A 115,343-nucleotide genomic window follows, 5' to 3' on the forward strand; every position below is an offset into this window, starting at 1 on the left:
TGCCATGCTTATAGCATTATCGCTGTGGTCTTCTCCTTCAGAAAGAATAATCAAAACCTTATTGGTCTGGTCGTCGTCGTTGTAATACGACGTGGCCAGATCAATGGCCTGAGAAATCGCCGTCCCCTGGCTTGAGACCATTTCAGTATTCATGCTTTGCAAGAAGGTCTTGGTCGTGGAGTAATCGGTTGTAATCGGCACCTGCGGAAAGGCACTTCCGGCGTAACCCACCAGACCCACCCGGTCTGCAGCAAGATTGTTGATGATTTCTGTAATGATACGCTTGGACTTTTCCAGTCTGTTGGGGGCAATATCTTCTGCAAGCATGCTTTTGGAAACATCCAGAGCGAAAACAATGTCCACGCCTTCCCGTTTAACCGTTTCCAGTTTGGTTCCCAGTTTGGGATTGACCAGTGCTATCACAAAAAAGGCAAAAGCTAAACTTAAAACAAAGAACTTTAAATTGGATTTAAACCTGGATTGGTCTGGAGCCAGTTTTTTGAACAGCCTGTTCTCAGCAAATTTCCTTTGCGTCTTCTTTTTCCAGTACGCGTAAGTTAGAAACAAAAGCAGTAACACCGGCAACACCAGAAAACCCCAAAAATATATCTGTTCTTCTAAAATCATTTATACAAAGCTTCTAAAAAGTGTGTGTTTCAGTAAAAATTCCAAAAACAATAAGGCCCCTGCCAGGATGAGAAAAATTCTATATTTCTCATCATAATTATAAAATTTGAATTCCTCGATTTCCGTTTTTTCCAGGGCATCAATTTCCTCATAAATGGATTGAAATTTTTCATTGTTAGTCGCCCTAAAATACTCTCCTCCTGTCTTTTCTGCTATGGTTTTCAATAAGGCTTCGTCAATTTTAACTTCTATACTTCTGTATTCAAATTGCCCGTTGGGCTTAATTCCCACTGGAGATAAAGCCGTACCGTTACTCCCTACACCAATAGTATAGGCCTTAATACCATATTCTGTGGCCAGCTGAGTCGCGGTAATGGGATCTATAAAACCGGCATTATTCTCACCATCGGTCAGTAAGATGATGACTTTGCTTTCGGCCTTGCTGTCTTTCAGTTTGTTTACTGAAGTAGCCAGACCCATGCCTATGGCTGTCCCTCCTTCTATGGTTTGCGAATATTCCAAATCGTTAATCGCATTCAAGACAATAGATTTATCGCTGGTCAGCGGTGTTTTGGTATAACTTTCTCCAGCATAAACCACCAGGCCTATTCTGTCATTGGGTCTTCCGTTTACAAAATTACTCGCCACATTTTTAAGCGCTTCCAGGCGGTTAGGCTCCAGGTCCCTGGCCAGCATACTGGCAGAAACATCTACAGCCATGATGATATCGATACCTTCTGTCTTTTTCACTTTGGTCGTAACATCTACTGTTCTGGGCCTGGCCATGGCAATAATGAGAAGGATAAGGGACAGCATTTTCAAGACAAACAGCAGGGGACGCAGTCGGGCCAGTGTGCTTTTAGTAAATCCCTGTGTACTGGATATTTTTAAGGTGGCATTTTGTTTATGCCGTTTCTTCCAATACCAAAATACTGCCAGTGGTAAGGCCAGTAACAGCCAGAACCAGGCCGGATTTTCAAAGGTGAAGTTTTCAAAAATCATTCTTGCATCGTTTTAAATTCCACGGCATTTACTATTCTATTTGCAATTTTCTCTCCATATTCATCATCTTGATCATGGAAAATAATGATCTGTTGCAGCCCCCCTTTTCCAAAATTCAGAATCTGGTATTCTTTCTTAATGTCCTCCTTTGTAATCGGATTTTCTATAGAGAAACTTCCAAACACCTTTTTGCCGGGAACCCCCCCGAGGGTTTCGAAATCTTCAGATTTGGTGATGATGTTATAAGCGCCGCGTTCTTCCAAATTCTTATAAATCCTGTCTACAACTGCATTCAAATCTATCTCCTGAGTCTCCTTAAACCGAACCTGATTTAAGGTAACGTATAAATTCTGATAGAGGCTTCCAAAACTATAGGTCTCTTTATCGGTTACATTTTCCGACATGCTTTCAGGAAGTTCAATCTCTCCTCTTACCAGAACTTCCGGTGTTGTTAAACTTATCGGCGGCACACCGTAATCACTTGTAATCCAGTCCCCTTCCAGCAATTCTTTGGAGGCATTACCCACAAGGCTATCTCTTAGGTACTCATAGCCTTTGGTGGCTACAACTGCCGTAGCCGTTACAACAATCAGTATCACACCAAGCAGGATTCCAACCACCCATTTTTGTTTTTTCCTCTTTTTGGCTAAAGCCTTCTGGAAAGCTTCGTCTTTCTGTTTCTCGATTTCGGTGATTTGCGGAATAGCGCTTTGAACGTTTTTCAGGAACTTTTCAATTTGTTTCCTGTCCGACTTTAAGGTAAGTAAATCTGGTCTTCTGTTGGCAAACTTGGCGAGATCTGCCCGTTTTAGGATCTTTTCATAGTCAGAAATCATCTCTTCTTTCAGCGAAAGTTCCTTTTTCTCTTTTCTGAACTTCAATTCAGAAACAAGTTCGCTGGTTGTGTATTCTAAAGCTCTTATCTCGAGTTTTTCCTCAAGATATCGTCTGGTGATATAGGTCAGTTCTGTGATGTAAGCTTTAAAGTCCCTGTTTTCCAAAGCTGAAGATTTATCCAGGGTTTTTAAAGACAACATGGCCTGTTCAAAAGGAGGAATTCTCCGTTTGGCTTCGTCTCGTTTTTTCTTCAGTTTGAACATGAAATAGGCTAATCCTGCTAAAAGGGCAATGATTGCCAGAGTCCACCAAAACCAGGACGGAACTGTAAAAGGTTTATCGGCTTCCAAAGAAGGTTTGATGGGGTATAACTTTTGGTTTAGCGTATCCAGGACTACATCTTTTACGCTTACCTTGAGAGTATCGGTATAAAAGGCCTTATCGTTTATTTTGACCAGTTGTGGCGGAACCGCATAAGAGCCAGAGTCGAAGGCAGTGAGTTTATAAAGTTTGGTAAGCTGAAAGGTTTTGGCTTGTGGATTTAAGGTGTCAATTTTATAGGCTTCCACCATCTCCAGAGGAACAAAGGTCTGGTCTTTTGGGAATACGACCACATCTTCGCTACTCACCTCATCCACCCTGATTTCATATGCAATCTGTTCACCAATCTGTATACTATCTCGATCGGCACTAAAACTTACTTCCTGAGCATGGCCGACACCACAGACCAAAAACACCATCAAAAACAGAGCTAGTTTTGAAATTAAGTTATGGCTAAATGTCAATTGTTTTCTCTTCATAAATATTTATCTGGATTTGAAATAGCCCAGTAGTTTAACAACGTAATTCTCATCGACACGGGTACTCAGAAATCCTGATCCACTCAGCTTAAAAGCCCTTTGAAAATAATCGACTCTGTCTCTGTAATGTTTGGTATAGACTTTTCTCGTGGATCCGCTGGAGGTGTTCACCCACATGGCCTTTCCCGTTTCCGCATCTTTCATTTGCACCATGCCCAGATTGGGCAGTTCTTCCTCGCGTTCATCGTAAATCCGGATTCCTGTCACGTCGTGCTTTTTTCCAAGAATCTTCAGCGTATGCTCATAATCGTCTGCCAGGAAATCTGACATCACAAATACAATGGCCTTTTTCTTCATCATATCAATGAGATTTCTAAAGGCTTTGTCCAGGTTTGTGGTTCTGTGTGAAGGCTCAAACTCTATCAATTCTCTTATGATTCTCAGCACATGCGTTCTGCCTTTTTTAGGCGGAATGTAAAGTTCTATCTGATCTGAAAACAGCATCAGTCCGATCTTGTCATTGTTCTGAGTAGCCGAAAAGGCAAGTGTAGCCGCTATTTCTGTGATGATATCTTTTTTGAAGGTTTCACGAGTTCCAAAGGCTGTAGATTCTGAAATATCCACAAGCAGCATCATCGTAAGTTCCCGCTCTTCTTCAAAGACTTTAACGAAGGGTTCATTATACCTGGCTGTCACATTCCAGTCTATAGACCTCACATCGTCACCAAACTGATACGCCCGTACTTCGCTAAAGGTCATCCCCCGGCCTTTGAACGTAGAATGGTATTCTCCACCAAACACGTGATCGCTCAATCGCCGCGTTTTGATTTCGATTTTTCTTACTTTTTTTAAAAGTGATTTGGTATCCATAGCGTGTAAAAACGTGTCATTCGATTTAGAAGTAAATCGCAAAAGCAATCTTTAGAAAAACTTATAAGCCTGTTCTGAACAGATTCAGAAGAAATGTTAAGGAACCTCTATTTCGTTTATGATTTTGCTGATCAGGTCTTCAGATTTGATATTTTCTGCTTCAGCTTCATAGGTAATACCGACCCTGTGTCTCAGTACATCATAAACTACAGCGCGAACATCTTCCGGAATCACGTAACCTCTGCGCTTGATAAACGCATAACATTTGGCAGCGATAGCCAGATTGATACTTCCCCTTGGAGAAGCGCCAAAACTGATAAGAGGCTTGAGTTCTGCAAGTTTATATTTTTCAGGATAACGGGTTGCAAATATAATATCCAGGATGTACTTCTCGATTTTCTCGTCCATATACACCTCTCTTACGGCTTCCTGTGCCCGTAGGATTTGTTCTGTCGTCACTACCGGATTTACTGTTCCAAAACTACTGTTCAGGTTGGCTCTCATCACCAGCTGTTCATCCAGCAGATTGGGGTAATCGATGACCGTTTTCAGCATGAATCTGTCGACCTGCGCTTCCGGTAAGGGATAAGTTCCTTCCTGTTCTACGGGGTTTTGGGTGGCCATCACCAAAAATGGTCTGTCGAGAATAAAGGTTTCATCCCCGATGGTCACCTGCTTTTCCTGCATGGCCTCCAGCAAGGCTGACTGCACTTTGGCCGGGGCACGGTTGATCTCGTCGGTCAGCACAAAATTTGCGAAAATCGGTCCTTTTTTTATGCTGAAGTTGTTCTCCTTCATGTTATAAATCATGGTTCCCACGACATCGGCAGGTAGTAAATCTGGTGTAAACTGAATTCTGCTGAAGCTGCCCTGTACAGCTTTGGCTAAGGTGTTTATAGCCAGTGTCTTTGCCAAACCCGGAACACCTTCCAGCAGAATATGACCCTGACCTAAAAGTCCTATCAATAATCGTTCAACCATGTGCTTTTGCCCAACGATGACTTTATTCATTTCGTTGGTGAGTACATCTACAAAGGCACTTTCTCGTTCTATCTTTTCGTTGATGGAGGCAATGTCTACATTAGCTTGATCCTGTTCCATGTTCATTTTCTTATAGTGTTATAATCTATTCTTATAAATCGATGCAAAATGAAAATTTAATCCATTTCTTGTTGTTAATGCTTGGTTAAAAATCAGGTATTTACAATAAGCTTATGATTAGGTTCAGATAAAATTTGAATTAAGCTTGCCGGCTACAATTTATAAATCCATTGCTCGGGATTAAGCTTGGTGGTGTTTTTGAATAACTGAAAAATAAGCGTGGTTTTTCCCGAGGAAGAATTGATCCCTATCTCGCCAAGTTCTTCTCCTCTGGCTACTTTATCTCCAGATTTCACAAAGACTTTTTGCAGATTGTTGTAGATGGATAAATAATCGCCATGACGAACCATAACCACGACATTGGCGCCGGGGATTTTGCTCACCTGACTCACTTCCCCTTCAAAAATAGCTCTGGCCTTCCCGTTTTTCTCGGTGTCTATTCTTACACCGTTACTCATGATTTTTATGGTTTTTACAATAGGGTGTGGTCGCTCGCCAAAACGCATGGACACTTCCCCAGACCTGACCGGCCATGGCAATTTACCTTTGTTCTGTGCAAAATCCTTGGCCAGGGCTTTGGCTTCGGGAGTAAGATTGAAGGTCGCTTTCGCATCCGAACCACTTTTTTTGTTTTCCCTGGCAATGGCTTCACGAATCAACCGGTTGATTTCCCGATCTATTCGACTCACTTCCTGCTGCTTTTGTTTGAGCTCCCGGGTATACTTTTGCTTTTCTTTATTGATACTGGCAAGCAACTGATTTAAGTTGTTTTTATCACTTACTAGTTTGGATTTGGTGTTCCGGTTTTCGGCAATGATTTTTTCCTGATCCCTGCGCTGTTCAAACAAGGTGGAATTGAGTTCCTGAAGCTCTTCGGTTTGCTTCATAACTTCCTGTCCCTGAGTTTTTCTATACTGGGCAAACTGCTTCATGTATTGAATCCTTTTGTAGGCCTGTAAAAAGGACTCCGAAGAAAACAAAAACATAATCCGGCTTTTATTGGATTTGCTCCGGTAAGACTTTTGAATCATCTGCTCATAATCGGTCTTCAACTGTTCCAATTCATTTCTTAGCCTGTCAATTTTATTGGCGTTGGCATTGATTTCTCTGGTGAGTAAGTTGGCTTCCTGGTTGTTGACCTGTATCAACTTTTCTGTAGCGTTTATTCTTCTCTGAAGGTCTTCATACTCATTCAGGGCGGAACGGCCTTTGGTTTCGGCCGTTCTTATTATACTGTTGATTTGTTCTATTTCCTGCTGAATGGCCTGACGCTTGGCTTCAAGCTCGGCTCTGGTTTGAGCCTGTGAAGTTAAGCCTGATACAAGCACGGCAACTAAAAGGATGTACTGAAAGTATTTCATCAAAATTCTATGCGTTCGTAATTACTCGGAATTGAAAAAGGAAAACTCAGCTCTTTATTAAACATAACGGAACGGTATTCCAAATCGATGAGGACTATTTCCTCATCTTTTTTGGCCGTCATAATCAACTTGCTTGGAAATTTTTTATCGCCGACAGACTGAAATCTGTAATATTCCACCTCCAGACTTTCATTTCTTACATTTCGTAAAGATTGGGATTTCAGATCAAATCGTCGACTATCCAAGATAGCGGAATAGCCTAAGATAGATTTTATATTCTGAAGAAAGACATAGGCATTATCATCAAAAATCATCTGATTTCTTTTGAGTTCATACATGGGTCTGCCAATGAGTAAATTTTGCAGGTTTTGGAAGTCGACTTCCACCCCAAGAAACTCTTCCGCCAGTGCGAAATTACCGTCAAAATACGTTCCATTTATCTTTTCGTAATACTGAAATCGACCTGGCGTAATATAAACTTTGGCGACCGGCAGCAAGCCCATCACCTTAGCGCTCATCCAGATGGCCTTGTCTTTTTCGATTCTATAGGTGATGCTGATGGACTGCGAATCTTCTCCTGACAGATATCCTGCTTTTATCCGGCCGGTGACCGTTTCAAATTCGGCTAAGTTATCTTCGAAGGTATTCAAAACAACCCGGGCAGATTTCACTTTGGCTGCGCCTGCCACTTTAGAGGATTTGCAACCTGAAAAAGCAATCAGCACTGCCAAAACAAAACTTATCTTCAAAAACCGTCTGTACATCAATTGGATATTATGATTAATTTCTGCCCGTAAGCATTCGCTTTATCCTGCTCGCCTAAAGCAAGATGGAATTCTTTTAAGGCCATATATACGTTCTTCTTCAACGCCTTGTCTTCAAAAATGTAATCTAAGGCATTTTCTAAAACTTCAACCGCTTCCCGGTGTTTATTCAGCTGTCCTAAAGCAAAACCTTTCGTATAGTACAGATAAGCCTGAGAAGGAAAGCGTTCCAAAGCGCTTTCACTTGTCGCTAAAGCCTCTGTATAATTTTGCAAATCCATCTCCAGCTCAAGTATGTTTTTAATCAACATGAAATCGTTGGGTTTATTGCGCAGCGCAGACCTGAAATTTTCCAGGGCTTTGCCTTTATCTCTGGATTTATAGAATTGTCCCAGTTCTGCTTTGCTGGACGAATTTTTTTCTGAAGACAAGGCAGAATCCAAAACGCTGACGAAAGCGTCCTGAGCCTCAGGATCCTTAAGCGCTAAAGCTTTAAAGGCATTGATGACTTTCACCTTATCCTTCTCATCCAGGGTAAGACTTTCCACAACTTTATTGCTATAAATCTGAGCTTCAAAACTATTTTCACTCGCCAGGTAAGCCAACGCCATTTCTACATAAAGTTCCGGATCGTTAACCGAATTCTGTTCGAGTTCTTTACCGACTTTAATGGCTTTTTGCGGAGAATTTTTAAGTCTGTAAAGCTGCATTAGTAGGGTAGCGGCCCGGATATCTTCTTTTGAATTTTGAAATCGCTTTTTGAAGAGTTCGATGCCCTGGTTCAGCATTGACCCTTCTTTATAGATAATCATTCTGAAATCGTCTCGAAACTCATCGACGCCCTCTGCCGCATCAAACTTGTCCAAGGCCTCCAAAGCGGCCTGATAGTCTTTCTGAAGCAAATACAGATTGGCCAGTTCCTGAAAATAAACGGGATCGGATTCAGAAATAAATTCAGCCTGGCTTATGGCCTGCTCATAGTTTTTCTGCATTGAATAGATATAAAACAATTGCTTATGGATGTAAATGTCATCCCGATACGCCGAATCCTCCAGGGTCTTTTTAAGAAATTCCTCCGCCTTTTCGTAAGCTTCTAGATCCAGGTGATTTTTCGCCAGTTCATAAAAAACCGCTGTATTGTCAGGTTTGAGTTTAAGACACTTTTCCAGTGCTTCTATGGCTTTTTCCGGATTTTCCACAGCACGCTGTGCTATGGCTTCAAAAAAAATCTCCTGAAATTCGTCGGTGTTATTCCCTAGATCATCGGTGTTGATCTCCCGGGATAAATTGTCTTTGTCCTGCGCATGACTGCTTAAGACCACAGCAAGGCAGAAGACAAAGAAAAGACGAATCGCGTGAGACATAGTTTTATTCTAAAGTGGAATAATCTCCAAGACTTACAGAGGTAAACTCCCCGTTAAATTTAGCAAAATTACCGATCATGGCTTTATCTAATTTCGCATTGGTGATTTCGGAGTGCTCCTGAATCAAGGAGTTTTTGATAGTAGAGTTATCGACAATCGTGCCATTCCCTATGGAAACATTGGGACCGATTTTAGCGTTTTTTAAAAACACATGTTCCCCGATGAAACAGGGCTCTATGATTTCAGAATCTTCAATGTTTACCGAAGACGAAATCAATTGTTCTTTCTCCTCTTCGTGAATAAATTTCAACATGCGTGAATTGGTCTCGACCGTCACGTGTTTATTCCCGCAGTCCATCCACTCATCCACCTGGCCTGGCTTAAAGACAGCACCCTGTTCCCGCATTTTTTTGATACCATCGTTGATCTGGTATTCACCGCCATGCATGATGTTTTCTTCGATGACTTTTTCCAGCTGAGTTTTAAGCTGAGCGACGTCCTTAAAATAATAGATGCCAATCACAGCCAGGTCAGACACAAAGTCTTCAGGCTTTTCCACAAGTTCGGTGATGTGACCGTCCCCATTCAGATTCACCACTCCAAAGGCTTCAGGATTATCCACTTGCTTCACCCACATCACTGCATCTGCTTCTTTATCCAGTTTGAAATCAGCTTTAAACAAAGTATCTGCATAGGCTATAACCGCAGGGCCTTGTAAAGATTCTTTGGCACACATGATGGCATGACCTGTCCCCAGTGGTTTATCCTGGTAATAAATCGTCGATTTCGCCTTAAGTCCTTTGGCGATTTCTTTCAGTTTTTCTTCAATTTCGGCACCAAAATCTTCAGAAATAATAAAAGCGATTTCGTCGATTTCTTCCTCCAGAACATCAGCGATGCCTTCTACAAGGCGCTGCACAATAGGTTTTCCAGCAATAGGAATAAGGGGTTTGGGGATGGTAAGGGTATGGGGTCTTAATCTTGAGCCTCTTCCGGCCATGGGAACTATAATTTTCATAGAATGATTTTTTATTTAAGGTAATCTTTTATTCTTAAGTCTTTATAAAATTCAAGCTCATCTCCTGGTATTTCAAGTCACTTATTTTTCTCCTGTACTTCCAAATCCGCCTGCGCCTCTTTGGGTTTCAGACAGGGATTCGACAACCTGAAAATCGGCCTGCTCATGTGTTGCGAACACCAGCTGAGCGATGCGGTCGCCGGGCTGTATGCTGAATGTGTCTTTGGATAAATTGATGAGAATCACGCCCACTTCGCCTCTGTAATCGGCGTCGATGGTACCTGGCGAGTTAAGAACTGTAATTCCCTTTTTGAGAGCCAGGCCACTTCGTGGTCTCACCTGGGCTTCCACTCCCGCCGGGAGTTCCAGAAACAAGCCTGTTTTGACCAGGCAACGTTCCAGACTTTCCAGATGTATAGGTTCATCGATATGTGCTTTGAGGTCTACACCCGCAGACAGTGAGGTTTCGTAATGAGGTAAATCGAATCCCGAGCGGTTAATGAGGTTTACTTTCATGGTTCATTTTATTTTTTAATGGTCACAGCCGTCTGAATGACTCCGTCGGGCTGGTGTAAGCTTTGATGATTTAAATTATCATCTCGGTTTCATAAGTTATTTGCTAGTTAAAAGCCTGAACATTTCTTTTTTTTCATTATAAACTATGCCCGCACAAAATATTAAAATGAGCGTGATGCCCACGGTATAATTTGCTCTGAAATAGTAAAACGAAATTAGAGAAAATAGAACGGAAACGCAGAGATAAATTAACATTTTACCATATTTATAGGGAATGGGATAATGCTTTTGACCCAGAAAAAAAGAAATCAGCATCATGCTCCCATAAGCCGTCAGTGTTGCTATGGCTGAGCCTACATAACCGATCACAGGGATGAGCCACAAGTTGATTCCGATTGTAAATACCGCACCTATGGACGAGATATACGCCCCGAAGCGGGTCTTATCCGTCACTTTGTACCACACGGAAAGGTTGTGATAAATGCCCAGGAATAAGTTGGCCAGAAGAATGATGGGTACAATTTTCATCGCTTCCCAGTAACTTTCATCCTGAATCAAAATCACTTTAAAAACGTCAACAAACACAATCACGAACAGAAGGATAAGGGTTCCAATAATCACAAAGTATTTCGTAATCATGGCATAAGCCGTTTTAGGGTTTTTGCTGGAAGCGTGACTAAAGAAGAAAGGTTCTATTCCCAGTCTAAATGCCGTGGCAAACAGGGTCATAAACATGCCCAGTTTGTAACAGGCCGAGTAAATCCCAATTTGTTCTTTGGCTATATTTTCAGGAAGCATACGTTCCAGGAATAAACGGTCTACAACTTCATTGACAGAAAAAGCCAAGCCCGCAACTAAAACCGGGAGCGCATACTTCATCATGGATTTCCACAGCCCCCAGTCAAATTGAAATTGAATGCGTTTATAAAAAGGCGTAAGAAGCAGAAGCGTTATTGCGCTGGCGATAAGGAGAGAAATGAAGATGTAACTGACTTCAAAACCAGGGATATAAATGGAATTAAAGAAGGCGCTCGATTCTGCCAGGTCTTTCAGAAACAACAGAAAAAACACGTTTAAGCCCAGATTAACAGCGACGTTTAGCGTTTTTATAATGGTGAATTTCACTGGCTTGGTATTGGCTCTCAGCCAGGCAAAGGGGATAATGGCCAGGGCATCTAAGGCTAAAATCCAAATGATCAGTTCCAGGTTTTGAGCGCTTATCCGTGTAAAATCTTGAATCGATGGCATGAACAAATAGGCTAACATAACAAAGGCTATAGTGGAGGCGATGATAGACCAGGTTGAGGTTTGCACCACCTGTGATTTCTCTCTTTCTTTGTTGTAAAACCTGAAAAAAGCGGTCTCCATGCCGTAGGCGAGAATCACGTTGAAGATGACGAAATAGGAAAAGATGATCGAATAATCGCCAAAAGAGGTGCTGGCCAGAACTCCTGTGTAAAGCGGCACCAGAATCACCGAAAGCATCCTTGGGATGACGGTGGCTACTCCATAAATAAAGGTATTCTGAAAAAGTTTTTTATAAATATTCACTGACTGAGATTGATTTTTCAAATGTAGCAAAATATGAAGTCAAAAAGCGAGCTGACTTTACTTCCTGTGTATTGATAGGAACCGGTATACATAAAGTCTGCTGCTAAAAATTAAAAACCTCATTAAAAATGACGTATATGCCGTAAGAATAATCAAACTGATGTTTTTTATTTTCTTCAATGCCCAGGAGATCTTCAGAATCGTTCAGCTGATAAAAGCCTTCCAGCTGTATTCCCAGTTTCACATTTGACGCCAATTGCTTTTCATAAAAAAACCTGGAAAAAATCAAATTCCTGTCCGGCTCTTTCAGATCTATATATCTGTTGTCCAAAACAGTATTCCAGTAATTTATATTGCTTTTCAGGGAATAGGTTTGAAACATTTCGTTGCCTTTTGCAGAAACAAACTTATTGGCCTTGTAGTATCCGACTAAGAAATTGTATGCGTTTACCGTATAACTAAAGGTCAGGTAATGCGCATTTCCGCTCTCAAAAGGATATTCCGGAGGGGAAGAAATCGCGCTGTGCTGCAGAAAGTGATAATTTAAGACGAAGCCATTGTTTAATGCATTTAAGGCGTTGTATTCAAGACCTACAGACACATTTGTAATGTTTGAGGTTCCCGCCAGATTATTTTCGTCACGGTACTTTTTATTGATCTGCCCCCCTCTGTGGCGCCATAGATACTGAACAGGGAGGTACACATCCTCCCAGAGTTTTAGTTTAGAAACCGCTCCTATGGTGAACACCTCCCTCACCTCGCTATATTTTCTTATGTAGTCTTCCCAATCCAACCAGACCTCGGTCTCAATAATCTTCGATTTAAACCTATACTGAATACCGGTTTCAATGACCTGACTACTCAGTACTTTCTCACTAGCCATCAAAGGCTCGATTAAATTGTGATTGGACCGGGGAGAAAAATTCCCTAAAATCAACTGGTGATTTTTGGTTGTATAGACAAAACTAAAGGTAGGTATGGCCACATCGATAGAGGCTTCTCCAAAATGCTTTAAGAGGAACACACCTGCCCTGAACTGAGTCTTATCGGTATTGTTGTATATCAATTCGGGGTGAACCTGTGAACCTAACAAGGTCAGGCCGTCAGTTATAAAGTTGAAATACTCGTTGTTTTTAATGAAGTTTAAATTGTAAACCTCTAGTCCGAACTCCTTGCTATCATAACTTTCGCTTGTATCAGAAGAGTAGAAAACAGATTTTTGGGCCTGGATGTCCCTGGACATCGTCAGGACTAACAAAATTAATAAGCCGGTTGTCCATGCTGTTTTAGTATCCCACTTCATGTTAGGAAAAGCGTTTAAATTTTTTCATGCTGGTTTAAATTTAGAATAGAGCGGGTGAAGATTTATCATTGGATGAGATAGGGTTCTAAAAATAATTCAAGTCCAATTTCTAAAGGCTTTATCGACATTTTACTTTAGGACATTCCAAATGTAGCAAAATATGAAGTCAAAAAGCGACAATTGAAGCTCTGGGTTTATCTGATAAGAATAAGAACGCATATTTATATAGTGATGACCATCACTTATTTTCGTGGCTTTTCGTTTTTTCTTTGCGAACTTGGTGTGAGATATGTCTTTAATTATCAATGCTTTAAAAACACTGGCTACTTACAAGACTTTGAAAAAACCTTATTGAGTCCATTATTACTTTTTAGCTATATTTCTTGTTGAATTCAGGTTAGTTCTCTTTTCAATTGAAGCTGATATCAACCAGGCCAGCTAGATCCGAACATCCGCATGAAGTTAAAATTAAGCCTGAAGAAATGTAGTGATGAGCTTTGATGCTGACGGAAGCAAATTCAGAATAAAAAAATTTACTCCACATGAATTGTGATATCGTCTAATTCATAAACCCCGTCAAACTCGCCATCTTCGGTATCTTTGCCTGTGTATCTGAAAGCGATGTGACCACTCCCGTCAAAACAGGACATGTCCACAAGACCGGAGCTCACCCAGTCCCCAAAAAACTGTTCGTCTGAAACGATAAATGCATCCTGAACATTACCCCACTCTGCTCTGGAAATGCCTTCTTGGGTGCCATCCCAATTTACAGAATACAGAACCTCCATAAAACTGGCATCCGCAAAACTGTTGGAGGTTTTGAATTCCAAGGTGATTTTTGAATTGGTTTCGATAGGAATTTCAGGAGTGATCAACCAGGAAATAGTATGAGCATCCCCGGAATTGGCAGACCTTACCCTGGCAGAAATACCCAGCGAAGGGTTACTGCTATCACGTCGTGAAGAATAAGCTTCCCAGGTTTCAGTTCCTGCCTCAATATAATTGGTCCAGCCAGGAATAGCGATGGGCCTGTTCGTTCTTTGATCCTCGAAATCCACCGTGATGAACGGGCTGGCCGCAGGAGAGGCCGCTAAACCACAAGAAAACACGAGTGGATCGCATCTTTCCCCGGCCATATCCACAGCTTCCGGGGAGTTGATATAAAACGTGAAAAAATCTCCACGAAAATCCCGTGTTAAAATGCCCTGTACAGAACCAGAGCCCGAAGGCAGATTCAGGGTCTTAAAATCGGCAAAGGTACTGGTGCTAAAAATCAGTTTATAAGCACTTGCGCAGCTTTCTAAAATGCGCTCTCCGTCAAAATTATCAGTGGTTTCTGAGGCGTAGGTGGGTGTTGAATTTCCGGAAAAATGAATCCCGGAGAATTGAACATCGGTTAACTCAACATAGGTATTCACCTCTGAAAAAGATAGGTCTGAAAGCTGTCTTTGCAGGGGGATGATATCTGCCACAAGTGTATCTCTTACAATCACTTCTTCGACCAGTGCTTCCGGGATTCTTCCAATATCGATGCCATCCACAATGCCCAGTCTTGGTTCGCTGCCCTCTTGTTGTCCTACCGAAAGCCCGTCCAGCCTGATGTATACCTTTCTTCCAAAATCATATTTGGTAAAAAGCGGATTCTTATCCACCTGAACCGCTATGCCATAGGTTGGGTTTTCCGGTTTGTCCTGGACGATGAGTTCCCGGAAGAAATTGCCGGATTCATCGTTTGAAATCACATAGGCTTCCACATAATCCTGAGTGTCCTCAAAGGTGTAAGGCCCGTTATCATTCTGTGCCAAAATGCCTTTTAAAACAGAAAGACTCACTTTATTTCCTTCGATTTGAGGTGGTGTCTGCTCAAACTCGGGGGCGCTAAAATCATCATCTTCCACACACGAGCTGAAGGCTAAAAGCATCCCTAAACCGAGGAAAAAGAAGGCCGGGTGTTGATTTAAAATGTACATCGCTTTAGTTTTAAGTTTTTTTAAAATCGTATATAAGCACTTAGATAATAAGTCGTTCCAAAGCCGAAGAAATAGCGGTTACCGAATAATGCTCCGTTTTCCCTGCTGAGGTCTTCGCATCGACTTCTAAAATTGCTGGTTCTGGATTGCTCAAAGCCTCCGGTTTTATACGCCTGGTCGAGTATATTATTGATGACTCCGAAAAATCCTACATAATACTGGTCAACTCTCCAGGACTTTCCGGCAATGACATTGACAAGCCAATACGCCTCAAACCGCTCTTGTTTTAAAATTTCGCCTGCCAGCTCTTCATCGTAGTCGTTATAGACAATCCCGTCGGTATCCAGGGCAAAATTATCTGATCTTAATAAGCCGCCTGGACTTATAAAAGCGTGTGAAAAGTGATTGAGGGTCACGCCAAGATTCCAGTAGCTGGGATCTCTGTATTCAAATCCCAGCTGAAACACACGCTCTGGTCCTCCCGGAACTCGCAGGCCTTTCATGTCTGTTTTTCCATCCCCAAACCTCAGCTGCATATCCGGAAAGTTTTGACTGGTCAAATACAGTTCTGGATTGGAAGTGTAGATATACTGCCCAAATGACCCTGCTGTTTTGAGTTTTAAGCCTGGTAAAACCTGAGCTTCCACACCAAATTCAAGCCCGTAATGCATCCTGTCTATCCCCGTCATCACTTCCTGTACAAAGGCATTGTTTTGATTATTGGCTGAGGGCAGGCCTGTCAGCTCCTCCGTATAATAAAAGCCTACATTGGTTTCATCCTGAAAGCTGGTGTAAAAGCTTGTGAGGCGGGCGCTTAAAACCGGGGACTTATAGATATAACTTACATCCGCTGACTGGATTTTCACTTCTGAGATACCGTCCACCGTATCCCCGTTTTGCCTGGCATTGCTGTAAGAATTTCTGAGGTTTGGTGCGTTTTGGAAATAGGCTGCATTTAAGGTGAATATATGACGCCCGGACCATCGGTATATTGTTCCTGCCTTAAGCGCATAGGTTGTAAAATCCAGTTTTTCTCCAGGCCCGAAAGACCTGTCCCCCGGGAAAAATCCATTCTCATAAAGTCCTGTGCGCTGATAGCTTGTTTTTCCAAAACTCAGACCCGTATAAAAGTCAAGTCTTCTAAATTGAAACTGTACCTGAGCAAAGGCATCCATGACTGCAGCATCGATTTTGTAATTGTATTTATAGCGGTCTCCCACCTGCACCGTCCGGTTGGGAGTTCTTAAGTTGGACTGGGCCAAATCTGACCCCAAACCTGAGAGTAAGTCTGTTTCCTCCGCAAAGAAGTCGACATCCAGGAAACGTTCACCGCCCAGAAGGTCTTCCATCTGGGCAAAGTTTTCACTTTCCAGACTTCTGTAGTTGAGTCGGGCATTGATGGTGATATTGTCTTTTACTTTATAATCTAAAATCGAATTAGCCATAAACATTTTATCCTCTACCCTATCAGACTGCAAGGCATACGTAGAATTCCCTCCTCTGGACTGGTTCAAATAATTGGCGAAATAAAGTTCAGTCCAGGGGAGCTGCCCGTCGGCCTGAAATTCTCTTTGAGCCAGGTAGGCACTTTGATACTCGAAGGGGGATGGCCGGGAATCTCTTAAATAGTAACTCGGCAAGTTTTGATAATAAATGGGTGACGGGTTTCGGGCTCCTCCTAAGAAAACCTGTTCTCCCGTAGCCGGGTCTTCAAAAAGCCGTGTTCCTCCATTATCGATCCTGGTTGTGGAAGAGAAGCCAAACTGGTAACCGATATTCGTATTGAGCGAAAGCCTGTCGCTTAAATCCCAGTAATGGTTCAGCATCAAAACAGGTTCCTCGGTTTTTCGGATTCTGGAATTCCTTTGAACGCCATTCAACAGACCCCAGTTTGGGTTGTATGCAATGCCTTTCAAATCCACGACCTCCTGAGTGACTGGGGTGCCCATTCCTCTTCGGTTGGGCGCATAAAACCCGGTGAAATTTAAACTGTGTTTATCAGTGAAGCGCTTTTCTACTGAAAGTGCTATGGAATTGGCATCGTACAGGGTTCCTTCTCTAAAGCCTTCTTCGCCAAACCGCCTGGATAAGAGCAGCGAATAAGACCACCCGCCATTCATCAGGCCAGTATTATAACTTGCCATGACCCTGCCCTGGTAACTCCTGTTGGAACTCGCATAGGACACACGGCCGCCTTTTCGCATTTTAGAGGCTCTCATGATTATGTTGGCCACCCCGGCTACATCTCCTATGGTATAATCGCTTGCGGATGTACTCATCGAAAAGACACGGTTCCGCTGCACATCATTAAGTCCGCCCCAGTTGGCCCAGTTGGGTCTTCCTGTGAATTGTTTGTTCATTTCCAGACCATTGATCAGGAGTTTCCCGCTGGCATTATCCAGACCTCGCGGATTAAAAAAGGCGGCGCTGAAATCGAAAGCTGCTGCCCGTAAATACGTATCCTGAGATGCCGCCAAAAGACCTGAAATATTGAATGAAGAGGCATCCTCTCCGTCGAGTTCATCTTCAGACAAAGAAATGGTTCCTATTTGCCGGTTGACTTCACTGATATCGACTTCCAGAAACAACTCGCCAAGATTGAGTATTTGTCCCTGTTCAATAATCACAGGATATCGCTTTGACTCGTAATGGGTTCGCTGGACCCCTAAAATTTGTTCTCCCAGGGGCAATTCCTGGTTGACAAAGGAAAATTTACCCTGCGCATCGGTGAGGACTTCAATCCCGGTTCCTTCTATAGAAATCCGGGTTCCAGGAAGTGGCTCTTCGGTATCTATGTCTAAAATGATTCCAACAATATCTGTGGTTTGAGCATAAAACTCAAAGCTAATTAGCGACAACACTAACATCATAAATATTTGCCCAAACCCAACCATATCAGACTGATTATCAAATGTTTGAATACTACTAAGATATTTAAATAATAGATAAGTTGTATCTTAGGCATTCAAAAAAATTCTCACTAACAGGATTGGGATGAGATCAGGTTTAAAACCACTGGTATTTTTAATCGGTTTTCTGCTGATATTGGCGGGTTGTGATTCTGCCCGGAAAACAAGCTCTGCCTCCCAAAAAGCCGACGAATTTCTCATTACGACTGTTGCGTTTTATAATTTAGAAAATCTGTTTGACACCGAAGACGATCCAAATAAATTTGATGAATCCTCACCCATTATGGAGGTTTCTGAAGGAGAACGCGAGGCTATTTATCAAAAGAAAGTTGCCAATATGGCTAAAGTGATTGCCGATATAGGCACTGAGGTCACAGGCATGCCACCGGCAGTAATCGGGGTTTGTGAAATTGAAAATTTCAAGGTCTTACAAGACCTGGTAAACGACAAGCATTTATCTGCTTACGATTATGGTATCATTCATTATAACTCACCAGATGCCAGAAGCATAGACGTAGCTTTGCTTTATCAAAAAAACCTCTTTCGCCCTTCCTATTCCAAAGCCCACGAACTCATTTTATTCAGTGAGACCGACAGCGGTAAACGAAAATATACCCGAGATCAGCTTCACGTCAAAGGCAAACTGGACGGCGAAGACATGCATTTTATCGTGAATCACTGGCCATCCAGAAGCGGGGGTGAAAAGAGAAGCAGGCCTTTCAGAGCGGAAGCCGCCAGACTTACCAAAACCCTAAAAGATTCTATTCAAATACAAAATCCGTATGCTAAACTCATGATCATGGGCGATTTTAATGACGGGCCTTACAATGAAAGCATAAAAGAAGTGCTGGAAGCTAAAGCGCATGCCGACGATGTCAATCTCACCGATCTTTACAATCCTTTCGAAAAGCTTTACAAAAAAGGTGTAGGAAGCATCGCCTGGATGGATACCTGGGACCTGTTCGATATGATCCTGGTCACCAAACCTTTTATTAATACTGAAAACTACAATACGTACAGGCTTTACCAGGCTCATGTTTTCAATCCCTTTTATTTACAAACCCCAAAAGGCCGCTTCAAAGGTTATCCTTACCGGGCCTTTGCCGACGGCGTATTTACAGGAGGTTATAGCGATCACTTTCCGGTCTATTTGTATCTTATCAAAAAGAAAACCGATTCTGGAGAAGTGACTCTTACTGAATAAATAAGATTATTTTAATACCTCTTTATCAGGAGCATAAGTGTATTTTATTTAAGTTTAAAATAAAAAATGAAAAATCCCGGCATACCTTTATTGATTCTCACCACCTTAATTCTGATTCTTGTCACTATCTTTGCAGCACTTGACATGGCATTTTCCTGGGTGTTTTACCTCACTGTTTTAGGACAGGCTACGCTTGTGTTTGCCGTGTATAAGGTGCTCACCGACGATTACCAGACCGATAAGACCTTCAGGGACTGGTATGAAGATCGTCCAAAGTCAGAAGAAGATCAATAAGGCTCCGTAGTTCAATGGATAGAACAAAAGTTTCCTAAACTTTAGATCTAAGTTCGATTCTTAGCGGAGCTACTTTTGATTTAGGTGCTGAACTTAAAATCTAAACTTGACATAGCCTACAAAAAAACGGGGGACAGCTCTATACACCAAATCTCCTCTTTGAAAGTTCGTGATGGAACTAAAGGTATAATTCTTTGTATTGAAAATATTTTGTGCATCGATTCCAAATACATAGGATTTTTGCTTCGGTCGATATTCTAAATTAAAGCTACTGGTCTGATAGATTTCTGAATTTACATCATAGATTTCATTCTTGAAATTTCCAAAAAGCCTATCGTAAAGCTTCAGAACAGTCTCAAGTTTAGCATTGTAAATGTTGTTAGTATTTGAAGACTTACCAATACCTCCAGAATTTGAATTTAAGCTTCCAGAAAATTTAAAGTTTAACATTCCATCCCAATACGTTGTCCCTCGGAAATAGTAATTATCACTCTCATTGGTCACTTCAAATAATTCACCATTCAAAACAAATGGATTTTCAAATCTGGTTTTGGTATACCCCAGCTTCAATGTGGCATCTATAAACTTTAAAAACGTGGTAAAACCAAGTCTTCCTATCAATAAACTTCCACCAGGTATGAATTGACGCTGTGATAAATTGAGTCTTTCACTTAGCAGATTATCGGCAGATAAGAGTTGTTCATAATCTGAATAAGATACTCCAGCTTCAATAAGAATTCGTTTTTTAGGTCTTGAAAAGATATAATTGAATGTATATTGGTTTCTAGTCAATTGCTCAAGCCTATTGACACCCAGAACTAAACTTCTATAATCTTGCACTATAAAATTCTGGTTGAGGTCGGTTAAACTCGGGAGCTGGTTAATTCGTTTGTACCGCAGAGAAAAACTGCCAACTTTAGTTTTTCTAAGACGTAGAACAACATTAGGATTAAAAAAGAGGAAACTTCCAGAATCTACATGGGTTCTCATGTTTACATGAGATACTTCTACATCCGCTTCAGCAATCAATCGATCGGGAATAAGGTCATACTGGGTTTTAAAATTAACAAAGGATTTGAATCTTGCTTCTGAATTTGATCCCGCTAGGCTATCGATTTCAGAAGAACCAAAGCCATTTTCCAGGTCTAATGAGCCGTAATTAAACTCTCGATCTTGATTTAAAACCCCTAGTTTTACAGCAAAACTGAGCTCGTTAAACTGAAAAATAGAACTGCCTTCCAAACCTTGATAAACCGTATTGTCATTTATTTCTGTTTGAAGTTGACTTGAGTTTTCTTCTTCAGCAATGGTGTGTGGTGAGATATTGAATTTTTGCCGATCTTGATTAAAACCCATAAACCCGTAAAAGCTTAGCGCTCCGTTCTTGATTTTCTTGGTGAGATGAATATTGGTTGATAAGCTTAAGTTGCGCTCATCCAAGACCTGAGCAATGCTTTCATTAGAATTAAAAAGCAACTCATGACTCACATCAGAATTGGTCGCTGACACATCGGTTTGAAACGTGATGAAATGGTCTTCATCTATAGAATGTTTAATTTCAAAATCGTTCTTTAGATTCAAATTTCGGGTGTCAAAGGCATTATCTTCCTGAAAATCAATAGCACCGTCTGGCAGAAAATAAGAGATCCTATTCCTATAATCACTGTTCAGCTGATCTGTGGTGACAAACAAAGAATTCCTTAGTTTGCTATCTCCCCAAATGCTTTTATTAGCCAATAAGTTATTGGAAAGACTTTGGTTCTCAATATAAAACTTGTCGTCGATTAATATAGAGCTTGGTCTCAAATTCAGAAATGAATTTTGATCCAGATTGAAATTCTCATCAAAATCATTAAACCCCATTTGCTGATATACATAATTGTCTAACTGTTCGCCGGCTTGCTTACCTATGGAGTTGAGGTTTCCTAAATCCAGAAACTTGATTTCTGGCCTGATGAGCCCAAGGTTAAGATCCGCTTCATAGCGACTGTCATTTCCTAACCCAGCTTTAGCAGCTCCAAACCAAATGGATTTGGCTTTGTCTTTTAGCTTTAAGTTGAGCACCACGGTTTCGCTATCCAGAAATTGTTTCAAGACTGGATTTTCACTATAGTTATTGATGATCTCGACTTTGCTTAAGACATCGGCATCCAGATTTTTGGAAATCACTTTATAATTTCTGTCGGCAAGATCATCTCCCTCTATCAGTATTTTTTGAATATTCTTGCCTTGGGCTTTGATGTTCCCATCCTCATCAATTTCAATACCCGGCAAATTTTGTAAAACATCTTCCACGGTTTGCTCCGTTTGATCTGTGAAAGCAGACACACGGTACGTTACCGTATCTCTATTGACTTTTATTTTTTCTTCTGTTTCCAAAACAACTGTATTGAGTTGTTCTATTTTAGGAGTGAGTTCAAAATTCTTGTTGACAGTTGACCTAGTATTAGGAATAATGATTTCCTGCGACTCATAACCAAAACTACTCACTTTGACGTAAAGTGAATCTGCCTTTGAGTCTACTGCTAATTCATACAGTCCTTCTTCTTTAGAATAAGTGTAATCTAAAATAGTTTTGGTGGGTGAACTTATAACGATACTAGATCCTTCTAGCGGTAATTTAGTTTCTTTTTCTAAAACTTGACCCTTTAATATAACCTCTTGAGCTTGCATATAAAACGGCAGAAGTGAACTTAAAAGGAGTAGTATGAAACGGGAATTTTTCAATTAATAAAATTTTGATTATAAAAATAGCAGGCTATTATCACTCTTCGATTTCGTAAACCTCAATATAACCCTCTGTTTTTTTAACCTTAGATGATGAGCTTGAAGCGCCAATATTTTCTGCTATCATCCTGCCCCCGTATCGAGCATTAATAAAAGCATTGATCAGGAATTCTTTTTGTTCTTCATTAGTAACCCAGGATGCATTGGGATTATCAACAGGTTTTAATAAATGAGTGTGTTTGGTGGGATACTCTATATTTTTGAAATACCAGTAAATCTCTTTATTGGTATCATAAGCTTCCAAAATTAGGCCTGGTAAGCCTACTAACTTCCATGGACCGTAAGGCAGAGGAATTTCTGATGTAAACCAAGCGGTATAATCTCGCCCTCTAAAATGAGCGGTTGCCTTCTGCACTTCATAGGTTCCTATCTTCTTAGTCTCCTCGGTAATCTTCCAAGGAATGTCTATATCATTATCTTTGACATATCTGAAACCTGAATCTCGTGAATACAAAATATTTTCTTTTGGTTTGTAATAGTATTGAAAGCCTTCAGGATTGGTCGCCACCGTAATTGAAAACCCACGTCCATCTCCTGTACGATAAGACTTTTGTTCCCAAATATTTCCTCCTTCTAAAGAATCTTTTTTCATTACATAAAGAGAATTATCTTTATCAAATACTAGCATAGTCTTAAAATCTGGACCAATTGGCACACCCATTCCAAAGCTTTCTATTTGTCCATAATTAACTATACCGGTTTGGGCTAAAACATTTAAACTAGTTAAAAACGTAAAAATTATAAAACACTTCATAATGATAAAATTAAGACTGGAGATTTCACCTCCAGTCTTTTGATTAATATTACTCACAAGAAGCCTTTAACTGATCTCTCAAATCTTCTTCAAATTCACAATCTACTGGCATTGAGTAATCAGCTATGTTATCTCCATCACAATCAACAGAGACAGTGCAACCATTTCTTGCAGTTACTTCGATAGAGTTTTCTTCAGCTGAAATAGTGTTTAAACTTAAGAATGGTAACATTAAAAATGAAATTAATAAAGTTTTCATGATATTTAAATTTTAAAAAATTAAACTGTTGCAATTTTAAATCTTGCCAGATTATTGAACATAGGTTAAAACCTAAGTAGAGTTCTCATGAAAAATTAATATACTTGTAGCGTCAGCGAGTATGAATTTTTCATGCTTGGTTTGTGAAATGCTTTTCTTCGGAGAAGCATTTCCTTTTTAAAAATTAGAAGAACATTGACATGATTTTTATATTGTTGCTCTAACCTAGAAAAAAAAAATCAACTATCATATCTTAAACTGTTATATTTTTAATGATAGGGTAAAATGTACGGTTAAACCGTAATGATTCGCAATATTGATAAATTTTAAAGTTCTTTTGAATTTAAAACGTAATTCAATTCAAATTCCGCTTCTCTATAAAAAAGGTCTTGAGCAGTTTGGAGGCTTCTTCCTGAAGTATTCCAGATTCCACTTTGGTTTTGGGATGAAGCTTTGTTTGCATTGCTCTGTAACCACGGACTTCATCTTCGGCAGCGAAGACCAGTCGAGACAACTGACTCCAGTACAAAGCCCCGGCACACATCTGGCAGGGCTCCAAAGTGACGTACATGGTGCAGTCCCTGAGGTATTTGCCGCCAATAAAATTAGCCGCCGACGTAATGGCTTGCATCTCGGCATGGGCGGTGACGTCGACCAAAAGTTCGGTAAGGTTATGACTTCTGGCAATGATTTGATTGTTATGGGTGATGATGGCCCCCACAGGAACTTCGCCTTTTTCCAAAGCCATATGGGCTTCTTCCAGGGCTTTTTTCATAAAATACGTATCGTCAAAAGGATTTAGCATAGTCAAAAATAGTATTTCTAAATCAAATGTTCTTACTTCCTAATCCAGGATAATGAAAATAACCACGAGGCACAAAGGTCATAAAGTTAGACTCTGTGTTTTCCGTGACTTTGTGGTGAAAAAAACAAAATAAGCTAAAACTAAATGAAAATAATTTATTCTATTATTTTGATAATAATGGATAAAGAAAACAATACACCCACCGGTCGACCCCGCTGTTCACCGGGCTTCATTTCAGGTAGCATTTTAATAACCCTTATGCCTTCAGCCTCTAATTTTGGGTGAGGAGCCCGTGCAGCAATATCAACGATAGACCCTGTATGATCGATCTTAAAGCTCATGAATACGCGATGTGTCCCGCTAAGTTTTAAATCGCTTGCGATATCCATATCAAATTTTTCATGCACAAATTCATTTACTTTCCGGTTCATGCATTCTTTTCGCTTTTCATTGCTTTTTAAGCCTTCACATCCAGGGAACACCGGCACGATTTCAATTACCGAAAAAGGCACATCTTCTATCTCTTCTTCTACATCTTCCACTTCTTCTACACCTATAACGTCTCCTGTTTCTGAAACTGATTTAACACTTACATTCTCATCTTGACTGGTTTCCGTAGACTGTATGTTCACCTCCTGTATGTCTAAATCATTATCAACAATTTTAATCGACTCCGGAGCAGGCGCCGGAAGGGCGGGCGGAGGCGGTGGACTGTTTTTGATTTCTGTTAGAGGTGCAGCCTCTTTTTCTATTACATTAAAATTTACAAATTCTATATCGGCTGATTCCTTTTTTAAAGTTTTCCGCTCTATCATGATAAGGGAGATCGAAAGGGATAGGATAAGTCCTATTTGAAAAAAGATAAGACTATACCTGGAGAGGTCTTTTTTTGGATTCTTTTTAATTTTCATAATCCTATCTTTAGAACTATCACTAATTTAGAGAAAACTGAAGTTTAAGTTTATGACAAAAATCAGGTCTTATAAAAATAATTTTCATATTCTAAACTATACTCACTTCAAATAATCTCTAGGTTACCTGTATCTCTGCGGAGAAAAACCACGGAGTCACAAAGTTCACAGAGAAAAGAATTTTTAGTTACAACTAAAATTTTGTGTTCTCCGTGACTCAGCCTCTCGTGAGTCTAATCGAAGAGGGTGAAAAAACCACAAACCCTGCCTGCGTTTCACTTTGGAAGACAGGTTCAGCATGACACCTAGATCAGGTTTTAAGTTCACTCCGTTTCACTCACCTCTCATCACTCAAAAACTCTAAGACTACTGGTTTTAAATTCCATTTGTTTTACTCACCTCTCATCGCTTAAAAACTCACAGACTATTGGTAACTTTGTCTCATGACTTTAGATTTGCTTTCTCACATACATTCACCTGAAGACTTACGTCAACTTGATGCTAGCCAATTGGAACACGTGGCTAAAGAATTGAGAGCGTTTATCATCGACGTGGTCTCCACCAAAGAAGGTCATCTCGGGGCCAGTCTTGGTGTGATAGAGCTGACCATTGCCTTGCACTATTGTTTTGAAACCCCAAAGGATTTATTGGTGTGGGATGTAGGCCACCAGGCCTATGGGCATAAAATCCTGACCGGGCGTCGTGAGCGTTTTGAGACCAACAGAAAACTCAATGGGATTTCTGGCTTCCCCAAACGTGAAGAAAGTATCTATGATACCTTTGGCACCGGCCATAGTTCCACCTCGATATCTGCCGCTTTGGGCATGGCGATTTCTTCTCAGCTGAAAGGAGATTTCCAAAAACAGCACATCGCTGTGATTGGGGATGCTTCCATAGCCTCAGGAATGGCGTTTGAAGGCCTGAATCATGCCGGGGTGACACAGGCTAACCTTTTGATTGTACTTAACGATAACGCCATCGGCATCGATCCCAGTGTTGGAGCGCTTAAAACCTACCTGACCAAAGCCAAAATCGGCAAAAAACCAAGTCAGGATAATATCATTGAAGCCCTCAACTTTCACTACGAAGGCCCCATCGACGGACATGATTTGCCTGAGCTTTTAAAAGCATTTGAAACCCTGAAAACCAAATCGGGCCCTAAACTTCTCCATGTCATCACCAAAAAAGGCAAAGGCTTAAAACAAGCCGAAGAAGACCAGGTGAAATACCATGCGCCCGGGAAATTTGATAAGCTTACCGGCGAAGTCCTCCCCAAAAACAATCAGGATTTGCCGCCAAAGTTTCAGGATGTGTTTGGACTGACGTTGCTGGAACTGGCACAACAGGATAAGGCCATTGTTGGTATTACGCCGGCGATGCCTACAGGAAGTTCGTTAAAATACATGATGGATGCGTTTCCCGACCGTGCCTTTGATGTGGGTATTGCCGAGCAGCACGCGGTTACCCTCGCTGCGGGCATGGCTACTCAGGGGCATAAAGTCTTTTGCGCCATCTATTCCACCTTTTTGCAGCGTGCCTACGATCAGGTGATTCACGATGTGGCTTTACAAAATCTGCCGGTTGTGTTTTGCATTGACCGGGCCGGACTGGTAGGCAACGACGGTGCCACGCATCATGGGGTGTTTGACCTGGCTTTTTTACGCTGTATTCCCAATTTGATTATTGCTGCACCTGCAGATGCTGTTGAATTAAGGCAGCTTCTTTATACCGCGACTCAAGATCTTCAGCAGCCGATGGCGATCAGGTATCCGAGAGGACGCGGACAGATTAAAGACTGGAAAACGCCTTTCGAAAAGCTGGACATTGGCAAAGGACGATGCCTTCAGGAAGGTTCTGATGTGGCGATTTTAAGCTTAGGAAGTATTTCAGGCAATGTATCTCAAAGCATTGAAGCTATTGCCCGCCTGGATCATGCAGGCGGGTTCAGCATAGCTCACTACGATTTGCGTTATCTGAAACCTTTAGATGAAAATTTACTAGAATCTGTTTTTGACAAATTTCAGCAGATCATCACCATTGAAGATGGAACCGTAAAAGGCGGATTTGGCGATGCGGTTCTGGAATTTGCCCAAACCCAGAATTACACGGGCCATATCCATAAGCTGGGCATTCCTGACCGGTTTATTGAACACGGGGACACCGATGAACTCTATGCCTTAGCGGGAATTTCTTCAGAAAAAATAAAAGAAAAGATTCTTTCGATCTTAACCTGAATTCACTACTAAAATCAATCGATTTTAAGGACAAAGCACTAGGCTTAGGGAAGCTTCGAAACTCCCTCAAAGAGGAAATTGACAGTCTTATCCCCTTAGGGGATTACAGGGTTTTTTTTCGAATGAGATAAATTGAACTAGTCTTATTCTCAGTTAATCCTGATTTCGGCCCGGCTCCTCCGGATATAACTCATACACGGCATCGCTCTGCCAGACTTTTTTAGTATCGACGTCTATAAGGCTCACAGGGCCTTTAAAGGCAGCACCTGTGTCTATATTCCAGACGTTGGCGAGATTCACCGGCTCGGTCTTTCCCATGCGTGTAGTAGGGGTGTGACCGATGTATATTTCCTTAAACAATTTTAAGCGATCGGGATAAAAATCATCCTGAGGAGTAAGTGACTTATCCAGCGCTTTCACCATTTCCCAGAGCGTCCTGTCCCAGTACACGGTGTTGGGATAAAACTCTGCTGAAGGGCCGTGCAAATTGGCAAATCCGGCATGTAAGAACAGACGGTTCTGCTCGTCGATGTGATAATTGGTCAGGCTTTCTAAAAACCGATGGTGCAGGTCTTTTATCGTAGAACTCACGTCTCGGTAGGCTTTTAAGGTACTTCCGCCGCCATGCTCAAGCCATTTGGTATTGGTTTTTCCGGTGCGAAACCAGTCCAGCACCAGGTCATCGTGATTGCCTCTTATAAAAATACACTCCTGCTCTTCTTTAAGCTGGATGAGGTAGGATAACAACTCGGGGGTTTCGCTCCAGCCGTCTACATAATCCCCAAGAAAAATCAAGCGGTCACCTTTAGTTACCTCTGCCCGTTTCAAAACCTGTTCTAAAGCGCGGAATCCTCCATGTATATCACCAATTGCCAGTGTTCTGCTCATCTTAATTGTATTTTATTTTTCGTAAAATTCTCATGTTGTCTTTTAGCCGTTCGTAGGCTTTCTTTTGAATCTGTTTCAGTAAGGGCTTGGCTTCTTCCAGCTTTTCCAAAGAATTCTCAAAGCCATTGAGGTAGGCGATAAGATAGATCGTGGACATATTGACCAGTTCTTTTTTTTCTGCTGAATTCAGGGGCAGCTTTTTGGTTAGCTTGTTCAACAAAGTATCGTTATGGTTAAGATAGTGTCTCAGTGTTTTTAAATCGTATTGCGGTGGCTGAAAGACCAATTGAGATTCGATGTCATAATGCATATTATCCCTGAACTGAATCGACACCTTTTCCAGCGGATAATACTTAAACTTATTTTGAAGTCCCAGCTGAACGTATTCTAAAATCTCGAACTTGTCCTCATCGTATTGAATTTCAACTTCATCCAGATCGGAATAAAAGAGTTTCACCTGTTCGTTGATCAACTGTATATTGACTCTGGAATAAAAGGTTTTCTCGCCAACAAGTTTAGGCTTGGCTGCCCAGCATAGTACAAAATATTCTTTAAAGACTTTGTATTTGGGGTTAAAATCCCGGCTATTCAGAATAAAATCATGAAAGCCATCCAGGGTTAATTCAATATTATTCTGAGAGTTTTGTTCTATGGCAGCGACTATTTCAGAATTGATGTCCTTTATTTCGATGTCAAACACCTGGGGCTTGCTGATGCTGCCTTCCCGCATAAAAACGGTTCCACCCCAGTATTTCCAGATGTTCTTTCTCAAGGCACAAATGCTATTATCGTTTTTGGGACGTATGGATACCAAACCCACGACTTTGTCTTCTGGTAAATGCGGAAATTGTACATTCTCGTAAGAAACAATCGGTGGATGTTCCAGATAGGCATTGACCAGATTCTGAATCTTGCTGTCATCAAAAAAATCGACGCCAACAATTCGGTTGTTCTCATCCTCAACCCCTATCACGATATAACTATTGCTTACAGGGTTGGTATTGGACAGAGAACAAACGTGTTTTAGGAATTTGGCCTTGCCCTCTTTGGAGCCAATATCTACCAGTAGTTTCTTGTCATAGAAACTATTCTCCCCATTGTGGGCAAGAAGGTTTTTGATAAGGAGGCGCTTGTTAATCATAGACTTGGCTAAAATTACAAGAAAAAACGCAACTTAACTTACAACGGATTTGAATTAATTGCAAAAAAAAACGAGACCCGTTGCGGGTCTCGTTTAAGAATAGAATAGGATGGTATGTTAAGCATCCGGATTGTAAATCCAGTTTCCACCTTCCTTGATTAAATAAACGGTTTCATTACCTGAAGTACCTGTGTATACTGCATAAGTTACAACAAACTTCTGACCATCTTCGGCATTAGGAACTTTACTGTCCAGTAATACGTTCATAGCTTCCAAAATCATGTCTTCGCTCCAGTAAGCAGGTCTTCCTTCTCTACGGTCAAAGTTAGCGTAGTTACCTGCACTTCCCGCTGGTTCTGGATATTTACCGGCTAAAGCATCGGCGATGATAGTAAAGTCATCTGCAGTCATTTCATATTTGATTGTATTGTCCGGAACCCAGGTTTCCCCGTTGTTACCAAACTGAAGTGTTTCAGGAACCACGTTGGTCAATAGCGTCCACATGTTATCCTGATAGATATAATTGGCAAACTGATACTTTACAGACCCATCATAATACTTGTATAAGACATGCTTAATTGTACCATCCACGATAACTTCGTCATAAAAAACAGTATTGTTTAGTAAAAGCTGAAGTTTAGTTTCTGCCTCGTCCTGGCTGTTAAAGTTATTGAATCTACCGTTACCCATTTCTTCATACTGTTCATCAGTTACTCTCATGGTTTCATTCCATTTTGAGCCATCATAGATGAATCCCTGAGTCCATGTATTTACAGATCCGTCATAAAACTTAAAGGTCAATAAAACGAGTTTGTCTTCTTCAGCGTCAGGATATTTAGTGCTTAAGAAGTCTTTAATATCACCGTAGTTATCGAAATTACCGAATCTTGAATACGGTTCATAGTCTTCACTGGTCAATGTATATCTGGCCGTATTATCTCTAACTCTTAATACGGGTTTATATAAATGGTAAGTGATAAGTGCCTGAGAACCCTTTCCCCAAAACGGGAACATGTCATTTAGCAAAACAGGAACCAGCTCTTTAGCCATGTCTGTATTGTTGAAGTTAGGAAACCTGAGGTCCAGAACATCCGTATAGTCTTCATCAACCAATGTGTACTCCACAGCGCCTACTACGGGCTCACTGTCAAGTTGAGCATTGATTTCATTTTCAATGTCTTCTACCGGCTCACAGCTTAAGATGAATAAGCTAAAAAACAAGCCTGCTAAGAGAGATATATTTTTCATTTTAATGTGTTTTAAAAGTTAATTTTAGTTCCTACTGTATACGTTCTCCCAAAACCATACCATACCAGAGCGTCTGAAGCCGTTGCAGACGAACCGTTTCTTGCATCAGCAATGTAATGCGTATCGAATAAGTTATTGACGTTTACAATGACAGTACCGTTTAAAGGTCCTAATTTATAGTTATGTGTTAAGCCAAAATCAAAAAGGCCATATTCTGGAACCTCCCAGGATTGCGGTGCATCTGGTGATGTCCTGGAGTTTGGGTCAAAATCTGCATAGAAATCTCCTGCGTAATTGTAATCTAAACGCAGGTTGGTTCCAGGAAATACTTCGTATTGAGAACCTAAAGCAAAGGTAGTCTGAGCGGCATCACCCACTTTTAAGCCTTCGATATACAAATCTATGGTTCTAACAAGTTTTTGTTCATCATCAAAAATCTGAACATCTGTCACGTTGTTATCCCAGGTCCAGTCTCCCAAAGAAACCATACCGGTGAATGTTAAACGATTCGTTGGCTTGTATCTAAAGTCCAGTTCGATACCCTGGTGAATCGCATTTACACCTAAGATGTTAGCAGAGCCAAAGGTATTGTCTGGATTCTGGAAACTTTGCGTTAAAGTTCTATCGTCCCAACGTGTGTGGTAGATATTTAAATTTCCAGAGAATTTGCTTGATCTGAAACCATAGCCAACTTCAGCACTGAATATTTTTTGGTTTTCAGCACCTTCGTTAATGTCATTTCTGAAGTTTAAGAAAGCTGCTCTAAAAAACGGTGCTCTTTCGAAGTAACCAATGTTAGCGAACACGTTTTGGTTATCATCTATATTGAAGTTAGCACCCCCTTTTGCAGAATATCCAAAAAAGTTCTGAAAGTCTGTTTCACGTTCAGGATCAGAATCCAGGTAATTGAAATAATCAATACGCTTGTAAGAGGTGTTTGAAGCTGCCAAAGATACAAATGCAGACAGGTCGTTATTGGAATACTCGGCCTGAACAAATCCACCTTCCCAAAGCACGATACCGTCATTCCAGTAGCTGATTTTCTCACCAACTTCAGCAGTATTTACCGGGTTATTCACGTCGGAATCGTCAAAATAAAACTGACCTCCCAATAAATCTTTTACTTCCTGGAAGTGTTTTCCTTCGTAATACCTAAGGTCAAGACCGGCTAATAATTTAATATCCTCGGTTAAATCTGTAGTCAACGTAGACAAACCTCCAAACCAAAGGTGGTCGTTTCTGGAATCTCTCAAGATTGTTTCAGAACCCAAGGCTCCACGTTGTACATTCTCGTCAACAATTTTATCAAAGTTTACAGGTTGAGCAAAGCCATCTCTGTAATCAGAATCCAAACCAAATTTATTTACACCGGAGAAACCACTTCCACCACCTGTACCAACAGAGGCATAAAGTGCGGTAGATAATTGTGTGTTTTCACTGATGTCCCAATAGTGGTTTAAAGACATTTGAGGCTTGTGATAAAAGTTGTCTTCCACACTCGTGACCTGGCCATTTTTGTAACCCCAGTCGCGGTTTAGTCTGATTCCTCTTTCACTTCTCTGGAAATCACTGATCAACTCTCTGTTTTGACGCTGACCGTGTCTTTGTGGTGCGCCAAAAGCTGTAAACGAAAGCTGATGATCTTCTCCTAAATCTTTAGCTATGTTTATAAAGTAGGAATAACCTTCGAACCAGGTTCCATCCACAAATCCATTACCACTTGTTTTAGAAGCTGAAACGGTAGCAGCCCAGCCATTGTCCATTTTACCGGTAGACACAGTAGCACCAAATTTTTGGTAACCATTATTTCCAGTAGTGGCAAAAAAGTTTCCGCCTTCTTCTGCATCCGTTGTTTTGGTAACGATGTTGATGGTTCCACCAATAGAAGGTACAGCAACTTTTGAAGCACCCAGACCTCTTTGTACCTGCATGAAACGGGTTACATCCGATAAACCAGCCCAGTTTGACCAGTAAACACGTCCGTTTTCCATATCATTGACAGGAACACCGTTAATCATCACAGCAATATTTTCAGAATTAAAACCTCTTAATCTCAGGTTTGCATCTCCATAACCTCCACCTTGCTTGGTCACATAGATACCCGGAGTCGATTTTAAAATCTCAGGGAATTCCTGACTTCCCAACTGAGTCTCAATTTCTTTAGACTTTAACGTAGATACTGCTACAGGGGTTTGACGATCTATGGCTAAGGAATAGGTAGTAATGACAATTTCCTCAAGGGCATTATCATCTTCTGCCAAAGTGATTTGTCCAACATTTACCTTGTTGCCAGTTACAGTAAAATCAACCTTAGTCGGTTCAAAACCAACATAGGAAATTTTAAGTGTCCCTGAATTTACATTAACGTTTAACGTAAATTCACCGTCAAAGTTTGTAGTTGTCCCAGTACCTGAGCCTTCAAGGATGACGTTGGCTCCTGGTAAGGGAGCATTCATTGATCCGTCAACAACTGTTCCGGTTACAGTGTTTTGCGCATAAGTACCTATCCCAATGATTAAGAATAAGCCAAGTAGCATTTTTTTCATTTGAAAGTGTTTTTTTGTTTTTAGCAGGTGCAAAGAAACTCAGATAAGACGTTCTAATATTAAGACAATGTTAAGAAAAAAATAACTTCTATCAGGAATTTAGAAAAGGGGATAAAGTCTCGGGTTGCACCTTTTATTTTAATAAAAGAAACTAAACTTAACCATCTGAATAGCTTGTACTTACTAATAAAAGACAAGATTCATAAGATTTTAAAGACTAGATAATTATCGGGTTAAAGCTGTGTTTATTTCACTAAAAAGATCATCTCAAATCAAGACTCAATTGAATAATTGTTAAAAAAAAACGAGACCCCTAAGGGGTCTCGTTCTGAATAAAATGTTGAGTGTTTATCTATTCAAAGATATATCTTAAGCCAACTTGCATTTGCCATCTTGAAGACAGAATCCCTGAATCATCAAAGTTCTCAATGCCTTGCTCATTAAAACGGCTGTCGAAGGAGAATTCAGGATTTGGACCTCCTCGCTCAGTGGTTAAAAGACCTAGGTTTCCAGGAATAAATGGTCGTCTACCCCAATCTTTATTGATCAAGTTTGTGAAGTTGAAAATGTCAAAGGAAGCCTGAAGCGTATGTTTCTTATTGTTAATATTCAAGCTGAAGTCCTGTAAGAATTTAAAGTCAACTACATGGCTCCATGGTCCGAATGTGCCATTACGCTCTGCATACTGACCTCTTCTTTCGCTTAAATACTCATTGTTTTCAATAAACGTATTTAAGGCAGCCCACTGTTCTTGTTGTTGCTCTGGTGTTCCTTCAAATGTAATTTCAGAAGCATCTCTTGGAATATAGATAAGAGCATTGTCTCTGGAATCATCGTTAAGAAGATCACGACCTTCATTATAAACAAAACTATATGGAGACCCTTCTAAACCATTGTAGAAAAACGAAAAGGTGCTCTTTAAATTATCGTTCCATTCATATTCATAAGAAACGTTTGCTGAGATTCTGGATCCTATTGAGAAACCAGATCTCTGAGCTCTAAGATCTGAATTTTTACCGTTTACAGTTTCAATACCTCTCCATTGAGATGAGTTCTGAGAAGAAGTTCCTTCAAAAATATTGTAAGAATCTCCATAGGTATAGGCAATTTGTCCGGCAAAACCATTCTCAAATGGCTTGGTCAGCTTAAACGTTGCATTGTAAGAATACCCCTCACTTGTATTAGAACCTAAGATAATTCTTGCGTAAGTATCATCAACTAGATCTCTTCTGTCGTAAAACGGTCTGTTATCTGCTCCATTCAAGGTTCCTACAGGACCTTTGACGTTCAGGTTTTCATAGTAAACAGCATGTATAACATCTGTAAAAAGGAACTCTCCTGAAGCGATTAATCCCCAGACTGGTAATTCCTGGTCAACAGCGATGTTATATTTGGCCACCTGTGGTAATTTGAAATCTGGCGTGAAAATATCGATATTTCCACCAACAGCTCCAGAACCTGGCTCAGCTCCTGGCTGAACTGGTTGGTTGAAAGGATCTGCAATAAAATAATCTGGTCCTGGCGTAGTGAAGTCTGCAACAAATCCAGAGGTTACCCCGTTGTTATTGTAAGCACCACCTGGCCATACCAAAGGAATTCTTGAGGTAAATACACCTACACCACCTCTAACCTGAGTTCTTAGGTCTGAGCCTAAATCCTTACCTAGATCCCAGCTAAAACCTAATCGTGGAGAAATGTATAATTGACTTTCAATGGCCTGACCTACTCTGGCCCCTTGTAAATCTTTTCCGTAAGCTTCTAAAAGCTGAACAGATCTTGTATTGAAATCGTCGTTCACAGTACCATCACTGAACATAGGAACGTCGAAACGTAAACCTACACTCAAATTGAAGTTATCTGACATTTTTACGTCATCCTGAGCATACACCCCTATTTGAGAATACTGAAATTCTGCAGCTCCTCTTGAGTCATCACCCACACCTCCTAAAAGGGAGTAACCTCTGGAAAATCTATCTACTGGGGCATCGTTGTTAGGATCGTTATCTAAATACGTGTAAAAATCTGCAACGCTCTCAAACGTATAGTCCCCGAAATTCTGTGGAACGAACACATTTTTTACATCAAAGTATTCAAAGTTAGCACCAAATGTTAATTTGTGACGTCCTCTGTAAAGCTCAAAATTGTTGGTAATGTTCAATAATTTTTGCTCAAGTAAATTCGCTGTTGAAAAGGGCTCGGTTCCAAATCGGATACTACCGTTAGCAGGATTAGCCTGAGTACCGTTATCCTGAATTGTCACCTCAGGAAAAGGATCCCCTGAAAAACCTCTGTCATCTAAAACGTCTGTATAAGCGACAAGTAAATTGTTCGACATATCCGATCCATTCGAAGTGTTCCACTCTATGGTTGTAGAATTCGTTCTTGTAGGGAAAAGTTCACTTCCATTCACGAAGTTGATTCCTCGGTCATTGCTTAAGCGGGTTTCATTTTCCTCAGCATTAACATAACTGTTTTTTACAGTTATCGAGTTTCTTTCGTTTATGTTCCAGTCCAAACGCGCAATAAGTTTATCACTTTGCAAGGTAAGCGGAGCACCTTCAAAAGCACCTGGGTTGTAACCGAATTTATCGATGATATTTTGTCTAAGATCCAGGATATCCTCTCTGTCAGAACCTCCCTGGTAGCGATTAAAATTAAAAGGCTGAGGCGTTTCGTTTTCCTGTCTTTCGTAGTTCACAAAGTAAAAAAGCTTGTTTTCAACGATGGCACCCCCTACTCTGGCTCCAAAGGTTTTGGCTGTAAACGGATCTAATTTTGTTCTATTATCCTCGTTGATAGCCGTTGGCGTTTTACCTGCTAAATCTTCATTTCTGAAATAGTAGTAGGCTGAACCTTCAGTATTATTGGTACCGGCACGTGTAATCGCGTTAATCGATCCACCGGCAAAACCTGACTGTCTTACGTCGAAAGGAGCTAAGTTAACCTGAAAAGATTCAATCGCATCGATAGAAATTGGACTTACTCCTGTCTGACCTCCATTGGTACCGGAAGCAGCTAGTCCAAAAACGTCGTTGTTTACAGCACCATCTATGTATATAGCGTTGTATCGGTTGTTCTGACCACCCAATGAAATAGCTCCATTCTCACCAACCTGGGCTTCAGGAGTTTTTCTTAAAAAGTCTCCCAACGAACGTGTTGCTGATGGCAAGGTGTTGATTTCTCTCTGAGAAATGTTCGTGTTTGATCCTCTTTGTCCTGAATCAAAAACACCTCCTTTAGTCGCTGTTACTACGACTTCGTCTAAAGCATTACTGGATTCTGCCATGTTTCTGTTAATCGTCTCAGAAACTCCTAATTTTAAAAAGAGGTTTTCAATTTCGATATCTTCAAATCCAACGTAAGTAATTTTTACCATGTAAGGGCCTCCAACTCTCATGTTTGGAATCCTAAAGAAACCATCAAAATCTGTTACAACACCATACTGTGTTCCAGTTGGCGTGTGCACAGCAATAATGTTAGCTCCCGGTAGCGGATTCCCAGTATTGTCATTGATTTTTCCATCAATAGATGAGGTTGTCACCCCTTGTGCATAAATACCTACTCCCATAATTAAGAATAAGCCAAGTAGTAATTTTTTCATGTGATTTTTTTTATACAAATTAAAGCCCAAAAATAAGTTTGAATATTAAGATAAGGTTAAGAAAACCTGTTAAAAAAATAAAATTAGAAAAAAAAATGTGCTTTAAAGCAGGCTGAAAAATAAAACTGTATTTATTTATCAAGATGAAATACAGGAAGTTGTAAAGTTTTTTGACTTATCCTGTGTTGAAAAAAAAACTACTTAATTTCCATATAGTCTACCTGGTCAATTTTGGCTTTCAAAGGAGCTATAAATTTGAAATAAGCAGGTTTGAGTTCTTCTTTCATGGGTTCAGCTTCGGGTAAATCTTCTTTATAGGGATCTACCTGACGTCCGTTTACCCAAAAGCGATAACACACATGCGGACCTGTGGCCAGACCTGTCTGTCCTACATAACCAATAATTTCACCCTGCTTTACATACTGTCCAACCTTAACGGCGCGTCTGGACATGTGTAAATATTGCGTAGAATATTTGCCGGTATGTTTCACTTTTACATAATTTCCATTGCCCCTGGTGTAGCTGGCTTTGGTCACGACCCCGTCTGCAGTGGACCAGATGGGAGTTCCTGTAGCCGCAGCATAATCTGTTCCTTTATGTGCTTTCCAGCGTCTTTGCACCGGATGAAAACGACGTCCAGTGTAGCGAGAGGATATTCTGCTAAACTGCAAAGGTGCTTTTAAGAAGAACTTTCTAAGTGTTATTCCATCCTCGTCAAAATAATCGGTACGCCCGGTTAAGGAGTCCACTTCAAATTCGAAAGCATAAAACTCGCGACCTCTGTGTTTTAAAACGGCAGCATCTATGCCTTCTAATCCGGCATAAATCGTATCATCAATATACTTTTCTTTATAGATCAGCTTAAATTGATCGCCTTCCTGAAGTTTGAAAAAATCTACACTCCACTGGTATATATCTGAAAACCTGTTGGTCAGCAAATAGTCCAGACCTGCTTCATCTATAGCATCAGAAAGATTTGAGGATATAACTCCAGAAGTGGATTTTTGCTTTATGGTAATAGGCTTTGACCTGGCAACACCTGTTAAACTGTCGAGACTGATCACCGCATAATCGATAACTGACTTTTGATAGACGAAGTGCTCAACACGTTGAGTAGAATCTTTACTTTTAAGAATCGCATAAGGTTTCCCGGTGTTAATTCTTCTGAAATTCATCACAGAATCCGGAATACGCTGGGTAATCTGATAGACTTTGCCTGGTAAAACGCCATGACTATCCATGATAGTTCCAAAGGTATCACCTCGTCTTACGGTATCGAAAACAACTTCGAAATCGCTAAGCGTAAAACCAAAGCTTTTGGGTTCTGGTATTCTTTTAACCTTGATGGTTTCAATTTCTTTTGCTGAAGCGGTTTCAACATCTTGATTACATGATAACATCATGATAGCCAGTAATACAGAAAGAAAACGAAAGTTGGAAATGTTAAGCATAAAGGTTTTAATTAAAACGGCAAAAATACATTTTATTATGTGAAGCCAAATAAGGATTGTCATAACTCTGGAAAACATAAAAAAGTCTCTTTTGGAGACTTTTTTATGTAAATTAATCAAGTACTGATTTCTGTATTAGCTATCTGCTAAAGCTTCAGCACCGGCAACAATTTCCAGGATCTCATTGGTAATGGAAGCTTGTCTGGCTTTGTTATAGGATAATTTAAGATCATCCCTCAGTTCAGTGGCGTTGTCTGTGGCTTTATGCATCGCCGTCATCCTGGCCCCGTGTTCTGAAGCTACAGAATCTCTTATGGCTTTAAACAACTGTATTTTTAAGGACTTCGGAATTAAATCCTCTACAATTTCAGCTTTATTAGGCTCAAAAATATAATCTGAAGAAATGCTATCGCCTTCCATTTTTTCCGGAGACTGGATAGGCAAAAACTGCTCAGTGGTCACAATTTGTGTAGCTGCATTTCTGAAGCTGTTGTAAACCAATTCAATCTTATCGTATTTCCCGGATATGAATAAGTCCATAAGGTGTTCAGCAATCTCAGCAATATCTTCATAAGACAACTCATCATAAATAGAATTGTAAGATTCCTTAATGGCGTTGTTCTTTTTGAGGACATCACTGGCTTTTTTACCAATCCCGATAATGTCTACTGTTTTGTCAGCATAATTATCATGCATCAGGCTTCTTACACGCTTGACGATGTTGGTATTAAAGGCTCCGGCTAGTCCTCTGTTGGAAGAAATAGCAACGACTAAAACGTTTTGTACTTCCCTGTTTTCAGCATACGGGCTATTCGCATCTTCATCCAAGGCTGCACTTAAACTTTGTAATAATTCCGTAAGTTTCTCAGCATATGGTCGCATATCTTCAATCGCATTTTGAGCGCGATTGAGTTTTGCAGCAGATACCATTTTCATGGCACTGGTGATCTGCATGGTAGACGATACCGATGTAATCCTACTTCTTAATTCTTTTAAATTAGCCATAAATCAAACCTTATGCTTTGTATTTTGCGGATATTTCTTTCGCTGCACTTTCAAGCGCATCTGTAAGTTCTTCGGTATATTTACCGGCTTTTAGCTGATCTAAAACATCGCGATGCTTAGAGTTCAGGTAAGACAGGTAGTCTTTTTCAAATTCCTTGATTTTATCTACCGGTACATTTCTCATGAGGTTTTTTGTCCCTGCATAAACGATAGCGATTTGCTCTTCCACAGGATAAGGATTGGCCTCAGCCTGTTTCAGGATTTCAACGTTTCGTTTTCCTTTTTCGATAGTATTCTGAGTAGAAGCATCCAAATCTGAACCAAATTTAGCAAAAGCTTCAAGCTCTCTGTATTGTGCCTGGTCAAGTTTCAAAGTACCCGCTACTTTCTTCATCGATTTGATCTGAGCAGAACCCCCTACACGAGATACGGAAATACCCACGTCGATCGCAGGTCTTACACCCGAGTTAAATAAATCTGAGGTTAAGAAAATCTGTCCATCGGTAATCGAAATTACGTTGGTAGGAATATAAGCCGATACATCTCCGGCCTGAGTTTCAATAATCGGTAAAGCGGTAAGAGATCCTCCTCCTTTTACTTTTCCTTTTAAAGCTTCAGGTAAATCATTCATCTGCTGTGCAATACCATCATCGTTAATGATTTTTGCAGAACGCTCAAGCAATCTGGAGTGAAGGTAAAATACATCCCCTGGGTATGCTTCACGGCCCGGAGGTCTTCTTAATAATAAAGAGACTTCACGATAAGCAACGGCCTGTTTTGATAAATCATCATAGATAATTAATGCGGGTCTGCCTGTGTCTCTGAAGTATTCACCAATCGCTGCACCTGCCATTGGGGCATACACCTGCATGGAAGCAGGATCTGAAGCATTTGCTGCTACAATAGTTGTATACGCCAAAGCACCACGCTCTTCCAAAAGATTTGCGATACCTGCTACTGTAGAAGCCTTTTGTCCAATGGCCACATAGATACAGTAAACCGGCTCTCCTTTGTCGTAAAATTCTTTTTGGTTAAGAATCGTGTCAATACATACAGAAGTCTTACCTGTCTGTCTGTCACCAATCACCAATTCTCTTTGACCTCGTCCTACAGGGACCATCGCATCAATAGATTTGATACCCGTTTGCATAGGTTCTGTAACCGGTTGTCTATAGATAACACCAGGCGCTTTTCTCTCGATAGGCATTAAAAAAGTCTCCCCTTCTATCTCGCCTTTTCCATCGATGGTTTCACCAAGTGTGTTCACAACACGGCCAACAATTCCTTCTCCAACCTGGATTGAGGAAATCTTTTTGGTTCTCTTTACAGAATCTCCTTCGTTAATGTTATTGGATTTTCCTAAAAGTACGATACCAACGGTATCCTCCTCAAGGTTAAGCACCATTCCATTAAGTCCTCCTTCAAATTCCACAAGTTCTCCAAGTTCTGCGTTGGTTAAGCCATAAACGTTGGCAATACCATCACCAACTCTTAAAACTGTTCCTACTTCATCCAGAGAGGTTTCGGATTCGAAACCTGAGATTTGTTTTTTTAAGATTGCTGAAACTTCAGCAGAGTTTACTTCAGCCATAATTTATTTTGCATTAAATGGTAAATACATACCGCTTAGTATTATAATAATTGTCTTTTGAATCGGTTAAGACTGCTAGATACACTTCCGTCAAACTGAAGGTCTTTCAATCTGAGTATAAATCCCCCAAGAATAGATTCATCAACTTGGTTTGTAAGATTTGCCGTGTAACCAGTAATATCTTTAATTTTTGCCTGAACTTTTTCTTCCAGCTCCTTCGTCATTTCTACTGCTGTAATCACAGTAGCAGTCTGAATGTGATGCTTGGTATTGTAAAGTTCGATATATGCTCTGGAAACGTGTTCCAATAGATCAACCCTGTTATTTTTGACCAGGGTTTTGATGAGTTGTTTCACTAAAGTCTCGACCTCACTAAAAACTTCTAAAAGCACAGCTTCTTTCTTACCGAGTTCAATTAACGGACTCGTAAGCATAAGTTTAAGATCTTTATTATTGGAAATGGTAGATTGTATGGACGCAAAGTTTTCTAAAACCTTATCCTCCACCTTGTTTTCTTCAGCCAGTTCAATAATGGCTTTCGCGTACCGTTTTCCTGCTCTACTTCCCATGTATTTTGTTAGTTAAGTTTAACGTCGTCAAGCATTTTGTTCACTAAAGTCATCTGCTCTTGCTTGTCATCCAGCTGTTTCTTAACAACAGTTTCAGCAATTTGAACCGATAGCTCAGCCACTTGTGACTTGATTTCTGCTAAAGCTGTTTTCTTTTCGTTTTGAATAGCCGCCTGTGCTTTTTCAAGAATTTGTTCAGCCTTTTGATTTGCATCTTCAGTAGCTTCAGCAATGATGGATTTTTTCATCTGCTGAGCTTCCTTAAGCATCTCATCTCGTTCAGCTCTGGCTTGCTGAAGCATTTTTTCATTGTCAGCTTTCAGGTTAGCCATTTCTTCTTTGGCCTTTTCAGCAGAAGCCAAGGCCTCATTAATTGAAGCTTCTCTTTCGCCAACAGCTTTCATGACGGGCTTCCAGGCAAATTTTGTCAACAAGAATATAAGAATAATCATGACAACAACTTGCCAGACAAATAAACCGTATTCAGGAGTAATTAAATCCATATATGATAACTATTTTTTGATTCTAAAAATTAAAACCCTCATCCAACCAACCGTTGGTTATGAGGGTTTTCATCATTCTAAGTGGTTAGGACACCTAATAGAGCGGCTACTACTCCAAAAAGAGCAACGCCTTCTACAAGTGCAGCAGCAATAATCATTGCGGTCTGAATTTTTCCAGAAGCTTCTGGCTGACGAGCGATAGCTTCCATGGCAGAGCCACCGATTTTACCAACGCCAATTCCTGCTCCTAAAACTGCTAAACCAGCTCCTAAAGCTGCAATACCTACGTGTAATAATTCCATAGTAAATAAATATTAAAAATTAAAGTTAATGATGTTCATGTTCTTGCACCGCCATCCCGATAAACAAGGCTGACAGCATGGTAAATATAAAGGCTTGCAAAAATGCAACTAATAATTCTAAAACTGTAATGAATAAAGCAAAAGGAACCGATATAGCGGCTACACCCGCAGTCTCTAGTATAAAAATCAGTCCGATTAAACTCAAGATAATAATGTGACCCGCTGTGATGTTCGCAAACAAACGAATCATAAGCGCGATAGGCTTAATGAATACCCCCAGTATTTCTACTATTGCCAGGATTGGTTTTACAAATGTTGGAATACCCGGCATCCAGAATACGTGTTGCCAGTAATCCTTGTTAGCGTTAACCAAAATCAGAGCTAAGGTGAATAATCCCAAAGCTACTGTAATTGAAATATTACCGGTCACGTTGGCTGCGCCTGGCAGTAATCCCATCAGGTTGGCAATCCAGATAAAGAAAAAGACCGTTAACAAAAACGGCATGAATTTCATGTATTTCTTTTCCCCTATTTGTGGTTTTGCGATCTCGTCTCTTACAAAAACAACAAGCGTTTCCAATATGTTTGTAAACCCTTTAGGCGCTTTCTTAGATTTTCTGTAATGTTTTGCCAGACCCATGAAAAGAATGATCATCAAAATTGAGGTCAGCAGCATCGAGGCCACATTCTTGGTTATGGAAATGTCAAAAGGGCTATTGGCGTTTAAAGCAGCATGCTCTTCTTCATTATATTCAAACTCCGTTTCACCTTCATTTAAAACAAAAATCTTTTCGTGATAATTCACAAACTTCTGTCCGTTGGCTTCAACGATATACTCTCCTTCCACATCGTGATGAAATGCACTTGACATAAAGGATACCAATCCTTTATCTGTCCATAAAATAACAGGTAATGGAATTGTGAAAGCATCTTCTCCTTCTCCAAAAAAATGCCAGCCGTGAGAATCACTAATATGATGCATTATCATTTCGGTAGGATTGAAACTTTCATCTATAACTTCATCCGTATCCAACTGAGCGAAAGAAGAAAAGGTATTTAAAATAAGCAAGAGCATAAGAGCCACTGTAATCTTTGAAGATTTGTGTGTTGCCATAAATTGTTGACTTAATATCAATTCGAAAATTTCGTGCAAATGTAAGTTTTTACTTTCTAATTATAAATAAAAGCTTCAAAAAAAAACTTTTTTAGCAACTTGCCTTCCCTTTCAAATCTATTTGCTTAAGAATCAAACTAACCAGCTGCAATCATTCATGATGCACTATCATTTTGAATGCAGTCGTCAGACACCCAGATAAGCAATCAAAATAGGGTTTTGGCTAATTTGTATTACGAGCGGAAATGCTTACCAGTTCTACAGCGCAAGGCGCCTCATCAGAACACACCTCACTCCTGAGACTCTTCTTTCGGGTTGATAAATTTGATGACCTGTACAGCCTCAAAAATCAAAAACAAAAAGTAAGGTACAAAAAAGTTCAGAATGTTAGCAAAAGAAGGCTTGTCATCAGAAAGAAATCCCGGAAGTAAAAAAAGGATTGCCGCCAGCATTTTGAGCAAACTCGTCCCCATAAACGCAAATCCTGCATGATCTTTTGAATTTGCATAAACCAGCTGGATAATTCCGGCAACAGCCAGTGCTGAAAGGACATGGAAGAGATAAATAGAACTTATCGAGTAGTATGTAATAATGGAGAACACAGCATCTAAGCCCCAATGCATAAGGAAAATAATCAGCGCAAAAATCAATATGGAGACGTAGGTGTTTTGAAAGAGGTTCTTCATGCTTACTTAGTCCTTAAAGTTTTTGAGTGAGGTAATGACTTGTATCAGGGCGACAAAAATACCAAGAAGCGACAAAACAATGGTGAAAAGTCTGGACGAATCTGTATAGGTTTTGTCCAGCCAGATTCCAAGGAACACCGAACCGGCAATAACAATAGCCATCTGCAAACCTATTCCCGTAAAATATAACCAGGGATTTGGCTGCCTGTTGTTTTTAGACATTAGCCCAGGGCGCTTTTTTTGGATATTGAAGGTTCCTCCTTTCGGGAAAGAGATTTCACATTGCCCTTCATGCTACAGGTTGCGTTTAATATGGCTCCAGGCTCTATTGAAAGCTTATCTGTAAACACTTCTCCTTCAATTTTGGCGGTAGCTCTTAAGGTCAAAAATTTACTCACCTTCAATTCTCCCTTAAATTCTCCTTCAAAATCTGCGTTTTCACATTCGACCTGACCTTCGATGTAACCTGATTTACCTACCACAATTTTACCGGGAGTTTTGATATTGCCTATCAGTTTTCCTTCTATACGGAAACTTCCCTGGGACTCAATATTTCCCGTAAACGTAGTTCCCTGAGCTATTTTATTTTGCTCCTTCGTTAAGTCTGAATTCATGAGTCTTTTTTTTTCTGAAAACATGTTATCTATAATTTTCTAAGTAGTCATCGAGGTTTTTGTGCCTCTGAGCAATCTTGTAATTCTGTTGTGTTATCACAAAATAAGTGAAATTTTTGTCGATAATAGCGTTTTTAATAAACTTTTCAGCCAATTCTTCCGCAGCAGCTTTGCTCCTAAGACCTTTCAGAGTGATTAAAGTTTGATTTGGTGTGTAATTATTTTCATTCAAACTAAGGTTAAGTCCGGGCTCCTTTTGAAGAGCAGCGAGTAGATCTTCTTTAATGCCGTGGATTTTTGACTCTGGTGTAGCCTTAGTATCAAATTTAAATACCAGCATATACTCCGAATCCGGAGCCGGATCCATGTCAAATTCAGATGAAAACGAGCTGTCTTTTAATTGCTTATACTGTTCCTGAGCGTATTTTCCTTCTTTAGACTGAGGATAGGTTAAGGCCACATAATTGAGCGCTTCCATGTAAGCCTCTAAACCTTCAAGCTTAGCCAATACCCGGGCTTTGAGAAGTTCCAGCTTTGGCAGAATCGAGTTTCCCAAGAAGACCTTAGTATACGTTTCGATTTCATTCAGTACACCCTCATAATGCTCTGCCTGGTAATCCCTGAATAATTTGTTATAAATATTTTGCGGATTATCTGCAGCAGTCCTGTAGGCTTCTGGATTTCTTAAAATACTGGCATAGCTGGACTCTGGATGTTTGTTCAATATTTCGGTTTTCCATTGCATAGCCCGTTTAACATCGCCGGTCTCCTCGTAGATTTTATAGAGGTAATACGTTGAGGGTAAAACCAGGCGCTCTTCCGGATCATTCTCCAGCAAAGCCTCTAATTTTAAAATCGCCAGATCATTCCTTCTGAATTTTTCCTTGTAAAGGATTCCAAGCTGATAGTTGGCAAAGTTTCTCTCATCAGAAATACTATCGATTATTGCTTCATCTGTAGGGATTTTTGCAATATAGGTTTGAGGATTATACTCCGGTTTCAACTCCTCCTCGACAACAACAGCCTCTTCGCTTTCGATATTCAGACCGGAACTTCTTACAGGGTCTCTTCTCCAGTCATCGGTTAACTGAATATCCCCCCAGATTCTTCTGAATACCACTTCTCCTTTTTGGGCTTCAATACGATCGTAAAAGTAAAAATCGCTGGGATTGTTTCCCTGTGCTCCAATTTGACTCCTCTGAGCTCCAAATCTTGAATCGGCAAGTTTGGAAGCGCTTTCCCTGGCGAATACGCTTTTTTCCTCTTCCTTAAGTTTTTCGATATAGGCTGAAAATACCTGAATTCGCTTTTCGTCTGAGGCATTTACCAAATTTAAAATGCTGTCAGTTTCTTTTGCAATTCTTTCATAGTTAATAACCTCTTCAAGATTGTCTTTTTTCCTTTTAATCTGAATATGCTCTAAGGTGTTCTCCGGTAAATTGGTTAATGTACTGTCATAATATTTACCAGCGGTCTCGTAAGAGGCTTTATCAAAATAGATCTCCCCAAGATTGAAATAATTTCTGCTTTTCAAATACGTATCGCTCGGCTCTTCCCTTAAAGATGCATTGAATTTTTCTACTGCGAGTCTAACCGAATCTTTTGCGAGTCTAAAGACCGCGTTATCATAATATATAAAATCCAAAAAAGGACGGTTTTCTCTGTTCTCCGCCATGTCCTGAAACGCCAGTTCGGTCTCATTCCAGGAGGTCTTTTCAAGGTCCTTAAGTCTCAGTTGTTCGAGTTTAGAATGAATTCTATACCGGCGTGGCGACTTCCTGTTTAGAGCAATCACCTCATCAAAACTCACCCTGGCACTGTCCTTTTCTCCTAATAAAGCATACAGCTGTCCTTTTATAAAAAGCAGTCTTGCTTTCTTTTCCTCATCTGGAGCGGTGGCAATTGCCAGTCTTAAAGGTGGAATTGCAAATCTTTTTTCATCTTCAAAGATATAAGCCTGGGCAAGCGTCGCAGAAGCTTCATGCTGTTCTAAGGCTGATAATCCTGAAGTCTTGAGTAGCGAGTCCAGATTTTTGATAGCCCTGTCAAAATTCTCAAGTCTCAAATTTGTTTTTTCCTGCCAGATCACCGCTTCATTGATGGTTGAGCTTTCCGGGTAGTGATTCAGTATAAAACTAAAGGCATCTTTGGCCGGAATAAAACGCTGATCGAAATACCGTGCTTTCCCCAGAAGCAAAAAGGTTTCGTCTATCTGTGGGTTGTATTCCTTACCCTTGATAAACATCGAATGTTTCTGTATAGCCTTTGTTGCTTTTTCTTCTGCTTCCTGAAAAGGAGTATTTTGAGAAGCTTCTGAATTTCGGCCTGTTCTTCGGGAAGGCGTTTCCTTTATGGCCATTCTTTCAATTGGCAGGACGGCCCAGTAATCTTCTTTATAAGCATCTTCAACTTGCTGTTTCCCTTTTTCAAGGGCAAGGTTGCCATTATAAACAATGTTATAATAGGTGGTCATCGCATGAAAATTCTTATTCAAGAATTTGTCTTTTTTTCTTGAACAGGAAGTAATCATAGTTACTCCAAGAATAAGTAAGAGAAGAAATTTTATGCGCATTTAAAACAATCTAGCCTATATAACTTAAAAAAATAAGTGATAGTATGTCTCTGTAAAAATAGGCAGGATTTATAAATTTTGGCTTTTTGTATCCAAAAATAAACAAATTACCTCTCAAAATAGAGTTCCAGCTCCTTCAGTGTGGCTTCGCCGGTATAAATATCTTTTACAAGCTCCCCTTTATCCAGAACCACGATACGTTCACAAACCTCGGTCACATGCATCAGGTCATGACTTGAAACCAAAACCGTGACGTTTTTCTGAGAAGACAATTCTCTGATGATTTTTTTGAGTCGTATTTGAGTAGTGGGGTCAAGATTGGCAAAAGGTTCATCTAAAATCACAACTTCAGGATTGCCGATAAGGGCCGCTACAATTCCAGCTTTCTTTTGGTTTCCTTTGGAAAGATCTCTGAGGTATTTTTTCTGATTGAGGATCTCTCCGTGAAAAAAGTCCTCAAACTCTGCCAGAAGCTCGTCTACCTCAGCTTTAGAGGTGTCGCGCAAATCTCCGATAAAATAAAAATATTCTTCTGCAGTAAGATAGCCTATCAAAAAGCTTTCATCGATAAAAGAAGAGGTGAAAGGTTTCCAGTCTTCGCTTTCGCTTACCACAAACCCCTTGTTTATTATCTGTCCTGTGGTGGGTTTAATCAGGTCCAGGAGCAAACTAAAAAAGGTGGTTTTCCCGGCACCGTTATTTCCTACTAAACCAAAGCTTTGTCCTTTTGGAATGTCTAAAGCTTCGATGTCTAAAACTTTATCGGTCTTGTAAGTCTTGGATAAATTTTGAACTTGAATGATCGTTTCCATAAGAGGTAGTTATTTTTTTTCTGAAAATGCTGAAATGGTTTTGTATTTATTCTTTTGATAAAGGCTCTCGATAATTTTTAAGAAATAGGATTTAAAAATCAATCCCAGAAGCCCGCTTAATGCCAGCGCAATAATTCCTGCATCAAAACTGATAAGCTTATAAGGCACGTAAAAAATGAGCATAGGCCCAAGGATTTTTGGTAAACTGATAAGCAATTGTGTAGGATTAAAACCCTGAGTATTGCTGAAGGCTTTTGCTTTCTGGTTGAGTTCTATAGGCACCCTGTTGAGCGCACCACCATATAACGTAATAAACGAATTGAGTCCGATATTGAAGGAGGCCCCTGCGGCGATCATCGCATAGATATCCCAGCCAAAATAGATATAGGGCGTACTCAATACAAAGGACACTGCACAGCCAATAGCCATCAGCAACCATTTGGACTCCAGGTATTGTTTGTAAGATATGTTTTGACTCATCATCAGTTTGTAATACTCACTATCCCAGGAAGGCACCAGTTGCCCAAAAGTGATGAGAAACCCCCCGGTTACAAAAACGGATGCAAAGGCTAAAAATACCGGCATATCTTTATACGTATCTCCGGTAAAAAAAATAAGACCGTAAAACAGAAAGAGAAAAGACATCAGCAGCACCTGTTTTGGTCTGGCATTTCTGGTAATCATTTTGACATCGTTTTTTAAGAAGGTGGCCAGGGTTCCAAACCGGTTTAAAAATTCAAGATTGTAATTCCTGAATTTTTGTTTTTTGGGCTGTACAGCCCCATCTACATAAAAATTGGTTCTAAGCAGTTTATAATTCATTTTGAATAACAAAAACACAAGGGCTACTGGAACCAAAACGGTATAACCAAGTTTGTAAAATGAATTGAAGAAAACGCCCGTATAAGGTGTGATGTCGAACACATCAAAATAGTGCAGGCCAATAAAAGAAGACAGCAGGGCTATAACTACAAAAAATACCGTGTTGTTTTTATTTAGAATGAAATTTAGAAAATTAATTGAAAAACTGATAGACAGAATACCAGCAAACCAAATCAAGACCATGACCGGGTTATAAGCTTTTACCATCAAAACAACAGCCAGCGGTATGAAAAATAAGAGGGGTAAAATATTAAAAAAAGAAAAGGATGTTTTTAAAAGTAAAAATCGAATCACCTCCTGTCGCTTTATAGGGAGCAGTAGCATGGGTTTGATATTCATCACCGGCAACTGCTGCATGAAGTACCTTAAGGTCAAATCGCCGAGCACCCAGTAAATCAAATAATTATTAATCAGGGTAAAAGGATCCTGATCAGGAATCGCCTTCTTAAAAATAAAGAAAACACCAGTACCGGCTAAAATGGCCAGACTTGCAAAATAAAGCGCTCCCAGAAGCATCAGGATTTTAATAGCCAGACCTTTTTCAAAAAAAGAAGAGCGTCTAAATTGTTTCCACTCCAGGCTTAGGAATCGTTTAGTAGTCATCTTGATAGGTTTCTAAGGTTAGTCTGAGGTCTGTAGAATTGTTACACCCTTAAGCCTAAAAATTAAGTTTAATATTTCATTTTGATACCTATTAAATATAGCTATTTTTATAAAAATTTTAAAAATGAAGCACATCCCCGTAATCCTAATGTTGATTTTGGCGCAAAGCTTAGCTTTTGCCCAGGACAATTATCCGGACCTTAAACAGATATCTAAACGCTTAAAAGCCCTGGATAAAAATTCCAGCGTGAACTTATCCACCTTAACCGAAACTGCAGGAAGACAAGACATTTATGTCCTTAAAATAGGCACGGGCGACCTTGATAACAAACCTGCTATTGCTGTTATGGGCGGAGTGGAAGGTTATCATGTACTAAGCGTTGAGCTTGCTTTGCAGTTTGCCGAACGCCTGGTCACAGAAGAGGCGAAAGCTTTGGAGGAAACCACATTTTATATCTTCCCCAACATGTCTCCTGATGCTTACGCTCAATACCATGAAGAACTGAAGTATGAGCGCCGGGGAAATGCATCCAATCTGGACCACGATCGCGACGGTAGATTGAATGAAGACCCCTATGAAGACTTAAACAAGGATGGTCTTATTACCCAACTACGTATCGAAAGTCCTTTAGGAAAATACGTCCCACATCCCAGCGATCCCAGAGCGATGATGGAAGTGGACACTTCCTCTTCCTCTGCAACGCGTTATAGGCTGTATTCTGAAGGTCTTGACAACGACAAGGATGATAAATTCAATGAAGGCCTGAAAGAAGGCTATGCCTTTAACAAAATTTTTAGTTTCAAATTCCCGGTCTTTGAACCTCTTGCTGGTGATTATGCGGTTTCACAAAAAGAAACCAGGGCCTTGCTGGACTACCTTTATAAGCAGTTCAACATTTATGCCTTTGTAACCTTTGGGCCTGCGAATAATTTGTCTTCTCCGCTTAAATACAATGCGCAGGAAGCCAAAAAAAGAATTGTTTCTTCTCCTTTGGAAGGGGATGTCGCTATCAACAAAATGATCTCGGAAATCTACAACGAAAGCATTTCTCAAAAACCTTATAAACAGGATAATCAGGGAACCGATGGAGATTTTTTCCAGTGGGCTTATTTCCATTTTGGAAGATTGAGCTTTAGCACCCCAGGCTGGTGGGTTCCGGAAGCCAAAAAGGATACGACCTCTACTTCAGATCAAAAGATTAAGGAAACGGAAGTTTCAAACTTCCTGAAATGGGCAGAGCAGGAAAACCTCAGCAACGTGTTTGTGGCATGGGAAAAAATAGAGCATCCCGACTTTAAAAATCAAACAGTGGAAGTGGGTGGTGTAAAGCCTTTTGTGATGCATAATCCTCCCTTTTCAAAAGTGGACAGCATTGCCACAGAGCATACGCATTTTATTCTGAAACTGGCGCAGCAGCAACAAAAGCTGGAGTTTCACAACCTAAAAGTAGAAGATTTAAAAGGGGGGCTTAAGCGCATTACGGTAGACTTGCTCAACAACGGCAATTTACCCTCACATTCAGAATTAGGTCAGCGTTCGCGTTGGCTAAAAAAAATAAGAGTAGACCTGGGTGCATCCGAAGAGGATATCCTTGTGGGTAATACCGTTGAATTGATCGACAGAATGGAAGCTCTGGAAACGAAAACGCTATCCTGGATTGTAAAAGGAAGCGGGAACATAAATTTGAAAGCCGGAGCGCCTCACACGGGTTTTGCAGACATAAACATAAACTTATAAGTCATGAAAATTATCAATTATACGACTCTCTTTTCTTTAGCTATTTTAGTGCTGTTTGGTTCTGCTTCCCAGGCACAGGAAAAATTTTTCAGAGCTATAGGAACCCCACATCAGCCGAAAGTAGAGGCCAGCTGGAATCGCTACAACACCTATGCTGGTATTGTGGATCTGATGAAAAAAATTACCGATGCCTATCCGGAATTAACCCGACTGGAAAGCATAGGAAAATCCTACGAAGGCCGGGATATTTACATGCTGGCTGTTTCCGATTTCAACACAGGAGATCCGGATGAAAAACCAGCGATGTACATCGATGGTAATATCCATTCCAATGAAATACAGGGCGCTGAATTTTCATTATATACCGCCTGGTACCTCACAGAGATGTTTGGCGAACTGGAGTTTATAAACCAGTTACTGAAGGATAAAACCTTTTACATCGTCCCTACGATTAATCCAGATGCCAGGGATAATTATATGAAAGAGCCCAACACGCCACATTCACCAAGATCCGGCATGATCGTTCTGGACAACGACGGAGATGGGAATGCCGGCGAAGACGGTTTTGACGACCTCAACAAGGATAATCACATCACTTACATGATTCGCAAATCCCCAACCGGGCAATACATCAAAGACCCTCAGGACAACAGGCGCCTGATACGCGTTCCTATGGAGGAACAGGGAGACTATGAAATGCTTGGTTTTGAAGGAATCGATAATGACAATGACGGAGAAGTCAATGAAGATGGTATAGGTTACTACGATCCCAACAGAGACTGGGGCTGGAAATGGCAGCCGGATTATGTGCAGCGTGGCGCTTACAAGTATCCGTTCAGTTTGCCAGAAAGCAGAGCTGTTGCGGACTTCGTTATGAAACACCCTAATATTGCCGGAGCGCAAAGTTATCATAACTACGGCGGTATGATATTGAGAGGGCCCGGGGCAGAAGAAGATGTTGACACTTACAACCGGGAAGATATTCGCATTTACGATGCCATTGCAGAAAAAGGGGAAGAGATGATTCCCGGCTATCGCTACCTCACCGTTTACAAGGATCTGTATTCTGTATTTGGCGGTGAGTTAGACTGGTTTTACGGCGGCCGAGGAATTTATACTTACACCAATGAGCTCATGGTGTCCTATCTGTATTTTCACGAAAATAAAGGAAGAGGCAACCAGGAAGAAGAACTGAAAGTCGATAAATATTTGACGTTTGGCGATGCTTTTGTAGACTGGAAAGCGTACAATCATACTCAATATGGTGAGATTGAAATTGGAGGCTTCAAAAAGAACTTTGGAAGAGCACATCCGGGCTTTCTCCTGGAACAGGACGCTCATCGAAATATGGCCTTCACCATTTACCATGCTTACCAGACTCCAAAGCTTAGCATTATAAACGTAGAAGAGAAATCCATAGGCAATGGCCTTAAGGAAATAACAGCTACCATTTATAATGAACGCTTAATGCCTACACACAGCAGCCAGGATTTAAAGTATAATATTGAACGCCCGGACCTGGTAAGCATTTCCAATGCAGATGTAGTAGCGGGTATGATTGTGGAAGATGAGGATTTCAATAAAGCTTCAGAGCAGGTTCAAAACCCGGAAACCATGAGGGTTTCGAATATACCGGGCATGGGAACTGTAAAAGTAAGATGGATTGTTTCGGGTGGTAAAAATTATAAGATTGACGTAGATTCTGAAAAAGGCGGAAAACTATCCTGGAGCAAATAATGCTAATCTAAACTTAAGCCGAAGTCTATATAAGGAGCCTTTTATTACTTTTAAAGCAAATAAAAAAAATGAGTGTTTCAAAACCTTTCAATCTGAACCAGTGGATAAAAGAAAATCGAGAGTTACTAAAGCCTCCTGTTGGCAATAAAAACCTCTACAAAGATTCCGGGGATTATATTGTCATGATTGTTGGCGGACCCAATGCGCGTAAGGATTACCATTACAATGAAACCGAAGAATTATTTTATCAGCTGGAGGGTGAGATCGAGGTGCATATTCAAGAATATGGCGAAAAAAAAACCATGACTTTAGGACCTGGGGACATGTATTTACATCCCGCCAAAACGCCACATTCACCGGTAAGAAAAGAAGGGTCTATCGGACTGGTTATTGAACGAAAACGCAGTCACCTCGATGTAAAAGACGGATTACTTTGGTTTTGCGATAATTGTAATCATAAATTACATGAAGTTTATTTCCCGCTTGATAATATCGAAAAAGATTTTTTAAAACATTTCGAAGCATTCTATTCCAGAGAAGACTTGAGAACCTGTGATAAGTGTGGTGAAGTCATGCCCGTAGATAAACGACTTACAGCTTAAACCAGGAGCTAATTTAATTTTCATAAATTCGTTTCAAATTAAAAAACAAAACAATGAGTACTATTTCAAAAGAATTTGGAATTGACGATGCCTTAAAGCAACTCGATGTCCAAACCGAAAATAAAGGAACTTCTGTAGGAGAAGATTTTTTCTCCAATGGAGAATTTATAGAATCCTACTCCCCTGTAGATGGGGCTTTGATTGGCAAAGTACAGGCCACTACAAAAGAGGATTATGAGAAAGTAGCCAGCACGGCTCACAAAGGTTTTAAAGAATGGAGAACCTGGCCGGCACCGGCCAGAGGAGAAGTGGTTCGTCAGTTCAACGATGAATTGCGAAGACTGAAAGCTCCGCTTGGTAAACTGGTTTCCTACGAAATGGGTAAATCTTACCAGGAGGGACTTGGAGAAGTCCAGGAAATGATAGATATCTGCGATTTTGCAGTAGGTCTGTCCAGACAGCTTCACGGGTTAACCATGCATTCTGAACGACCAGGCCACCGTATGTACGAGCAGTGGCATCCCTTAGGCGTGGTTGGTATTATTTCTGCATTCAATTTCCCTGTAGCGGTATGGTCCTGGAACACGGCTCTGGCCTGGGTTTGTGGCGATGCCTGCATCTGGAAAGGTTCCGAAAAGACCCCGCTCACCTCTGTGGCCTGCCAGAAAATCGCGGCAAGAGTCTTCAAGGAAAACAAGGTTCCGGAAGGCATTTCATCTTTGATTACAGGAGATTACAAAGTTGGAGAATATATGACTGAAGACAAACGTATTCCTTTAGTTTCCGCGACGGGTTCAATACGAATGGGAAGAATCGTTGCCCAGGCAGTAGCCAAACGTCTCGGTAAATCTTTACTGGAACTCGGCGGTAACAATGCCATCATTGTGACCCCGGATGCGGATATTAAAAACACGGTTATCGGTGCTGTTTTTGGAGCGGTGGGTACCTGTGGACAGCGTTGTACCTCAACCAGAAGACTTATCATACACGAGTCTATCTACGACAAAGTTAAAAATGCCATCGTTGATGCTTATCAGCAAATTCGCATTGGTAATCCTTTAGATGAAAACAATCACGTAGGGCCCCTCATCGATAAGGATGCGGTGAAAAATTATCTTCATGCGCTGGAAGAAGTCAAAAAAGAAGGCGGCAAAATTTTAGTAGAAGGCGGCGTTCTGGAAGGAGAGGGTTACGAAAGCGGCTGCTATGTCAAACCAGCCATTGCAGAGGCAAAAAATGAGTTTGAAATCGTTCAGCATGAAACCTTTGCTCCTGTGCTTTATATCATGAAATATTCCGGAGAAGTAGATAATGCCCTTGAATTGCAAAATGGTGTTGTCCAGGGATTGTCTTCTGCCATCATGACCAACAACCTGAGAGAAGCAGAACTATTTTTATCTGTGGAAGGATCGGATTGTGGAATCGCCAACGTCAATATCGGTACCTCGGGTGCAGAAATTGGCGGTGCCTTTGGAGGTGAAAAAGACACTGGCGGAGGAAGAGAATCAGGCTCCGATGCCTGGAAAGTCTACATGAGAAGGCAAACCAATACCATTAACTACACCAAAGACCTTCCGCTTGCTCAGGGGATAAAATTTGATTTGTAAATTCAAAAGGCTTTCAGGTCGAATTATTTTCGATTTGAAAGTTTTTTTGCTTTTAACTGACAGATATTCAACACGAGGTCTGAAAAAGCGATTATAATTAAATAACTGTTAAATAAATGTTGTCGCTGTTTTTTTGTTAGCAATGAAAAAACAACTTTATTTGCATAGTTATATACAGTGACTTTGAATTTGGAAAAAAAATTTATTTTTTTATGAGTGAGGTAAAAGCAGCCATCACCGCTGTGGGTGGGTATGTTCCGGAGTATGTGCTTACCAATGAAATCTTGGAAAACATGGTAGACACCAACGACGATTGGATTACTGCCAGAACAGGTATTAAAGAAAGACGCATTTTGAAGCAACCTAACCAAGGCTCTTCCTTTTTAGGGATAAAGGCCTGCGAAGATTTATTCAGCAAAACGTCAACAAAGCCTGAGGAGATCGATTTAGTCCTTTTTGCAACGGCAACACCAGACATGCCCGTGGCTTCTTCGGCAGCTTATCTTGCTTCTGAAATTGGTGCCGTCAATGCGTTTTCATTCGACTTGCAGTCGGCGTGTTCCAGTTTTCTTTATGGAATGTCTGTGGCCTCTGCGTATATTGAATCTGGAAAATACAAGCATATCTTGCTGGTTGGAGCCGATAAGATGTCATCCATAATAGATTATACCGACAGAAGTACATGTATTATATTTGGAGACGGCGGGGGTGCGGTTTTGTTTTCACCAAACACCGATGGCTTAGGATTACAGGATGAAATCTTAAGAACCGACGGGGCCGGTCGTCAGTTTTTGAAAATAGACGCTGGAGGCTCACAATTACCGGCTTCTGAAGAAACCATTAAAAATAAACAACATTTTGTGTTTCAGGATGGTAAAACAGTGTTTAAGTTTGCAGTATCCAATATGGCTGGAGTAAGTGAAGAAATCATGCAAAAAAACAAACTTACCAGTAAAGATGTCGATTGGCTGGTCCCGCATCAGGCCAACAAGCGCATCATTGATGCGACCTATAAACGTATGAATTTAGATTCAGAAAAAGTACTGATGAATATAGAGCGTTACGGAAACACAACCTCCGCAACTTTACCTTTATTATTAAGCGATTACGAAAAACAACTAAAGAAGGGAGATAATATTATATTTGCAGCATTTGGTGGTGGCTTCTCATGGGGCTCCATATATTTAAAATGGGCGTATAATTCTTAACCCCTTAAAAACTTAAAACTATGGATTTAAAGGAAATTCAAAACTTGATTAAATTTGTTGCAAAGTCTGGAGCTAGCGAAGTAAAACTTGAAATGGATGATGTAAAAATCACCATCAAAACCGGTAGTGAAGATGATGGCAGAACTTATGTTCAGCAGGTTCCCATGAACATGCCACAACAACAAATGCAACAAGCGCCTGTTCAAAACCAGCAACAGGCTCCTGCGCCTGCTCCGGCAACAGAGGCTGCCGCACCTAAAGCCAGCGAGAATGACAATTACGTGACTATAAAGTCTCCAATCATTGGAACGTTTTATAGAAAGCCTTCTCCAGACAAAGAAACCTATGTGGAAGTGGGTAGTGAAATAAAAGAAGGAGATGTACTTTGTACGATTGAAGCTATGAAACTTTTCAATGAAATCGAAAGCGAAGTTTCGGGTAAAATAGTAAAAGTCTTAGTGGATGATTCCTCACCGGTGGAATACGATCAACCTCTTTTCTTGGTAGATCCTTCCTAAGGAAGTCAGATGTTTTAGATTTTTTCTTTAACCAAAACAAACATTTATGTTTAAAAAAATTCTCATCGCCAATCGTGGTGAAATTGCCCTACGAATTATTCGTACCTGTAAAGAAATGGGCATAAAGACGGTTGCCGTTTATTCAACAGCAGATAAAGAAAGCTTACATGTAAGGTTTGCAGATGAAGCTGTTTGTATAGGTCCTGCGCCAAGCAGTGAATCCTATCTGAAAATTCCTAATATCATTTCAGCTGCAGAAATAACCAACGCAGATGCTATTCATCCCGGTTACGGGTTTTTGTCTGAAAACGCAGCGTTTTCAAAAATTTGTCAGGAACACGACATCAAGTTTATTGGTGCCAGTCCCGACATGATAAGCAGAATGGGAGATAAAGCGAGTGCCAAAGCAACGATGAAAGCTGCCGGTGTCCCCTGTGTCCCGGGATCTGAAGGGATTCTGAAAGACTTCGAGGACTGTAAAAAAGTAGCTGGTGAAATCGGGTATCCCGTTATGCTGAAGGCCACTGCTGGTGGTGGAGGAAAAGGGATGCGCGCCGTAAAAAGCGAAGACAAACTCGAAGCTGCCTGGGAATCTGCCAGACAGGAAGCCAAAGCTGGATTTGGAAATAATGACATGTATATGGAAAAGCTAATTGAAGAGCCTCGCCATATCGAAATACAAATCGTTGGAGACCAAACAGGCAAAGCCTGCCATTTATCTGAAAGGGACTGTTCTGTACAAAGAAGACATCAAAAACTGACCGAAGAAACCCCTTCTCCTTTTATGACCGATGAACTTCGTGAAAAAATGGGAAATGCTGCTGTGAAAGCCGCAGAATTTATCAAATATGAAGGTGCCGGAACCATAGAATTCTTGGTCGATAAGCATAGGAATTTCTATTTCATGGAAATGAATACGCGTATCCAGGTTGAGCATCCTATTACCGACGAAGTGGTAGACCACGACTTGATAAGAGAGCAAATTCTGGTCGCTGCCGGGGTTCCGATTTCAGGGAAAAACTACTATCCTAAATTACATTCCATAGAATGCAGGATAAACGCTGAAGATCCTTTTCATAATTTCAGACCTTCTCCAGGAAAAATAGAAACTTTACACCTGCCCGGCGGTCACGGCGTGAGAGTTGATACGCATGTTTACAGTGGGTATACCATACCACCAAACTACGATTCAATGATTGCTAAACTTATAGCAACCGCTCAAACCCGACCTGAAGCCATAAGCAAAATGAAAAGAGCATTGAGCGAATTTGTTATAGAAGGCATTAAAACGACAATACCCTTTCACAAGCAATTGATGGAACATCCAGATTATGTGGAAGGAAATTACACTACAAAATTCATGGAAGACTTCGTTCTGCAGGAAGTTGAAGACGAAGACGACGAATAGATAATGTTGATTTGAACCTAAAAAAGGCTGTTTTTTTTAAAACAGCCTTTTTTAGTTATACCCATGCTTTGGGATTAGCCAAGACGTGTACCAGCTTTTCTTCTTCAGAACCCGACTCAGGGTGATAGTTGTATTGCCACTGAACATGAGGCGGAAGGCTCATGAGTATACTTTCAATTCTGCCATTGGTTTTTAAACCAAATAAAGTGCCTTTATCATGCACAAGATTGAATTCCACATAACGACCCCGTCTGATTTCCTGCCAGTTTCGCTGTTCTTTAGAATACTCAAGCGCTTTCCGTTTTTCTACAATGGGAACATAAGCTTCCAGAAAACTATCGCCAACATGCGTCACGAAGTCATAGATTTCCTCTAAACTTCGCCCTGAAGTTGGTTTTAAATAATCGAAAAACAGCCCCCCTACACCTCTGCCTTCTCCCCGGTGTGCATTCCAGAAATACTTGTCACAATTAGCCTTATAATCAGAATATAAATGCTCTCCAAAAGGATCACAGGCCTGTTTAGAAACCCTGTGGAAGTGCCTAGCATCGTCTTCAAAAAGATAATACGGCGTAAGGTCTTGTCCGCCCCCAAACCATTGATCGATGACCTTCCCCTGTCTGTTATACATTTCGAAGTATCTGAAATTCGCATGCACCGTGGGCACCATGGGACTTTTAGGATGCAAGACCAGACTAATGCCACAGGCAAAAAAATCACAATCCTGCACATTAAAATAGTTCTGCATAGCTTCAGGTAAATCTCCGTGAACTGCAGAAATATTAACGCCCCCTTTTTCAAAAACAGAACCATTTTCAATCACTCTGGTCCTTCCCCCTCCGCCTTCTTTTCTTTCCCAGATATCCTCTGAAAACGAAGCGGTACCGTCTATAGATTCAAGTTTATCAGTAATGCTGTCCTGAAGTTGTTCTATATAGCTGTAAAATTTGTCTTTCATAATTATACTGTCAAAATCGATGTAAAAATAAAGCTTTTTAAAAGCTTCAGTCGTTGATTTTGTTAAGAATAGGATAAACTAAAAATACGAATGCGGTAGAGATAAAACAAGATTGTACTTTAGTTCTAAATAGTTTCACATGAAATTCAATACAAAAACGATACATGGCGGACAGCATAACATAGACCCTGCCTATGGATCGGTGATGACTCCCATTTACCAAACGACAACATACAGCCAAACCTCCCCGGGTAGTCATAAGGGCTTTGAATACTCCAGAGGCGGCAACCCAACCCGCTCTGCTCTTGAAAAATCTCTGGCTTCCATAGAAAACGGAAAACACGGACTTGCATTTGGCTCCGGTCTTGCTGCCATTGATGCAATACTTAAAACCCTGAAACCTGGAGATGAAGTCATCTCCACCAGCGATCTTTATGGAGGTACTTACCGGTTATTCAACCGTATTTTTAAAGAGTTTGGAATTCAGTTTCACTTTGTAGGCATGCAGGACGCCGAAACTCTAGTGTCTCACATCAATGATAAAACAAAAATGATCTGGGTTGAAACGCCAACCAACCCTATGATGAGCATCATCGATTTAGAAGCGGTTGCCAAAGTTTCCAGGAAACACAAGCTTCTACTTGCGGTCGACAATACCTTTGCAACGGCTTATCTGCAACAGCCTCTGGATTATGGCGCCGATATAGTCATGCACAGCGCAACCAAATACCTTGGCGGACACAGCGATGTGGTCCTGGGCTCCATAGTCGTAAATGACGACAGCCTGGCCGAAAAGTTATATTTTATTCAAAATGCGAGCGGGGCAATTCCAGGTCCCATGGACTGTTTTCTGGTCCTGAGAGGCATTAAAACCCTTCACGTAAGAATGCAGCGGCATTGTGAAAATGCAAAGGCAGTAGCTGAATATTTAAAGAGCCATCCCAAAGTTCAGAACGTGTATTGGCCAGGGCTTAAAACCCATCCAAACCATGATATCGCCAAAAAACAAATGAAAGATTTTGGAGGAATGGTTTCATTCACAACCCGGGACAATTCGTATGAAAAGGCTATAACATTTTTGGAAAAACTAAAGGTTTTCACACTGGCAGAATCCCTCGGGGGAGTAGAATCCCTGGCAGGACATCCGGCGAGTATGACTCACGGCAGTATTCCCAAAACAGAACGTGAGAACACAGGGATTGTAGATTCTTTAATCCGGTTGAGTGTAGGAATTGAAGACAAAGCCGATTTGATTGAAGACCTGGAACAGGCATTAGGCTAGGCTAGCAGGCTTAAGGCCTATTTAAAAAAGAGAATCTACCACTCTAGATTATAGATGTAGCCAAAACTCAGCCAGAACATCCAGTCATCGTATTTATTTTGAGGACCGATGGGTCTGAGCCCGTCGACAAGATCTGAAAAATAACGATGCCACCTGAATTCCACAAAAAGATCGGATTTCCGTGAATAATGGTATTTTAATCCAACCTGAAGATTTACAGAAGATGTCGCATTTGGATTATTTGTAAAGGCAGGCTCTTCTCCTGGAGCCGCAAGGAAAGTAGGGAATGTGGTTTCAGGTAACCCGAGCCCTCCCTCTAAAGTGGTATCGGCGAGTGGTGAATAATACACAAAATTGTAGCCTATTCCAGCGTAGGGAGTCAAAGCACCAGCTCTTCTTTCAAATTCGATAATTCTCATCAAATAATACTCAAGACCTGTTCCGGCTTCAAAAACACTGGCATTGCCAAACATAGCCCGTAGTTGCAAACCGCCCTGGCTCTGTTTCTCAGACCAGTGTCCAAAGTGGTTCTTATCGGTGGAGTGATAGGATATGGTGGACCGCACTGAAAAATGTTCATTGAAATATGATCCTAAAAAGGCTCTGGTGCCATAACAATTCCCGCAGCCAAAGGATAGGTAATGACTCACCCCTATGCCTACCCCTGAATTTTTGAGATTGGATTCCACATCGTAGCGCAGACCATAGTCACCTCTGAAAGAAACTGGTCCGGCCATGATCGAAATATCATGCGTGATTTGAGAATAAACTTCCGTTTTAATTCCTAGAACTATAAACCATAAGAAAGCAATGAGGGTATAATGCTTGTACTTCATGAAAGGGAATTAATAAAAACAAATATAGAAAAACAAAAAAGCAAAGCAATTTTAATTTTGAAATATGATTTTCTAAACATTTAACGCTCAAGCAAATATTAATCAAATTTTAAGGCATCTCTAAAATCGAAATTATATCTTTGCGAAACTATTAAAAAATCAACCAATAAATAAGAATAATCAAATGAATAAAGAGTTAAAAAGTTTCCTAGACACTGTTTCAGATAGAAACCCCAATCAGCCAGAATTTTTACAGGCCGTACACGAAGTGGCAGAGGCTATTATTCCGTTCATGGAACAAAACCCAAAGTATAAAAACCACAAATTATTGGAGCGTATGGTAGAACCAGAACGTGTGGTTATGTTCAGAGTGACCTGGGTAGATGATCATGGAGACATGCAGGTCAATAGAGGGTATAGAGTTCAGATGAATTCTGCCATAGGCCCTTACAAAGGCGGCTTGAGATTTCACCCTTCTGTTAATCTCAGTATTTTGAAGTTTTTAGCTTTTGAACAGGTTTTCAAAAACAGCCTGACAACCCTGCCTTTGGGTGGCGGTAAAGGAGGCTCCGATTTCGATCCTAAAGGAAAATCTGATAATGAAGTGATGCGTTTTTGTCAAAGCTTTATGACAGAATTGTATAGACATATAGGTAATGACAAAGACGTCCCAGCCGGAGATATAGGTGTTGGTGGTCGTGAAATTGGATACCTCTTTGGACAATACAAGCGTATTCAGAATGAATTCACCGGTATTTTAACCGGTAAAGGCTACTCTTATGGAGGTTCGCTAATTCGTCCGGAAGCCACTGGTTATGGTAATGTTTACTTTACGAAAAGTATGCTGGAAACGCAGGGAGATACTTTAAAGAGTAAAACCATTTTGATTTCCGGCTCTGGTAACGTGGCACAGTATGCTGCAGAAAAAGCAATCGAACTTGGTGCAGTCATATTAACGATGTCTGACTCTAGCGGATACATTTATGACAAAGACGGAATTGATGGCGAAAAACTCAGCTTTATTATGGAGTTGAAAAATGTAAAACGCGGACGTATTAAAGAATACCTGGATGAGTACCCTGAGGCAACATACCATGAAGGCAAAACGCCTTGGAATGAGAAAGGAGATATCGCTATGCCTTGTGCTACTCAAAATGAACTCCTTAAGGAAGATGCTCAGGCCCTTGTGAATAATGGCTGTATTTTGGTAGGAGAAGGTGCAAATATGCCTTGTACTCCAGAAGCTATCGAAGTCTTCCACAAAAACAAAGTCTTGTTTTCTCCTGGGAAAGCCTCTAATGCTGGTGGTGTAGCTACTTCCGGACTTGAAATGTCGCAAAACTCAATGCGATACGGCTGGACTTCTGCAGAAGTAGATGAAAAACTAAAGCAAATCATGAACGATATCCATGAAGCTTGTGTCACTTATGGAAGAGATGAAAGCGGTTATGTGGATTATGTGAAAGGAGCCAACATCGCAGGCTTCGTGAAAGTAGCAGATGCTATGATTGCTCAGGGCGCAGTATAATCTGAGCCTGGAAACTTTCTAGAAAAGCCGGTTGAACTTATATTCGACTGGCTTTTTTAGGTTTAAATCTATTTTTTACAATAAATTCGACCCGATTTCAGTTTTAAGAACACAGATGATCTCCATGAAAAATTTTTCGTTTTTAATTTTAGTATTGCCCTGTTTTCTGATGGCTCAGGACTTTTCTGAGCGCTGGGAGAGTTATTATTCCTACTACAATATCACCGATTTACACGAAAGTGAAAACAAAATATATGCTGCTGCGGAAAACGTTTATTTTATTTATGATATCCCTTCACAGACACTTGAGAACGTCACCTCTATTCAAGGTTTGTCTGGCGAACAAATTTCAAAAATCTACCACTCCAAAGCTTATGGACTCACTTGCGTAGGTTATGAAAACGGGCTTCTGCAGATCGTGATGGATAACAACCAGAACATATTCACTGTGGTTGATATTAGAGACAAGATTTCTATTGCACCAAATGAGAAACGGATCAATCACTTTTTTGAATTCGACGGTATTTTATACATCGCTACAGATTTTGGTATTGCTGAATATAATCTGGAGAACTTAGAATTTGAAGAATCCTTCTTTATCGGCAACACTGGCGGAAAGATACAAGTGAATCAAATCGGAATTTTCGAAGGAAGAATATATGCGGCAACAACCGCAGAGGGGATAAAAACGGCCAGCATTGAAAACCCGAACCTTATAGATTTTCAGAATTGGCAAACAGAATATCCGGGAAACTGGAAGGGTGTGCTTTCGTTTTCAAACTCTGTATTTGGCTTGAGAAATAACAACAGTATTTACAGTTTGGAAACGGGTTCCGCCAGCCTTTTTATCGCGGTAGATTCTGAGGTATCCGGATTCAATGTCAGTGGCAATCAGCTCGTCATTACTTCGCGCAACCGAGTTCTGGCCTATAATTCTGAATTGAACCTCGAAGCCATTATCAGTCAGATTCAAGACGCAGACTTTGATATAAACACCGCCGCAGCAAGCAATGGACGATATTTCCTGGGACATGCGCGTTTAGGTTTATTGAATTTTGATTCAAATAATCTTCAGACCCATTCTGAAATAAGCCCGGAAGGCCCATTGCTAAATCGTATTTTCAGCCTGGAAACTACCCCTGCACAGCTTTGGGTTACGTTTGGGGAATACAATCAGTTCCTAAATCCCTTTCCGCTTAATTACAGGGGCTTAAGCCATCTTACGGCGGAAGGCTGGATCAATATCAATGTTGAAGCATTAAACAATGCTGCAGAATTATCGGATGTTTCTATAGATCCAAATGATTCTACCCGTGTGTTTATCAGCAGTTATTTTGATGGTCTTTTGGAACTTGTAAACCATGAGCTGGTACAAAAGTATGATTCCTCAAACAGTATAATCGAAGGTGTTCCGGGTAATGTAAATGACAACCGAATCGGTGCAAGTGTTTTTGATAATCAGGGGAATTTATATTTCATAAATTCAACCGCAGAGAATCCTTTAAAAAAGCTCAATACCAATGGCAATTTTGAAAATATCGACATGGCTGATGCTTTTCTAAACCCCACGGAAACCTCATCTTCCAAACTTGCCATAAACAACACTAATGCTATTTTTATAAGTACACTTAAAGACGGTATTATCGCTTATAATCCAAATACGAATACTTCAGCCCGCATCACAAGCAATGTGCCTGGAGTAGATTTTCCGGATACGTTTAATGTGAATCCCCACATTACAGCTTTAGAAATAGATCGAAATGACCGTCTGTGGATCGGAACCCAGGCAGGTCTGAGGGTAATGCCCAATCCTAACGCTGTTTTTGATGAAAATGCCAGAGTGAATGTTTCTCCTGTCATCATAGAAGATGTTGATGGCCTGCCTCAGGAACTCCTTTTTGAACAGTTTATTACAGACATAGAAACCGATGGGGCCAACAACAAATGGATTGCTACAGCAGATTCCGGAGTCTTTCAGGTGTCTCCAAACGGAAGAGAAATACTCAATATTTTCAATAAAGACAATTCTCCCCTGCCAACCAATAGTGTAAGAACTGTCGCCATTAATCAGGTTACAGGCGAAGTCTTCTTAGGAACAACGAACGGTTTACTGTCCTACTCCAGTCTCATAACCTCCGGCAATGAAAGCCTGGAAAATTTGAGGGCTTTTCCCAATCCTGTAAGACCAAATTATAACGGACTCGTTACGATAGACGGGCTAACCGATGGTGCCAATGTAAAAATTACAGATATTACAGGGAACCTGGTGTTTGAAGATTTTGCAGACGGGGGCACCCTGCAGTGGGATACCAGAGCCTTTGGAAGACACAAGGTGGCCTCTGGGGTTTACCTGATTATTGTTACCGGAGAAGATCAAATTGAAAACAAAGTGGGTAAACTCATGATTGTACGCTAATGCAAATCAAAACAAAAGCTTTAGTAATTTCTACTGTAAAATATGGTGAAGCCGATGTCATCGCCAAATGCCTGACTCTGGAAAAAGGCCTGGTATCCTATATGCTCAAGGGCATCCGAAAATCTAAACGCGGAAAGTTGAGAATGTCCATGTTTCAGCAACTCTCTCTTTTGGAAATCGAAGCTTTTCATAAAGACAACAAAAACCTTCAGTACCTCAAAGAAGTCAAGGTGTTTCATCCTTACCAGAGCCTGCAATCCAATGTTTATAAATCGACCATGGTGATGTTTCTGGCAGAGGTTTTGAAAAGCTGCATTCAGGAAGAAGAGAAAAATGAAGAGCTTTTTAATTTCCTGGAAGAAAGTTTCGTGTATCTGGACGAAGCTGAATCCATCAAAAATTTTCACCTGCATTTCATCGTCAGACTGACTCAGTTCCTCGGGTTTTATCCGGATAGCCAAAGCAACACCTTGCCGTATTTCGATATGCTAAACGGCGTTTTCCAGCTCAAAGCCCATAACTCCTATTCCTTGAACAATACGAATTCAGAATTACTTAAAAAACTGATGAACACCTCAGCATACAGTGAAGTAAACCAAATCAAACTCAATCAGGACCGAAGAAAAAGTTTTCTGGATTTTATGATGCTTTACTACGAACTGCACTTACAGGGTTTTAGAAAACCAAAATCACTTGAGGTTCTGCAGCAAATTTTTTAATTACAACCCCCGTTCTTTTTGAATGCGTTCATAGGCTTCCTGAACCTTGTTGAATTTTTCCTGAGCCCCTTTTCGATACACCTCATCCATGTGTTGAAGTTTGTCTGGATGAAATTTTTTGGCCATAGTTCGATATGCTTTTTTAACTTCAGCATCACTGGCCGACTTCTCGATTTCCAATATCTTATAGGCATTATCTGCAGATTTGAAAAACATGGCTTTAATGCTTTCAAAATCTGAATTTGAGACCTGAAGATTCTGAGAGATCTCCAGTAAGACCCGAAGTTCTGAATCGGACACATGACCATCGGCATTGGAGATATTGAAAAGAAAATGAAGAATTTGAAGCCTGACTTCATAGCGTACTCTTGGCCTGAGGTAGTTGCATATGTTGTCTACAGAAATTTCCCGATTTTTGATAACCTCGTTAAAAGTTCTGAATGTAGCATTGGCTCTTTCTTTTCCATAGGCCTGTACAAAATACATTCTCACAAAATCCATCTCCTGCTGGGTGACTTTGCCATCGGCTTTGATCACCAAAGAAGACAGAGAAAGCAGGTTAAGCTCAAAATCCCCCGGAGATACCTGTCCGCCCTGTTCCTGGAAAATTCTTCCAAATCCTCCACCACTACCAGAGGAGGAACTTCTGAAAACCCTGTCTAAAATAGAGCCTATCAGGAACCCGATAACAGCACCTCCAAAACGCATATAAAAAAAGCCAAGAATGGCACCAATCCACTTCAAATCGAATAATTTTGAATGCAAATATATAAGCATCACCTGGTATAATTCATAAATCTGATGCTTTTTTAAAGCAGATTAAACAATAGACAATAGATTTGAAATCATTATGTTAAGAACAAAGAAGATAAAAGACTATTTTATACATTTGTATTTAAATTCAGTTTAAATAAAAATCAAGATATATGTACCCACCAGAATTAGTAAGACCGATGCAGCAGGAATTAACCGCTGTAGGTTTTGATGAGTTAAAAAGCAAAGCTGATGTTGATGTTGCTTTGGCTAAGGAAGGAACAACTTTGGTAGTAGTCAATTCTGTATGTGGCTGTGCTGCTGCAAATGCTAGACCAGGCGCTATAAAATCACTTCAGAATGCTAAGACCCCGGACCATTTGGTCACCGTTTTTGCTGGAGTAGACAAAGAAGCTACCGATGAAGCCAGAGCGAAAATGATACCTTTCCCTCCAAGTTCACCATCTATGGCCCTATTCAAAGACGGAGAATTGGTTCATATGCTGGAAAGACATCACATTGAAGGCAGACCTGCAGAAATGATTGCAGATAACCTTATGGATGCTTATAACGAGCATTGCTAGAAACTAATACATTTTAAAAAAGCCACTTTTCACATGAAAAGTGGCTTTTTTTTTGCTGAAAATTTAAGATATCACCTAAAAATTAACCCTAAGTTGTAATTTTGATTTATAAGCTCACTTTCAATACCTCCTTCATATGAAGAACATTGTTTCCTATCCCCTGTCTGTTATTTTTTATCTCTTTTTTGGATTAACCCTGCTTATTTTTCATGTGTTACAATGGTTGTCTTTTAATCTTTTCGGTTATCAGGCCCATAAAAAAAGCGTAGACATTTTCAATTTTTTTCTGTTGCGCTGTCTGAATATAGTGGGAACCCGATTTCAGTATAACAATGCGTTTAAATTTGATCCCGATCGTCCTCACATCATTGTTTCCAATCACCAGAGCATGTTTGATATTCCACCCATCATCTGGTATATGAGACAACTCCACCCCAAGTTCATCAGTAAAAAGGAATTGGCTAAAGGTATTCCCGGTATCTCTTACAATCTAAGACATGGAGGCTCGGTGTTGATCGACAGAAAAAATTCTGGACAGGCTTTAAGCCAGATCAAAAAGCTGGGGCACTACATATGTGAAACCAAAAGAGCGGCTGTTATTTTTCCTGAAGGAACGCGAAGCAAAACAGGGATCCCAAAATCATTTGCGTTCAATGGGCTAAAAACGTTATTTGAAGCCTGTCCGGAAGCGGTCGTGGTTCCTGTGTGCATCAATAACTCATGGAAACTTCAGCGGGAGGGCATGTTCCCCCTGGGCGTAGGCGCCTTTTTAAAACTTGACGTTTTACAACCCCTGGAAGTGAAAGATTTCGAAATCGCGGAGTTGATTCAGCGCATCGAAAAGAATATTACAGAAAACCTTGAACTAGATTAAGCCTATGACACAAGACCAAATCATCTCAAACACCAAATCCTACGTAAAAGAAAGCCTTGAAGATGCTGAGGGCGGTCACGACTGGTTTCATATCCTGAGAGTCTATAACAATGCCAGGCACATTTTATCCAGAGAAACTGCTGATGCCTTTGTCGTAGAACTGGCTAGCCTGCTTCACGATATTGCCGATTCCAAATTTCACAAGGGTGACGAAGAGATTGGCCCGCGTAAAGCAAAAGCCTTTCTAGAAACCCAGTCTGTAGATTATGAAGTGATAGAGCATGTCGTGAATATCATCAAAAACGTATCTTATAAAGGCGGCCATAAATCTTCAGATTTTCACTCTGTAGAACTGGATATCGTTCAGGATGCCGACAGGCTGGATGCTTTGGGCGCCATAGGTATTGCCAGAACCTTCAATTTTGGCGGCTTCAAGAACAACCCGCTATACGATCCGGAAATCCCGGCCAATCCCAGCCAAAGCAAAGCAGAATATAAAAAATCCAATTCTCCCACCATCAATCATTTCTACGAAAAGCTGCTGCTTCTCAAGGATAAAATGAATACGGAAACCGCCAGAGACATCGCGGCTGAGCGTCATGAGTTCATGGAAAATTACCTGGATCAGTTTTACAAGGAATGGGATGGTGAACGCTGAGCTTACCTGATGGAAAGTACCAGGTCTTCAGACAGGACAAACACGTCTTCATCCACTTCCGGCTCAATCAGAAAATGTCCGGTAAAGGCTCCAAAAGCGGGTAATACAAGTTGCTGCCTTTTCCTGTAAAAACAGGACAGTTTCAGCTGCTGCCGGCCTGCACCTCTCAGTTTATAGCCCGGATGCAAATGCCCGCAAATGTTATAAAAACCCTCTTTTTCCTCGGGATGATGGGTCAGATATAACGCCTTATGCTTGATTTCCGGCACCACCTTGATGCCGAGATCCTCAAACCGATAGGACGGAATAATATCGTGGTTCCCCACAATCAGCGTCATTTTTATCGTTTGCAAATGCACCCAGGCTGTAAACCTGTCCCAGTCTTTGTTTTGGGTTGAATGAAATAAATCTCCTAAAAACAGAATCTCCTCAGGCTGAAACTCTTCCAGAATCTGATTGAGTTTCCGGAAATTTTCCAGACCCACCCGACCTGGCAAAGCGCTTCCATTTTTTCTAAAATGATCGACTTTCCCAAAGTGAACATCTGCAATCAAAACCGTATTTTGGGATGGCCAGTACAGGCATCCGCTTGGATGCATTATGAATTCTTCTTGTCCGTAATTAAGCTGCAAAATCTATGGGTTTAATTTTTTATTCTGAATTTTATACTGCTAAAAAAGGAAGTTTATAGCCGCTTGCTTCAACTGTCCAGTTTGGAAGTGAACTGTTTCAGCTTTCCACTTTCTGAGCGCTCCAGCTCATCTTTCCTTTCGAAAAGGATGGTCAGGTCTTTTTCCAGATAAGTTTCAATAGCCTTTGTCATCTTTTGTTTTTGAGAGTCGTCCAGTTCGACGGTCGCTTTATAGTGAATGACAAATCTGGAAAGTTTTTCCTGTACAATCTTGATTTCCTTCACCTGTCCGGCATCTTCAATCAAAGATTTGGTCACATAATAAAAGCTTAGGGCGGGAACTTTCTTGCCGTTGGGCAGCACGGCAAAGGCATTGGTTCTGCCCGTCAGGGATTTTAAAATTTGATGTCCAGGCCTAGAGTTTTCGTCTATCACACCCCTGTCTCCTAGTTCATAACGGATAAACGGGTGCGCCTTGTTATACAGGGACGTAATCACAACAGTTCCTTCTTTGCCATGAGGTAAAGCAAAACCATGTTCATCCACCACTTCCACATAAATCGTTTTGTCGTTGATCTGCCACTCGCCTTTCGTGTTTTCAAAGGCAATCACATCCAGTTCACTGGCTCCGTATTCGTTGACGACTGCAACGCCCAGCTGCTCTTCAAGAAGCTTTCTATCCTCCGGAAATAGCATTTCACTGGTGGTAAGACATAGCTTTAAGCTGGGACAAACCGAGCTTAAAACGACCTGCTGTTCTTTCAGAAACCTGGCAAAAAGAACGATAGAGCTGGTGTAGCCGTTGATATAATCAAAAGGTTTTTCCCGAAACAGCTTTAAAAACTGATGCAGATTATCTTCAGATAAATCTAAAATATCAAAGCGATGTCTGTTAGCCAATAGATCCTTGAGCCGCTCTTTTCGATAGCCGATCAGGTCTTTAGGAATCCCGTAAAAACGCGCTTCAAAAGATGAATTCATATCGATTCCGTGCTGCTGATATAACCAAAGGGTATACGCCCATCTTAAGGCATGTGCATACTTATCTGTCGCAAAAATGAAAGGATGCCCGCTGGAACCCGAGGTTTTACTCACAAATACTTTGGATTTTTTATAGCCTTTACTCAGGCGGTCGCCAAGTGGCTTTTGCAAATCAGCTTTAGTCATTATAGGAATTTCATTCCAGGAATTATAATGTGTCTTTTTTATAAACTGTGCATAGTTCGGATTGTTCTTCAGATGAAAATCGAGTATGTGTTCGCGTCGCTGCTCATTATAACTGGGAAAATCGGCATCAGAAACCGAAAGAATAGATTCAAATTCCTTTTGAGCCTCATCCATGGGAAATCCCTTTAAACTTAAAATTTTTTTAAATCGATTCACAGAATTTTCAGGCGTTTCATTAGCGAAGCAATTTACAAAGATTTACTTTTGAATTCTAATCTTAGCATATAATCTCATGAACGTATTGATACTTGGAAGCGGCGGACGCGAACATACTATAGCACATCAAATTTCAAAAAGTTCAACCTGCAATAAGCTGTTTGTTGCTCCCGGAAATGCGGGCACTTCCCTTTGCGCTTCAAATCTGCAATTGGATATTCTCAATTTTGAAGAGGTGGCCGAAAGCATCAGAAACCATGACATCCAGATGCTTATTGTGGGGCCGGAAGCCCCGCTTGTAGAAGGTATTAAAGATTATTTTGACGAGAGAGAAGAATTTTCAGACTTGAAAATCATAGGCCCTTCCAAACGCGGCGCCCTGCTGGAAGGAAGTAAGGAACGTGCCAAGCAATTCATGAGAGATCACAGGGTTCCAACAGCAGCCTACCGAAGTTTTAGCAAAGAAAGTTTGGAAGCCGGAAAGGAATTTTTAAAAACCATGCACCCTCCTTACGTCTTAAAAGCCGACGGACTTGCAGGCGGGAAGGGAGTTTTGATTTTAAAACATTTGCACGAAGCCCAGGACGAGCTTGAAAATATGCTGACCAACAGCAAATTTGGGAAAGCTTCAGAAAAAGTAGTTATCGAAGAGTTTTTAAATGGAATTGAGCTTAGTGTGTTTGTGCTCACCGACGGCAAAAATTACCTCATCCTTCCCAATGCTAAAGATTACAAACGCATCGGAGAAGCCGATACAGGACTTAACACCGGCGGAATGGGCGCTATCTCTCCAGTTCCCTTTGCCGATGCGGCCTTCATGAAAAAAGTAGATGAAAAAATCATTAAGCCCAGTATTGAGGGGCTTCAGGAAGAAGATATCGACTTCACAGGCTTCTTGTTTATTGGCTTAATGAAAGTGGGTGATGAGCCTTTTGTGGTAGAATATAACGTCAGAATGGGTGACCCGGAAACCGAAGTTGTCCTCCCCAGAATAAAAACCGATTTGCTCGAAGTCTTATCCAAAACAGCCGAGGGCCTGATACAGGAGGTTCAGCTTGAGATAGATGAACAACATGCGGCTACAGTCATGCTTGTGTCTGGGGGTTATCCCGGGACTTACGAAAAGGGCAAAGTGATTTCCGGCCTGGATAAGACCGCGGAAGGCGAAGACGTTTTTATCTGTCATGCAGGTACCAGAACAGAAAACGACCAGGTTCTTACAAACGGAGGTCGTGTGATTGCTGTAACTGCTTTTGGAGATACGTTTCAGGACGCCTTGAAAACGGCTTACAAAAACGTGGATCACATTGATTTTAAGGGGATGTACTACAGAAAAGACTTAGGCCAGGACTTAGTCTAAGTCTGCATTTTTTCCTAAAAAGGAGTGCGCTTTGACGCTTTTGTTTTCTTCACCGCTTTCATCGAATTTTTTTAACTGCTTCATCCAGTAAAAAAACGCCACGAAAACAATCAGAACAAATACAAAGTTCAGGGCGTTTGCAGCCCACCAGGAGTCGTCTTGCAGAGCTCTAAGCGCATCCAAAGGGATAAATAAAACGTCCTCAAACAAACTTGCAATACCTTGAAAAAAATCCTTCATGACTCTGTTATATTATATTTACTTTGCAAAAGTAATAAAATAGACCATGCTAACAAGACTTTTTAGTCATTCTAAACCTATTGCTTATGCTATTCTGAGCATTTTATTTGCTATAGCCTTTTGTATTGAAAATTTTTTTTCAACACCCATAGACTTAAGCACCGCTTTGGTTTTTGGTAAGCTTGGCATTTTACTGGTGTTTTTACTGCTTGTTTTTCTTCTGAACTTTATAGTGAAACGCAATAAAATTCACCAGCAACACACTTACGCCGCTTCAAGCTTTGTCCTGCTCATCATAGCCTTTCCAGAAGTATTAAGGTCTTCAGAATTTGTTATAAGTTATTTCTTTTTGCTTCTTTCGCTGAGGAGAATCCTGAGCTTAAAAACCAATACCAATATCAAGCAGAAGATTTTCGATGCCAGCTTATTGCTTTCCATTTCCATAGCCTTTGACCCCTTTCACTGGCTGTTTCTACTGGTGATTTATTTTGGAGTTACCCTGTACGCTTCTCAAAATTACCGGCACTTCATCATTCCGATAGCCGGACTTGCCATTGGCGTTATCCTCCATATCAGTTATTTTTTAATCTTTGAAAACACCTGGATCAATTTCCGTGATTATCTGCCCAAGTTTACGGGTATCGATACCTTCTTTGAGACGTTTAAATATGGAAGCCTGACGGGCTTTATCTTAGCGATTTTGACATGGATTATTCTCCAGTTACCCATCATCTACAATCGAGCAAAACTTCATGAGCGTGAAACTTTAAGTCTCATCTTGGCTTTTATGCTGATTTCACTTTCAGCCTTGATTTTCAATCATAAACCTGTATCTGAAGATGCTATTTATCTGATCTGGCCACTTGCCATTTTGATTGGAAATTACTTCCAGTTGAAGTCTACAAAAAAATGGATCAAAGAAGTGTTCTACATTTTTTTCGTCTCGGGAATTGTATTTTCAGCCATATATTGAAAAGACCTTTGCCAATCGCAAAGCCTGTTTTAAAAACACGTGGTATATTTGTATTTACACAAATACAAAACTATGTTTTCAGAAAAAGCCAATAGAATATTTCAAAGCGTTATTGAAACTTATCACGAAAAAGATGATGTGGATCAGGAATTCAAAAATCCATTTGATAAAAAGCAAACCCTCATAGAGCATTTGTTGTATAGAAAATGCTGGATAGACACCGTGCAATGGCATTATGAAGATCTGATACGAGATCCTGAAATCTCTCCTGAGGATGCTTTAAAACTGAAAAGAAAAATAGATGCTTCCAATCAGGACAGGACAGATACTGTCGAATTTATCGACAGTTATTTTCTGGATCTTTTCAATACCATTGAACCAAAGCCCAATGCAAAAATCAATACCGAAAGTCCGGCCTGGGGAATAGACAGGCTGTCTATTCTGGCTTTGAAGATTTATCATATGAATGAAGAAGCCAACAGAAGCAATGCTTCTGAAAAGCATCAAATGGCCTGTAAAGCAAAACTCGATGTACTGCTGGAGCAACAGAGAGATCTGTCCCTGGCTATCGATCAGCTTCTGGAAGACATCAAGGTTGGCGATAAATACATGAAGGTGTATAAGCAAATGAAGATGTATAACGATGACGAAATGAATCCTGTCTTAAGAAGTAAGCAATAGGATGAAACGGCCCGGCCATATTCTTGTGATCCGATTATCTGCTATGGGGGATGTGGCTATGACAGTCCCTGTGCTCACCCATTTGCTGGAAACCTATCCAAATCTAAAAATCACAGTCCTCACCAAGCCTTTTTTTGCGCATTTGTTCGAACATATCGAGCGAATTCAGGTGGTAAAAGCAGAAGTCAAAACCAGGCATAAGGGCATTTCAGGCTTATGGCTTTTGGCCAGGCAGCTTAACCGGCTGGAGATTGATGCTATCGCCGATTTACACAATGTCTTAAGGTCGCGTTTGCTATGTGGATTTTTAAAAATCTTTGGTCACGAATACTTCAGAATAGATAAAGGCCGGCCAGAAAAAAAAGCCCTAACACGCCCGAAGAATAAGATTTTAAAACCTTTGAAAAGCACACATCAGCGCTATGCCAATGTGTTCAAGAAACTGAACTTACCGCTAGACCAAAAATTCAAAGTTCAAAGAATTCGGCTTCCACTTTCATCGGAAATTAAATCTGTTTTGAACCTGGACAAGTCTAAGAAATGGGTGGGCATTGCTCCCTTTGCGGCACATTCGCCAAAGCAATATCCTTTGAAACAGATGAAAAAAGTCATCTCAAAATTGAATGCTGATAAGGATATTCAAATCCTCTTGTTTGGGGGCGGTAAGAAGGAAATAAAGAAACTCGGTGCTTTAGCAGAAGAATTCAGCAATAGCGAAAACCTTGCCGGAAGATTTGATTTTTCTGATGAATTGAAACTGATCTCCAACCTGGATGTGATGTTGTCTATGGATAGCGGAAACGCCCATCTGGCAGCCATGTTTGGTGTAGATGTGGTAAGCATCTGGGGAGCGACCCATCCTTATGCAGGCTTCGCGCCTTTCGGTCAGACCCGAAAACAGCAGATCCTGCCCGACCTGGAAAAGTATCCGCTTTTACCCACTTCTATTTATGGAAACAAAAAGGTAAAAGGATACAAAAAAGTCATGCATGATATCCCGGCAGAAGAGGTCTTTCAAAAAGTGAAATCAAATTTAGAATAAAAAAAAACTGCCCGATCGGGCAGTTTTAAAATGATAAAGTTTATAAACTTATTTATTTTCAGAATAGCGTTTACCTACTTCTTGCCAGTTGATCACTTCAAAGAAATGCTCAATATACTCTGGTCTTTTGTTTTGATAATTGAGGTAATACGCATGTTCCCAAACATCAATTCCTAAAATAGGAGTTCCGCCTGCGCCAACATTGGGCATTAAAGGATTGTCCTGATTTGCAGTAGAAGCCACTTCTAGTTTTCCACCGTTGTGAACGGTTAACCAGGCCCATCCGGATCCAAACTGACCTGCAGCTGCAGATGAAAAGGCATCTTTAAAGGCTTCAAATGAACCAAAAGAGTCATCGATTGCTTTGGCTAATTCTCCTGATGGTTTTCCACCACCATTTGGTGACATAATTTTCCAGTATAGGCTGTGATTATAAAAACCACCACCGTTATTTCTTACAGCAGTGTTGGATAAATCCAGGTTGATTAATATGTTTTCTATGGTTTTACCTTCCAAATCGGTGCCTTCAATGGCATTGTTCAATTTAGAAGTATATCCCGCATGGTGTTTCCCATGGTGAATTTCCATTGTTTTTTTATCGATATGTGGCTCAAGTGCATCATGAGCATAGTCTAATTTTGGTAATTCGAAAGCCATAACTTATGTTTTTTTGTTAATTTGTTGACATCAAAAATAAGTATTAAGACTTTGACTTAGGATTATTTGATGTTATTTTTTACTTAAAACAAGGCCGGTTTTGCTCCTCAACTGCTTTCAATTTGCTAAAGTCTATTAGCCTTGAATTTATTACCTTACCCTTAAAATTGAATAATGCCTCAAGAGTCCAATTTCACCATCTTTAATGCGTCAGCCGGTTCCGGAAAAACCTTTAAGCTTGCAGAGCGTTATCTAAGCCTGCTGCTCTCTTCTCCAAAAAACATGAGTTTTCAGAATATCCTGGCCATCACCTTCACCAACAAGGCCGTTGGTGAAATGAAATCCAGAATATTGGAATACCTCACGCTCTTTTCAAAAGGTCAGCCTGAGCTGGAAGAAGACGCCATGTTTCTGTTGATAAAAGAAAACACGAAACTGTCTTCAGAGCAAATTCAGAAAAAATCTTACTTTATCCTGAAAGAAATCTTAGACAATTATGCCGCTTTTGAAATTTCGACCATAGATGCCTTCACCCACAGAATCATAAGAACATTTGCCAAAGACCTGGGCTTGTCCATGAATTTTGACATTGAAATGGACACCACACAGGTACTGGAACTGGCCGTTGAACGCCTGGTTGAAAAAGCAGGAAGCGATGAAGAACTAACAGCGGTTTTGATAGATTTTGCTTTAGAAAAAGTGAACGATGACAAAAGTGGAAACATCAGTCAGGATATTTTTGAAGCGTCAAAACTGCTCCTGAATGAGAAAGACGAGCTGTTTGTCAACTCCTTAAAGGCTTTTGAGCTTGAAGACTTTAAACAGCTAAAGACCAAACTGACTATTGACATAAATTTCATCACCGACAAACTTAAGGCCATTGGAGATGAGTTTTTGATGAAATTGAATACAAATGGATTGCAATTTAAAGATTTTAAAGGGGGTTGGTTGCCAAAGTTTTTTGAAAAATTAAGTCAAAATCATCCCTCAATTGGTTTCGACTCCAAGTGGCAAGAGACTATTGGTGATGAAGAAACTTATGTGAACAAAAAACAGGAGGCAGGCAAAAAAGAGCTCATTTTTGCGATGCGAGATTTCATAGTGGAGCAGTTTGAGCTCAGCAAAGCACTGTTTTTCGAAAGGAAATTCCTTGAAAAGATCCATAAGAATATCACGCAGCTTTCTTTGCTGAGTTCCGTAAATTCTGAAATGGAACGGATTAAAAAGGAGCAGAATATCATGTTGATTTCTGACTTCAACAAAAAGATAAGCGATGAAATCAAGAAACAGCCGGCACCTTTTATTTTTGAACGCCTGGGAGAAAAGTTTCAGCACTATTTTATCGATGAATTCCAGGACACGTCGCGCCTGCAGTGGGAGAATTTAATACCGCTCACTGGCAATGCCCTGGCCTCTCTTTTTGAAGGCGAAACCCAGGGAACTTTAACGCTTGTAGGCGATGCCAAACAGTCCATATATGCCTGGAGAGGCGGTGATGCCCATCAATTCATGAATTTGTCTTCCGGGAATTCACCTTTCCCCATAAAACCTGAGCTGGAGACCTTGCGCACGAATTTCAGAAGCAGTCAGACCATTATAAAATTCAATAATGAATTTTTTGAACATGTGGGGCAGCAGCTTAAGGATGAAAACCTGAAGACTCTTTTTAGTGCTGAAAATTTAATTCAGTCTCCTCATATAACGGAAGAAGGTTTTGTGAACCTGAAATTCTTAGAAGCTAAATCCACTGAAGAACGGAATGAAATCTATCCTGAGGAAGTTTTAGACATCATCAGGAAAAAACAGAAACAGGGCTTCAAGCTTGGAGACCTCTGTATTTTGGTTCGACAAAAATCAGAAGGAATTGCCATTGCAGAGTTTCTTAATCAGCATGGAATTTCTATTATTTCTTCAGAGACTTTACTGATCAACTCCGACGAACAGGTCGGATTTCTTTTGAATTTTCTAAAGGTGCTGAATGATGATTTCGACGAAATCTCCAAAGCCAAAATTATCGACGTTTTAAGCCTGAGATTATCCTATTCAGAAGAAAGAAGATTTAACCTGCTGAACGAAGTGCTCAACAAAGACAAAGCCGTTTTTTGGGAAACCCTTACCGATCTGGGCTTCTCTTTCGATGCCGGTCATTTCCACAGCCTCCCGTTTTATGATGCAGTGGAATACCTTATCCATCGCTTTGAACTTGACAAAACAGCCAGTGCTTATCTTCAATTTTTCCTTGATGAAATTTTCGAATTTACTTTAAAACAAGAAGGAAATCTAAGTGCATTTTTACAGTACTGGAACACTCAAGGCCACAAAAAAAGCATCATCAGTACAGATAATGAAGATGCTGTTCAAATTATGACGGTTCATAAAAGCAAAGGTTTGCAATTTCCCGTGGTCATTTTTCCTTACGCCAGACACCAGCTGGATGATGCCAAAAAAAGTCACCTTTGGGTAGGCCTGCCGGAATCCTATAATATTCCTGTAGCCTTAATCACCCACCCTAGCAAAGACATCGAGCATCCGCTGTATGCGGATATGTATCTCGATATGATTAACCGTCTTGAGATGGAAAATGTAAACATCCTTTACGTGGCTTTAACGCGAGCTGCCAAAGAGCTTTTTATCCTTTCTGAAGATGACAGAGATAGACATGGAGCCATAAAACCCAATACATTTTCCGGATTATTTATGGGTTATCTGGAGAAATCCAAATCCATAAGCATAGAAGCTCAGGTGGATTACCACTGGGGAGAAAGCAAGGCACCTGTGCAGGTCTCCATCTCTGAGGAACTCCAGAATAAGCATTTGGTATTTCATGCTCCGTCACCAGATTTGAATTTGAATCTGGTGACCACAGCAGGACAACTGTGGAATGCAGAGCTTGAAGAAGCTCTTGAAGAGGGTAATTTAATCCATTCCCTGCTCGCTCAGGTAAAAACAAAACCTGATGTTGACGCTTCCATAACCACGCATATGGAGGAAGGTTTTATTAAACAGGAAAACCAGAAGTTTTATCAAAATCTGTTGACTTCAATTGTAACGCATAAGGAATTAACTGAGTTCTTTTCGGATACTTATACGGCCTGGACTGAAAAGGACCTCTTTTTTCAAAATAAACTGTTGAGACCAGACCGGGTTAACCTTCAGGGGAGTGATGCAATCCTCATCGATTATAAAACGGGGGTACCATCACCTCAGCATATAAATCAAATCCAGGAATACGCAGACGCTTTAAGGAGTTTACAATATAATGTTAAGAAGAAACTCTTGGTCTACATTACCAATTCCATTGAAGTAAAGATTGTTTAAATTTGTAAAAAACAAAATATATGTATTCAAATAAATTTCAAAAACAGCTGTCGGAAGAACTTCAAAGTATAAAAGACGACGGGCTCTATAAGAAAGAACGCATCATTACATCTCCGCAGGGTGCGGAAATCACACTGGATTCCGGAAAACAGGTGCTGAATTTCTGTTCCAACAATTACTTAGGCCTATCCTCACATCCTGAAGTCGTCAAAGCGGCCAAAGACACCCTAGACAGCCATGGATTCGGTATGTCCAGTGTTAGATTTATCTGTGGAACTCAGGATATTCATAAGGAATTGGAACAGGAAATCGCTGATTTTTACGGCACCGAAGATACTATACTCTATGCTGCCTGTTTTGATGCTAACGGAGGCGTGTTTGAACCTTTACTTACCAAAGAAGATGCGATTGTATCAGACTCTTTGAATCATGCTTCAGTTATTGACGGAGTAAGATTATGTAAAGCGGCCAGATACAGGTACCAAAATGGAGACATGAAAGATCTTGAATCTCAGCTGAAGCAGGCTAAAGAGGATGGTGCCAGAAATATTTTAATAGTGACCGATGGGGTCTTCTCCATGGACGGTCTGGTGGCACCACTGGACGAAATTTGCGACCTGGCTGATGCTTATGAAGCCTTGGTTATGATAGACGAATGCCATGCGACAGGATTTATTGGAGAAAATGGAATTGGCACCTTAGAAGAGAAAGGCGTTTTAGACAGAATCGACATCATCACCGGTACATTAGGAAAAGCGCTCGGTGGCGCCATGGGAGGTTACACCACAGGTAAAAAAGAAATAATCGACTTGTTGAGACAAAGGTCCAGACCTTATTTATTCTCGAACTCTCTGGCCCCTTCTATCGTTGGAGCAACTCTTAAAGTTTTTGAAATTATCAAAAAGGACAATACGTTAAGAAAAAAATTAACAGAAAATACCGCTTATTTTAAGAAGCATATCAAAGAAGCTGGTTTTGAAATTATAGATGGTGAATCTGCCATAGTCCCCGTGATGTTATATGATGCCAAACTCTCTCAGCAAATGGCGTCAATGCTCCTGGAAGAGGGCATTTACGTGATCGGGTTTTTCTATCCGGTAGTTCCAAAAGGCAAGGCAAGAATACGGGTACAATTGTCTGCAGCTCACGATAAAACCCACCTTGATAAGGCCATTGAAGCCTTTATAAAGATTGGCAAAGACTTAAAAATTATTGAAAGTTAATTTATTTGAGGATTTTAATTTTACATTTGTTAAAATCGATTACTAAATTTAGAATTAAATAAAATTAAACACATGAAAAAATTAAACACACTTTTTTTGCTGCTTGCGCTCACCTTAGGAGCTGTAAGTGTACAAGCACAAGATGAAAACAACCCTTATGCCATAGTAATTGGTACCAACGCAGTTGATTTTTATGCTGCAGGTAACGATGATATCTCGGGTGAACTTTTTGACCAGTATTTCAATGTATCGGATTATTGGAATATCGTGCCTTCCATATCCTATTTAGAAATAAAGCGATATGTTGGTGACGGGTTTTCTGCAAAATTAAACGCTTCTATTAATCAAATCGATAAGTTGGGAAATGTAGCTGCAGATGATTTGAGCTTTTACAGCCTAGGAGCAGGAGTTGACTATAACTTCAAAACCCTTTTAAATTCTGAAGTCATTGATCCTTTCTTGGGTATTGGCGTTGGTTACTACTGGCTAGACGATACCGGAGCTTCAACATTCGACACAGATTTGGGAGTGAATTTCTGGTTTAGCGATAAGTTTGCCTTCACCATCAAATCCTCGTACAGAACAGCATTTGAAGATGCTAATTTTGACTATTTCCAGCATACAGCAGGTGTAACGGTTGCTTTTGGAGGGACTGATACTGACGGCGATGGCGTTTATGATAAAAACGACGCATGTCCGGATACTCCAGGTTTAGCAGAATTTAATGGCTGCCCAGACTCTGACGGTGATGGTATTACTGATGCAGAAGACGAATGCCCTAACACAGCTGGCCTTGCAGAATTTAACGGATGTCCAGATACTGATGGAGATGGTGTTGCAGACCCTAAAGATGAGTGTCCTAACGACGCAGGTTCAAAAATGCTAAACGGATGCCCGGATGCCGATGACGATGGTATTGCAGATAAAAATGATGTGTGTCCTAACCAGGCTGGACCAGAAGCCAATGAAGGATGCCCTTACCCAGACACCGACAATGATGGTGTGCTGGACAAAGATGACATGTGCCCGGAGGTTGCTGGTACTCAGGCAAACAACGGTTGCCCGGAAGTTACTGAAGAGGTTCAAAAAGAGTTGAACGAGTATGCTAAAACCATAAACTTTAACTCAGGTAAAACAACAATTACCGAAGATTCTGAAGAGGCTTTAGAGGCAATTATGGCCATTTTAGAAGAGTATCCTAATGCTAAATTTACAATTGAAGGACATACGGATAGCGTGGGAAGTGCTCAAAATAACATGAGACTTTCTGAAGCCAGAGCTCTTTCTGTTAAAGCGTTCTTGGTAGAAAACGGTGTAGATGAATTTAGATTGTCATCTGCGGGTTATGGAGAAGAAAGACCAGTTGCCAGTAATAACACAAGAGCTGGTAGAGCAGAAAACAGAAGAGTTGAAATTAACTTGAAAAAATAATTAATTTCAAAATATACGTTTTAAAAACACCCCTGATTGGGGTGTTTTTTTATTTTTACCTATGGAAAGTTTTATCACCGATGTAGTTTCAAAATTAAAGACCAAAGACCTTAGCCAAAGTCATTTTATCCTCCCTAGTCGAAGGGCAGCTCAGGCCTTTTCCAAAGCGCTTTTTCTGACTCAAAACGACAGTTTTCTGGTTCCTCCTATCCAAAGCATTGAGGAGTTTATAGAAGAGGTTTCAGAGGTAAAACTCATCAACAATCTGGAAACCATCTTTAAGTTTTATGAAGTTTATCAGGAGTACACCAACCCTGAGAAGCAGGAGCCACTGGATCAGGTATATAACTGGGGACAGTCTATTGTTCAGGATTTCAATGAAATAGATCGGTATCAAATCGATGCAGATCAGTTTTTCGGAAACCTGAAAGCCATAAAAGATATAGAACACTGGTCGAAATCTGATATTAAAACCGAGCTGGTCAAAAACTACATTGAATTTTGGGAAAGCCTGCCCAAATATTATCATGAGCTGAAAGCCAAGCTGAAATCTGAAAATAAAGCGTACCAGGGAATGGCTTACCAGGAAGCGGTTTCAAACCTGGAAAGGTTTATCAGTTCCAGCGACAGTCAGTTTTACTTTATCGGTTTCAATGCGCTCAACACCTGCGAGGAATACATCTTTCAATATGTTGTAAAACAGCAAAGGGGTGAGATTTTTTGGGATATAGACAAGTATCTTTTAAAAGAACATTCTGCGGGCATGTTTATGAGAAGTTATGCCAAAAGCTGGCCAATGTATGCTGAAGATTCTTTAAAAGCATCGACCACGACCTATACCGATCAAAAAAACATACAACTTTACGGGGTTTCCAAACAGATAGGCCAGGCCAAACTTGTAGGCGATCTGCTTTCTGAAATGACTCAGGAAGAACTTGATAAAACAGCGCTCATTCTCGGCGATGAAAGCCTGCTCCAACCCATCCTCAACTCCCTGCCCCAAACTTTAACCAAGGCCAATGTTACGATGGGGTTGCCATTAAGCAGCACCAATCTGGCTTCACTGGTTGAAACCCTTTTCAAAATAAGAACCTTAAATCAAGAGGATGTGCATTATAAAATCCTTTTTGAACTGATTGAACACCCAAGCCTTAAAAAGGCTTATCAAAAAGAACTGCAGCTCATTAGGGAAGATTTGAAAGATAACAATATCGTCTTTCAGTCTAAAGCGGATTTTTTTCAAAAGTGGAATCAGCTGGATGCCTCCCTGCTTAAGATCTTAGAACTCAGCTTAAACAGCACAGATTCAACAGTTGATGAATTTCTAAATCAGTGCCTGGAACTCATGGAACTCCTGAAGCCTCATTTTCAGGACGAAAAACTTTCGCTTGAATTTTTATTCGGATTCAAAAAACTGTTTATCAAGCTAAAAAATCTGCTAACCAAAACAGAGTTGATCAATGATTTCAAGGTGTTTCACCAGATCTACCTGGATATTTTGTCTTCTGAAACTCTGGACTTTGAAGGCTCACCTTACGAAGGTTTGCAAATCATGGGGATGCTTGAAACACGAGTTCTGGACTTTGAAAACATCATCATCACTTCGGTGAATGAAGGGGTATTGCCTTCCGGTAAATCCCAAAACAGCTTTATTCCTTTCGACTTAAAGAAAGCCTACAGACTTCCTACCTATAAAGAAAAGGATGCGGTATATGCCTATCATTTTTTTAGGTTAATCCAAAGAGCCGGAAAGTGCCATTTTATCTTTAATAATTCTACCTCTGGAATTGAGAAAGCTGAAAAAAGCAGGTTTATAACCCAGTTAGAAACCTTTAAAATACCTCAGCATTCCATCACCAACTATGCCGTTTCTGCAAACACGCGTCATAACGAAACCGCACTGGAGGTCGTCCACAAAACCCCTGAAATGATGACTCAGCTCAAGTCGTTATTTGCCTACGGAATTTCACCATCCGCTTTGACAACCTACATCAGAAATCCCATTGATTTTTACCATAAGTACGTGTTAAGGCTGAAGGAAACTGAAGAAATTGAAGAAGATATATCCTATAAAACTCTGGGGACTGTCATTCATGATTGTTTAGATCGTTTGTACACAAATTTTAAAGGTAAACTCCTCAATGAGGCTGACTTGGATCACATGCTCAAATCTTACCCCGCTACCATGACTTTGCTTTTTGAAGACAGGTTTCAGGAAGAAGCTTTGCGACATGGAAGAAATTTAATCGATTTTGAAATTGCAAAACAACAGGTCAGACGTTTTTTAATTCAGGAGAAAAAACTGGTAAAAGACCAGGCTTTACAAATTATTGAATTGGAAAAAGAAGCTGAAAAACACCTGGAGGTGGAAGGATTGGATTTCAAGGTTAAACTGAAGGGGACTGTGGATCGGGTGGATTTGCTGAACGGCCAATTGAGAATCATCGATTACAAAACCGGAAAGGTAGAGCCCGGCCAGCTTAAAATTCCAAAAGAATGGGAGGGATTTACGCAAGACTACAAGTATTCCAAAGCCTTCCAGGTTTTGTTTTATGCCCTGCTCAAGGAAGACCGTTTGGGAGAACATGGGGAAACAGGCATAATTTCTTTCAAAAATCTTAGCTCTGGATTTATGCCGTGTACACGGCCCAAATCAGACAACAACTTAAAAGAAGTGCTTGGAGAATTCAAAATTGAATTAGAAGCTTTAATTTTGGAAATATTAAATTCAGAAATCCCCTTTACGGAGAAACCTGTTTAAAGCAAGACAAGAGTATGCGCTGGACTTTACTGGAAAAAGCCGAAGTTTCCAAAATACATCAACTTCAGGAGTCTATTGGTGTAGACAAATCTGTTGCTGAACTTCTTGTGAAACGTGGCATTGAAAGCTTTGATGATGCTAAAAGCTTTTTCAGACCCGATTTAGCAATGCTACACGATCCTTTTTTGATGAAGGGCATGGATGAAGCCAGTGATTTTATACTTCAAAAGCGCAATGAAAAGAAACCCATCATGGTGTTTGGAGATTATGATGTCGATGGAACCACGAGTGTTGCTTTGATGAGCACCTACTTAAGAAGTCTAGGCTTTGACATTTTAAGTTATATCCCCGATCGATACCAGGAGGGTTATGGTGTTTCTTACCAGGGAATAGATCATGCCAAGGCCAATGGCATAGACCTTATCGTTGCCTTGGATTGTGGGATCAAAGCCATTGAAAAAGTAAAGTATGCCCGAGACCTGGGGATAGACTTTATCATTTGCGATCACCACAGACCCGGGGATGAAGTTCCAGAGGCGATAGCGGTTCTGGATCCGAAACAGGAGGACTGCAATTATCCTTTTGATGAACTTTGCGGCTGTGGTGTGGGCTTTAAACTCGTACAGGCCCTTCAAATGAAGCTGGGAAAACCGCAAAAAGAAATTTACAAATACCTGGACCTTGTCGCCACCGCTATTGGCTCGGATATCGTACCTATCACAGGAGAGAACAGAATCCTTGCTCATTTTGGACTGAAGCTAATCAACTCACGACGGCGACCGGCTTTTAAAGCCATTTTGGAACAGACCAAAAAGAAAGAACTCACCATTACCGATGTGGTCTTTATGATAGGGCCAAGAATTAATGCTGCAGGCCGGATGAAGCATGGGCTGCTTGCTACCGAGCTGCTTTGCGAAACCAATCTTGAAAAGGTCAAAGCGCTGGCACAAAACATCGAACTCTATAACGCCAGCAGGAAAGATGCAGACCGAAGCATAACGGATGAAGCCCTAAAACTCATAAAAGATAACAATGAAGAAGAACGCTTTACAACCGTGGTGTATCAGTCTCACTGGCACAAAGGCGTGATCGGTATCGTGGCCTCGCGGCTTACGGAAACCTACTACAGACCCACCCTGGTATTTACCAAAAGTGGAGAAAAACTGGCAGCCTCCGCAAGATCCGTTAAAGGCTTTGATATCTATGAGGCTTTGGAAAGTTCATCAGAATTTATAGAACAGTTTGGCGGGCATAAATATGCAGCTGGTTTGACTTTGGAGGAAAGCAAGTATGAAAAATTTAAAACCAGGTTTGAAGAGGTTGTCAGGTTAAGTATAAACCCGGATTTACTCATTCCTGAAATTCCTTACGACACTGAAATACAATTTAAGGAGATCACCCCGAAGTTCATCAGAATTTTAAAGCAATTTGCCCCTTTCGGCCCCAGAAACATGAAGCCTACCTTCGTTTCCAGAAAGGTATCGACCACGGGTTTTGTAAAAGCCCTGGGCGATGAAGGGCTTCATCTGAAAGCTAATCTAGTACAGGAGGAAAGTGTTATCACCGCCATTGGTTTTGGGTTGGGAGATAAAAAACACCTCATGGACTCAAATCAAAGTTTTGATATTATATTCACCATAGAAGAGAATGAATGGAATGGGACAACAACGCTACAGCTTAATCTGAAAGACTTAAAAGAATCGGATTAGTTACAATTCCTTAACTTTGACTCACAAACTGAATAAAACCTAATGTTACAAGACATACTCTCAGGAATACCCTTGGGTTTTTTCCTGGCCTTTATGGTAGGTCCGGCTTTTTTTGTTTTGCTCGAAACCGCTGCCATGCGAGGGTTCAGAGCCGCTTTTGCCTTCGACATGGGCGTTATTGTGGCAGACATCATCTTTATATTTATCGCTTATTTCAGTACCAATCAATTGCTGAGAAGCATTAAAGACGATCCTGCTCTGTTTATTTTTGGGGGAAGCATTCTGACGATCTACGGTATTATGACCTACATCAAGGCCAATCGGGCCACCTACAGCGAGGCCGATTTTGAAGTTCAAAGGCTGAGACGAAAAGATATTTTTGGAATCCTTATGAAAGGCTTTTTACTCAACTTTATCAACATAGGTGTGCTTGGGTTTTGGCTGGGCCTGCTGATCATTTTCGGCCCTTCTTTGGAAATGGATGGCTCCAGACTTATCGTCTTTTTTACAAGCATTATCCTGACTTACCTTGTCGTTGATATTTTCAAAATACTGCTGGCAAAAAAGCTAAATAAAAAACTCACTCCCAAACGCATTGCCCTCTTTAAGAAAGGCATCAGTTTTTTACTCATCATTTTTGGAATCATTTTGATTTTGAGAGGAGTCATGCCTGAACAAATGAACGACATTGAAGACAATTTTGATACCACTGCTATCAGCAACAAGGCTGGGGAAATGAGTGGAGGGCACGAACAGGAATAAAATAGCAAACATTAAAAAGCCTAACTCATTGAAAGTCAGGCTTGAATAGGTTTTTTTTGGAGGTGTCGAGCGGATTCGAACCGCTGTAGATGGTTTTGCAGACCACTGCCTAGCCACTCGGCCACGACACCATTTTAAAGGATGGCAAATTTAAGAAATTATTTCTATCTCCCAACAGGATTATGAAGATAAGATTTAATCTCGTGTTCTCGACAGGCTTATACTCACGTTTTCCACGTCTCCTCCCAGCGGGGGGTTAAGCTTAGCCACTTTAACATTAGAAGCCTTGACGGGATCCAGTTCAGAAAAAATTCGATCCAAAATCCGTTTAGCCACATGCTCCAAAAGTTTGGAGGGCTGTGACATTTCTTCTTTTACAATTGTATTGAGATGCACGTAATCGACTGTATCTTTTAAAGCATCAGACTCTGCAGACAGGTCCAAATCAGCCTCCACACTCAGATCCACACGGTAATCGCTCCCGATTTTTGTTTCTTCCGGCAAACAGCCATGGTAGGCATAAACACGAATGTTGGTTAAGGTAATTGTATCCAAGGTTTTTTTTACAAAGATAAGCCAGACTTGACTTGATCACTCCGGGCTTCTATTTCGATTTCTCTTTGTTAATAAGGTTTTAACATAATTTAACGTCCGGCAGTGTAACATAACTCAACTTTGAAAGTCTTACAAAAAGCAACTTTAGTCTTATGATAGAAATAAAAAATTTACACAAGTCCTACAAAATGGGGAAAAATTCTCTCCACGTGTTAAAAGGAATTAATTTTAATGTAGAAGAGGGTGAATTGGTTTCTATCATGGGATCTTCAGGATCTGGAAAATCCACCCTCCTTAATATTCTGGGGATGCTGGATGAAGCCGACGAAGGCTCTTACACTTTAGACGGCGTGCCCATCAAGAATCTTAACGAAAAGCTGGCTGCGCAATACCGGAATAAGTTTTTGGGCTTTATTTTTCAGTCTTTCAACTTAATCAATTATAAATCTGCCTTGGACAATGTGGCCTTGCCTCTTTACTACCAGGGCGTCAATCGCTCTGAGCGTATGGAAAGGTCCATGGCTTATCTTGAAAAAGTAGGCCTTGCAGCCTGGGCGCATCACAAACCCAACGAACTTTCCGGAGGTCAAAAACAAAGGGTGGCTATCGCCAGAGCTCTGGCCAGTGACCCTAAAGTTCTTCTTGCCGATGAGTTAACGGGGGCTCTGGACTCTAAAACGTCCTACGAAATTATGGACCTTATTCAACAAATTAATGATGAAGGCAGAACCATCTTAGTGGTTACCCACGAAGAAGATATCGCTCAAATGTCTAAGCGTATTGTCAATTTGAAAGATGGAGTGATCATAGACGACAGAAAAATAACTCAGGTAAGAGCGATACAGAATGTTTAGTTTAGAACGCTGGCAAGAGGTTTTTGAGACCATTTCCAAGAATAAGCTTAGAACTTTTCTCACGGGATTTTCTGTAGCTTCCGGCATATTTATCCTTGTCATTTTACTTGGCGTAAGTGTTGGATTTCAAAACGGCATCGAAAGTCAATTCCAAAATGATGCAGAAAATATAATCAATGTTTATCCGGGAAGGACAGCCCTTAGCTTCGAAGGTTTTAATAAAGGACGGAGAATTCAATTGAGAAATGAAGACTATGACGTCGTTCTTGAAAATTCAAAACAGGAAATTGAGTTTAAATCTCCTATGTACCAAATTTTTGCCGGCCTCATTTCCCATGGAAATAATTCCGGGAACTATCGGGTAGAAGGAGTGCTGCCAGATTATCAGTATCTGGAAAAAGCAGACATCATCCAGGGACGATTTATAAATGCTAACGATAATAAAACCAAGGAAAAATATGCGGTTATTGGCAACCGAGTAAAAAAGGATCTTTTCCAAGATGAATCTCCTTTAGGTAAATATATACAGGTTTCAGGACTGAATTTTAAGGTCGTAGGGGTGTTCACCGATCCGGGTGGTGACAGGGAGGAAACGAGAATATATGTCCCCATTTCTACCGCACAAATTGTTTTTGGGGCGGGGACCGATATCCGGTCCATGGGATTTACTCTGCCTAAAGAAGAAAATTACGAGCTTGCTCTCAAACAATCCAATGCCTTTGCAGCGCAGATGGAAAGACTGTTGAAAATAAAACTGCAAATCGACCCCAAAGATGAAAGCGCTCTATTTATAAGCAACAATATTGAAAACACTAAAGAAATTTACGTGCTGATCAGTGCCATGCAGGTGTTTTTCTGGGGAGTAGGGATCGCCACTTTACTGGCCGGGATTATAGGGGTGAGCAATATCATGCTCATCATCGTAAAAGAAAGAACCAAAGAGATCGGAATACGAAAAGCCCTTGGGGCAGAACCCCTGTCTATTGTAGGAATGATTTTGCACGAGTCCATTTTTGTAACGGCTATTTCCGGACTTTTCGGATTGATTTTCGGACTTGTTTTATTAGAAATAGTTGGTCCCTTTATAGAGCTTGACTTTATAAAAAATCCAAGTGTAAACTTCAGTATTGCGGTTTCCACCTTGTTATTATTAATCGCAGCAGGCGCAATTGCTGGATTCTTTCCTGCCTGGAGAGGAGCCAGAATTAAACCTATAGATGCTTTAAGAGACGAATAATATGTTCAACAGAGACAAATGGAATGAAGTTATAGAGTCATTGACTTCAAATTTATTCAGGACCATATTGACCGCCTTTGGTGTCTTTTGGGGCATCTTTATTCTTGTTATCCTTCTGGCCGCAGGGAATGGCTTTGAAACCGGTGTCAAGCAACTTTTTGACGGTATTTCTTCCAATTCTATGTTTATGTGGTCGCAGACCGTTTCGAAATCGTATAACGGCTTACCTAAGGGGCGTCGATATAGTTTCGACCTGGATGATGTAAAGGAAATAAAAAGAGAGGTCAGCGGACTTAAATACGTTTCTCCAAGAAATCAGCTTGGTGGTTTTGGGGGAGCAAACAACGTCGTAAGAGGTCTTAAAAGCGGCGCTTTCAATGTGTATGGCGATTATCCTGACATCCAGTATCAGGAACCGATGAAGATCCTGAAAGGTCGGTTTTTAAATCAAAATGACATTGAAGCCAAAAGAAAGGTGGCTGTTATAGGGGAAGGCGTGGTTAAAGGACTTTATGATTTTGATGAAGATCCAATCGGAACTTATGTCAAAGTTCAGGGAGTCAACTTTATGGTCATAGGAATTTATAAAAAGAAAGGCTTTGGTGGGGGAAATGATGAGGAAGCCCAGAAACAAATTTATGTTCCCTTTACGGCCTATTCACAGGCCTTCAATATGGGTCAAAACGTGGGCTGGATGGCTATTACTGCCAACGATAATAACTCTATTACCAGGCTAAAACCTCAAATTTTTGACATCATCAAAGAAAATCATGATATCGCTCCAGACGATGACAGAGCTATAGGTAATTTTGATTTGTTTGAGCAATTTTCAAAGATATCCGGACTTTTCATAGCGCTCAATGCGGTGGCTTATTTTGTGGGTATATTGATCCTGTTTTCCGGGGTGATAGGCATCAGCAATATCATGCTTATCGTCGTTAAAGAAAGAACCAACGAAATAGGTGTACGCAGGGCTTTGGGAGCAACCCCCTGGCAGATAAGGGGTCAGATTCTTTTTGAATCTGTTTTTCTCACCATTATTGCCGGGATGACAGGAATCGTATTTGCAACGGGTGTTTTGGCAATCATCAATGCGCTGATGCCTAAAGATTCTGATATTCCTTTTACAAATCCAAGTGTGGATCTTGTTACCGTTATCATCGCCTTATTAATATTAATAGTCTCTGGTCTTTTTGCCGGTTTTATTCCTGCACAAAACGCGATACGCGTAAAACCAGTCGACGCCTTAAGAACTGAATAAAAACAACCTTTACCTAATAGAAATTAAACATGAAAAAAGTTATCACCATCATTATTCTACTTGTCATTGTAGTCTTATTTGGGGGATCTTTATTTTACCTCTACCAGAAAAATCAAGAAAGCCCGGAAATTTTTAAAACTGAAGAACCCACCACCGAAACGATTGTAAAGAAAACCATGGCTACCGGGACACTCATCCCAAGAGAGGAAATAGACGTAAAACCCAATATTTCAGGAGTTGTGGACAAGCTTTTCGTCAAGCCTGGAGATATCGTAAAGGTTGGCGATATGATTGCTCAGCTTAAGGTGGTTCCTAATATCACCAGTCTGAACTCAGCAAAGAACCAGGTAAGACAGGCTAAAATCAATTTAGCCAATGAGAAAAAGATATTTGAAAGACAACGCGAACTTTTTGAAAAGGGAGTGATTTCTGAAAATGATTTCGATCTAGCTAAAAACGCCTACGACAATGCCTTGCAAACGCTTAAGGCTGCCGAAGAAAATCTGGAAATCATCCAGACGGGTACCACTCAGGATGCGGGAAATGCGGCTACTACAGAAATAAAGGCAAGAATTTCGGGGATGATTCTGGATGTTCCTATTGAAGTGGGTAACCAGGTGATTGAAGCCAATAACTTCAACGAGGGAACTACAATCGCTATTATCGCTAAGACGGACGATATGATTTTCGAAGGAAAAGTTGACGAATCTGAAGTCGGTAAAATAAAAGAAGGTCTGCCTTTGGAAATAACCGTAGGTGCGATTGAAGACAAAACCTTTAAGGCTACGCTGGATTATATTTCTCCAAAAGGCACCGAAGAAAATGGAGCGGTTCAATTTGATATTGAAGGAAGCTTAAAACTCAACGACAGTATTTTCATAAGGTCTGGACTTAGCGCCAATGCATCAATCATTTTAGAAAGAGTTGACGATGTTCTTGCGATAAGCGAATCTTTAGTTCAATTTGAAAAAGACACCAAAAAACCTTTCGTGGAAGTTCAAATAGGCGAGCAGAAGTTCGAAAAAAGAATGGTAGAACTTGGCTTGAGCGATGGAATTAATGTGGAAGTCATCTCCGGAGTGAGCGAAGGAGATAAAATTAAAGTATGGAATAGAGTTGAAGAACCTATTGCTGGTAATCCTAGAAGAAGATAGTTTATGAGATCATTTGTAGTAATTATAAGTATATTCTTTTTGAGCGTTCAGGTACACGCTCAAGAAAAGGATGTTCCGAAGGAATGGACACTGGAAGCCTGTGTGAGGTACGCCATGGATAATAATATCTCTGTAAAGCAATCCCGCTTAAACATAGAAACTGCAGAAATAAGCAGAAGCGAAGCCATTGGAAATTATTTGCCAAGTCTAAACGGAAGTACAAGTAATTCCTGGAATTCAGGTCTTACTCAAAACGTCACTACAGGAATTTTGGAAACGCAAACCGTAAGAAATCTTTCGGCCAATGTTACTGCCGGTGTTACCTTATTTGATGGACTGAATAACCTGAGAACCTTTCAGCGCGCCAAATTAGAAAAGCTTGCCAGCCAATACTCCTTACAATTGATGAAGGATGATATTGCCCTTTTTGTGGCCAATTCGTATCTGCAGGTCCTGGTCAATAAGCAACAACTTGAACTGCTCGTGGAACAAAATCTAGTCACCAAAAAACAACTCGAGCTTACCCGAAAAACTGTAGAAGCAGGAACTGCCCCGGAAGGTGATCTTTTAGAAATTGAGGCTATCAATGCTGACGAAGAACAACAGATTGTGGTAGCGCAAAACAATTTGAGAATCGCTAAAATAAGTCTGGCACAAACCCTCTTGATTGAGGATTACCAGAATTTTGACATTGCAGATGAAGGATACGATATTCCCCTGACCGACATCTTATCCAAGACGCCGGAAGAGATCATTGAAAAGGCTAAGGAGGATCGTTATGAGGTTAAAGTGGCTGAACAGAATCTGGAAATAGCTGAAAAAGACATTGAGATTTCAAGAAGCCAGCTTTATCCTTCGCTTAACGGTTTCGTGAACTATAACACCCGAGAGTCTGACCGAGGGCGAAGTGTAGGTGCCGGTATTGACCCGGATCAACCCACACGAGAGATTGGTGTTGTGGAAGCCACAGGTCAGGCCGTAGTCGCCCCTAATTTTAGAGTAGAAACGGCAGGACCCAGTAGTTTCTTCGATCAGCTGTCCAGAAACGACGGTTATACATTCGGACTCCAGTTGAATGTTCCGATTTTCAACGGATTTGCAACCCGCAATCAAATAAAGAGAAGGGAAGTCAATGCTAAACGTGCCGAATTTGAATTACAACAGGCAGAACTGGATCTGGAAGCCAATGTTTATCAGGCTTATGTAGATGCACAGGGTGCAGCCAAAGCCTATGCTGCAGCTATGAAAGCCGTAGAATCTCAAAAATTAGCTTTTGATTATGCTCAACAACGCTTTGAAGTGGGTGTGTCCAATGCTTTCGAACTGAGCCAGTCTAAATTTAGACTCACCAATGCAGAAAATACTTTAATCAATGCTAAATACGATTACATATTCAATATAAAAGTTTTAGAATTGTACTTTGGAATTAGAGTTGTCGAGTACTAAAAATAAAACGCTTTGAGTCGTATTATCCTTTGTTTAGAAACCTCCACGACCAATTGCTCGGTGAGCATTGGTCGCGGAGATTCCCTACTCACTTTAAAAGAAGTCAACTCTAAGAATTTTTCACATTCTGAGCAACTGCACAGTTTTATCAATGCATTATTGACTCAGGAAAAATTAACGCCCAAAGACCTGGATGCGATTTCCATCAGCAAAGGTCCCGGCTCTTACACGGGGCTTAGAATAGGCGTTTCTGCCGCAAAAGGCATAGCCTACGCTTTGGATATTCCATTGATTTCAGTTTCCACTCTGCTCTGTTTAGCTAAGCAGGTTGATATTGAGAAAGGCTTGATTGTGCCGATGCTGGATGCCAGGAGAATGGAAGTGTATTCTGAAGTTTTTGAGGCTGACTTTCATTCCAGAAGAGAAATCAAAGCTGAAATTTTAGAGGAAGCTTCGTTCCAAAAGGAACTGGAATCAGGAAAAGTTCATTTTATCGGAAGTGGTGTTGAAAAATTTGAGAGCATTTGCAAGCATTCCAATGCTGTTTTTCACCATAAAAAACTTCCGTCGGCCCAGGAACAATTCTTTATAGCCAAACGGAAGTTTGATGAAAAAGACTTTGAGGATGTGGCTTATTTTGAACCCTTTTACCTCAAGGATTTTGTGAGTAACTAAAGGTTTAAGATTCCTTTTCTTTACTCATGTCAAATAAATGCACATCGCGTTGCGGGAATGGGAACGAAACTCCAGCATCTTCAAGTTCAATTTTGAGTTTTTCTATCGTATCAAAATTTAAGGCCCAGTAATCTTCTCTTTTGGCCCAGAATCTTAAAGATAAATCTACCGAATTGTCTCCTAATCCCGTAACAACAACAGCAGGCTCCGGATCCTTTAACGTTCGCTCATCGGAGTTTACTATATTCAGTAGGACTTCTCTTGTCTTTTTAATATCGCTGTCATAGGAAATACCAACGGTCATCGCATTTCTTCGTATAGGCTCATAAGAATAATTGACGACCTTATTGTTGGAAAGCTGACCGTTTGGAATAACAACTCTTTGGTTGCCAATAGTCGTTAAAAATGTATAAAAAATCGTAATTTCAGTAACGGTTCCAGACTCTCCCTGGGCATCTATAAAATCGCCTACGCGAAAGGGCTTTAGGATAATTATCAAAACCCCTCCGGCAAAATTGGACAGAGAACCTTGTAAAGCCAGACCTATAGCCAAACCTGCAGCGGCTAAAATGGCTGCAAAGGAAGTCGTTTCTACTCCTAGTTTGGAAATTACAACTATAAAGAGAACAATCTTGAGCACAATACCCAAAATACTGGTTGCAAAACCCCTTACCCCCGGATCCACTTCTCGCTTCTCCATTACCTTTCTTACGCGGCCAACGATTAACTTAATGACCCAAAATCCTAGTATGAGGATAACTAAGGCAGCAATGACACTTGGCAGATAAGAAATTACTTTATCTAAAAATAAATTGGCCAGTCCGGTAATGCTTTCTATTGAGATATCTTCCATAATTTTTTGTTTTTATGTTAGCTAACAAATATAAAATTAATTGATGACTATGCCATTCGGTACCGCTTTATCGGAATCCGGGTTAATGAAAGTCAGCTTTCCTGAAGCATCTTGCGTCATCAAGATCATGCCTTCACTCAATGTTCCCTTCAGTTTTATAGGTTTAAGGTTAACCACCACACTTACCTTTTGGCCTACCAGTTCTTCTGGCTTATAATGTTCTGCAATTCCGGAAACAATGGTTCTTTCATCAAGTCCTGTATCGACTTTTAGAACCATCAGCTTTTTGGTTTTTGCCTTTTTCTCTGCGGAAATGATGGTACCCACTCGCAAGTCCAGTTTTGAAAAATCTTCAAACGTAGCTTCTTCTTTTTGAGGTTCCAGTTTTGATTCTTCTTCTGAATTTGAAACTTTGGTAGCTTCTAACTTATCAATTTGGTTTTGAATCTCGTCATCCTCAATTTTGCTGAATAGAAATTCAGCTAAATTAATCTGATGCCCTGCAGGAATCAATTCATCTAATTTTGAAATATCACCCCACAATAAAGGGTGTGAGAAGGCCTCAAAATTTAGCATATTCTTCAATTTCTCTGCGGTAAACGGCACAAAAGGTTCACTGATGACAGCCAAAGCTCCAGCGACCTGCAGAGCCACATACATGATGGTAGCTGTGCGTTCAGGATCGGTTTTCTGAAGTTTCCAAGGCTCTTCGTCAGCTAAATATTTATTACCCAGACGCGCCAGGTTCATCATCACGCCCTGAGCTTCACGGAAGCGGTATTTTTCTATGGAGTCTGAAATGCTTTGTGGAAAAGTTTTGATTTCGCTCAGGACATTTAAATCGGTCTCTGTGAATGCTGAAGCTTCGGGCACCATGCCTTCATAATACTTATTGGTCAGTACCACAACTCTGTTGATAAAGTTGCCATAAATCGCGACTAATTCGCTGTTGTTCCTCGTTTGGAAATCCTTCCAGGTGAAATCGTTGTCTTTGGTTTCCGGCGCGTTAGCGGTGAGCACATACCTCAGCACATCTTCTTGACCTGAAAAATCCTCCAGGTATTCATGCAGCCAAACCGCCCAGTTTCTGGAAGTTGATAATTTTCTGCCTTCCAGATTCAAAAATTCATTGGCGGGTACGTTGTCCGGCAAGATGTAACTGCCTTCCGCTTTGAGCATGACCGGGAAAATGATACAGTGAAAGACGATGTTGTCTTTTCCGATAAAATGCACCAGTTTGGTGTCTTCGTCTTTCCAGTAGGGCTCCCAGTCTTTGCCCTCTCGCTCAGCCCATTCTTTGGTTGAAGAGATATAACCGATAGGCGCATCAAACCAGACGTAGAGCACTTTGCCTTCGCCGCCTTCCACGGGAACAGGAATGCCCCAGTCCAAATCTCTGGTCACTGCTCTGGCGCGTAAGCCTTCATCGATCCAGGATTTACACTGCCCGTAAACGTTGGACTTCCAGTCTTTTTTATGTCCTTTTATAATCCAGTCTTTTAAAAAATCATCGTATCGATCTAAAGGCAAAAACCAGTGTTTGGTTGCTTTTAAAGTGGGCACATCACCTGTGATGGCTGACTTTGGATTGATTAAATCTGTGGCATTAAGCGAAGATCCGCATTTTTCACACTGGTCACCGTAGGCTTCTTCGTTACCGCATTTTGGGCAGGTACCGGTTACGAAACGATCGGCCAGAAACTGGTCCGCTTTTTCATCGTACAATTGTTCCGTCGTTTCTTCGATAAACTTGTCGTTGTCGTACATGTTCTGAAAAAACTCCGTAGCCGTATCGTGATGCACTTTGGCTGAAGTCCTTGAATAATTGTCAAACTGAATCCCGAAATCCTGGAAAGACCGTTTGATAATCGCGTTGTATTTGTCCACAACATCCTGCGGACTTACGCCTTCTTTTTTAGCTTTGATGGTAATGGGAACGCCGTGTTCATCACTACCACAAACAAAGACCACATCTTCGCCTTTTAATTTTAGGTAACGGGTGTAAATATCGGCAGGTACGTATACCCCTGCCAAATGACCTATATGTATGGGACCGTTGGTGTAAGGCAAGGCCGCGGTAATCGTATAGCGTTTTGGATTTTTCATAGTCTAAGTATTCTTAACCACAAATGTAATAAACACTGCCACATTAAAAGACAAAGGATATCGATTCTTGAGCATAATCAGCCGAAGGTTTTGTACGCGACCTACAGACTGATCATAGCTCTCGCGATGTCCCCCTGCTGAGAAGCGCAGCGTGTTTTGATTTCACAGCAGACACTTACTTAAGAATTAGATTTGTAAGAGTTGAGGAGTTGAATTCTAATAAATCAATACAACATTTAAAAGTACGGATTATTGTTTTATATTTGTACGTATAGAATAATTAGTTATGGATTCAAAACTGACTTTAAAACTCAATCAAAACGTAATAGAGAAGGCTAAAGTATATGCTTCTAAAAACAAAATGAGTTTATCTCGAATTATAGAGGCTTATTTACAATCTTTAACAAGCAAAAATGACACTTCAGAATTTGACATTTCACCCTTTGTAAAAAGTATAGCCACAGGGACTCAACTCCCTTCTGATATTGACTATAAAAATGAGTATTCTGATTATGTATTAGAAAAATACAAATGAAAAGAAGAATTTTTTTAGACACCAATATTATGTTGGACTTCCTTGGAGAAAGACATCCCTTTTATGATTCAGTCGCGAAAATTGCAACGCTTGCTGAAAAAGGTGAATTAGTCATGGTGGTTTCTCCAATTTCATTTACAACGGTCAACTATTTTTTAACAAAATTTGAAAACCCTAAAATAGCAAAAGAGAAACTTAGAAAGTTTAAAATTATCTGTGAAATATGTTCTCTAAATGAACAGACTATAGAAAAGGGACTAAATTCTTCTATAAAGGAGTTTGAAGATGCTTTACAATATTTCAGTGCCACCGAATCTAACTGCGACCTTATACTCACTAGAAATGCTAAGGACTTTAAGAAATCATTATTACCTGTAATGACAGCAGATGAGTTTTTAAAATCGCTAATGACTAAATAATCTATGAGTTATGTAGAAATATCAATTTGTAGGAATTAAGTATTTTAGTACTTCAAATTCAACTATGATCCAACCTCCTCCACTTCAAAAAGGTGACAAAGTCGCTATCATAGCCACTGCAAGAAGCATTACAGAAAAAGACCTGCAACCTGCGGTTGACTTATTAAAAACCTGGGGATTGATTCCTGTTTTAGGAACAAGCATTGGTTTACAGGAGCATCAGTTTGCAGGCAGCGATAAAGACCGGGCCGAAGATTTTCAAAATCAGATCGACACTCCTAAGATCAAAGCGATTTGGTTCGCCAAAGGCGGTTACGGCTCGATCCGGCTTTTGGATCTGGTGGATTTTTCAAGGCTTAAACAGCAACCCAAATGGCTGATTGGCTATTCGGATGTCACGGCCATTCATCTTCATCTGCAAAGTCTAGGCATCGCCAGTCTTCATGCGCAAATGGCTTCTGCCATCGAAACCCGGTCGGCGTCAACTTCAGATGAACTTAAGAACGTGCTATTTGGAAAAAAGCTTCAGATTGAATACGCCTCCAGACACCCGAACCAGTTGAACGGGGAAGTCAAAGGGGAAGTACTGGGTGGTAATCTATCTGTATTATATTCAGCAATAGGAAGTCAAAGCATGCCCAGTTTTAAGAACAAGATTTTATTTATAGAAGATCTTGATGAATACCTCTACCACATCGACCGGATGATGCAGAATCTGAAACGAAGCGGACTGCTGAGCCAGATTTCAGGACTGATTGTGGGAGGGATGACCGAGATGAATGATAATGCCGTCCCCTTTGGCAAAACGGCAGAAGACATCATTTTTGAAGCGGTGAAACACCTCAATATTCCCGTAGCTTTTAACTTTCCCGCAGGCCATGTGGAGACGAATTTACCTGTCATGTTTGGGAAAACCGCTCATCTTAGTATAACTTCTGACAGGGTACGCTTGGTATTCCAATCCTGTTGAGAACTGAATTGACTGCAAATGAAGGCTTTGGCACCTCGTCGATGCTAGATAAGTTGGTTGGGTTGAAGCTAAATAACACCATCCTAACCTGTTGAATAATAAAACTTTAAAGCCCATTGATAGTTGAAAAATAGCAATACCTTTCGACCTGTAAACTCTTAAACAATATGATGAGAAATTTAATGTTAGTAATGGTTATTCTGTTTTCAACAAGTATAGTATTCACCTCTTGTCGGGAAACCACAACGACGACCAAAGAAGTGAGAGTTGAGACCATAGAATCGAAAGGAGCGATAGAACGTGCCGGAGAAAAGGTAGATTCTAAAGTCAATGAGGAAATTGACAAAACCATCGATAAAATCGATAGCGAGGAATAAACTTGATAAGCCCGAACAGATTGTTCGGGCTTTTTTTATTAAACCATTCGCTGGAATTCAATTTTTTTAGAGCACTTCCCATGGCTTTTAGATGCTTATTTCTAAACCTCCTAAACAAACTCCTTTCTGCAGTTTCACAAGATTTCATCTTTCGTAACTAATCAGTATCAAAAAAGTTTCTCATTTACCAGATGTAAATAATTTTTTATCAGCATCCTGCATAAATTTTTCACGCCAAAACCACAAAGCTTTTCGCAGAGAACGCAAATTAATATATAGCTGGTATTCAACAATTTGCTTAGCTTGGCGTTTTATTTTTGCGAACTTTGCGTGAAGTAAAGCTTTGATTTTCAATGTTTAAAATAGACTGATTAGTTACCATTTTACTAAGTCTGAAGTGAAGCCAACCTAAAAAACTACTAGAATACTAATTTATCTTTAAGTATCTTAGAGTTAAATTTAAGTGTTGTAATAGCCATGGCACAGCATAACGAATTAGGTAAAAGCGGCGAAAAAGACGCGGTCAATTTCCTGAGAAACAAGGGTTATGACATCCTGGAAACCAATTATGTTTACGATAAAGCTGAAATCGATATCATTGCCAGATCCGGTGAGTATCTGGTCGTCGTGGAAGTAAAAACCAGGAGCACGCCAGACTTTGGCGATCCGCAGGATTTTTTAAAGCCTGCGCAAATCAAACGCCTGGTAAAGGCAGTGGACCATTATATAAATGAAAAGGATATCGATCTGGAAGTGCGCTTTGATATTATAGCGATAATTAAAAATAAATTAGGAAAACGTATAGAACATCTTGAAGATGCTTTTTATTACTTTGAATAAAATTTAATGCTATGAGTAATCCCATTTTAAAAATAAAAGAACTCGGTTTTCACTGGGAAACCAAAGATCCATTTATGTTTTGTGCCTTTCATCAGGATCAGTTTCCTAAAGGGGAAGCAAACAAAGGACCGTCTAAAGAAGCTTTGAAAGGGCGATTTCTCGGAAACGATTTCCAGAAAAAAGACGGTTGGAGAATGTATCACGGACAGGAAGTGCCGGGGTTCCCTTACCATCCACACGCCGGTTTTGAAACCATCACGCTGGTGGAACAGGGCTATGCAGACCACTCCGATTCTATGGGAGCCAAAGGGCGTTTTGGCCAGGGCGATGCACAGTGGATGACTGCTGGAAAAGGCGTTTTGCATTCCGAGATGTTTCCGCTGGTGCACCAGGATCAGGAAAATCCGCTGCTGTTGTTTCAGATTTGGCTGAATTTACCCAGGCGATCCAAAAAAGTAGAACCTAATTACAAGATGCTTTGGCATGAGGATATCCCGATTGTTGAAGAACAGGACGAGAACGGCAAAGCTATCAAAGTCAAAGTGATCGCCGGAAAGTATAAATCAGAGAAAGCACTGAATCCAACTCCAGATTCGCTGGCGGCTGAAGATAACAACGACATCCAGGTGTGGAGGATTACCCTGGAAGCGGGAGCTGAATTTACACTCCCTGCCGGGCATGCCGAAAGTAACCGCGTGTTGTTTTTCTACGAAGGCGAAGAACTCAAAACCGAAGGTTTTGAAATCCCTGAAGGGCATTCCCTTGATCTGGATGCTGCACAGGAACTTAAACTAGTCAATGGTGATCAAAAAGCTGAACTGCTTTTGCTACAAGGAAAACCCATCAACGAACCCGTGGTTCAACAAGGACCATTTGTAGCCAATTCACGTGAAGAAATGAGTGAAATCATCGGCGAATACCAGCGCACGCATTTTGGCGGATGGCCCTGGCCAAAAGCGGAATTTACCCATGGAGACCGAGGACGTTTCGCCTTGTTTGCGGATGGGACTTTGGTGGAAAAGCCTCAGCCAGAATAGCTTTGAGAGCTGCATTTCTCTCGCTCTGGCCGTTAGCGATGGAAATCAGATTTTTGAAACCAGGACCTACCAATTTCAAATCAACGCTGTCAACTGAAGCCTGGACTTTTTTTGTTTGTTTTTGCATCCCTAAAAAAGAAAAAGCGAGACTCTCATCTCGCTTTTTTTATACTGATTTAACTTCAAAATGAAGCTTTATTAAATTACTTATTCTTCCAGTTATCCCGTAAGGTCACCGTCCGGTTAAAGACCAGCTTATCCTCGGTGGTGTCTCTGTCCACACAGAAATACCCAATGCGTTGAAACTGAAATTTATCTTCAGCCTTGGCCGATTTTAAATAGGGTTCTACATAAGCTTTACTAACTTGTAAAGATTCCGGATTGACGAAGTCTAAAAAGTCTTTTTCTTTATCGGCTGTAGGATCTTCAACGCTAAACAACCTGTCGTAAAGTCTCACCTCAGCTTCCACAGCATGTGGAATCGACACCCAGTGCAGCGTCCCTTTCACTTTACGCTGAGAAGCTTCCGTCCCGCTTCCGCTTTTGCTTTCAGCATCATACGTACAGTGCACTTCCAGAATGTTGCCCTCGTTATCTTTCACCACATCCTCAGCCTTGATAATGTAAGCATTTTTCAATCGAACCTCCTTCCCTAATTTCAAACGGAAAAACTTACGGCTGGCTTCCTCCTTGAAATCTTCCTGCTCGATGTACAGTTCTCTGGAAAACGGAACTTCATGTTCGCCTGCGGATTCGTCTTCCGGGTTGTTTTCGGCGGTGAGCCACTCTTCCTGTCCTTCAGGATAATTGGTGATGACTACTTTCAATGGATCCATCACACCCATCACACGCGGTGCTTTTTGGTTGAGATCGTCTCTCACGCAAAACTCGAGGTGAGCGACATCTATCATGTTTTCCCGTTTGCCAATGCCGATGCTGTCTGCAAAGGTTCTGATGGATTCTGGGGTATACCCCCGTCTTCTCAGTCCCGAAATCGTAGGCATCCGGGGATCATCCCAGGAACTCACGATCTTTTGTTCCACAAGCTCGGCCAGCTTTCGTTTACTTACCACGGTATGGCTCAAATTTCTTCTGGCAAACTCACGTTGTTTGGGCACCAGTTCACCGGGCTTGCTCACACGCTCCACAAACCAGTTGTAAAGCTCGCGGTGTGGAAGGAATTCCAGTGTACAAAACGAATGCGATACCGACTCAATAAAGTCAGATTCTCCATGCGCCCAGTCGTACATCGGGTAAATCATCCAGTCGTTGCCTGTGCGGTGATGGGCTTTGTGCAGACACCTGTACATCACAGGATCCCGCATAATCATATTTGGCGAAGCCATATCAATTTTGGCACGGAGAACATGGGCTTTTTCACCCGTCTCTCCATTTTTCATGGCTTCAAAAAGTTCTAAGTTTTCTGCAACTGAGCGATTTCGATAAGGACTCGCCGTTCCCGGCTGTGTTGGTGTTCCTTTTTGAGACGCCATCTCTTCAGAGGTCTGGCTATCCACATACGCATCTCCAGCCTTGATCAGGTCTACCGCCCAGTCGTACAGCTGCTGAAAATAGTCTGAAGCATAACATTCCTGCGCCCACTCAAATCCAAGCCACTGTACATCGCTTTTGATGGAATCTACATACACCGTCTCTTCCTTCAGCGGATTGGTATCATCAAATCTTAAATTGACGGGGGCATTGTACTTCAGCCCCAAACCAAAGTTCAGGCAAATGGAAGACGCATGTCCAATATGCAAAAACCCGTTGGGTTCCGGCGGGAAGCGAAATTTTAAATCGCTTAGCGTATAGTCGGTTTTCAAATCCTCTTCAATGATCTGCTCAATGAAATTCAAAGATTTTTTCTCTTCAGACATAATTCTAATTTAAGTTGCAAATTTACTCAAATTCACCATGCCATAAAGAATAGGCGGAATAAGATTTTTATGGATTTCTTTTGATTTTGGATTTCGATAGATTAATGTGTAGAATAAGTTAGCTTAAAAGAAAAAAAACACCTCACCCTCTAGCTTGGGCTTGAGTTTCTACTGAAGGTTTTGCGATAGAATTTAAAGATGTATTAGCAAAAGGCACTGAAATAAAAAATTTAGTTCAAGTTAAATCTCAGACCTCACAGTGATTTAAAAAATCAACGCCAGCCCCGAGAGCGACAAAATACATAGCAATATCCTCTTGAACTGGACCTCATTGATTTTCGGAAAAAATTTTATACCCAGAAATTGAGCTAATATGAAAACTGGCAGCACCACCAAACTCATTTGAAAGTGCTGTAAATTAAGAGCACCGCTTATGCTTAACGCTGGAATTCTAATCAGTGTTATCAAAGCAAGCACGCCTATCATGGTTGCTCTAAAGGTTTTCGCTTCCTTTACGGTGTTTTTCACACTGATCACATAAAGAGGACCCCCGGTAGAAAAAACACCAGAGAAAAAACCACCCATCATACCAAAGGTCCAGTTGGCTTTTTTACTCAGAACCAACTCTTTCTTTCCTAAAAGCACATACCCAACATATAAAAGGATAAACACGCCCAGTCCAGTTTGTAAAATGGAAGGTTTTGAATAGGTAAGCACTACAATTCCCAGGACAACCCCTATCAGAGAGGCAAGCGTAAGTCTTACAATGGTATCTTTATCGATGTTACGCCATTCCCTGTAAACCAAATAGGAACTCGAGAATAAATAAAAAATGGAAACATAGGCAATAGCATCCGGTAATTTTACCGCAAAAAGAAGAATGGGTAAGGCTACCATAGACCCGGCAAAACCGACTAAAGACTGAATAAAAAACCCACAAAATACCGCAATGGCAAGAATAATCAGGACGTATAATTCCAAGGCTGATTCTATTTTTAGAAAAGCGTAAATTTAAATTATCGGCCTTGTGTTTTAAAAACGAATCCACGGTTTAAACCGTTAATTATCGAATAAAAAAAGTATTTTTGATCTTAAAATCCAGGTTTTGATGGCAGATGACATAGATTTCAAAATAATCGATATCTTAAAAATAAACTCCAGACTTTCTTACGCCGAAATTGGCAAGCAAATCTTCCTCTCCCCGTCATCCGTCAGAGAACGAGTAAAGAAGATGGAAGATTCAGGATTGATCCAAGGCTACACACTTCGGCTTGATCAACGTCTCATGGGCAATAATCTGGAAGCTTTTATCATGCTTAAAATTTTTAGCGGCAAGCTCAAAGCAGCTTTGGTAGAGATCGAATCTTACCCCGAAGTCAAGGAAGCTTTTAGAATAACGGGGCAACATAATTTATATATCAGGATAGCACTAAAAGACCAGCTTCACCTTCAACAGTTTATAGATAAGCTGGTAAATTTTGGCGAACCCACCACCCATTTGATTCTCTCCAGGATTGGAAAAGAAAACTTCTAGACTAAAATGAATCCCGGTTTAAAATAAAAAAAAGCCCTTTCACTTTGAAAGGGCTTTGTACATACTATTCGATTTTTTTCTACTTCAGTTCAACCACTAAATCATCGGCATACACCATAATGCCGGGCTTAAGAGCAATCTTACTCACTTCCCCTTCGGCATTGGCGGTAACGGTGGTTTCCATTTTCATGGCTTCGATGATAAACAAAGGTTGATTTTTCTTCACTTTATCACCTTTTTTGACAAGAATTTGAGTTAGTGAGCCCTGAAGCGGTGCACCAACTTGTTTTTCATCCGACTTGTCTGCTTTTTCATGAGCTACATTCACGACTTTTACCTCTTCATTTCTCACCTGAATATTTCGGGTCTGCCCGTTCACTTTAAAGAATACAGTGGCCATACCGTCATCATCGGTTCTGCCTACTGAAACCAGGGTAATCAGCAAGGTTTTACCACGATCAAGTTCAACCACAATCTCCTCGCCGGGCTCCATGCCATAGAAAAAATTCTTGGTGGGAATGTTGAAAACACTACCGTATTTCAGGTGATGGTTGTAAGCGTCTGTAAACACTTTGGGGTATAATTTATAGGATAAAAAGTCGGTGAACTCCAAAACTCTATCCATGTCGGCCGAAAACATATTTTGAAATTCTTTGAATTCTTTTTCAAAATCCACCGGTTCCAAATGTGCATTAGGCCTGTCGGTATAAGGCTTTTCGCCTTTTAAAACAATCTTTTGAATTTTCTCCGGGAAACCACCAACGGGCTGACCCAAATCCCCTTTAAAGAAACTCACTACCGACTGGGGAAAGGATAAATTTTCGCCGTCTTCCAAAACGTCATCTATGCTTAAATTATTGCTCACTAAATACTGGGCCATGTCCCCCACGACCTTGGAACTTGGCGTTACCTTGATGATGTCTCCAAAAAGCTTATTCACCTGAGCGTACATATCCGTGATTTCATGAAACCGGTCTGCAAGTCCCAAAGACTCCGCTTGTGGTTTCAAGTTGGAATACTGGCCGCCGGGAATTTCATGCGTATACACTTCTCCTGTTCCGGATTTCAATCCGGACTCAAAAGGATAGTAATAGGTTCTCACCTGCTCCCAGTAAATGGAATATTCGTTGAGTTTTTGGGTATCCAGTTTGTTTTCTCTTGGATGGTATTTCAGGACCTCAACCAGTGAATTGAAATTGGGTTGCGAAGTCAGACCCGACAACCCGCCAAGGGCAACATCCACCACATCTACTCCGGCTTCTATGGCATTGAGGTAAGTAGAGGCCTGCATCGACGAGGTGTCGTGTGTATGCAGGTGAATAGGAATATTCACTTCCGATTTTAAGGCCGACACCAGTTCTGTGGCCGCATTTGGCTTTAACAAACCAGCCATATCTTTGATTGCCAAAATATGAGCACCGGCATTTTCAAGGTCTTTGGCCAGCTGGATATAGTAGCTTAGCGTATATTTGGTTCGGTTGGGATCCATGATATCCCCCGTATAGCACATCGAAGCTTCCGCTAAACCCCCGGTATTTTTTCTCACGTATTCTATACAGGGTGCTATGGATTTCATCCAGTTTTGTGAATCGAAAATCCTGAAAACATCAATACCGCTGTTCCAGGATTCAGTGACAAAACGCTCAATCAAATTGTCCGGATAAGCGGTATAACCCACCCCATTAGATCCTCTCAAAAGCATTTGCAGCAAAATGTTAGGCATTGCTTTTCTCAAAATTTTGAGTCGCTCCCACGGATTCTCCTTCAAAAATCGCATACACACATCAAAGGTGGCTCCACCCCATACCTCCATACTAAAGACTTCAGGATGAGATTTGGCAAAATTTTCTGCCACTTTCTGCATATCATAGGTTCTCATACGCGTTGCCAGCAAACTCTGGTGACCGTCACGCATGGTGGTGTCGGTAAAATGAATTTTCTTTTCATTGGATAACCACTTCGCAAATTCATCGGGACCAAGTTCGGTCAATAAATCTTTGGTCCCTTTCTGGTAAGGCGTTGATTTGGATAATTTTGGAACTTCTGGTTTTAAGAATTTCGGGTTATCGATGGTGTGCTTTACATCGGGGTTACCGTTGACGGTAATATCCCCTAGAAAGTGAACCATTTTGGTAGCCCTGTTTCTCGGCTCTTTGATGTTGAAGAGCTCGGGGGTGTTCTTGATGTAATTCACAGTTACTTTTCCTTCACGGAAGGTGGGGTCTTTTAAAATATTATCGAGAAAGGCCATATTGGTTTTTACCCCGCGTACCCTAAATTCTGCCAGAGCACGACGCATTTTCCGGCAGGCATCGTCCAGGGTTCTGCTGCTAGCCGAGACCTTAACCAGCATCGAGTCGAAAAACGGAGAGATTTTCACCCCCTGGTATACACTACCGGCATCCAGACGTATTCCAAAACCTGAAGCACTTCGGTAAGTGGTAATGGTTCCATAATCCGGTTTGAAATCATTTTTAGGATCTTCGGTTGTAATCCTGCACTGAACGGCGTAGCCGTTTATAGAAACAGAATCCTGGTTAGGAAGTTTTATTTCCTCGTCAGATAGTTTGTAATTGTCGGCGATATAAAGCTGAGTTTTAATCAGATCTATACCCGTCACCACTTCGGTTACCGTGTGTTCAACCTGCACCCGGGGATTGACCTCAATGAAATAAATACTGCCGTCATCATCCACAAGAAATTCAACAGTCCCGATATTGTTATAGTTAACCGCCTTACAGATTTTGACGGCATAAGTATATAAGTTCTCTTTTACCGTTTCATCCAGATCTTTGGAAGGCGCAAATTCAATTACTTTTTGATAGCGGCGCTGTACGGAACAGTCCCTTTCAAAAAGATGGAGAATGTTACCATGGTTGTCGGCCACGATTTGAATTTCAATATGTTTTGGGTTTTCTATAAATTTTTCCAGGAAAACCGTTTCATCGCCAAAGGCATTTAGGGCTTCCCGTCTGGATTCGCCGTAGGCATTCTCGAGTTCATCCATGCTTCTAAGCACCCGCATTCCACGTCCTCCACCACCAGAAGCAGCTTTCAGCATCAGAGGAAATCCTATGCGTTCGGCTTCTTCCGTAGCGATTTCTAAAGATGTTAAGTCTTTTTTGTTACTTTCAATAATAGGCACCTCATTGTCGATAGCGACTTTTTTAGCGGTAACCTTATCGCCCAAAGATTTCAGAACATCCACTTTAGGCCCTACAAAAACGATATCATTGTCCTCGCAGGCCTGAGCAAATTTTGCGTTTTCAGAAAGAAACCCGTAACCAGGATGTATGGCATCCACACCGTTTTCTTTGGCGACACGAATGATTTCGTCAATGTCCAGGTAGGGTTTAAGCGGCTCTTTGTCGTCACCAACCTGATAAGATTCATCGGCTTTGTATCTGTGTAAAGAATACCTGTCTTCATATGTATAAATTCCAACGGTTCTAATACCTATTTCCGTACAGGCGCGAAAAATCCGGATAGCGATTTCTCCTCTGTTGGCCACTAAAACTTTTTTGATGTTCATTCTGATTGGGTTTATTTTGAAGTTAATACAGATAAGCTTTAAATTTATGAAATTAATTTACCAACCCCATTAAATTGGAGTTTTTTTAAAACAAACGCATACAATTAGATCCAAATCCATGGAAATCCAACTCAAATCCTTAGAAAACGACAGGCTTTCAGTAAATGATCTCCTGAAACAGGGACAAATAAACCTTATTCTGTTTTACAACACCTATTGCCTTGGCTGTACAGGAAGAGCTATTCCTTTTGCCTACGAATTAACTCGTGAATTTCCCCAATTGAATCTGATCGTCATTCACACCAGTTTTGGAAACCAGTCCTTTTCCAAATCAGAAATTCTTGACATTTTCACTGCCAAAACCTCACCTTTTCCCATTTACATCGACCCTAAAGCCGAGGCTTATCATTATTTTGCATGTGAAGGCACCCCGCACTGGATTGTATTGGATGCAAACCTAAAGCCGTACAGAAGTATTTTCGGCTCTCAGGATCAGGCACAGCAAAGGCTCTGGTATGCGCTGGAATCTTTAAAACCTTAAGCTGTATTCGCAGGCACCTGAGTGCGATCCCTGCTCCGGGTAAAGCCTGACTTTGCCGGAAGAATACCACTTTCTTTAGATTCCTACTCTGGCTAAACAGCTGCCGGTGAAAAGGGAGTATGAGAGAGGTTAAATGGATTTTTCCTTAAGACCTTTCTCCAGGGGTTCGGATATGTTTGTAATTACAAAATCCACAACACCGATGATCAGTTCTTGTTCTGTGATGACCTGAACTTTCCACTGCCCTTCCATAAGGTTGTTCTTGAAAGTATATCCACGGAAACCAAGCCCCCGACCACCGGTCACTTCAAAGCCAATATCTTCGGTCACTTCCCAGTTTTCAGTTTCAGGATTATACCATTTCCACCGATGAAAAACCGATGTATTTAAATCTGTAGGTGCAAAAATAGAGGTAAACACATACACAGATTCATCGTCAAGACGATGAAAATCAATTTGATGTGACCGCCAGAATATATACCAGTCGCCACTTTCATAGGTAAGGACGTATTTATTATCCTTGATTTGGATATCATGAGCTACCAACCCCTTTTCCATAGCCAAAGGCACCGGTGGGATGAGTCTGAAATAGTAAAATACATTGGTAGATATATACAGAAAAAAGATAAGGCTTACCAGTTTTTTTAAGCTTATCTCTGCTCTGGTGCTTGGACTGGAGGTGTAAATGAATACGATGAGTGCTAAGGTACTTCCTAAACTTACGAGTCCGGATATAATAAAAATAGCTGTGTTTATTTCCTTTATAAATACCGGGATCATAAAGGCAAAAAATGTAAAACTTATAAAAAAGTAGACACTAAACTGAAGGTATTTGTTGGATATTTTCTTTTTCAGAAATTCGTTGGCAAATAAGAGGACAAGCAGCAAAATGAAAAATGCCATTGTTTTTGACAGGGAGACGCTTCTAAAAAAATAAATGACAAAAGCACTTGAAAGACCTCCAAAGAAAAACTGTATCACCAGCGGAAAGTATTCGGAATAACGCCCGATGAAAGTCCCCTCCCACTTGCCATCACCGTCTAAATTAAAGACATAAAGCGTTATGGTTAATAAAATCATATACAGGCAGAGAAACACGAGGTCGTAGGTGCGATCTATTCGGCCTAAAGTAAAGGTGTCAAAAATAAAGCCGCCAGTAAAGAACAGGACAGGAGCATACTTTTGATTTCGAGAAAGGAACTTTCTAAAAGCACTATTTTTATATCGCATTAAAGCTCTTTTCATACTGTATTTAAAAGCGTAAATGTATAGTATTTCCTTCGCTAGTAGCGATACTTATTTTAGGGTTTTTTAGCTTAGAAATTCGGTTGATAACAGGAGAAAAATTGAGATATTTTACTGAAAGTGAATCGCCTCAGATTTTAATCGGTTTGTTTGTTCAACGGGATGTTTTTTAACTCCTAAAACTCAGGTCGATCCTGGTCGCCTTTAGTCTAAATTGGAAATGTAAAGTAAGCCTTCTTAGTCATAGGTTCTCACGGGCTCATCAAAGTTTTTTCAGTACTGCAGGCATCAAATTTTCAGAACCCGATAACCAAAATAAGATAAGCCACTTTGAAAACAGCTCAATTCTAAGGCTTTTTAGTTATATTTTCTTTAATTTTTATCAACAGATAAAGGGCTTTACTTTCTTTTTAAGTATTTTATAATCTTATATTTAACCCCTCGTTTTAAAACAATTTTTCATAATTTTGCCCCTAATGAAAATTACTACAAGAATAAAATTCAACCTTATCCTGTTTTTCTCCACCATCCTGTTTGGGAGCTGCAGCAATAACGAAAACTTTTTATTTAAAGAAGTTTCTCAGGAGAAAAGCCAGGTCGATTTCATTAATAGGGTCACAGAAGATGCTGAGCACAGCATTATAAATTATATTTATTACTACAATGGCGGTGGTGTGGCCACGGGGGATGTAAATGGCGATGATTTGCCAGATTTATTTTTTGTAGCCAACACGGGTGAGAATAAACTCTATCTCAACAAGGGAAATCTAAGATTTGAAGACGTCTCAGAACAGGCCAATATTAAGGGAAATGCCAGCTGGAATACAGGCGTAAGCATGGTGGATATAAACGACGATGGCCTGCTCGATATCTACGTTTGCGCAGTATCAGGCTTACTTGACTTTACCGGGCACAATGAGCTTTTTATCAATAATGGAGATGGCACGTTTACAGAAGATGCAAAATCCTACGGGCTTGATTTTAAAGGTTATTCTACGCAATCCTATTTTTTTGATTATGACAAAGACGGCGATTTAGACGTTTACATTGTTAATCATGCCGTCCACACCAATTTATCGCATGGCAGAGCAGAATTAAGAAACGAAAGAGCCCCAAATGTAGGCGACGTTTTAATGAGAAATGACGGTGGAAAGTTCACCGACGTGAGCGAGTCTGCCAACATCTTTGGCGGTGTAAACGGGTATGGACTGAGTGCTACGATTGCCGATTTCAATAACGACGGCTGGGACGATATATACGTGTGTAACGATTTTCATGAAGATGATTATTACTATATCAATAATCAGGACGGAACCTTTGACGAGAGCCTTGATGAAGCTTTCACAACCATTAGCAGATTTTCTATGGGAAGTGATGCAGCCGACATCAATGCCGACGGTTTTCAAGATCTGATGACCCTGGATATGCTCCCTAAAGAAGAGCGGCTTTTAAAGGAAACGGAAGGCGATGACGCCATGTTCAATATGCAGGCGCACCTTAAAACGTTAGGCTATAAAGATCAGTTCTCCAGGAATATGCTTCAAATCAATCAGAAAGGAAACTATTTCATAGAGACGGCACTGCTTAATGAAGTAGCTGATACAGACTGGAGCTGGGCTCCTCTTTTTGCCGATTATAACAACGATACGCATCAGGATTTATTTGTCTCAAACGGTATCTTACGCAGGCCTAACAGTCTGGATTTTAAAAAATATGTGTCAAGTGCTTTCAAGGGAAGAAGCGAAAACGAGGGTTTAAAGTGGTTATATAATTCCATAGACAAGATGCCAGGCGGGAATGTCGCCAATGAAATTTTTGAGGGTAATTCTGAGACCTTTAAAAGTCAGACTGGAAACTGGATCAAAAACGAACCTCAACTTTCCAACGGTGCTGTTTATGTTGATTTAGACCTTGACGGGGATCTGGATTTAGTAACAAACAATTTCAACCAGGTCGCTTCAATTTTTGAAAACTCGACCAATACGAAAGCGAATTATCTCAATCTAAAACTAGATTATAAAGCAGGTAATAGTGAAGGTATTGGCACAAAAGCCATGGTCTATACCAATGGTAAGGCTCAACTCAAACAGTTGTTCAAATCCAGAGGCTTTTTATCTTCTGTGGAAGCCAAATTATATTTTGGTCTTGGCAAAATGACAAAAGTGGATTCTGTGCAGGTCATCTGGCCAAATCATAAATACCAGGTGATAATCCAGCCTGAAATCAACACCACACTCACTATAAATTACCAGGAAGGCGGACAGATCTATGACTATGCCGAGCATCCAGAAAAAAATGCGCCCTTTCAAAAGGTAGACCTTATCAATTTCACTCATAAAGAGGATAATTATAACGATTTTGCCGAGGAAAAACTTATCCCCTACAAAGTATCTACACTAGGTCCTGCCATTGCCGTTGCTGATATCGATAAGAACGGTTTTGAAGATGTGTTTATAGGAAATGCCGCAGGTCAGCCCGCACAGCTTTTCATGAATAATGGTTCGGATTTTGAAAAGTCAGAACAGCCTGCATTTACTGAAGATATGGATTTTGAAGATAATTCTGCCGTATGGGTGGATGTGGACAATGACGGGGATCTGGACTTGTATGTCACCTCGGGAGCCCATACAAATCCCCGCTTCAAAACAGACCGTTTATACATCAATGCTGATGGAAACTTTACCAAATCAGAGGGACGGGTTCCTGAAGATTATTTTATTACCTCAACCGTAATCGCCTGCGATTATGATGGTGATGGAGACCAGGATTTATTCGTTGGAAATTATTCTCAACTGGGGAATTTTGGTGAAATGCCAGACTCTTATATCCTGAAAAATGACGGGGAAGGACAGTTTGAAAAGGATAAAGACTTTCAGTTATCGTCTAAAGTAACAGATGCAAAATGGCATGATGTCAATGCAGATGGAACCAAAGATCTAGTGATTACAACGGAATGGGATCATCCCCATATCTTCCTAAATAATGACGGCGAATTGAGAGAAATGCAACTTCCAGACGAGCTGACTGGTTTATGGCAAACTGTTGATTTTTTTGACATAGATAAAGATGGAGATGAAGATATTTTATTTGGCAACTGGGGATTAAACACCAAATTCAATCTCAATTTTGACGGGCCTTTGAGGATGTATCATTCCGATTTTGACAGAAACGGAGTAGAGGAGAGTATTATAGCCTACAATAATGACGGTGAATATTACCCCTTAAACACCAAAGATGAACTGGCGTCACAAATGAATGTGATGAGTAAACGCTTCCTTGACCACGAGAGTATGGCGGGAAAAAACATTGAAGAAGTCATGACGCGTGGTTCTTTAAGTGAAGCTGAACTTTATGAAGTCGAAACCCTGGCTTCAGGCTATTTATTAAATGAGAATGGCGAATTCAATCGGTTTATCCCCTTTGAAAGCGACTTTCAACTGGCTCCTATATCCAGCTTTTCAGAATTACAAGTCAATGCTAAAAATCAGCTGATGGTAGGAGGCAACTCTTTGAGAGTGAATACCTATCACGGGGCCTACACTGCTTTAAAGGGGCTTTTGGCAGAAGATAAAAACACCTATGACTGGGTTTCAGAATTTGGTATAGAACCTTTCAATAAACAGGTTAAAGACATTAAGCATTTAAAAATGAAAGCGTTCAGGTTGCTCATCGTTGTTTTCAATGATGGCGAGTTGAAAACCTATTCCTATTAAACCCATAATGATTTGACATTAAGCAATACCATGAGATTAAAATTCTTACTTATATTTTTACTTGTCCTTTGTTGTTTGTCTTCCTGTCAGGAAGAGGATAAGGCAATACGCATAGAAAGACAAGATTACCATGAGGCTATTGATAAGCTTACAGACATAATGGTGCATGATATCTTTTCGCCACCTGTAGCCAGTAGAATTTATGTCTACCCCAATATAGCAGCTTACGAAACCCTCAATCAGGACAGCGAAAATTATGTCTCGCTTGCTGCTCAATTGAATGGACTGGCACCGCTCAAAGTCAATGCTGATAAAGATAAAATCAACCTTAAGCTTGCAGCTTTGATTGCTCATTTCAATGTTTCAAAAGAACTGGTTTTTTCCAAAGACATCATGACCAGTTATCGGGATAGTCTTTACAACGTATGGGAAGACCTAAATCCCGAAGAATTTGAAACCGCCAAAAGCTATGGTTTAGAAATTTCCGAGCAGATCATTACCTGGATGAATAAAGATGGTTACAGCGAAACCCGTACCATGCCAGAATACAACATATATTCTGAGGATCCGTCGGTTTGGCAGCCTACTCCTCCCGCCTATATGAAGGGCATTGAGCCACACTGGAATAAATTAAGACCGTTTACATTAGACTCTGCCTCACAGTTTAAACCCGCCAGACCTCCTGAATTTTCAATGCAGCCCGGTTCTGAATTTCACAAAGAACTCATGTCTGTATATAACATCAACAAAGTCATCAGAGAAAAAGGAAACGACAGCGAAGAAATTGCAATCGCTCGCTTTTGGGATTGTAACCCCTTTGTTTCCGTCAATAAGGGGCACTTCATGTTTGCCGAGAAAAAGATAACCCCCGGGGCACATTGGATTGGGATTTGCAAGATTGCCAGTGAAAAAATCGACGCCGATTTTTCTAAAACTGTGTACGCACAGACAAAGGCCTCTATCGCCATTGCCGATGCTTTTATAAGCTGTTGGGATGAAAAATACCGCAGTAATTTGGTCAGGCCGGAAACACTGATCAACACCTATATAGATCCTGACTGGTTACCTATCTTACAAACGCCTCCATTTCCGGAATACACAAGTGGACATTCTGTGGTTTCGAGTGCTTCCGCCGAGGTTTTAACTTCCATTTTTGGAAAGGATTTTGAATTTGTAGACACTACAGAACTGCCTTATGGACTGCCTTCCAGAACCTTCGCCTCTTTTAAATCTGCTGCTAAAGAGGCTATTATAAGCAGGTTTTACGGTGGCATCCATTACGAATCTGCCATTTACGAAGGGGAAAAGCAGGGCTTATCTGTAGGTAAATTTGTAGATGACCATCTTCAGTTTTTAAAGCCTGATACTTTAGAGGAGTCGTCAAAAGTTACCTTAAAGTAAATAAAAAAACCACTCCGTAAAGAAGTGGTTTTAGAATAAAGTGGAGAATATCGTCCCGAAGCATCGGGAGAACCGATGGTCTCGTTCCACAATCAAAAAAAACCACTCCGTAAAGAAGTGGTTTTAGAATAAAGTGGAGACTATCGTCCCGATGCATCGGGAGAACCGATGGTCTCGTTCCACAATCAAAAAAACCACTCCGTAAAGAAGTGGTT

At 40.7% G+C, this 115,343-nt stretch carries 95 protein-coding genes and 2 tRNA genes (1 of these 97 running past the window's edge); 44 read left to right on the top strand and 53 right to left on the bottom strand.

Annotated features, from left to right (window positions below):
• The 14 genes from G3567_RS01475 to G3567_RS01540 all read right to left on the bottom strand — a co-directional run.
• A protein-coding gene (locus tag G3567_RS01475) for a VWA domain-containing protein (RefSeq protein ID WP_164003435.1) crosses the window boundary here: on the bottom strand, positions 1-627 show its 5' portion. 420 nt of this gene lie to the left of the window's left edge; the window shows 627 of its 1,047 coding nt (coding positions 1-627); it begins with the start codon at positions 625-627; its stop codon lies beyond the left edge, outside the window.
• A complete protein-coding gene (locus G3567_RS01480; protein WP_394351388.1) occupies positions 628-1,626 on the bottom strand; it encodes a vWA domain-containing protein in 999 nt (332 codons plus the stop codon).
• On the bottom strand, positions 1,626-3,206 hold the full coding sequence (locus G3567_RS01485) for a hypothetical protein (RefSeq protein WP_394351389.1): 1,581 nt from the start codon (positions 3,204-3,206) through the stop codon (positions 1,626-1,628). The genes G3567_RS01480 and G3567_RS01485 overlap by 1 nt, the downstream gene beginning before the upstream one ends.
• 66 nt (positions 3,207-3,272) lie before the next feature.
• Entirely contained in the window at positions 3,273-4,136 is an 864-nt protein-coding gene (locus G3567_RS01490; protein WP_164003768.1) for a DUF58 domain-containing protein, read from the bottom strand.
• 96 nt (positions 4,137-4,232) lie between these two features.
• Positions 4,233-5,237: an AAA family ATPase gene (locus G3567_RS01495; protein WP_164003441.1), complete on the bottom strand. Its 1,005-nt coding sequence runs from the start codon at positions 5,235-5,237 to the stop codon at positions 4,233-4,235.
• Positions 5,238-5,389: 152 nt separating this feature from the next.
• On the bottom strand, positions 5,390-6,598 hold the full coding sequence (locus G3567_RS01500; RefSeq protein ID WP_164003443.1) for a murein hydrolase activator EnvC family protein: 1,209 nt from the start codon (positions 6,596-6,598) through the stop codon (positions 5,390-5,392).
• A complete protein-coding gene (locus G3567_RS01505; RefSeq protein WP_164003445.1) occupies positions 6,598-7,362 on the bottom strand; it encodes a DUF4292 domain-containing protein in 765 nt (254 codons plus the stop codon). Before G3567_RS01505 ends, G3567_RS01500 begins: the two co-directional genes overlap by 1 nt.
• Entirely contained in the window at positions 7,362-8,726 is a 1,365-nt protein-coding gene (locus G3567_RS01510; protein WP_164003447.1) for a tetratricopeptide repeat protein, read from the bottom strand. Before G3567_RS01510 ends, G3567_RS01505 begins: the two co-directional genes overlap by 1 nt.
• Before the next feature lie 4 nt (positions 8,727-8,730).
• Positions 8,731-9,744: a sugar phosphate nucleotidyltransferase gene (locus tag G3567_RS01515; protein WP_164003449.1), complete on the bottom strand. Its 1,014-nt coding sequence runs from the start codon at positions 9,742-9,744 to the stop codon at positions 8,731-8,733.
• An 81-nt stretch (positions 9,745-9,825) separates the two neighbouring features.
• The gene (dut, locus tag G3567_RS01520) at positions 9,826-10,260 is read right to left on the bottom strand and encodes a dUTP diphosphatase (RefSeq protein WP_164003451.1); all 435 of its coding nucleotides are present in this window, start codon (positions 10,258-10,260) and stop codon (positions 9,826-9,828) included.
• Between the two features lie 96 nt (positions 10,261-10,356).
• A complete protein-coding gene (locus tag G3567_RS01525) occupies positions 10,357-11,811 on the bottom strand; it encodes a lipopolysaccharide biosynthesis protein (protein ID WP_164003453.1) in 1,455 nt (484 codons plus the stop codon).
• Positions 11,812-11,914: 103 nt separating this feature from the next.
• Complete coding sequence (locus G3567_RS01530; protein WP_164003455.1) at positions 11,915-13,114, bottom strand: hypothetical protein; 1,200 nt, start codon at positions 13,112-13,114, stop codon at positions 11,915-11,917.
• 533 nt (positions 13,115-13,647) lie between these two features.
• Positions 13,648-15,084: a DUF5689 domain-containing protein gene (locus tag G3567_RS01535; protein ID WP_164003457.1), complete on the bottom strand. Its 1,437-nt coding sequence runs from the start codon at positions 15,082-15,084 to the stop codon at positions 13,648-13,650.
• Between the two features lie 20 nt (positions 15,085-15,104).
• Positions 15,105-17,954, bottom strand: coding sequence for a TonB-dependent receptor (locus G3567_RS01540; protein WP_235923427.1), 2,850 nt, complete (start codon positions 17,952-17,954; stop codon positions 15,105-15,107).
• 124 nt (positions 17,955-18,078) lie between these two features.
• Between G3567_RS01540 and G3567_RS01545 the strand changes: the two genes are divergently transcribed.
• From G3567_RS01545 to G3567_RS01555, 3 genes are all read left to right on the top strand, one after another.
• Positions 18,079-19,197: an endonuclease/exonuclease/phosphatase family protein gene (locus tag G3567_RS01545; protein ID WP_164003459.1), complete on the top strand. Its 1,119-nt coding sequence runs from the start codon at positions 18,079-18,081 to the stop codon at positions 19,195-19,197.
• A gap of 66 nt (positions 19,198-19,263) precedes the next feature.
• Positions 19,264-19,491, top strand: coding sequence for a hypothetical protein (locus G3567_RS01550; protein ID WP_164003461.1), 228 nt, complete (start codon positions 19,264-19,266; stop codon positions 19,489-19,491).
• Positions 19,492-19,563 (top strand) — tRNA-Arg (locus G3567_RS01555).
• A 21-nt stretch (positions 19,564-19,584) separates the two neighbouring features.
• Here the strand turns inward: G3567_RS01555 and G3567_RS01560 are convergent.
• The 5 genes from G3567_RS01560 to G3567_RS01580 all read right to left on the bottom strand — a co-directional run bounded on the left by G3567_RS01560 (position 19,585) and on the right by G3567_RS01580 (position 25,007).
• On the bottom strand, positions 19,585-22,218 hold the full coding sequence (locus tag G3567_RS01560; RefSeq protein WP_164003462.1) for a carboxypeptidase-like regulatory domain-containing protein: 2,634 nt from the start codon (positions 22,216-22,218) through the stop codon (positions 19,585-19,587).
• Between the two features lie 37 nt (positions 22,219-22,255).
• The gene (locus tag G3567_RS01565; RefSeq protein ID WP_164003464.1) at positions 22,256-23,032 is read right to left on the bottom strand and encodes a GLPGLI family protein; all 777 of its coding nucleotides are present in this window, start codon (positions 23,030-23,032) and stop codon (positions 22,256-22,258) included.
• A 49-nt stretch (positions 23,033-23,081) separates the two neighbouring features.
• Positions 23,082-23,291, bottom strand: a complete 210-nt coding sequence (locus G3567_RS01570; protein ID WP_164003466.1) for a hypothetical protein — start codon at positions 23,289-23,291, stop codon at positions 23,082-23,084.
• A 355-nt stretch (positions 23,292-23,646) separates the two neighbouring features.
• The gene (locus G3567_RS01575; protein WP_164003468.1) at positions 23,647-24,096 is read right to left on the bottom strand and encodes a nucleoside deaminase; all 450 of its coding nucleotides are present in this window, start codon (positions 24,094-24,096) and stop codon (positions 23,647-23,649) included.
• A 155-nt stretch (positions 24,097-24,251) separates the two neighbouring features.
• Positions 24,252-25,007 carry an energy transducer TonB gene (locus G3567_RS01580; protein WP_164003470.1) on the bottom strand — a complete coding sequence of 252 codons (756 nt, stop codon included), beginning with the start codon at positions 25,005-25,007 and terminating at the stop codon, positions 24,252-24,254.
• A 443-nt stretch (positions 25,008-25,450) separates the two neighbouring features.
• Here G3567_RS01580 and G3567_RS01585 point away from each other — a divergent pair, with 443 nt between their 5' ends.
• Positions 25,451-27,241, top strand: coding sequence for a 1-deoxy-D-xylulose-5-phosphate synthase (locus G3567_RS01585; protein WP_164003472.1), 1,791 nt, complete (start codon positions 25,451-25,453; stop codon positions 27,239-27,241).
• A 153-nt stretch (positions 27,242-27,394) separates the two neighbouring features.
• Here G3567_RS01585 and G3567_RS01590 read toward each other — a convergent pair whose 3' ends face one another.
• The 18 genes from G3567_RS01590 to G3567_RS01675 all read right to left on the bottom strand — a co-directional run bounded on the left by G3567_RS01590 (position 27,395) and on the right by G3567_RS01675 (position 49,369).
• On the bottom strand, positions 27,395-28,129 hold the full coding sequence (locus tag G3567_RS01590; RefSeq protein ID WP_164003474.1) for a metallophosphoesterase: 735 nt from the start codon (positions 28,127-28,129) through the stop codon (positions 27,395-27,397).
• A 1-nt stretch (position 28,130) separates the two neighbouring features.
• On the bottom strand, positions 28,131-29,270 hold the full coding sequence (locus tag G3567_RS01595; RefSeq protein WP_164003475.1) for an ATP-binding protein: 1,140 nt from the start codon (positions 29,268-29,270) through the stop codon (positions 28,131-28,133).
• A gap of 117 nt (positions 29,271-29,387) precedes the next feature.
• Positions 29,388-30,518, bottom strand: coding sequence for a hypothetical protein (locus G3567_RS01600; protein WP_164003477.1), 1,131 nt, complete (start codon positions 30,516-30,518; stop codon positions 29,388-29,390).
• A gap of 11 nt (positions 30,519-30,529) precedes the next feature.
• Positions 30,530-33,064 carry a TonB-dependent receptor gene (locus G3567_RS01605; RefSeq protein WP_164003479.1) on the bottom strand — a complete coding sequence of 845 codons (2,535 nt, stop codon included), beginning with the start codon at positions 33,062-33,064 and terminating at the stop codon, positions 30,530-30,532.
• Between the two features lie 352 nt (positions 33,065-33,416).
• Complete coding sequence (locus tag G3567_RS01610) at positions 33,417-36,665, bottom strand: TonB-dependent receptor (protein ID WP_164003481.1); 3,249 nt, start codon at positions 36,663-36,665, stop codon at positions 33,417-33,419.
• A gap of 197 nt (positions 36,666-36,862) precedes the next feature.
• Positions 36,863-38,116 (bottom strand): peptidoglycan DD-metalloendopeptidase family protein, encoded by a 1,254-nt coding sequence (locus G3567_RS01615; protein WP_164003483.1) that lies wholly within the window; start codon positions 38,114-38,116, stop codon positions 36,863-36,865.
• A 135-nt stretch (positions 38,117-38,251) separates the two neighbouring features.
• Positions 38,252-39,121, bottom strand: coding sequence for an ATP synthase F1 subunit gamma (gene atpG, locus G3567_RS01620; protein WP_164003485.1), 870 nt, complete (start codon positions 39,119-39,121; stop codon positions 38,252-38,254).
• Between the two features lie 10 nt (positions 39,122-39,131).
• Positions 39,132-40,712: a F0F1 ATP synthase subunit alpha gene (gene atpA / locus G3567_RS01625; protein WP_164003487.1), complete on the bottom strand. Its 1,581-nt coding sequence runs from the start codon at positions 40,710-40,712 to the stop codon at positions 39,132-39,134.
• 41 nt (positions 40,713-40,753) lie between these two features.
• Positions 40,754-41,281, bottom strand: coding sequence for an ATP synthase F1 subunit delta (atpH, locus tag G3567_RS01630; RefSeq protein WP_164003488.1), 528 nt, complete (start codon positions 41,279-41,281; stop codon positions 40,754-40,756).
• Positions 41,282-41,289: 8 nt separating this feature from the next.
• Complete coding sequence (locus G3567_RS01635; RefSeq protein ID WP_164003489.1) at positions 41,290-41,784, bottom strand: F0F1 ATP synthase subunit B; 495 nt, start codon at positions 41,782-41,784, stop codon at positions 41,290-41,292.
• A gap of 77 nt (positions 41,785-41,861) precedes the next feature.
• On the bottom strand, positions 41,862-42,086 hold the full coding sequence (gene atpE / locus G3567_RS01640) for an ATP synthase F0 subunit C (protein ID WP_003434627.1): 225 nt from the start codon (positions 42,084-42,086) through the stop codon (positions 41,862-41,864).
• A 25-nt stretch (positions 42,087-42,111) separates the two neighbouring features.
• Positions 42,112-43,200, bottom strand: a complete 1,089-nt coding sequence (gene atpB, locus G3567_RS01645; protein WP_164003490.1) for a F0F1 ATP synthase subunit A — start codon at positions 43,198-43,200, stop codon at positions 42,112-42,114.
• A 290-nt stretch (positions 43,201-43,490) separates the two neighbouring features.
• Positions 43,491-43,886: a DUF6168 family protein gene (locus G3567_RS01650; RefSeq protein ID WP_164003491.1), complete on the bottom strand. Its 396-nt coding sequence runs from the start codon at positions 43,884-43,886 to the stop codon at positions 43,491-43,493.
• A gap of 6 nt (positions 43,887-43,892) precedes the next feature.
• Positions 43,893-44,108, bottom strand: a complete 216-nt coding sequence (locus tag G3567_RS01655) for an AtpZ/AtpI family protein (RefSeq protein ID WP_164003492.1) — start codon at positions 44,106-44,108, stop codon at positions 43,893-43,895.
• Positions 44,108-44,524, bottom strand: a complete 417-nt coding sequence (locus G3567_RS01660; protein WP_164003493.1) for a bactofilin family protein — start codon at positions 44,522-44,524, stop codon at positions 44,108-44,110. Before G3567_RS01660 ends, G3567_RS01655 begins: the two co-directional genes overlap by 1 nt.
• A 1-nt stretch (position 44,525) precedes the next feature.
• The gene (gene porW / locus G3567_RS01665) at positions 44,526-47,072 is read right to left on the bottom strand and encodes a type IX secretion system periplasmic lipoprotein PorW/SprE (RefSeq protein WP_449421280.1); all 2,547 of its coding nucleotides are present in this window, start codon (positions 47,070-47,072) and stop codon (positions 44,526-44,528) included.
• Positions 47,073-47,179: 107 nt separating this feature from the next.
• Positions 47,180-47,884 carry an ABC transporter ATP-binding protein gene (locus tag G3567_RS01670; RefSeq protein WP_164003494.1) on the bottom strand — a complete coding sequence of 235 codons (705 nt, stop codon included), beginning with the start codon at positions 47,882-47,884 and terminating at the stop codon, positions 47,180-47,182.
• Positions 47,885-47,893: 9 nt separating this feature from the next.
• Entirely contained in the window at positions 47,894-49,369 is a 1,476-nt protein-coding gene (locus G3567_RS01675; protein WP_164003495.1) for a DUF5687 family protein, read from the bottom strand.
• Between the two features lie 124 nt (positions 49,370-49,493).
• On the opposite strand from G3567_RS01675, the gene G3567_RS01680 reads away from it, so the two are divergent.
• From G3567_RS01680 to accC, 7 genes are all read left to right on the top strand, one after another.
• A complete protein-coding gene (locus G3567_RS01680; protein ID WP_164003497.1) occupies positions 49,494-51,107 on the top strand; it encodes a M14 family metallopeptidase in 1,614 nt (537 codons plus the stop codon).
• A 3-nt stretch (positions 51,108-51,110) separates the two neighbouring features.
• Positions 51,111-52,844 (top strand): M14 family metallopeptidase, encoded by a 1,734-nt coding sequence (locus tag G3567_RS01685; RefSeq protein WP_164003499.1) that lies wholly within the window; start codon positions 51,111-51,113, stop codon positions 52,842-52,844.
• 68 nt (positions 52,845-52,912) lie between these two features.
• Entirely contained in the window at positions 52,913-53,446 is a 534-nt protein-coding gene (locus G3567_RS01690; RefSeq protein WP_164003501.1) for a 3-hydroxyanthranilate 3,4-dioxygenase, read from the top strand.
• A 53-nt stretch (positions 53,447-53,499) separates the two neighbouring features.
• On the top strand, positions 53,500-55,053 hold the full coding sequence (gene amaB, locus G3567_RS01695) for an L-piperidine-6-carboxylate dehydrogenase (RefSeq protein ID WP_164003503.1): 1,554 nt from the start codon (positions 53,500-53,502) through the stop codon (positions 55,051-55,053).
• 212 nt (positions 55,054-55,265) lie between these two features.
• On the top strand, positions 55,266-56,261 hold the full coding sequence (locus G3567_RS01700; RefSeq protein WP_164003505.1) for a beta-ketoacyl-ACP synthase III: 996 nt from the start codon (positions 55,266-55,268) through the stop codon (positions 56,259-56,261).
• Between the two features lie 20 nt (positions 56,262-56,281).
• Positions 56,282-56,779: an acetyl-CoA carboxylase biotin carboxyl carrier protein gene (gene accB / locus G3567_RS01705; protein WP_164003507.1), complete on the top strand. Its 498-nt coding sequence runs from the start codon at positions 56,282-56,284 to the stop codon at positions 56,777-56,779.
• A gap of 46 nt (positions 56,780-56,825) precedes the next feature.
• Positions 56,826-58,187: an acetyl-CoA carboxylase biotin carboxylase subunit gene (accC, locus tag G3567_RS01710; RefSeq protein ID WP_164003510.1), complete on the top strand. Its 1,362-nt coding sequence runs from the start codon at positions 56,826-56,828 to the stop codon at positions 58,185-58,187.
• Between the two features lie 55 nt (positions 58,188-58,242).
• On the opposite strand, the gene hemF is transcribed toward accC, so the two are convergent.
• The gene (gene hemF, locus G3567_RS01715; protein ID WP_164003512.1) at positions 58,243-59,145 is read right to left on the bottom strand and encodes an oxygen-dependent coproporphyrinogen oxidase; all 903 of its coding nucleotides are present in this window, start codon (positions 59,143-59,145) and stop codon (positions 58,243-58,245) included.
• Positions 59,146-59,284: 139 nt separating this feature from the next.
• Here hemF and G3567_RS01720 point away from each other — a divergent pair, with 139 nt between their 5' ends.
• A complete protein-coding gene (locus G3567_RS01720; RefSeq protein ID WP_164003514.1) occupies positions 59,285-60,427 on the top strand; it encodes a cystathionine gamma-synthase in 1,143 nt (380 codons plus the stop codon).
• Between the two features lie 35 nt (positions 60,428-60,462).
• Here G3567_RS01720 and G3567_RS01725 read toward each other — a convergent pair whose 3' ends face one another.
• Positions 60,463-61,263, bottom strand: coding sequence for a THC0290_0291 family protein (locus G3567_RS01725; protein WP_164003516.1), 801 nt, complete (start codon positions 61,261-61,263; stop codon positions 60,463-60,465).
• Between the two features lie 184 nt (positions 61,264-61,447).
• On the opposite strand from G3567_RS01725, the gene gdhA reads away from it, so the two are divergent.
• From gdhA to recO, 3 genes are all read left to right on the top strand, one after another.
• Positions 61,448-62,791 carry an NADP-specific glutamate dehydrogenase gene (gene gdhA, locus G3567_RS01730; RefSeq protein ID WP_164003517.1) on the top strand — a complete coding sequence of 448 codons (1,344 nt, stop codon included), beginning with the start codon at positions 61,448-61,450 and terminating at the stop codon, positions 62,789-62,791.
• A 124-nt stretch (positions 62,792-62,915) separates the two neighbouring features.
• Positions 62,916-65,207 carry a type IX secretion system anionic LPS delivery protein PorZ gene (gene porZ, locus G3567_RS01735; RefSeq protein ID WP_164003518.1) on the top strand — a complete coding sequence of 764 codons (2,292 nt, stop codon included), beginning with the start codon at positions 62,916-62,918 and terminating at the stop codon, positions 65,205-65,207.
• Positions 65,207-65,926 carry a DNA repair protein RecO gene (gene recO, locus G3567_RS01740; protein WP_164003519.1) on the top strand — a complete coding sequence of 240 codons (720 nt, stop codon included), beginning with the start codon at positions 65,207-65,209 and terminating at the stop codon, positions 65,924-65,926. Before porZ ends, recO begins: the two co-directional genes overlap by 1 nt.
• Here the strand turns inward: recO and G3567_RS01745 are convergent, their stop codons facing one another.
• Positions 65,927-66,703 (bottom strand): TerB family tellurite resistance protein, encoded by a 777-nt coding sequence (locus G3567_RS01745; RefSeq protein ID WP_164003520.1) that lies wholly within the window; start codon positions 66,701-66,703, stop codon positions 65,927-65,929.
• A 149-nt stretch (positions 66,704-66,852) separates the two neighbouring features.
• Here G3567_RS01745 and G3567_RS01750 point away from each other — a divergent pair, with 149 nt between their 5' ends.
• The 3 genes from G3567_RS01750 (at position 66,853) to G3567_RS01760 (ending at position 68,795) form a co-directional block, all read left to right on the top strand.
• On the top strand, positions 66,853-67,263 hold the full coding sequence (locus tag G3567_RS01750) for a BrxA/BrxB family bacilliredoxin (RefSeq protein ID WP_164003521.1): 411 nt from the start codon (positions 66,853-66,855) through the stop codon (positions 67,261-67,263).
• A 136-nt stretch (positions 67,264-67,399) separates the two neighbouring features.
• A complete protein-coding gene (locus tag G3567_RS01755) occupies positions 67,400-68,137 on the top strand; it encodes a lysophospholipid acyltransferase family protein (protein ID WP_164003522.1) in 738 nt (245 codons plus the stop codon).
• Positions 68,138-68,141: 4 nt separating this feature from the next.
• Positions 68,142-68,795 (top strand): HD domain-containing protein, encoded by a 654-nt coding sequence (locus G3567_RS01760; protein ID WP_164003523.1) that lies wholly within the window; start codon positions 68,142-68,144, stop codon positions 68,793-68,795.
• Between the two features lie 2 nt (positions 68,796-68,797).
• Here the strand turns inward: G3567_RS01760 and pdeM are convergent, their stop codons facing one another.
• Together pdeM and G3567_RS01770 are read right to left on the bottom strand one after the other, a co-directional pair.
• Positions 68,798-69,427: a ligase-associated DNA damage response endonuclease PdeM gene (gene pdeM / locus G3567_RS01765; protein ID WP_164003524.1), complete on the bottom strand. Its 630-nt coding sequence runs from the start codon at positions 69,425-69,427 to the stop codon at positions 68,798-68,800.
• Positions 69,428-69,495: 68 nt separating this feature from the next.
• On the bottom strand, positions 69,496-70,809 hold the full coding sequence (locus tag G3567_RS01770) for a phenylacetate--CoA ligase family protein (protein ID WP_317164152.1): 1,314 nt from the start codon (positions 70,807-70,809) through the stop codon (positions 69,496-69,498).
• 76 nt (positions 70,810-70,885) lie between these two features.
• On the opposite strand from G3567_RS01770, the gene purD reads away from it, so the two are divergent.
• On the top strand, positions 70,886-72,169 hold the full coding sequence (purD, locus tag G3567_RS01775) for a phosphoribosylamine--glycine ligase (protein WP_164003526.1): 1,284 nt from the start codon (positions 70,886-70,888) through the stop codon (positions 72,167-72,169).
• Here purD and G3567_RS01780 read toward each other — a convergent pair.
• Positions 72,161-72,409: a DUF6341 family protein gene (locus tag G3567_RS01780; RefSeq protein ID WP_164003528.1), complete on the bottom strand. Its 249-nt coding sequence runs from the start codon at positions 72,407-72,409 to the stop codon at positions 72,161-72,163. The genes purD and G3567_RS01780 overlap by 9 nt on opposite strands.
• Before the next feature lie 46 nt (positions 72,410-72,455).
• On the opposite strand from G3567_RS01780, the gene G3567_RS01785 reads away from it, so the two are divergent.
• From G3567_RS01785 to G3567_RS01795, 3 genes are all read left to right on the top strand, one after another.
• On the top strand, positions 72,456-73,382 hold the full coding sequence (locus G3567_RS01785; protein ID WP_164003529.1) for a DUF6427 family protein: 927 nt from the start codon (positions 72,456-72,458) through the stop codon (positions 73,380-73,382).
• Between the two features lie 72 nt (positions 73,383-73,454).
• The gene (locus tag G3567_RS01790; protein WP_164003530.1) at positions 73,455-74,063 is read left to right on the top strand and encodes a DUF4254 domain-containing protein; all 609 of its coding nucleotides are present in this window, start codon (positions 73,455-73,457) and stop codon (positions 74,061-74,063) included.
• A gap of 1 nt (position 74,064) precedes the next feature.
• Positions 74,065-75,105, top strand: a complete 1,041-nt coding sequence (locus tag G3567_RS01795) for a glycosyltransferase family 9 protein (RefSeq protein WP_164003531.1) — start codon at positions 74,065-74,067, stop codon at positions 75,103-75,105.
• Positions 75,106-75,153: 48 nt separating this feature from the next.
• On the opposite strand, the gene G3567_RS01800 is transcribed toward G3567_RS01795, so the two are convergent.
• Positions 75,154-75,762 carry a superoxide dismutase gene (locus tag G3567_RS01800; RefSeq protein WP_164003532.1) on the bottom strand — a complete coding sequence of 203 codons (609 nt, stop codon included), beginning with the start codon at positions 75,760-75,762 and terminating at the stop codon, positions 75,154-75,156.
• A gap of 174 nt (positions 75,763-75,936) precedes the next feature.
• On the opposite strand from G3567_RS01800, the gene G3567_RS01805 reads away from it, so the two are divergent.
• The 6 genes from G3567_RS01805 (at position 75,937) to G3567_RS01830 (ending at position 86,966) form a co-directional block, all read left to right on the top strand.
• The gene (locus G3567_RS01805; RefSeq protein WP_164003533.1) at positions 75,937-79,080 is read left to right on the top strand and encodes a UvrD-helicase domain-containing protein; all 3,144 of its coding nucleotides are present in this window, start codon (positions 75,937-75,939) and stop codon (positions 79,078-79,080) included.
• 20 nt (positions 79,081-79,100) lie between these two features.
• On the top strand, positions 79,101-80,303 hold the full coding sequence (gene kbl, locus G3567_RS01810; RefSeq protein ID WP_164003534.1) for a glycine C-acetyltransferase: 1,203 nt from the start codon (positions 79,101-79,103) through the stop codon (positions 80,301-80,303).
• Positions 80,304-80,375: 72 nt separating this feature from the next.
• A complete protein-coding gene (locus G3567_RS01815) occupies positions 80,376-81,734 on the top strand; it encodes an OmpA family protein (RefSeq protein WP_164003535.1) in 1,359 nt (452 codons plus the stop codon).
• Between the two features lie 61 nt (positions 81,735-81,795).
• Positions 81,796-84,495, top strand: a complete 2,700-nt coding sequence (locus G3567_RS01820) for a PD-(D/E)XK nuclease family protein (RefSeq protein WP_164003536.1) — start codon at positions 81,796-81,798, stop codon at positions 84,493-84,495.
• A gap of 14 nt (positions 84,496-84,509) precedes the next feature.
• Entirely contained in the window at positions 84,510-86,204 is a 1,695-nt protein-coding gene (gene recJ, locus G3567_RS01825; protein WP_164003538.1) for a single-stranded-DNA-specific exonuclease RecJ, read from the top strand.
• A gap of 42 nt (positions 86,205-86,246) precedes the next feature.
• Entirely contained in the window at positions 86,247-86,966 is a 720-nt protein-coding gene (locus G3567_RS01830) for a LysE family translocator (RefSeq protein ID WP_164003540.1), read from the top strand.
• A gap of 57 nt (positions 86,967-87,023) precedes the next feature.
• Here G3567_RS01830 and G3567_RS01835 read toward each other — a convergent pair.
• Together G3567_RS01835 and folB are read right to left on the bottom strand one after the other, a co-directional pair.
• Positions 87,024-87,097: transfer RNA gene (locus tag G3567_RS01835), tRNA-Cys, on the bottom strand.
• A 64-nt stretch (positions 87,098-87,161) separates the two neighbouring features.
• The gene (gene folB / locus G3567_RS01840; RefSeq protein WP_164003542.1) at positions 87,162-87,521 is read right to left on the bottom strand and encodes a dihydroneopterin aldolase; all 360 of its coding nucleotides are present in this window, start codon (positions 87,519-87,521) and stop codon (positions 87,162-87,164) included.
• 152 nt (positions 87,522-87,673) lie between these two features.
• Here folB and G3567_RS01845 point away from each other — a divergent pair, with 152 nt between their 5' ends.
• The 6 genes from G3567_RS01845 to tsaB are packed head-to-tail and all read left to right on the top strand — an operon-like array spanning position 87,674 to position 94,148.
• Positions 87,674-88,375: an ABC transporter ATP-binding protein gene (locus G3567_RS01845; RefSeq protein WP_093369550.1), complete on the top strand. Its 702-nt coding sequence runs from the start codon at positions 87,674-87,676 to the stop codon at positions 88,373-88,375.
• Positions 88,368-89,612: an ABC transporter permease gene (locus tag G3567_RS01850; protein WP_164003544.1), complete on the top strand. Its 1,245-nt coding sequence runs from the start codon at positions 88,368-88,370 to the stop codon at positions 89,610-89,612. Before G3567_RS01845 ends, G3567_RS01850 begins: the two co-directional genes overlap by 8 nt.
• Position 89,613: 1 nt before the next feature.
• Entirely contained in the window at positions 89,614-90,873 is a 1,260-nt protein-coding gene (locus G3567_RS01855) for an ABC transporter permease (protein ID WP_164003546.1), read from the top strand.
• 29 nt (positions 90,874-90,902) lie between these two features.
• A complete protein-coding gene (locus G3567_RS01860) occupies positions 90,903-92,027 on the top strand; it encodes an efflux RND transporter periplasmic adaptor subunit (RefSeq protein ID WP_164003547.1) in 1,125 nt (374 codons plus the stop codon).
• 3 nt (positions 92,028-92,030) lie between these two features.
• Positions 92,031-93,473, top strand: a complete 1,443-nt coding sequence (locus tag G3567_RS01865; protein WP_164003549.1) for a TolC family protein — start codon at positions 92,031-92,033, stop codon at positions 93,471-93,473.
• Positions 93,474-93,485: 12 nt separating this feature from the next.
• Positions 93,486-94,148, top strand: coding sequence for a tRNA (adenosine(37)-N6)-threonylcarbamoyltransferase complex dimerization subunit type 1 TsaB (gene tsaB, locus G3567_RS01870; protein ID WP_205521158.1), 663 nt, complete (start codon positions 93,486-93,488; stop codon positions 94,146-94,148).
• Between the two features lie 4 nt (positions 94,149-94,152).
• Here tsaB and G3567_RS01875 read toward each other — a convergent pair whose 3' ends face one another.
• Positions 94,153-95,001, bottom strand: coding sequence for a mechanosensitive ion channel family protein (locus G3567_RS01875; protein WP_164003551.1), 849 nt, complete (start codon positions 94,999-95,001; stop codon positions 94,153-94,155).
• A gap of 36 nt (positions 95,002-95,037) precedes the next feature.
• On the bottom strand, positions 95,038-97,107 hold the full coding sequence (gene metG / locus G3567_RS01880) for a methionine--tRNA ligase (RefSeq protein ID WP_164003553.1): 2,070 nt from the start codon (positions 97,105-97,107) through the stop codon (positions 95,038-95,040).
• A 286-nt stretch (positions 97,108-97,393) separates the two neighbouring features.
• Between metG and G3567_RS01885 the strand changes: the two genes are divergently transcribed.
• From G3567_RS01885 to G3567_RS01900, 4 genes are all read left to right on the top strand, one after another.
• Positions 97,394-97,642: a DUF6364 family protein gene (locus G3567_RS01885; protein WP_164003555.1), complete on the top strand. Its 249-nt coding sequence runs from the start codon at positions 97,394-97,396 to the stop codon at positions 97,640-97,642.
• The gene (locus G3567_RS01890; protein ID WP_164003557.1) at positions 97,639-98,061 is read left to right on the top strand and encodes a type II toxin-antitoxin system VapC family toxin; all 423 of its coding nucleotides are present in this window, start codon (positions 97,639-97,641) and stop codon (positions 98,059-98,061) included. Before G3567_RS01885 ends, G3567_RS01890 begins: the two co-directional genes overlap by 4 nt.
• 64 nt (positions 98,062-98,125) lie before the next feature.
• Positions 98,126-99,031 carry a S66 peptidase family protein gene (locus tag G3567_RS01895; RefSeq protein WP_164003559.1) on the top strand — a complete coding sequence of 302 codons (906 nt, stop codon included), beginning with the start codon at positions 98,126-98,128 and terminating at the stop codon, positions 99,029-99,031.
• A gap of 167 nt (positions 99,032-99,198) precedes the next feature.
• The gene (locus G3567_RS01900) at positions 99,199-99,408 is read left to right on the top strand and encodes a hypothetical protein (protein WP_235923434.1); all 210 of its coding nucleotides are present in this window, start codon (positions 99,199-99,201) and stop codon (positions 99,406-99,408) included.
• A 180-nt stretch (positions 99,409-99,588) separates the two neighbouring features.
• Here G3567_RS01900 and G3567_RS01905 read toward each other — a convergent pair whose 3' ends face one another.
• Entirely contained in the window at positions 99,589-99,762 is a 174-nt protein-coding gene (locus G3567_RS01905) for a hypothetical protein (RefSeq protein WP_164003561.1), read from the bottom strand.
• A gap of 123 nt (positions 99,763-99,885) precedes the next feature.
• Between G3567_RS01905 and G3567_RS01910 the strand changes: the two genes are divergently transcribed.
• Positions 99,886-100,248 (top strand): YraN family protein, encoded by a 363-nt coding sequence (locus tag G3567_RS01910; protein WP_164003563.1) that lies wholly within the window; start codon positions 99,886-99,888, stop codon positions 100,246-100,248.
• Positions 100,249-100,259: 11 nt separating this feature from the next.
• Complete coding sequence (locus tag G3567_RS01915) at positions 100,260-101,285, top strand: pirin family protein (RefSeq protein ID WP_164003565.1); 1,026 nt, start codon at positions 100,260-100,262, stop codon at positions 101,283-101,285.
• Between the two features lie 203 nt (positions 101,286-101,488).
• Here G3567_RS01915 and G3567_RS01920 read toward each other — a convergent pair whose 3' ends face one another.
• On the bottom strand, positions 101,489-103,162 hold the full coding sequence (locus G3567_RS01920) for a glutamine--tRNA ligase/YqeY domain fusion protein (RefSeq protein ID WP_164003567.1): 1,674 nt from the start codon (positions 103,160-103,162) through the stop codon (positions 101,489-101,491).
• Between the two features lie 264 nt (positions 103,163-103,426).
• Entirely contained in the window at positions 103,427-104,143 is a 717-nt protein-coding gene (locus G3567_RS01925) for a sulfite exporter TauE/SafE family protein (RefSeq protein ID WP_164003568.1), read from the bottom strand.
• 127 nt (positions 104,144-104,270) lie between these two features.
• Here G3567_RS01925 and G3567_RS01930 point away from each other — a divergent pair, with 127 nt between their 5' ends.
• Positions 104,271-104,696, top strand: coding sequence for an Lrp/AsnC family transcriptional regulator (locus G3567_RS01930; protein ID WP_164003570.1), 426 nt, complete (start codon positions 104,271-104,273; stop codon positions 104,694-104,696).
• Between the two features lie 79 nt (positions 104,697-104,775).
• On the opposite strand, the gene G3567_RS01935 is transcribed toward G3567_RS01930, so the two are convergent.
• A complete protein-coding gene (locus G3567_RS01935) occupies positions 104,776-108,228 on the bottom strand; it encodes a pyruvate carboxylase (RefSeq protein ID WP_164003572.1) in 3,453 nt (1,150 codons plus the stop codon).
• Positions 108,229-108,346: 118 nt separating this feature from the next.
• On the opposite strand from G3567_RS01935, the gene G3567_RS01940 reads away from it, so the two are divergent.
• Entirely contained in the window at positions 108,347-108,769 is a 423-nt protein-coding gene (locus tag G3567_RS01940; protein WP_164003573.1) for a TlpA family protein disulfide reductase, read from the top strand.
• Between the two features lie 129 nt (positions 108,770-108,898).
• Here G3567_RS01940 and G3567_RS01945 read toward each other — a convergent pair whose 3' ends face one another.
• The gene (locus tag G3567_RS01945) at positions 108,899-110,014 is read right to left on the bottom strand and encodes a DUF2914 domain-containing protein (RefSeq protein WP_164003575.1); all 1,116 of its coding nucleotides are present in this window, start codon (positions 110,012-110,014) and stop codon (positions 108,899-108,901) included.
• A 476-nt stretch (positions 110,015-110,490) separates the two neighbouring features.
• On the opposite strand from G3567_RS01945, the gene G3567_RS01950 reads away from it, so the two are divergent.
• Positions 110,491-113,727 (top strand): VCBS repeat-containing protein, encoded by a 3,237-nt coding sequence (locus G3567_RS01950; RefSeq protein ID WP_164003577.1) that lies wholly within the window; start codon positions 110,491-110,493, stop codon positions 113,725-113,727.
• A 30-nt stretch (positions 113,728-113,757) separates the two neighbouring features.
• Positions 113,758-115,128: a vanadium-dependent haloperoxidase gene (locus G3567_RS01955; protein ID WP_164003579.1), complete on the top strand. Its 1,371-nt coding sequence runs from the start codon at positions 113,758-113,760 to the stop codon at positions 115,126-115,128.
• Positions 115,129-115,343 lie beyond the last annotated feature (215 nt).

Origin of the sequence: Psychroflexus aurantiacus (genome assembly GCF_010820555.1) — a bacterium.
GTDB classification, from domain to species: Bacteria; Bacteroidota; Bacteroidia; order Flavobacteriales; family Flavobacteriaceae; genus Psychroflexus; species Psychroflexus aurantiacus.

Coding starts and splice junctions, on each gene's coding strand:
- G3567_RS01485 (WP_394351389.1), bottom strand. CDS start 3,206: ATGGTGTTTTTGGTCTGTGGTGTCGGCCATGCTCAGGAAGTAAGTTTT.
- G3567_RS01490 (WP_164003768.1), bottom strand. CDS start 4,136: ATGGATACCAAATCACTTTTAAAAAAAGTAAGAAAAATCGAAATCAAA.
- G3567_RS01495 (WP_164003441.1), bottom strand. CDS start 5,237: ATGGAACAGGATCAAGCTAATGTAGACATTGCCTCCATCAACGAAAAG.
- G3567_RS01500 (WP_164003443.1), bottom strand. CDS start 6,598: ATGAAATACTTTCAGTACATCCTTTTAGTTGCCGTGCTTGTATCAGGC.
- G3567_RS01505 (WP_164003445.1), bottom strand. CDS start 7,362: ATGTACAGACGGTTTTTGAAGATAAGTTTTGTTTTGGCAGTGCTGATT.
- G3567_RS01510 (WP_164003447.1), bottom strand. CDS start 8,726: ATGTCTCACGCGATTCGTCTTTTCTTTGTCTTCTGCCTTGCTGTGGTC.
- G3567_RS01515 (WP_164003449.1), bottom strand. CDS start 9,744: ATGAAAATTATAGTTCCCATGGCCGGAAGAGGCTCAAGATTAAGACCC.
- dut (WP_164003451.1), bottom strand. CDS start 10,260: ATGAAAGTAAACCTCATTAACCGCTCGGGATTCGATTTACCTCATTAC.
- G3567_RS01530 (WP_164003455.1), bottom strand. CDS start 13,114: ATGAAGTGGGATACTAAAACAGCATGGACAACCGGCTTATTAATTTTG.
- G3567_RS01535 (WP_164003457.1), bottom strand. CDS start 15,084: ATGTACATTTTAAATCAACACCCGGCCTTCTTTTTCCTCGGTTTAGGG.
- G3567_RS01540 (WP_235923427.1), bottom strand. CDS start 17,954: ATGATGTTAGTGTTGTCGCTAATTAGCTTTGAGTTTTATGCTCAAACC.
- G3567_RS01545 (WP_164003459.1), top strand. CDS start 18,079: ATGAGATCAGGTTTAAAACCACTGGTATTTTTAATCGGTTTTCTGCTG.
- G3567_RS01550 (WP_164003461.1), top strand. CDS start 19,264: ATGAAAAATCCCGGCATACCTTTATTGATTCTCACCACCTTAATTCTG.
- G3567_RS01565 (WP_164003464.1), bottom strand. CDS start 23,032: ATGAAGTGTTTTATAATTTTTACGTTTTTAACTAGTTTAAATGTTTTA.
- G3567_RS01570 (WP_164003466.1), bottom strand. CDS start 23,291: ATGAAAACTTTATTAATTTCATTTTTAATGTTACCATTCTTAAGTTTA.
- G3567_RS01575 (WP_164003468.1), bottom strand. CDS start 24,096: ATGCTAAATCCTTTTGACGATACGTATTTTATGAAAAAAGCCCTGGAA.
- G3567_RS01580 (WP_164003470.1), bottom strand. CDS start 25,007: ATGAAAATTAAAAAGAATCCAAAAAAAGACCTCTCCAGGTATAGTCTT.
- G3567_RS01585 (WP_164003472.1), top strand. CDS start 25,451: ATGACTTTAGATTTGCTTTCTCACATACATTCACCTGAAGACTTACGT.
- G3567_RS01590 (WP_164003474.1), bottom strand. CDS start 28,129: ATGAGCAGAACACTGGCAATTGGTGATATACATGGAGGATTCCGCGCT.
- G3567_RS01595 (WP_164003475.1), bottom strand. CDS start 29,270: ATGATTAACAAGCGCCTCCTTATCAAAAACCTTCTTGCCCACAATGGG.
- G3567_RS01600 (WP_164003477.1), bottom strand. CDS start 30,518: ATGAAAAATATATCTCTCTTAGCAGGCTTGTTTTTTAGCTTATTCATC.
- G3567_RS01605 (WP_164003479.1), bottom strand. CDS start 33,064: ATGAAAAAAATGCTACTTGGCTTATTCTTAATCATTGGGATAGGTACT.
- G3567_RS01610 (WP_164003481.1), bottom strand. CDS start 36,665: ATGAAAAAATTACTACTTGGCTTATTCTTAATTATGGGAGTAGGTATT.
- G3567_RS01615 (WP_164003483.1), bottom strand. CDS start 38,116: ATGCTTAACATTTCCAACTTTCGTTTTCTTTCTGTATTACTGGCTATC.
- atpG (WP_164003485.1), bottom strand. CDS start 39,121: ATGGCTAATTTAAAAGAATTAAGAAGTAGGATTACATCGGTATCGTCT.
- atpA (WP_164003487.1), bottom strand. CDS start 40,712: ATGGCTGAAGTAAACTCTGCTGAAGTTTCAGCAATCTTAAAAAAACAA.
- atpH (WP_164003488.1), bottom strand. CDS start 41,281: ATGGGAAGTAGAGCAGGAAAACGGTACGCGAAAGCCATTATTGAACTG.
- G3567_RS01635 (WP_164003489.1), bottom strand. CDS start 41,784: ATGGATTTAATTACTCCTGAATACGGTTTATTTGTCTGGCAAGTTGTT.
- atpE (WP_003434627.1), bottom strand. CDS start 42,086: ATGGAATTATTACACGTAGGTATTGCAGCTTTAGGAGCTGGTTTAGCA.
- atpB (WP_164003490.1), bottom strand. CDS start 43,200: ATGGCAACACACAAATCTTCAAAGATTACAGTGGCTCTTATGCTCTTG.
- G3567_RS01650 (WP_164003491.1), bottom strand. CDS start 43,886: ATGAAGAACCTCTTTCAAAACACCTACGTCTCCATATTGATTTTTGCG.
- G3567_RS01655 (WP_164003492.1), bottom strand. CDS start 44,108: ATGTCTAAAAACAACAGGCAGCCAAATCCCTGGTTATATTTTACGGGA.
- G3567_RS01660 (WP_164003493.1), bottom strand. CDS start 44,524: ATGTTTTCAGAAAAAAAAAGACTCATGAATTCAGACTTAACGAAGGAG.
- porW (WP_449421280.1), bottom strand. CDS start 47,072: ATGCGCATAAAATTTCTTCTCTTACTTATTCTTGGAGTAACTATGATT.
- G3567_RS01670 (WP_164003494.1), bottom strand. CDS start 47,884: ATGGAAACGATCATTCAAGTTCAAAATTTATCCAAGACTTACAAGACC.
- G3567_RS01675 (WP_164003495.1), bottom strand. CDS start 49,369: ATGACTACTAAACGATTCCTAAGCCTGGAGTGGAAACAATTTAGACGC.
- G3567_RS01680 (WP_164003497.1), top strand. CDS start 49,494: ATGAAGCACATCCCCGTAATCCTAATGTTGATTTTGGCGCAAAGCTTA.
- G3567_RS01685 (WP_164003499.1), top strand. CDS start 51,111: ATGAAAATTATCAATTATACGACTCTCTTTTCTTTAGCTATTTTAGTG.
- G3567_RS01690 (WP_164003501.1), top strand. CDS start 52,913: ATGAGTGTTTCAAAACCTTTCAATCTGAACCAGTGGATAAAAGAAAAT.
- amaB (WP_164003503.1), top strand. CDS start 53,500: ATGAGTACTATTTCAAAAGAATTTGGAATTGACGATGCCTTAAAGCAA.
- G3567_RS01700 (WP_164003505.1), top strand. CDS start 55,266: ATGAGTGAGGTAAAAGCAGCCATCACCGCTGTGGGTGGGTATGTTCCG.
- accB (WP_164003507.1), top strand. CDS start 56,282: ATGGATTTAAAGGAAATTCAAAACTTGATTAAATTTGTTGCAAAGTCT.
- accC (WP_164003510.1), top strand. CDS start 56,826: ATGTTTAAAAAAATTCTCATCGCCAATCGTGGTGAAATTGCCCTACGA.
- hemF (WP_164003512.1), bottom strand. CDS start 59,145: ATGAAAGACAAATTTTACAGCTATATAGAACAACTTCAGGACAGCATT.
- G3567_RS01720 (WP_164003514.1), top strand. CDS start 59,285: ATGAAATTCAATACAAAAACGATACATGGCGGACAGCATAACATAGAC.
- G3567_RS01725 (WP_164003516.1), bottom strand. CDS start 61,263: ATGAAGTACAAGCATTATACCCTCATTGCTTTCTTATGGTTTATAGTT.
- gdhA (WP_164003517.1), top strand. CDS start 61,448: ATGAATAAAGAGTTAAAAAGTTTCCTAGACACTGTTTCAGATAGAAAC.
- porZ (WP_164003518.1), top strand. CDS start 62,916: ATGAAAAATTTTTCGTTTTTAATTTTAGTATTGCCCTGTTTTCTGATG.
- recO (WP_164003519.1), top strand. CDS start 65,207: ATGCAAATCAAAACAAAAGCTTTAGTAATTTCTACTGTAAAATATGGT.
- G3567_RS01745 (WP_164003520.1), bottom strand. CDS start 66,703: ATGCTTATATATTTGCATTCAAAATTATTCGATTTGAAGTGGATTGGT.
- G3567_RS01750 (WP_164003521.1), top strand. CDS start 66,853: ATGTACCCACCAGAATTAGTAAGACCGATGCAGCAGGAATTAACCGCT.
- G3567_RS01755 (WP_164003522.1), top strand. CDS start 67,400: ATGAAGAACATTGTTTCCTATCCCCTGTCTGTTATTTTTTATCTCTTT.
- G3567_RS01760 (WP_164003523.1), top strand. CDS start 68,142: ATGACACAAGACCAAATCATCTCAAACACCAAATCCTACGTAAAAGAA.
- purD (WP_164003526.1), top strand. CDS start 70,886: ATGAACGTATTGATACTTGGAAGCGGCGGACGCGAACATACTATAGCA.
- G3567_RS01780 (WP_164003528.1), bottom strand. CDS start 72,409: ATGAAGGATTTTTTTCAAGGTATTGCAAGTTTGTTTGAGGACGTTTTA.
- G3567_RS01785 (WP_164003529.1), top strand. CDS start 72,456: ATGCTAACAAGACTTTTTAGTCATTCTAAACCTATTGCTTATGCTATT.
- G3567_RS01790 (WP_164003530.1), top strand. CDS start 73,455: ATGTTTTCAGAAAAAGCCAATAGAATATTTCAAAGCGTTATTGAAACT.
- G3567_RS01795 (WP_164003531.1), top strand. CDS start 74,065: ATGAAACGGCCCGGCCATATTCTTGTGATCCGATTATCTGCTATGGGG.
- G3567_RS01800 (WP_164003532.1), bottom strand. CDS start 75,762: ATGGCTTTCGAATTACCAAAATTAGACTATGCTCATGATGCACTTGAG.
- G3567_RS01805 (WP_164003533.1), top strand. CDS start 75,937: ATGCCTCAAGAGTCCAATTTCACCATCTTTAATGCGTCAGCCGGTTCC.
- kbl (WP_164003534.1), top strand. CDS start 79,101: ATGTATTCAAATAAATTTCAAAAACAGCTGTCGGAAGAACTTCAAAGT.
- G3567_RS01815 (WP_164003535.1), top strand. CDS start 80,376: ATGAAAAAATTAAACACACTTTTTTTGCTGCTTGCGCTCACCTTAGGA.
- G3567_RS01820 (WP_164003536.1), top strand. CDS start 81,796: ATGGAAAGTTTTATCACCGATGTAGTTTCAAAATTAAAGACCAAAGAC.
- recJ (WP_164003538.1), top strand. CDS start 84,510: ATGCGCTGGACTTTACTGGAAAAAGCCGAAGTTTCCAAAATACATCAA.
- G3567_RS01830 (WP_164003540.1), top strand. CDS start 86,247: ATGTTACAAGACATACTCTCAGGAATACCCTTGGGTTTTTTCCTGGCC.
- G3567_RS01845 (WP_093369550.1), top strand. CDS start 87,674: ATGATAGAAATAAAAAATTTACACAAGTCCTACAAAATGGGGAAAAAT.
- G3567_RS01850 (WP_164003544.1), top strand. CDS start 88,368: ATGTTTAGTTTAGAACGCTGGCAAGAGGTTTTTGAGACCATTTCCAAG.
- G3567_RS01855 (WP_164003546.1), top strand. CDS start 89,614: ATGTTCAACAGAGACAAATGGAATGAAGTTATAGAGTCATTGACTTCA.
- G3567_RS01860 (WP_164003547.1), top strand. CDS start 90,903: ATGAAAAAAGTTATCACCATCATTATTCTACTTGTCATTGTAGTCTTA.
- G3567_RS01865 (WP_164003549.1), top strand. CDS start 92,031: ATGAGATCATTTGTAGTAATTATAAGTATATTCTTTTTGAGCGTTCAG.
- G3567_RS01875 (WP_164003551.1), bottom strand. CDS start 95,001: ATGGAAGATATCTCAATAGAAAGCATTACCGGACTGGCCAATTTATTT.
- metG (WP_164003553.1), bottom strand. CDS start 97,107: ATGAAAAATCCAAAACGCTATACGATTACCGCGGCCTTGCCTTACACC.
- G3567_RS01885 (WP_164003555.1), top strand. CDS start 97,394: ATGGATTCAAAACTGACTTTAAAACTCAATCAAAACGTAATAGAGAAG.
- G3567_RS01890 (WP_164003557.1), top strand. CDS start 97,639: ATGAAAAGAAGAATTTTTTTAGACACCAATATTATGTTGGACTTCCTT.
- G3567_RS01895 (WP_164003559.1), top strand. CDS start 98,126: ATGATCCAACCTCCTCCACTTCAAAAAGGTGACAAAGTCGCTATCATA.
- G3567_RS01900 (WP_235923434.1), top strand. CDS start 99,199: ATGATGAGAAATTTAATGTTAGTAATGGTTATTCTGTTTTCAACAAGT.
- G3567_RS01910 (WP_164003563.1), top strand. CDS start 99,886: ATGGCACAGCATAACGAATTAGGTAAAAGCGGCGAAAAAGACGCGGTC.
- G3567_RS01915 (WP_164003565.1), top strand. CDS start 100,260: ATGAGTAATCCCATTTTAAAAATAAAAGAACTCGGTTTTCACTGGGAA.
- G3567_RS01920 (WP_164003567.1), bottom strand. CDS start 103,162: ATGTCTGAAGAGAAAAAATCTTTGAATTTCATTGAGCAGATCATTGAA.
- G3567_RS01930 (WP_164003570.1), top strand. CDS start 104,271: ATGGCAGATGACATAGATTTCAAAATAATCGATATCTTAAAAATAAAC.
- G3567_RS01935 (WP_164003572.1), bottom strand. CDS start 108,228: ATGAACATCAAAAAAGTTTTAGTGGCCAACAGAGGAGAAATCGCTATC.
- G3567_RS01940 (WP_164003573.1), top strand. CDS start 108,347: ATGGAAATCCAACTCAAATCCTTAGAAAACGACAGGCTTTCAGTAAAT.
- G3567_RS01945 (WP_164003575.1), bottom strand. CDS start 110,014: ATGAAAAGAGCTTTAATGCGATATAAAAATAGTGCTTTTAGAAAGTTC.
- G3567_RS01950 (WP_164003577.1), top strand. CDS start 110,491: ATGAAAATTACTACAAGAATAAAATTCAACCTTATCCTGTTTTTCTCC.
- G3567_RS01955 (WP_164003579.1), top strand. CDS start 113,758: ATGAGATTAAAATTCTTACTTATATTTTTACTTGTCCTTTGTTGTTTG.